108 protein-coding genes, 2 pseudogenes and 1 riboswitch (2 of these 111 cut by a window edge) are annotated in these 115,343 nt (G+C 36.9%); of the genes and pseudogenes, 95 read left to right on the top strand and 15 right to left on the bottom strand.

What is annotated here, in order from left to right:
• From alaS to BCR24_RS00645, 35 genes and pseudogenes are all read left to right on the top strand, one after another.
• On the top strand, window positions 1-491 hold the 3' portion of the coding sequence (gene alaS, locus BCR24_RS00810) for an alanine--tRNA ligase (RefSeq protein ID WP_069638659.1). It extends 2,152 nt beyond the left edge of the window; 491 of the gene's 2,643 nt are visible here — the last part of the coding sequence; the start codon falls outside the window, past its left edge; its stop codon occupies window positions 489-491.
• Between the two features lie 268 nt (window positions 492-759).
• Window positions 760-2,649 (top strand): 1,4-alpha-glucan branching protein GlgB, encoded by a 1,890-nt coding sequence (gene glgB / locus BCR24_RS00805; protein ID WP_069638658.1) that lies wholly within the window; start codon window positions 760-762, stop codon window positions 2,647-2,649.
• A 108-nt stretch (window positions 2,650-2,757) separates the two neighbouring features.
• Window positions 2,758-3,900 (top strand): glucose-1-phosphate adenylyltransferase, encoded by a 1,143-nt coding sequence (locus tag BCR24_RS00800; RefSeq protein ID WP_069638657.1) that lies wholly within the window; start codon window positions 2,758-2,760, stop codon window positions 3,898-3,900.
• Window positions 3,890-5,044: a glucose-1-phosphate adenylyltransferase subunit GlgD gene (gene glgD, locus BCR24_RS00795; protein WP_069638656.1), complete on the top strand. Its 1,155-nt coding sequence runs from the start codon at window positions 3,890-3,892 to the stop codon at window positions 5,042-5,044. The genes BCR24_RS00800 and glgD overlap by 11 nt, the downstream gene beginning before the upstream one ends.
• Window positions 5,041-6,471, top strand: coding sequence for a glycogen synthase GlgA (gene glgA / locus BCR24_RS00790; RefSeq protein WP_069638655.1), 1,431 nt, complete (start codon window positions 5,041-5,043; stop codon window positions 6,469-6,471). Before glgD ends, glgA begins: the two co-directional genes overlap by 4 nt.
• Window positions 6,472-6,854: 383 nt before the next feature.
• Window positions 6,855-8,758 (top strand): annotated as a pseudogene (locus BCR24_RS00785) (endonuclease MutS2).
• Window positions 8,759-8,905: 147 nt separating this feature from the next.
• On the top strand, window positions 8,906-9,616 hold the full coding sequence (locus BCR24_RS00780) for a tRNA (adenine(22)-N(1))-methyltransferase (protein ID WP_069638654.1): 711 nt from the start codon (window positions 8,906-8,908) through the stop codon (window positions 9,614-9,616).
• Complete coding sequence (locus BCR24_RS00775) at window positions 9,606-10,724, top strand: Nif3-like dinuclear metal center hexameric protein (protein WP_069638653.1); 1,119 nt, start codon at window positions 9,606-9,608, stop codon at window positions 10,722-10,724. Before BCR24_RS00780 ends, BCR24_RS00775 begins: the two co-directional genes overlap by 11 nt.
• A gap of 22 nt (window positions 10,725-10,746) precedes the next feature.
• A complete protein-coding gene (gene pepT / locus BCR24_RS00770; RefSeq protein WP_069638652.1) occupies window positions 10,747-11,976 on the top strand; it encodes a peptidase T in 1,230 nt (409 codons plus the stop codon).
• 196 nt (window positions 11,977-12,172) lie between these two features.
• Window positions 12,173-13,084, top strand: coding sequence for a diacylglycerol/lipid kinase family protein (locus BCR24_RS00765; protein WP_069638651.1), 912 nt, complete (start codon window positions 12,173-12,175; stop codon window positions 13,082-13,084).
• A 76-nt stretch (window positions 13,085-13,160) separates the two neighbouring features.
• Complete coding sequence (locus tag BCR24_RS00760) at window positions 13,161-13,457, top strand: DUF1294 domain-containing protein (RefSeq protein ID WP_069638650.1); 297 nt, start codon at window positions 13,161-13,163, stop codon at window positions 13,455-13,457.
• A gap of 12 nt (window positions 13,458-13,469) precedes the next feature.
• A complete protein-coding gene (locus BCR24_RS00755) occupies window positions 13,470-14,516 on the top strand; it encodes a lysylphosphatidylglycerol synthase transmembrane domain-containing protein (RefSeq protein WP_069638649.1) in 1,047 nt (348 codons plus the stop codon).
• Window positions 14,517-14,777: 261 nt separating this feature from the next.
• Window positions 14,778-15,146: a GntR family transcriptional regulator gene (locus tag BCR24_RS00750; RefSeq protein WP_069638648.1), complete on the top strand. Its 369-nt coding sequence runs from the start codon at window positions 14,778-14,780 to the stop codon at window positions 15,144-15,146.
• The gene (locus BCR24_RS00745; protein ID WP_069638647.1) at window positions 15,143-15,841 is read left to right on the top strand and encodes an ABC transporter ATP-binding protein; all 699 of its coding nucleotides are present in this window, start codon (window positions 15,143-15,145) and stop codon (window positions 15,839-15,841) included. Before BCR24_RS00750 ends, BCR24_RS00745 begins: the two co-directional genes overlap by 4 nt.
• A gap of 326 nt (window positions 15,842-16,167) precedes the next feature.
• The gene (locus BCR24_RS16995; RefSeq protein WP_239574073.1) at window positions 16,168-16,539 is read left to right on the top strand and encodes a hypothetical protein; all 372 of its coding nucleotides are present in this window, start codon (window positions 16,168-16,170) and stop codon (window positions 16,537-16,539) included.
• The gene (locus BCR24_RS00735; protein WP_069638645.1) at window positions 16,540-17,271 is read left to right on the top strand and encodes a hypothetical protein; all 732 of its coding nucleotides are present in this window, start codon (window positions 16,540-16,542) and stop codon (window positions 17,269-17,271) included. It abuts the gene before it with no gap.
• A gap of 3 nt (window positions 17,272-17,274) precedes the next feature.
• Window positions 17,275-18,189, top strand: coding sequence for an ABC transporter ATP-binding protein (locus BCR24_RS00730; protein WP_069638644.1), 915 nt, complete (start codon window positions 17,275-17,277; stop codon window positions 18,187-18,189).
• A 1-nt stretch (window position 18,190) separates the two neighbouring features.
• Complete coding sequence (locus BCR24_RS00725; protein WP_069638643.1) at window positions 18,191-19,003, top strand: ABC transporter permease; 813 nt, start codon at window positions 18,191-18,193, stop codon at window positions 19,001-19,003.
• Between the two features lie 279 nt (window positions 19,004-19,282).
• Window positions 19,283-20,725: an APC family permease gene (locus tag BCR24_RS00720; protein ID WP_069638642.1), complete on the top strand. Its 1,443-nt coding sequence runs from the start codon at window positions 19,283-19,285 to the stop codon at window positions 20,723-20,725.
• Between the two features lie 284 nt (window positions 20,726-21,009).
• The gene (locus BCR24_RS00715; RefSeq protein ID WP_069638641.1) at window positions 21,010-22,557 is read left to right on the top strand and encodes a hypothetical protein; all 1,548 of its coding nucleotides are present in this window, start codon (window positions 21,010-21,012) and stop codon (window positions 22,555-22,557) included.
• Window positions 22,558-22,710: 153 nt separating this feature from the next.
• Window positions 22,711-23,019 (top strand): hypothetical protein, encoded by a 309-nt coding sequence (locus BCR24_RS00710; protein WP_069638640.1) that lies wholly within the window; start codon window positions 22,711-22,713, stop codon window positions 23,017-23,019.
• 394 nt (window positions 23,020-23,413) lie between these two features.
• Entirely contained in the window at window positions 23,414-24,127 is a 714-nt protein-coding gene (locus BCR24_RS00705) for a YcjF family protein (protein WP_069638639.1), read from the top strand.
• 127 nt (window positions 24,128-24,254) lie between these two features.
• A complete protein-coding gene (locus tag BCR24_RS00700) occupies window positions 24,255-24,965 on the top strand; it encodes an SDR family NAD(P)-dependent oxidoreductase (RefSeq protein ID WP_204638587.1) in 711 nt (236 codons plus the stop codon).
• A gap of 212 nt (window positions 24,966-25,177) precedes the next feature.
• Window positions 25,178-25,354, top strand: coding sequence for a hypothetical protein (locus BCR24_RS16610; protein ID WP_204638588.1), 177 nt, complete (start codon window positions 25,178-25,180; stop codon window positions 25,352-25,354).
• 240 nt (window positions 25,355-25,594) lie between these two features.
• Window positions 25,595-28,363 carry a helicase C-terminal domain-containing protein gene (locus tag BCR24_RS00695; RefSeq protein ID WP_069638637.1) on the top strand — a complete coding sequence of 923 codons (2,769 nt, stop codon included), beginning with the start codon at window positions 25,595-25,597 and terminating at the stop codon, window positions 28,361-28,363.
• A gap of 76 nt (window positions 28,364-28,439) precedes the next feature.
• Window positions 28,440-28,946 carry a cell wall elongation regulator TseB-like domain-containing protein gene (locus BCR24_RS00690; protein WP_069638636.1) on the top strand — a complete coding sequence of 169 codons (507 nt, stop codon included), beginning with the start codon at window positions 28,440-28,442 and terminating at the stop codon, window positions 28,944-28,946.
• 103 nt (window positions 28,947-29,049) lie between these two features.
• On the top strand, window positions 29,050-30,240 hold the full coding sequence (locus BCR24_RS00685) for a pyridoxal phosphate-dependent aminotransferase (RefSeq protein ID WP_069638635.1): 1,191 nt from the start codon (window positions 29,050-29,052) through the stop codon (window positions 30,238-30,240).
• A 49-nt stretch (window positions 30,241-30,289) separates the two neighbouring features.
• Window positions 30,290-31,588, top strand: coding sequence for an asparagine--tRNA ligase (gene asnS / locus BCR24_RS00680; RefSeq protein ID WP_069638828.1), 1,299 nt, complete (start codon window positions 30,290-30,292; stop codon window positions 31,586-31,588).
• Window positions 31,589-31,768: 180 nt separating this feature from the next.
• A complete protein-coding gene (locus BCR24_RS00675; protein WP_069638634.1) occupies window positions 31,769-32,668 on the top strand; it encodes a hypothetical protein in 900 nt (299 codons plus the stop codon).
• 217 nt (window positions 32,669-32,885) lie between these two features.
• Complete coding sequence (gene murC / locus BCR24_RS00670) at window positions 32,886-34,223, top strand: UDP-N-acetylmuramate--L-alanine ligase (protein WP_069638633.1); 1,338 nt, start codon at window positions 32,886-32,888, stop codon at window positions 34,221-34,223.
• 134 nt (window positions 34,224-34,357) lie between these two features.
• The gene (locus BCR24_RS00665; protein ID WP_069638632.1) at window positions 34,358-34,840 is read left to right on the top strand and encodes a MaoC family dehydratase; all 483 of its coding nucleotides are present in this window, start codon (window positions 34,358-34,360) and stop codon (window positions 34,838-34,840) included.
• The gene (locus tag BCR24_RS00660) at window positions 34,833-35,513 is read left to right on the top strand and encodes a Bax inhibitor-1/YccA family protein (RefSeq protein WP_069638631.1); all 681 of its coding nucleotides are present in this window, start codon (window positions 34,833-34,835) and stop codon (window positions 35,511-35,513) included. Before BCR24_RS00665 ends, BCR24_RS00660 begins: the two co-directional genes overlap by 8 nt.
• 354 nt (window positions 35,514-35,867) lie before the next feature.
• Window positions 35,868-37,025 carry a bifunctional glutamate N-acetyltransferase/amino-acid acetyltransferase ArgJ gene (gene argJ / locus BCR24_RS00655; protein WP_069638630.1) on the top strand — a complete coding sequence of 386 codons (1,158 nt, stop codon included), beginning with the start codon at window positions 35,868-35,870 and terminating at the stop codon, window positions 37,023-37,025.
• A 149-nt stretch (window positions 37,026-37,174) separates the two neighbouring features.
• Window positions 37,175-39,532, top strand: coding sequence for an ATP-dependent DNA helicase (locus BCR24_RS00650; protein ID WP_069638629.1), 2,358 nt, complete (start codon window positions 37,175-37,177; stop codon window positions 39,530-39,532).
• Window positions 39,533-39,713: 181 nt separating this feature from the next.
• Window positions 39,714-40,679 (top strand): asparaginase, encoded by a 966-nt coding sequence (locus BCR24_RS00645; protein ID WP_069638628.1) that lies wholly within the window; start codon window positions 39,714-39,716, stop codon window positions 40,677-40,679.
• A gap of 47 nt (window positions 40,680-40,726) precedes the next feature.
• On the opposite strand, the gene BCR24_RS00640 is transcribed toward BCR24_RS00645, so the two are convergent.
• Window positions 40,727-41,221, bottom strand: a complete 495-nt coding sequence (locus BCR24_RS00640; protein WP_069638627.1) for a YajQ family cyclic di-GMP-binding protein — start codon at window positions 41,219-41,221, stop codon at window positions 40,727-40,729.
• A 268-nt stretch (window positions 41,222-41,489) separates the two neighbouring features.
• Here BCR24_RS00640 and BCR24_RS00635 point away from each other — a divergent pair, with 268 nt between their 5' ends.
• The 14 genes and pseudogenes from BCR24_RS00635 to BCR24_RS00575 all read left to right on the top strand — a co-directional run bounded on the left by BCR24_RS00635 (window position 41,490) and on the right by BCR24_RS00575 (window position 56,143).
• The gene (locus tag BCR24_RS00635) at window positions 41,490-42,425 is read left to right on the top strand and encodes a YitT family protein (RefSeq protein WP_069638626.1); all 936 of its coding nucleotides are present in this window, start codon (window positions 41,490-41,492) and stop codon (window positions 42,423-42,425) included.
• Window positions 42,426-42,644: 219 nt separating this feature from the next.
• The gene (locus BCR24_RS00630) at window positions 42,645-44,258 is read left to right on the top strand and encodes an alpha-glucoside-specific PTS transporter subunit IIBC (protein WP_083244267.1); all 1,614 of its coding nucleotides are present in this window, start codon (window positions 42,645-42,647) and stop codon (window positions 44,256-44,258) included.
• A gap of 22 nt (window positions 44,259-44,280) precedes the next feature.
• Window positions 44,281-45,612: a 6-phospho-alpha-glucosidase gene (locus BCR24_RS00625; RefSeq protein ID WP_069638827.1), complete on the top strand. Its 1,332-nt coding sequence runs from the start codon at window positions 44,281-44,283 to the stop codon at window positions 45,610-45,612.
• A gap of 127 nt (window positions 45,613-45,739) precedes the next feature.
• Window positions 45,740-46,516 (top strand): MurR/RpiR family transcriptional regulator, encoded by a 777-nt coding sequence (locus BCR24_RS00620; protein WP_069638624.1) that lies wholly within the window; start codon window positions 45,740-45,742, stop codon window positions 46,514-46,516.
• A complete protein-coding gene (locus BCR24_RS00615) occupies window positions 46,513-46,965 on the top strand; it encodes a hypothetical protein (RefSeq protein WP_069638623.1) in 453 nt (150 codons plus the stop codon). Before BCR24_RS00620 ends, BCR24_RS00615 begins: the two co-directional genes overlap by 4 nt.
• 215 nt (window positions 46,966-47,180) lie before the next feature.
• Window positions 47,181-48,047 carry a class II fructose-bisphosphate aldolase gene (locus tag BCR24_RS00610; RefSeq protein ID WP_010760933.1) on the top strand — a complete coding sequence of 289 codons (867 nt, stop codon included), beginning with the start codon at window positions 47,181-47,183 and terminating at the stop codon, window positions 48,045-48,047.
• Window positions 48,048-48,335: 288 nt separating this feature from the next.
• Complete coding sequence (locus BCR24_RS00605) at window positions 48,336-49,616, top strand: UDP-N-acetylglucosamine 1-carboxyvinyltransferase (protein ID WP_069638622.1); 1,281 nt, start codon at window positions 48,336-48,338, stop codon at window positions 49,614-49,616.
• The gene (gene rho / locus BCR24_RS00600) at window positions 49,613-50,905 is read left to right on the top strand and encodes a transcription termination factor Rho (protein WP_069638621.1); all 1,293 of its coding nucleotides are present in this window, start codon (window positions 49,613-49,615) and stop codon (window positions 50,903-50,905) included. The genes BCR24_RS00605 and rho overlap by 4 nt, the downstream gene beginning before the upstream one ends.
• A gap of 98 nt (window positions 50,906-51,003) precedes the next feature.
• Window positions 51,004-51,273: a type B 50S ribosomal protein L31 gene (locus tag BCR24_RS00595; protein ID WP_025870994.1), complete on the top strand. Its 270-nt coding sequence runs from the start codon at window positions 51,004-51,006 to the stop codon at window positions 51,271-51,273.
• A 178-nt stretch (window positions 51,274-51,451) separates the two neighbouring features.
• A complete protein-coding gene (locus BCR24_RS00590; protein ID WP_100630340.1) occupies window positions 51,452-52,507 on the top strand; it encodes an aldose epimerase family protein in 1,056 nt (351 codons plus the stop codon).
• Between the two features lie 40 nt (window positions 52,508-52,547).
• A pseudogene (locus tag BCR24_RS16605) lies at window positions 52,548-52,658 on the top strand (fructokinase); the annotation flags it as partial.
• A gap of 235 nt (window positions 52,659-52,893) precedes the next feature.
• Entirely contained in the window at window positions 52,894-53,502 is a 609-nt protein-coding gene (locus tag BCR24_RS00585; protein ID WP_069638620.1) for an alpha/beta hydrolase, read from the top strand.
• Window positions 53,503-53,590: 88 nt separating this feature from the next.
• Window positions 53,591-53,845 carry a CsbD family protein gene (locus BCR24_RS00580; protein WP_069638619.1) on the top strand — a complete coding sequence of 85 codons (255 nt, stop codon included), beginning with the start codon at window positions 53,591-53,593 and terminating at the stop codon, window positions 53,843-53,845.
• 306 nt (window positions 53,846-54,151) lie between these two features.
• Window positions 54,152-56,143 carry a MucBP domain-containing protein gene (locus tag BCR24_RS00575; protein WP_069638618.1) on the top strand — a complete coding sequence of 664 codons (1,992 nt, stop codon included), beginning with the start codon at window positions 54,152-54,154 and terminating at the stop codon, window positions 56,141-56,143.
• A gap of 125 nt (window positions 56,144-56,268) precedes the next feature.
• On the opposite strand, the gene spxB is transcribed toward BCR24_RS00575, so the two are convergent.
• The gene (gene spxB / locus BCR24_RS00570; RefSeq protein WP_069638617.1) at window positions 56,269-57,996 is read right to left on the bottom strand and encodes a pyruvate oxidase; all 1,728 of its coding nucleotides are present in this window, start codon (window positions 57,994-57,996) and stop codon (window positions 56,269-56,271) included.
• 160 nt (window positions 57,997-58,156) lie between these two features.
• Between spxB and BCR24_RS00565 the strand changes: the two genes are divergently transcribed.
• Window positions 58,157-58,975, top strand: a complete 819-nt coding sequence (locus tag BCR24_RS00565) for a ZIP family metal transporter (RefSeq protein WP_069638825.1) — start codon at window positions 58,157-58,159, stop codon at window positions 58,973-58,975.
• A 170-nt stretch (window positions 58,976-59,145) separates the two neighbouring features.
• Here the strand turns inward: BCR24_RS00565 and BCR24_RS00560 are convergent, their stop codons facing one another.
• Both BCR24_RS00560 and BCR24_RS00555 read right to left on the bottom strand, forming a co-directional pair.
• Window positions 59,146-59,604: an S-ribosylhomocysteine lyase gene (locus tag BCR24_RS00560; RefSeq protein ID WP_069638616.1), complete on the bottom strand. Its 459-nt coding sequence runs from the start codon at window positions 59,602-59,604 to the stop codon at window positions 59,146-59,148.
• Window positions 59,605-59,697: 93 nt separating this feature from the next.
• Window positions 59,698-61,344 carry an alpha-keto acid decarboxylase family protein gene (locus tag BCR24_RS00555; protein ID WP_069638615.1) on the bottom strand — a complete coding sequence of 549 codons (1,647 nt, stop codon included), beginning with the start codon at window positions 61,342-61,344 and terminating at the stop codon, window positions 59,698-59,700.
• Window positions 61,345-61,716: 372 nt separating this feature from the next.
• On the opposite strand from BCR24_RS00555, the gene BCR24_RS00550 reads away from it, so the two are divergent.
• The 7 genes from BCR24_RS00550 (at window position 61,717) to BCR24_RS00520 (ending at window position 68,384) form a co-directional block, all read left to right on the top strand.
• Window positions 61,717-62,772, top strand: coding sequence for an aspartate-semialdehyde dehydrogenase (locus BCR24_RS00550; RefSeq protein WP_069638614.1), 1,056 nt, complete (start codon window positions 61,717-61,719; stop codon window positions 62,770-62,772).
• A 140-nt stretch (window positions 62,773-62,912) separates the two neighbouring features.
• Complete coding sequence (dapA, locus tag BCR24_RS00545; RefSeq protein ID WP_069638613.1) at window positions 62,913-63,785, top strand: 4-hydroxy-tetrahydrodipicolinate synthase; 873 nt, start codon at window positions 62,913-62,915, stop codon at window positions 63,783-63,785.
• A gap of 31 nt (window positions 63,786-63,816) precedes the next feature.
• Window positions 63,817-65,505, top strand: a complete 1,689-nt coding sequence (locus BCR24_RS00540) for a ribonuclease J (protein WP_069638612.1) — start codon at window positions 63,817-63,819, stop codon at window positions 65,503-65,505.
• Window positions 65,506-65,742: 237 nt separating this feature from the next.
• Window positions 65,743-66,924 carry an AI-2E family transporter gene (locus tag BCR24_RS00535; RefSeq protein ID WP_069638611.1) on the top strand — a complete coding sequence of 394 codons (1,182 nt, stop codon included), beginning with the start codon at window positions 65,743-65,745 and terminating at the stop codon, window positions 66,922-66,924.
• Window positions 66,925-67,124: 200 nt separating this feature from the next.
• Window positions 67,125-67,688, top strand: coding sequence for an alkaline shock response membrane anchor protein AmaP (gene amaP / locus BCR24_RS00530; protein ID WP_069638610.1), 564 nt, complete (start codon window positions 67,125-67,127; stop codon window positions 67,686-67,688).
• Between the two features lie 9 nt (window positions 67,689-67,697).
• Window positions 67,698-67,934, top strand: coding sequence for a DUF2273 domain-containing protein (locus BCR24_RS00525; protein WP_239574075.1), 237 nt, complete (start codon window positions 67,698-67,700; stop codon window positions 67,932-67,934).
• A gap of 27 nt (window positions 67,935-67,961) precedes the next feature.
• Complete coding sequence (locus BCR24_RS00520) at window positions 67,962-68,384, top strand: Asp23/Gls24 family envelope stress response protein (RefSeq protein WP_069638824.1); 423 nt, start codon at window positions 67,962-67,964, stop codon at window positions 68,382-68,384.
• A 115-nt stretch (window positions 68,385-68,499) separates the two neighbouring features.
• Here the strand turns inward: BCR24_RS00520 and BCR24_RS00515 are convergent, their stop codons facing one another.
• Complete coding sequence (locus BCR24_RS00515; RefSeq protein ID WP_069638608.1) at window positions 68,500-68,958, bottom strand: methylated-DNA--[protein]-cysteine S-methyltransferase; 459 nt, start codon at window positions 68,956-68,958, stop codon at window positions 68,500-68,502.
• A 91-nt stretch (window positions 68,959-69,049) separates the two neighbouring features.
• Here BCR24_RS00515 and BCR24_RS00510 point away from each other — a divergent pair, with 91 nt between their 5' ends.
• The 7 genes from BCR24_RS00510 (at window position 69,050) to BCR24_RS00480 (ending at window position 74,927) form a co-directional block, all read left to right on the top strand.
• A complete protein-coding gene (locus BCR24_RS00510; protein ID WP_069638607.1) occupies window positions 69,050-70,429 on the top strand; it encodes a bifunctional metallophosphatase/5'-nucleotidase in 1,380 nt (459 codons plus the stop codon).
• 34 nt (window positions 70,430-70,463) lie between these two features.
• Window positions 70,464-71,123 carry a YutD family protein gene (locus tag BCR24_RS00505; protein WP_069638606.1) on the top strand — a complete coding sequence of 220 codons (660 nt, stop codon included), beginning with the start codon at window positions 70,464-70,466 and terminating at the stop codon, window positions 71,121-71,123.
• 6 nt (window positions 71,124-71,129) lie between these two features.
• Window positions 71,130-71,900: a TIGR01457 family HAD-type hydrolase gene (locus BCR24_RS00500; protein WP_069638605.1), complete on the top strand. Its 771-nt coding sequence runs from the start codon at window positions 71,130-71,132 to the stop codon at window positions 71,898-71,900.
• Between the two features lies 1 nt (window position 71,901).
• Entirely contained in the window at window positions 71,902-72,549 is a 648-nt protein-coding gene (locus BCR24_RS00495; protein WP_069638604.1) for a TIGR01906 family membrane protein, read from the top strand.
• 187 nt (window positions 72,550-72,736) lie between these two features.
• Entirely contained in the window at window positions 72,737-73,366 is a 630-nt protein-coding gene (locus BCR24_RS00490) for a MarR family winged helix-turn-helix transcriptional regulator (protein ID WP_069638603.1), read from the top strand.
• 141 nt (window positions 73,367-73,507) lie between these two features.
• Window positions 73,508-74,077 carry a DUF1836 domain-containing protein gene (locus BCR24_RS00485; RefSeq protein ID WP_069638602.1) on the top strand — a complete coding sequence of 190 codons (570 nt, stop codon included), beginning with the start codon at window positions 73,508-73,510 and terminating at the stop codon, window positions 74,075-74,077.
• A complete protein-coding gene (locus BCR24_RS00480; RefSeq protein WP_069638601.1) occupies window positions 74,070-74,927 on the top strand; it encodes a DegV family protein in 858 nt (285 codons plus the stop codon). Before BCR24_RS00485 ends, BCR24_RS00480 begins: the two co-directional genes overlap by 8 nt.
• A 459-nt stretch (window positions 74,928-75,386) precedes the next feature.
• On the opposite strand, the gene BCR24_RS00475 is transcribed toward BCR24_RS00480, so the two are convergent.
• On the bottom strand, window positions 75,387-76,154 hold the full coding sequence (locus BCR24_RS00475) for an SDR family NAD(P)-dependent oxidoreductase (RefSeq protein ID WP_069638600.1): 768 nt from the start codon (window positions 76,152-76,154) through the stop codon (window positions 75,387-75,389).
• A 94-nt stretch (window positions 76,155-76,248) separates the two neighbouring features.
• Here BCR24_RS00475 and BCR24_RS00470 point away from each other — a divergent pair, with 94 nt between their 5' ends.
• On the top strand, window positions 76,249-76,614 hold the full coding sequence (locus BCR24_RS00470; protein ID WP_069638599.1) for a MerR family transcriptional regulator: 366 nt from the start codon (window positions 76,249-76,251) through the stop codon (window positions 76,612-76,614).
• Between the two features lie 57 nt (window positions 76,615-76,671).
• On the opposite strand, the gene BCR24_RS00465 is transcribed toward BCR24_RS00470, so the two are convergent.
• The gene (locus BCR24_RS00465) at window positions 76,672-77,631 is read right to left on the bottom strand and encodes a S66 family peptidase (protein ID WP_069638598.1); all 960 of its coding nucleotides are present in this window, start codon (window positions 77,629-77,631) and stop codon (window positions 76,672-76,674) included.
• Window positions 77,632-77,818: 187 nt separating this feature from the next.
• Here BCR24_RS00465 and yycF point away from each other — a divergent pair, with 187 nt between their 5' ends.
• From yycF to BCR24_RS00425, 7 genes are all read left to right on the top strand, one after another.
• On the top strand, window positions 77,819-78,523 hold the full coding sequence (yycF, locus tag BCR24_RS00460) for a response regulator YycF (RefSeq protein ID WP_069638823.1): 705 nt from the start codon (window positions 77,819-77,821) through the stop codon (window positions 78,521-78,523).
• 6 nt (window positions 78,524-78,529) lie between these two features.
• Window positions 78,530-80,359, top strand: a complete 1,830-nt coding sequence (walK, locus tag BCR24_RS00455; protein WP_069638597.1) for a cell wall metabolism sensor histidine kinase WalK — start codon at window positions 78,530-78,532, stop codon at window positions 80,357-80,359.
• On the top strand, window positions 80,356-81,663 hold the full coding sequence (locus tag BCR24_RS00450; RefSeq protein WP_069638596.1) for a YycH family regulatory protein: 1,308 nt from the start codon (window positions 80,356-80,358) through the stop codon (window positions 81,661-81,663). The genes walK and BCR24_RS00450 overlap by 4 nt, the downstream gene beginning before the upstream one ends.
• A complete protein-coding gene (locus tag BCR24_RS00445) occupies window positions 81,663-82,541 on the top strand; it encodes a two-component system regulatory protein YycI (protein ID WP_069638595.1) in 879 nt (292 codons plus the stop codon). Before BCR24_RS00450 ends, BCR24_RS00445 begins: the two co-directional genes overlap by 1 nt.
• 55 nt (window positions 82,542-82,596) lie before the next feature.
• The gene (locus BCR24_RS00440; protein ID WP_069638594.1) at window positions 82,597-83,403 is read left to right on the top strand and encodes an MBL fold metallo-hydrolase; all 807 of its coding nucleotides are present in this window, start codon (window positions 82,597-82,599) and stop codon (window positions 83,401-83,403) included.
• 203 nt (window positions 83,404-83,606) lie between these two features.
• On the top strand, window positions 83,607-84,512 hold the full coding sequence (locus BCR24_RS00430; protein WP_069638592.1) for a permease: 906 nt from the start codon (window positions 83,607-83,609) through the stop codon (window positions 84,510-84,512).
• 14 nt (window positions 84,513-84,526) lie between these two features.
• Entirely contained in the window at window positions 84,527-85,369 is an 843-nt protein-coding gene (locus BCR24_RS00425; RefSeq protein ID WP_069638591.1) for a TIGR03943 family putative permease subunit, read from the top strand.
• A gap of 71 nt (window positions 85,370-85,440) precedes the next feature.
• On the opposite strand, the gene BCR24_RS00420 is transcribed toward BCR24_RS00425, so the two are convergent.
• From BCR24_RS00420 to BCR24_RS00410, 3 genes are all read right to left on the bottom strand, one after another.
• Window positions 85,441-85,869 (bottom strand): GNAT family N-acetyltransferase, encoded by a 429-nt coding sequence (locus BCR24_RS00420; protein WP_069638590.1) that lies wholly within the window; start codon window positions 85,867-85,869, stop codon window positions 85,441-85,443.
• Between the two features lie 90 nt (window positions 85,870-85,959).
• A complete protein-coding gene (locus BCR24_RS00415; protein WP_069638589.1) occupies window positions 85,960-86,436 on the bottom strand; it encodes a threonine/serine exporter family protein in 477 nt (158 codons plus the stop codon).
• A gap of 53 nt (window positions 86,437-86,489) precedes the next feature.
• Window positions 86,490-87,242, bottom strand: coding sequence for a threonine/serine exporter family protein (locus tag BCR24_RS00410; protein ID WP_069638588.1), 753 nt, complete (start codon window positions 87,240-87,242; stop codon window positions 86,490-86,492).
• Between the two features lie 251 nt (window positions 87,243-87,493).
• Here BCR24_RS00410 and BCR24_RS00405 point away from each other — a divergent pair, with 251 nt between their 5' ends.
• The 6 genes from BCR24_RS00405 to argF all read left to right on the top strand — a co-directional run bounded on the left by BCR24_RS00405 (window position 87,494) and on the right by argF (window position 92,911).
• Window positions 87,494-88,192 carry a DUF554 domain-containing protein gene (locus BCR24_RS00405; protein WP_069638587.1) on the top strand — a complete coding sequence of 233 codons (699 nt, stop codon included), beginning with the start codon at window positions 87,494-87,496 and terminating at the stop codon, window positions 88,190-88,192.
• A gap of 83 nt (window positions 88,193-88,275) precedes the next feature.
• Window positions 88,276-88,665 carry a GyrI-like domain-containing protein gene (locus tag BCR24_RS00400; RefSeq protein ID WP_069638586.1) on the top strand — a complete coding sequence of 130 codons (390 nt, stop codon included), beginning with the start codon at window positions 88,276-88,278 and terminating at the stop codon, window positions 88,663-88,665.
• A gap of 292 nt (window positions 88,666-88,957) precedes the next feature.
• Window positions 88,958-89,989 carry an N-acetyl-gamma-glutamyl-phosphate reductase gene (argC, locus tag BCR24_RS00395; RefSeq protein WP_069638585.1) on the top strand — a complete coding sequence of 344 codons (1,032 nt, stop codon included), beginning with the start codon at window positions 88,958-88,960 and terminating at the stop codon, window positions 89,987-89,989.
• A gap of 52 nt (window positions 89,990-90,041) precedes the next feature.
• Window positions 90,042-90,794 (top strand): acetylglutamate kinase, encoded by a 753-nt coding sequence (gene argB / locus BCR24_RS00390; protein WP_069638584.1) that lies wholly within the window; start codon window positions 90,042-90,044, stop codon window positions 90,792-90,794.
• Window positions 90,791-91,960: an acetylornithine transaminase gene (locus BCR24_RS00385; RefSeq protein ID WP_069638583.1), complete on the top strand. Its 1,170-nt coding sequence runs from the start codon at window positions 90,791-90,793 to the stop codon at window positions 91,958-91,960. Before argB ends, BCR24_RS00385 begins: the two co-directional genes overlap by 4 nt.
• A gap of 15 nt (window positions 91,961-91,975) precedes the next feature.
• Entirely contained in the window at window positions 91,976-92,911 is a 936-nt protein-coding gene (argF, locus tag BCR24_RS00380; protein WP_069638582.1) for an ornithine carbamoyltransferase, read from the top strand.
• A gap of 36 nt (window positions 92,912-92,947) precedes the next feature.
• Here argF and BCR24_RS00375 read toward each other — a convergent pair whose 3' ends face one another.
• Complete coding sequence (locus BCR24_RS00375; protein WP_069638581.1) at window positions 92,948-93,571, bottom strand: class I SAM-dependent methyltransferase; 624 nt, start codon at window positions 93,569-93,571, stop codon at window positions 92,948-92,950.
• Window positions 93,572-93,826: 255 nt separating this feature from the next.
• Between BCR24_RS00375 and BCR24_RS00370 the strand changes: the two genes are divergently transcribed.
• From BCR24_RS00370 to BCR24_RS00350, 5 genes are all read left to right on the top strand, one after another.
• Window positions 93,827-94,096, top strand: coding sequence for an IreB family regulatory phosphoprotein (locus BCR24_RS00370; RefSeq protein ID WP_010760982.1), 270 nt, complete (start codon window positions 93,827-93,829; stop codon window positions 94,094-94,096).
• Entirely contained in the window at window positions 94,093-94,521 is a 429-nt protein-coding gene (gene ruvX / locus BCR24_RS00365) for a Holliday junction resolvase RuvX (protein WP_069638580.1), read from the top strand. The genes BCR24_RS00370 and ruvX overlap by 4 nt, the downstream gene beginning before the upstream one ends.
• A 45-nt stretch (window positions 94,522-94,566) precedes the next feature.
• Complete coding sequence (locus BCR24_RS00360) at window positions 94,567-94,869, top strand: DUF1292 domain-containing protein (protein ID WP_069638579.1); 303 nt, start codon at window positions 94,567-94,569, stop codon at window positions 94,867-94,869.
• Between the two features lie 531 nt (window positions 94,870-95,400).
• On the top strand, window positions 95,401-95,568 hold the full coding sequence (locus BCR24_RS16785) for a hypothetical protein (protein WP_157804618.1): 168 nt from the start codon (window positions 95,401-95,403) through the stop codon (window positions 95,566-95,568).
• Between the two features lie 66 nt (window positions 95,569-95,634).
• Window positions 95,635-96,420 carry a hypothetical protein gene (locus BCR24_RS00350; protein ID WP_069638577.1) on the top strand — a complete coding sequence of 262 codons (786 nt, stop codon included), beginning with the start codon at window positions 95,635-95,637 and terminating at the stop codon, window positions 96,418-96,420.
• Between the two features lie 75 nt (window positions 96,421-96,495).
• On the opposite strand, the gene BCR24_RS00345 is transcribed toward BCR24_RS00350, so the two are convergent.
• Genes BCR24_RS00345 through BCR24_RS00335 form a run of 3 tightly spaced genes read right to left on the bottom strand, consistent with a single transcriptional unit; the run spans window position 96,496 to window position 99,778 of the window.
• Window positions 96,496-97,677: an FtsW/RodA/SpoVE family cell cycle protein gene (locus tag BCR24_RS00345; protein WP_069638576.1), complete on the bottom strand. Its 1,182-nt coding sequence runs from the start codon at window positions 97,675-97,677 to the stop codon at window positions 96,496-96,498.
• Window positions 97,674-98,855 carry an FtsW/RodA/SpoVE family cell cycle protein gene (locus BCR24_RS00340; RefSeq protein ID WP_069638575.1) on the bottom strand — a complete coding sequence of 394 codons (1,182 nt, stop codon included), beginning with the start codon at window positions 98,853-98,855 and terminating at the stop codon, window positions 97,674-97,676. The genes BCR24_RS00345 and BCR24_RS00340 overlap by 4 nt, the downstream gene beginning before the upstream one ends.
• On the bottom strand, window positions 98,852-99,778 hold the full coding sequence (locus tag BCR24_RS00335) for an LCP family protein (RefSeq protein ID WP_069638574.1): 927 nt from the start codon (window positions 99,776-99,778) through the stop codon (window positions 98,852-98,854). Before BCR24_RS00335 ends, BCR24_RS00340 begins: the two co-directional genes overlap by 4 nt.
• Window positions 99,779-100,036: 258 nt before the next feature.
• Window positions 100,037-100,206, bottom strand: a riboswitch (M-box (ykoK) riboswitch).
• 363 nt (window positions 100,207-100,569) lie between these two features.
• Here BCR24_RS00335 and BCR24_RS00330 point away from each other — a divergent pair.
• From BCR24_RS00330 to budA, 3 genes are all read left to right on the top strand, one after another.
• On the top strand, window positions 100,570-102,792 hold the full coding sequence (locus tag BCR24_RS00330) for a glycoside hydrolase family 3 protein (protein ID WP_069638573.1): 2,223 nt from the start codon (window positions 100,570-100,572) through the stop codon (window positions 102,790-102,792).
• Window positions 102,793-103,060: 268 nt separating this feature from the next.
• Entirely contained in the window at window positions 103,061-104,725 is a 1,665-nt protein-coding gene (gene alsS / locus BCR24_RS00325) for an acetolactate synthase AlsS (RefSeq protein WP_069638572.1), read from the top strand.
• A gap of 13 nt (window positions 104,726-104,738) precedes the next feature.
• Entirely contained in the window at window positions 104,739-105,452 is a 714-nt protein-coding gene (gene budA, locus BCR24_RS00320; protein ID WP_069638571.1) for an acetolactate decarboxylase, read from the top strand.
• Window positions 105,453-105,493: 41 nt separating this feature from the next.
• Here budA and rnhC read toward each other — a convergent pair whose 3' ends face one another.
• Window positions 105,494-106,423: a ribonuclease HIII gene (gene rnhC / locus BCR24_RS00315; protein WP_069638570.1), complete on the bottom strand. Its 930-nt coding sequence runs from the start codon at window positions 106,421-106,423 to the stop codon at window positions 105,494-105,496.
• A 479-nt stretch (window positions 106,424-106,902) separates the two neighbouring features.
• On the opposite strand from rnhC, the gene rimP reads away from it, so the two are divergent.
• The 9 genes from rimP to ribF all read left to right on the top strand — a co-directional run.
• On the top strand, window positions 106,903-107,376 hold the full coding sequence (gene rimP / locus BCR24_RS00310; protein WP_069638569.1) for a ribosome maturation factor RimP: 474 nt from the start codon (window positions 106,903-106,905) through the stop codon (window positions 107,374-107,376).
• A 123-nt stretch (window positions 107,377-107,499) separates the two neighbouring features.
• Window positions 107,500-108,681, top strand: coding sequence for a transcription termination factor NusA (gene nusA / locus BCR24_RS00305; RefSeq protein WP_069638568.1), 1,182 nt, complete (start codon window positions 107,500-107,502; stop codon window positions 108,679-108,681).
• An 18-nt stretch (window positions 108,682-108,699) separates the two neighbouring features.
• Complete coding sequence (gene rnpM, locus BCR24_RS00300) at window positions 108,700-108,996, top strand: RNase P modulator RnpM (protein WP_069638567.1); 297 nt, start codon at window positions 108,700-108,702, stop codon at window positions 108,994-108,996.
• Window positions 108,989-109,291, top strand: coding sequence for a YlxQ-related RNA-binding protein (locus tag BCR24_RS00295; RefSeq protein WP_069638566.1), 303 nt, complete (start codon window positions 108,989-108,991; stop codon window positions 109,289-109,291). Before rnpM ends, BCR24_RS00295 begins: the two co-directional genes overlap by 8 nt.
• Before the next feature lie 12 nt (window positions 109,292-109,303).
• Window positions 109,304-111,913, top strand: a complete 2,610-nt coding sequence (gene infB, locus BCR24_RS00290) for a translation initiation factor IF-2 (protein ID WP_069638565.1) — start codon at window positions 109,304-109,306, stop codon at window positions 111,911-111,913.
• Window positions 111,914-111,946: 33 nt separating this feature from the next.
• Window positions 111,947-112,297 (top strand): 30S ribosome-binding factor RbfA, encoded by a 351-nt coding sequence (rbfA, locus tag BCR24_RS00285; protein ID WP_069638564.1) that lies wholly within the window; start codon window positions 111,947-111,949, stop codon window positions 112,295-112,297.
• Window positions 112,298-112,533: 236 nt separating this feature from the next.
• On the top strand, window positions 112,534-113,781 hold the full coding sequence (locus BCR24_RS00280) for a PcsB-like coiled-coil domain-containing protein (protein WP_069638563.1): 1,248 nt from the start codon (window positions 112,534-112,536) through the stop codon (window positions 113,779-113,781).
• 224 nt (window positions 113,782-114,005) lie between these two features.
• The gene (truB, locus tag BCR24_RS00275) at window positions 114,006-114,926 is read left to right on the top strand and encodes a tRNA pseudouridine(55) synthase TruB (protein ID WP_069638562.1); all 921 of its coding nucleotides are present in this window, start codon (window positions 114,006-114,008) and stop codon (window positions 114,924-114,926) included.
• A 17-nt stretch (window positions 114,927-114,943) separates the two neighbouring features.
• On the top strand, window positions 114,944-115,343 hold the beginning of the coding sequence (gene ribF, locus BCR24_RS00270) for a riboflavin biosynthesis protein RibF (protein ID WP_069638561.1). Its footprint extends 536 nt past the window's final position; 400 of the gene's 936 nt are visible here — the first part of the coding sequence; it begins with the start codon at window positions 114,944-114,946; its stop codon lies off the right edge, out of view.

Here is a 115,343-nt window from a genome sequence, read left to right as displayed (position 1 = left end):
TAAAAGCCATTGCAGGGATCGTTAAATCGCCTCAATTAAAAGAAGTTGTCTCAAAGACAGAACAATTACAACAACAATTACGTGATCTACAAAAAGAAAATGAACAACTTGCTGGAAAATTAGCGAACCAACAAGCAGGAGACATTTTCAAAGATATCAAAGAAATCAATGGCACGACATATATTGCTGCAAAAGTAAATGTTAAAGATATGAATCAATTACGTCAATTAGCGGATCAATGGAAGCAAAAAGAACTTTCTGACGTATTGGTTTTAGCAACAGCACAAGAGGATAAAGTAAGCTTGTTAGCAGCTATATCTAAAGGAGCCAATGAAAAAGGGCTAAAAGCTGGTGATTTAATCAAAACAATTGCACCAAAAATTGGCGGCGGTGGCGGCGGTCGTCCGGATATGGCTCAAGCAGGTGGGAAAAATCCAGATGGGATCAACGATGCCTTAACGGAAGTCGCAAATTGGTTGTCTCAATCATAGAATAAATAGTGAGCATACAGCTAGTTTTGCCTAGTCTTATTAGCTACTAAAAAAAAGTTAGAACCCCAAGTAAAACTAATTTTAGTTTTACTTGGGGTTCTATTTATTTTGATGTTCCAGAGGTCTATTTCTTTCTTTTTTTTTATTTTGTTGTTAGATTTAAGATAGTGACACTCAGAATTATTTAATAAATCGTTTTTGGCTACAAGATAATGTTGAGCGAATGAACGTTAACTCGATTCACAGTTTGAAAAAGCGAGGGCTGCCGATGTCTGATAAAAAAAGTTCAATCGAATTATTTGAAACAGGTGAAAATTTTTATAGTCAAAATTTCTTTGGCTGTCATCAAACAGAGCAAGACAAGCAAAAAGGGTGTATTTTTAGAGTTTGGGCGCCCAATGCTCAGAATGTCTGGTTAGTTGGCGATTTTAACGGCTGGGATCGCTCATTATTATTGAAGAAAGTAGTACAGGTCGGTGTCTGGGAAATTTTTACTATAAAGCCAAACGAGGGTGATTTTTATAAATATTTAGTGAAGCAGGCAGATGGGCGAGAAGTATATAAAATAGATCCATTTGCTATCGCTTTCGAAAAACGTCCGAATAATGCAGCAGTGATCCAGAGATTACCTGAGAAGCAATGGCATGATGAGGTTTGGCAAAGTAAAAACAATCAAGATACACATTTTAACCGACCTTTGGCTATCTATGAAGTACATGCAAGTTCTTGGCAACGTGAAACAGATGGAACACCGTATACGTTTGGACAATTAAAAGAAATCTTGATTCCTTATGTTAAAGAAATGGGCTTTACTCATATTGAGTTTATGCCGTTGATGGAGCATCCTTTAGGCGAATCTTGGGGCTATCAGTTGACCGGTTACTTCGCACTATGTGCACATTATGGAACGATAAGTGAGTTTCAAGAGTTCGTGGAGGCGTGTCATTTAAATAATCTTGGTGTTTTGGTTGATTGGGTGCCAGGGCATTTTTGTGTTAACGATGATAGCTTGGCTTATTTTGACGGAACTCCTCAATTTGAATACACCGATCCGACTCAGGCGGAAAACATTCGTTGGGGCGCACTTAATTTCGATTTAGGAAAGCCACAAGTCCAGAGCTTTCTGATTTCTAGTGCATTATATTGGATCGAGCTATTTCATATTGACGGGATTCGAGTAGATGCTGTTTCGAATATGTTGTATTTAGACTATGATGAGGGTTCTACTAACTTGAATGCTGACGGGAACAATCGTAACTGGGCTGGTTTCTATTTTTTACAAAAATTAAATGCTGTAGTCAAATCGATCCATCCCAATGTGATGATGATCGCCGAAGAAAGCTCAGCGGAAACGAAAATCACTGGAATGCTGGAAAGTGGTGCTTTAGGTTTTGATTACAAATGGAATTTAGGATGGATGAATGATACCTTGCGTTTTTATGAAATGGATGCTGCCTTCCGTAAATCTAATTTTCAACTCCTTACCTTTTCATTTATGTACATGATGAATGAACAGTATATTTTACCATTCTCTCATGATGAAGTGGTTCATGGGAAAAGAAGCTTGATGCATAAAATGTGGGGGGATCGGTATAAACAATTTGCTCAACTACGTAATTTATATGTCTACCTGATGACGTATCCCGGGAAAAAATTATTATTCATGGGTAGTGAATGGGGGCAGTTTTTGGAATGGAGATATGATCAACGTTTAGAATGGACAGATCTTGCGGATGAAATGAATGCTAGTATGCAGCAGTTCACCAAACAGCTGAATCTGTTTTATAAAAAAGAAAAAGCCTTATGGGAATTGGATCATCTGCCGCAATCTATTGAAATCATTGATGCTGATAATAGTGAAGAGACAATTCTAAGTTTTATTCGTCAAGGAAAAAAGGACACTGATTTTTTGATTATTGTGTTAAATTTTGCTCCAGTTGAAAGACAAAATTTCGCGATTGGTGTCCCGTTTTCTGGCACATATGAAGAAGTACTTAACACAGAGTTAAAAGAATATGGCGGTACATGGACTAAAGGAAATCAAACAAGTTACACAACGAAGCAATCGTTTAAACAATTTTCTTATCAAATCCAAACAATCGTCCCTTCATTGGGGGCAATCATCCTAAAACCTCAAAAGATCGACAGGAGAAGTTAAAAGCATAATGGATTTTTTCAAAGAAAAATCAAAACAAAGAGGCTGTTTGACCTGTACACAGAAAATCACTTTTGAAAGGGGGCAGGGTGCAACGTCACCCGAAACAAAATGAAAACAGAAATGCTTGGAATGATTTTAGCAGGAGGACAAGGAACTCGTCTAGGAAAGTTAACCAAGAATATAGCCAAACCAGCTGTGCCTTTTGGCGGTAGATATCGTATTATTGATTTTACCTTAAGTAACTGTGTCAATTCAGGCATCAAAAATGTCGGTATCGTGACTCAATATCAGCCCTTAGCGTTAAATAATCATATTGGGAATGGTTCTAGCTGGGGGTTGGACGGCATTGATTCTGGTGTGACGATTTTACAACCGTTTTCAAGTTCGGACGGTGAGAAATGGTTTGAAGGTACGGCCCATGCTATTTATCAAAATATTGCGTTTATTGACCAGATGGACCCTCAATATGTCTTGATTTTATCTGGGGATCATATTTACAAAATGAATTATGAAGCAATGCTGGAAGAACACATTGCCAATAACGCTTCATTAACGGTAGCAGTGATTGAGGTTCCGTTGAAAGAAGCGTCACGTTTTGGCATCATGAACACAGATGACAATCAGCGAATCATTGAATTTGATGAAAAACCTGCGGAACCGAAAAGTAATTTGGCTTCTATGGGGATTTATATCTTTAACTGGGGCCGGTTACGCAATGTATTGCTAGATAGCTATTCTAAAGATGGACAAATGCTGGATTTTGGAAAACATGTGATTCCTTCGTATTTAGAAGCTGACGAAAATGTGTACGCCTATCATTTTGACGGGTATTGGAAAGATGTTGGAACGATCGATTCTTTGTGGGAAGCGAATATGGAATTTATTGGTTTAGAGAATGCGTTGAATATGAGGGATAAAAACTGGCGTATCTACTCTAAAAATAATATCTCACCACCACATTTTATTACTAAAACAGCTTCAGTCAAAACTTCGTTGATTGTTGATGGCTGTTTTATTTCAGGAACGATCACAGATAGTATTCTTTCAACTGGCGTAAAAGTAAAGAGCGGATCAACTATTGAAAACAGCGTGATCATGCCAGGAGCAGTCATTGGTAAAAATGTCCAAATCAAGAATGCAATCATTGGTGAGAACGCAATTATTGGTGATAATTCAGTTGTTTACAATGAAAATGAAATTGAAGTGATCGGTTATTCTGAAGTGATTGGAGTGCAAAGTGATGAAGACTAAAAAAATGTGTGCTATTTTAGGGAATGTCTCAACGTTTGAAGGATTATCGCCATTAACTGAAAATCGTCCTTTAGACACACTGCCTTTTGATTGTAAATATCGACTGATCGACTTTCCTCTTTCTAGCATTGCAAATGCAAATATCAACTCGATTTTTATGATATTCAATGAAGGTGAGACACGGTCTGTATTTGATCATATCGGTGGTGGGAAAGAGTGGAATCTCGATTCACTGCAAAATAGTTATTTTGTTTATTTTTATCAGGATTTATTAAAACAAAAAGCGCAAGGCTTGCCTTATTATGCTTCAGTGATTGACTATCTAGCAAAATCAGAAGCAGAATATACTGTTTTTATGGGAAGTAATATGCTGAGTTCGATCGATCTTCGGGCGGTCTTGACCTATCATCGCGCACACAAAAATAAAATGACCGTCGTGTATAAAAAAATGGACCCTACAAAACTATTCGCAGAGGATCAAATTCTTGATGTCGATTCTGCGGGAAATGTTGCACAGGTAAAAACTTTTGCACAAACGTTTGAAAAAGAGGAGCGTTTAAATCTGTCGATGAATACCTACATTGTCCAAACTAAATGGCTGATGGACCAACTGAGAATCGAACAAAAACAGGATGGAACGACCACTCTTCATGGACTTTTGGCAGAAAAAGTAGTTCCTATTCAAGCGTCAGCGTATGAATATACAGGCTATTTAAGTAATATTCAGGATGTTCCTTCCTATTATCAGGCGAACCTAGATATGTTGACTGAAAAAAAATTCAACGACTTGATGTACAAAGGACAAAAAATATATACGAAACGTAAAAATGAAGTACCAACCTATTATTCAGAAGCTTCCAAAGTAACCAATAGTCAGTGTGCCACAGGGTGTATTATTGAAGGCAGCTTAGAAAGCAGTCTCATTTCAAGAAGAGCAATCATTAAAAAGGGCGCTAAAATCAAACAAGCGATCATTATGTCAAATGCTCAGATCGAAGAAGATGCAGAGATCAGCTATGCCATATTGGATAAATATGTGACAGTAAAACCAGGTGTTAGAATTATTGGAAGCGCACAAAATCCTGTGGTAATCCCCAAAAATCAAGTGGTTGAAAATGACGTTATTGGAGGACTGGAGTTATGAATATCCTATTTACATCGGCTGAGTGTGCGCCTTTTTTTAAAACAGGCGGATTAGGGGATGTAGCGTTTGCTTTACCGAAAGAACTGGCTAAAAAAGGGGCAAAACTTGCGGTTGTTTTGCCCTATTTTACTAAAATGCCTGAAACATTTAAAGCACGATGTGAAGCATTTGCCGATTTTTATGTTGAGGTTGGTTGGCGCCATCAAGTATGTAGCGTGAAGCGTTTGATCATGAAGGATATCACCTATTACTTTATCGAAAATGCTTATTATTTTGATCGTGAGACGTTATATGGTTATGAGGATGATGGAGAGCGCTTTGCCTTTTTTTCTTTGGCGATCATTGAAATGTTAAACAAACTGGAAAGCATCCCAGATATTATTCATGTAAATGATTTTCATACAGCGATGATCCCTTTTTTATTGAAGGAAAAATATCAATCCGTTAAAGCTTATCAGCCAATCAAAAGCATTTTAACCATCCATAATATTGAATTTCAAGGAGCGTACAGTCGAGAGTTGTTATCTGATTATTTTGGAATGGATCCTGTTCTTTATAAAAATGAATTTAATGAGTCGCTGAATTATTTGAAAGCTGGGATACTCTATGCTGATCGCGTGAATACAGTCAGCCCCTCATACGCAGAAGAAATAAAAACACCTGAGTACGGGTTTGGCTTAGATGAAGTTTTACGTTTAGAACAAGCAAAGCTAAGTGGCATTTTGAATGGAATTGATTATGAACTGAATGATCCAAAGTCCGATCAAACGATTCCAGCTAAATTTTCAATAGAAGATTTAGCTGGAAAAAAGGCCAACAAACAAGTTTTGCAAAAAAAATTGGGACTTTCTGCGCATGAAAATGTGCCGTTGATTGGAATCGTCAGTCGATTGACTAATCAAAAAGGGTTTCAATTAGTCGTAGATAGTTTAACGAAATTGCTAGACAAAGAGATCCAGTTCGCTATTCTAGGAACAGGTGACGCTGAAATTGAACATTCTCTTACAGCGTTTTCAAAACGTTATCCAGATAAGTTCAAAGCGGTCATCACTTTTGATGTAGCCTTGGCCCAATTGATTTACGCCGGCTCTGATTTATTTATGATGCCGTCTTTAACAGAACCTTGTGGCCTTTCACAAATGATTGCCATGCGCTACGGCACACTTCCTATTGTACATGAGGTTGGCGGTTTAAAAGATACGGTGATTCCTTTCAACCCAATCACGAAGGAAGGAACAGGTTTTGGTTTTTCTGCTGTTCGTTTTGAGGACTTGCTGTCTAGTACTAATCTTGCAATCGATTTATATCAGCACGATCAAGAAACCTGGCAGCAACTGATGAAAGCTGCAATGAGAAAAGATTTCAGTTGGGAAAAGTCTGGTCAATTATACTTAGAGGTCTATCGAAAGTTACTTCAACTATCCTAACTTATGATTGCATAATGGAAGTTTATGATTGACGAGTCTGTAAAACCAAGGTATACTTTTAGCGAGAAATGAATAGTCAAAGAAAATTATGAGGTGTTTTTGTGAGTGTAAGTATCTAACTTAAGGAAATGAATAACTGAAGAAACAACCATTTTTAGATGGCTTCTTTAGTATACCTAAGTTGATACCTATCTTAACTCATAAAAAATGCTTGATAGACTGTAATATAGCTATCTTTTATTGATTGATTATTGAGGGATGAAGGGCACACTTCGTCTCTTTTTTTATTTTTTTAAATTAATAAAAGCAATGCAGTGAACAAGTAAAATCTTTGTCTTATTCAAAAAGATGGGTATTTTTCAATTAAAGAAGGAGAGATACACGTGAATCAAGAAACTTATACAAAAACACAATTTAATCAAATCAAAGAAAAGCTAATCACTTATGCCATCAGTTACTATGGCAAAAAACGAATCTACGCGCTACAACCTAGCACTCGCATAGAGGTTGTAAAAAAGCGCCTGCAGGAAACAGCTGAAGCGAAAGCGTTGCTTATGGCGAATTTACATGTTCCATTTATGGGGTTAAATAATATTGAACACTTGACGAATCAAGTCGAAAAAGGATTTATATTAGAGCCAAACGAGTTAGTCAATTACGCTGACTTTCTTAGAAGCAGTCGATTAATTCAAGCGTTTATGCAAAAAAATCAATTTATTGCGCCGCTTTTAGCTAGATATAGCGGTTCGTTGCAGTTATTTTCGGATATAGAAAATCAAATTTATCAGGTTATCCGCAATAATCAAGTGGAAAATGATGCGAGTCGTACGCTGCGTAAAATTCGTAGAGCGATTCAGGAGTGTGAAAAGGAAATTGAGTCAAAGTTACATGCCTTTCTTCGAAATAGTCAAAATAAACCAAAAATTCAAGAAGCAATGATTGTAAGGAAAAATGAACGGTACACAGTACCAATCAAAGCAAGTTATAAAACCAAATATCAGAGAATGTGGTAGATACTTCAGCAAAAGGTACAACAGTCTTTATTGAACCTTTATCAGTAGCCAAGCTAAACGACAAATTGTATCAGTTGAAAATGGAGGAAGCAACAGAAGTCTATCAAATTTTATTTGGACTCACAGGGTTGATTGCAGAAAAAATGTCGTCGATCCAGTCAAATCTAGAAGTCGTTGCGCAATATGATATGATTTTTGCAAGAGCCAAATACAGTCGAGAAATAAATGGTATCGAACCTACTGTCAATCAAGACGGAATCATCGAATTTGTCAATGTAAAACACACTTTATTAGGTGAAGCAGCAGTCCCTCTGAATGTTTCGCTAGGGAAAGAATACCGCGGTTTAACAATTACTGGACCTAACGCTGGCGGAAAAACAGTTGTATTGAAAACAATTGGTTTGATCTCATTGCAAACGATGATTGGTGTCCAAATTATTGCAGAACCAGGAACGAATATTGCGATTTTTGATCAAATTTTTGTCGATATTGGGGATCAGCAGAGTATTGAAAATGCACTTAGTACATTCTCAGGCCATATGCACAATATTTCTGTAATCTTGGCGAAAGCAAAGCAAAATAGCTTGATTTTATTAGACGAAATTGGGAGTGGAACAGAGCCAAATGAAGGAGCTGCCTTAGCAATCGCAATTATGGAAGCTTTCTATAAAAAAGGGAGTATCATTATTACAACCACTCATTATGGAGAAATCAAACGCTTTTCCGAGCAACATGAAGACTTTCTAACAGCTGCAATGGCATTCGATTCGGAAAATTTAACACCAAAATATCAACTGATTTTAGGCCAAATAGGAGAAAGTAATGCCTTTTGGATCGCGAATAAAATGAATTTAGACAAACAAGTGGTCAAACAAGCACAAAATTATTTACATGACCGCAATTATTCAACAAAAAAAGAGCCGTTCCATCACAAAATCAGAAGACCAAAAGAGCGAACGAAATTTCCCACATATGAAAAAGGTGATCGCGTATGTTGGACAGATAAAAAGAAAAGTGCTTTAGTCTACGAAACAATTGAGATGAGCGATGAGATAGTCATTTTTATAGAAGATGAAAAAATCAGAGTCCATAAACGTCAGCTAAAACTAGAGCAAAGTGCCAAAGATCTTTATCCGCCAAATTATGATTTGGAAACGTTGTTTGAAGACTTTCATGATCGCAAAAAAATCAGAGACTTAGAACGTGGATCAAAAAAAGCGCATAAACAATTAAGAAAAGAAATGCAGGAAAGACAAGGAAAAAAAGAAGAGTAAACTTTTCTTATTGATAAAGAGATGGTAGCAAGTAGTACGTGTTTTAGTATAGCCGTATGACCTCTTTTTGTAAAAAAGAAAATTCCTTCTTTCAAAGTTTTCAACCTGATTTTTCAATGGTATAATAGCGACGGAGGAATTTGACGAATGAATGAAAATCAATTATCAAAACGTTTAGCACGCGTGGGGGAATTAGTCCCTGAACAAAGCCGTTTAGCAGATATCGGATCGGATCATGCGTATTTACCTGTTGCATTAGTTTTACAAAAGAAACTTGATTTTGCGGTAGCTGGGGAAGTTGTCAATGGCCCTTTTGAAGCAGCCAAAAAACAAGTGAAAAAAAATGGTCTGAACGATCAAATCACTGTTCGCTTAGCAGATGGCTTAGATGCTGTAGAAGAAACAGATAAAATCACGGCTGTCACAATTTGCGGTATGGGCGGTGTGTTGATTCGTGACATTTTAGAAGCAGGTTGGAAGAATCAACGGCTGCAAGGCAATGAGCGCCTAGTTTTACAACCAAATATTGGGGAGAAGCCATTACGTGATTGGTTGACAGTCCATGGCTATACAATCATCGATGAAGATATTTTAGAAGAAAATAATAAAATATATGAAATCATCGTAGCTTGTAGACAAGAAGTGAGAGTTGCTTATTCTGAAAAAGAGCGCCTTTTCGGGCCCATTTTACTAAAAAAACGGTCTTCTATTTTTCAAAGAAAATGGCAAGGTGAAGTAAAACAACGTGAAACTATTTTAGCGCAACTAGCCAAAGCTTCTGGTGATCAGCAAGCTAGAATCCAACAAATAGAAAAAGAAATCACTGAGATCAAGGAGGTTTTATCAAATGAGTCTTGATGGCAATGTATTTATTGAACAGTTTGAAGCGTATTGTCCCCAGTGGCTCGCTGAAGCAGGAGATCCTGTAGGGTTACACATCGGTACATTGAATAAAAAGCTAAATCGAGTTTTAGTAACATTGGATGTTCGTCCAGAAGTCGTTGCAGAAGCTATCGAAAAGCAAGTTGACTTGATCATTGCAAAACATCCACCTATCTTTAGACCAGTGAGACGCTTAGATACAGATGATTTACAAACGAAAATGTATGCGGATTTACTAAAGCATGATATCGCTGTTTTTGCAGCACATACCAATATGGATATTATTGACAATGGATTAAATGATTGGTTTTGTGAACTTTTAGGGATTGAAGATACGACCTATTTAACTAAAACCCATACTGTTGGCTATAAAAAATTAGCTGTTTTTGTTCCTATAGATGATGCAGCGAAGATGCGCAAAGTATTAGGTCAAGCAGGGGCCGGACTTCAAGGGGATTATACAAATACAAGCTATTCATTGATCGGAACAGGCAGATTTACACCGGTTATGGGCGCTAATCCAACACTTGGTACGATCGGTCAAGAAGAGGCTGTACAAGAAGCAAAAATTGAAGTGATCTTTCCAGAAACAATCGAAACACAGGTCATCAAAGCCATGTTAGCCGCACATCCTTATGAAGAACCAGCCTATGATGTGTATCAAATAGAAAATATTACCAAAGAGTACGGTTTAGGACGAGTGGGACAATTAAAAAAGGCAGTTCCATTAAAGGAGTTTGTCTCTACGATCAAAGAAGTTTTTGACTTAGAGGGATTACGAATTGTAGCAAAAGACGAGACAAAAATGATTCAGCGTGTTGCAATTTGCGGGGGCAGTGGTGAAAAATTTTTCCGCGATGCCATCAAAAAACAAGCAGATGTTTATATCACAGGCGATGTCTATTATCATACGGGACATGATATGTTGACAGAAGGCTTATCTGTGATCGATCCTGGACATTATATCGAACAATTATGTAAACCAAAGTTGGTCGAACTATTCAATCAGTGGAAAAAAGATTATAATTGGGATGTAACCTTTATCGAATCAGAGGTCAATACGAATCCGTTTAAATTTAGATAATGTGGAAAGAAGGAATCTACTCATGTATGAGAATTTATTACCGCGTTTTTTACGCTATGTAAAAACAGAAACACGTTCTAATCCAAAAAGTCAAACAACCCCGTCAACGCAAACGCAAGTCGCTTTTGCACAAACGTTGAAAAAAGAATTGGTAGAGATCGGGATGAGCGATGTTTTATATAATGAAAAAAATGGTTTTGTGATCGCTACTTTACCCAGTAATGTAGACAAAGAAGTTCGTTCAATCGGATTTATCGCTCATATGGATACGGCTGATTTCAATGCTGTTAATGTCAATCCGCAAATTATTGAAAATTATGACGGTGAATCAACGATCAAACTAGATAGCGAAGGGAAATTTACATTAAATACTACCGACTTTCCTAATCTAAAAAATTATACGAATCAAACCTTGATTACAACAGATGGTACAACGCTCCTAGGAGCTGATGATAAATCAGGGATCGCTGAAATCATGACTGCAATGGAAATTTTGATCAACAATCCATCTATCAAACATGGGACGATACGTGTCGCATTTGGTCCTGACGAAGAAATTGGTGTTGGGGCGGATAAATTCGACGTAGAACAATTTAACGTTGATTTTGCTTATACGATGGATGGCGGTCCAGTGGGCGAATTACAATATGAAACCTTCAACGCAGCGCAAGCAGAGGTAACGATCCAAGGAAAAAATGTCCATCCTGGAACGGCGAAAGATACGATGATCAATGCCTTACAATTAGCGATTGATTTCCATAACCAATTACCGCAAAATGAAGTGCCAGAAAAAACAGATGGCTATGAAGGATTCTTTCATTTAGCGCAAATGAGCGGTACTCCGGAAGAAGCACAAATGACATACATTATTCGTGATCATGATCGTGAAAAATTTGAAGCACGCAAAGCCTTGATTCTTAAAATTCAAGAGATCATCAACCAACCATTCGGTCAAGAACGTGTTCAAATCGATCTTTTTGATCAATATTACAATATGGGCGAAGTAATTGAAAAAGATATGAGTATTATTGAATTAGCTAAAAATGCTATGATCGAACTCAATATTGAACCGTTGATCGAACCTGTTCGTGGTGGAACAGATGGCTCAAAGATTTCGTATTTAGGGATTCCAACACCGAATATTTTTGCTGGTGGTGAAAATATGCATGGGCGTTTTGAGTTTGTTTCATTACAAGCGATGGAAAAAGCGACGGATGTCATCGTTAAAATTGCAGAATCTAATGCTAAGTAAAAAGTGTAACTAGTGATAATAATAGTAAAAATTGAAAAGAGGGAGTAAAGTTACAGGTAGTGACTTACTTCCTGTTTTTCTGTCGAGGTTGAACGAGTCCAGTTCACTTTTGCTTTGAAATACAGCATAGTGAATAAAATGATGTTGAGAAATACAAAGTGAAACATTGTTACCATTTATATAAGGAGGAACTTAGATGGAAAATGTAATGATTCTTTTTAATGAAACATCTGGTAAAGATAAAGGGAAAGAATTAGCGAATCAGTTTGTCGATTATGCGAAAAATCATGGACATGCGGAGACTCATTTTCTATTAGAACAAGTGGGGCCGGATTGTGACAGTCGTAAAACAGTTGAAAAAGCGAAGTCTGAAAATATTGATACATTGGTATTCATCGGCGGCGATGGGACAATCAATCACAATGTGGCAGATTTTAAAGACGAATTACCCCATCTAAAAGTTGGGTTACTACCTGGTGGCACAGTGAATAATATGGCTAGGGTTTTAGGAATACCAGTAAAATTTGAAGAGGCGGCTGCTGTTATTTTAGAGGGGGCAACTAGAAAAATCGACTATGGTATGATCAACCAAAAAGTCATTATTAGTACAATGACAATCGGACTTTTAGCTGATACTGCTGCCCGCATCAGTCAGAAAGAGAAACAAAAATATGGCAAACTTATTTTTGTAAAGAATTTTTTTAAATTATTGGCCAAAAAGAAGCGTTATCGTTTAGATATCAAAACGGAAAACGAACAGTGGCAGGGGAAAACGCAGTTGGTTACCGTCACGATGACCAATTCAGTTGGAGGGTACACAAATTTTGATGCTTCTGCATCGCCTGATGATGGTTTGTTTCATTTAACAATTTTACCCAAATTGAATTTTTTTAAGTTGGCTTTTTATTTACCAAAAATCATTTTAGGTAAAATCTATGAAATTCCTGGGTTAAAGTATATAACTGCATCAGAGATATCAATTAAAAGCATTTCTGAAAAGAAAGTCGGTACACGTGTAGATGGAGATCCTAGTGAGAATTTACCTATTCAGATGAAAATGATTAAACAGGGGTTGACTGTGTTTGTGCCAGCTTCTAAAAACAATTGATTTTTTGTTGAATTAACTTTACATCGCATACTCTTTCAAGGTATCCTATAAGGAGTTTAATTCAGGAGGAAAAAGGATGAGTGGGTTGTTGAAGCATTTACCATGGATCTATTTAGTCATCGTAAATGGGTTTGAATTTTTTGCAATGTATTTTGATAAACAAAGAGCGAAACAAAAAAAATGGCGTATACCTGAATTCGATCTTCTTTTTATAGGACTGATTGGAGGAGGAATTGGTGGCTTGCTGGCGCAACAGCTCTTTCATCATAAAACGAGAAAATTTCGCTTTTATTTTATCTTTATTTTTGGTACACTTGTGACTATTGCAATTATTTATTTTAGTTATAAAAGAGAACCGCGAATACATTTTTAGTGGGGAGAAACCATGAAAAGTAATTCTAAAGCAAAAATTTTCTTGAATATTGGCTTGTTGGCGATTATGATCGGCGTGATCATTTATGTGATGGATAATTCCCTCAGTGATATATTTGCTCAATTAATGAAAACAAGCTGGATCGTTGTCGGTTTAGTCATTTTATTAGGCGTCATCTACCAAATTGTCGAAGGCCGCTCGATCAAAGAAATCGCGTCTTATTTTCAGAAGGATTTTACAACAAAAGATGGCTTTTTTACATCTTGTTATGTTGCATTTTATCGTGTGATCTCCTTTGGAACAGGAACGCTTCTTTCAGAAATTTATTTCTATAAGAAAAAAGGCTTGGCTGTTTCTCAAGGCGTTGGTGTGACCGCTTTGCATATGATTATGTATAAGGTTGCTGTGATTTTCTTATCAGTCCTTGGCTTGATTTTCCAGTTTTCCTTATTTTATGAGCGTGCACCTAAAATGATCCCTTTTATTTTAATAGGTGTCGTCTTGACCTTTGTCATCATTTTTTCATTGCTTGTTCTTTCAAGCAGCATTAATCTCCAAGTTTTTCTAATCAAATGGACAAACAAATACTTTAAACGAAAAAAACTACGCGATTGGGTAGACAAATGCAATCTGCAAATCTACTCTTTGAGAGAAACAGTTCAGACAATTACGAAAGATCGTTCTGCTATGCTTCGGATTTTTAGCTGGAATGTTGCAAAGCTTATTTTTTGGTATGTGATTCCTTATGTCGTATTAGTTGAGAATCATCCAACGATCGATTTTCTATTAGTCGTCTCTTTTACCAGTTTTGCAGTTATTTTATCGGGCGTATTTCCAACGCCTGCTGGTATTGGACCATTTGAATTTGTCTATCTCTTGTTATTCAAACCTTTAGTTGGAACGGTTGATGCAGTCTCATCTTTACTTTTGTATCGTTTTGGGAGTTTTGTCTTACCTTTTCTGATTGGTTTTGTTTTCGTCGTGATTCAAAAAAGAAAAGATATAAAATCAGACCTTCATGCAGTTAGGGAGGAAAAACAAAAAACATTAGAAGAATAGCAAATTTGACAAAATTTAGACTGTTCTATGAATTTGAGTTTACTCTAAGAGAAAAAGGTATTGGACAAGAGCTTTAAAGCAATGTCTAGTGCCTTTTTTTGTGGATCAGAAAAGTTATAGCGTTCTTTAGATAAATATTAGAGCAGTTGGTTTTACTCAATCTTTTTCTACGTATCAAAAAAAAGATTGTTTTTTTTTAAGTATTGGTGTACTATCTAACTAGAACACTAGTGGAGAGTGAAGGAAATTGGAGGTAAAGTCATGGATTTTCTTACAGACCGACCGATTTATTTACAGATAATGGACTTTATCACGCAGCAAATTATTTCAGGAAAATTAGAGCCTGGAGCAAAAGTGAAAGCTGTCAGAGAACTAGCTGTTGCATTAGCAACAAATCCAAATACTGTCCAGCGAGCTTTACAAGAATTAGAGCGTGAGGGTATTTTATTTTCTAAACGCGGATTGGGGCGTTTTGTAACAGAAGATACTGAAAAAATCAGCCATTTACAAGATCAGGCGGTAGGACAAGTGATTGAAACTTTTTTTGCTGAGATGAAAAAATTTGGTTGGACACAAGAACAAGCGAAAGATCTACTACAGGAGTATGTCGAAAGGGAGAACGATTTATGAATGATTTAGTGAAAGTAGAGCAATTAAGTTATCGTAAAGGAATGAAGCAAATTTTTAATGCATTGGATTTTTCTATTCAATCAGGGAAAATTATCGCCTTGATTGGTGAAAATGGTTCTGGAAAAACCACAATCATGCGATTACTAGCAGGTTTAGCATTGAATTGGAAAGGTCAGATTTTGATTGATGGCTGTGTTGTTGGAACAAAAACAAAATCTTTTGTGGCTTATTTAGAAGATAAAAATAATTATCAACCTAATCAGCGGTTAGAAGAAATTATTTCATTTTATGATCGTTTTTATACAGACTTTGATAAGCGAAGAGCCTATGAATTATTGCGCTTTATGAACCTAAGTGAATCAGAAAAAATCGGCAATTTGTCAAAAGGGAATGCGGAAAAGTTTGCTTTAAGTATGACCTTAGCAAGAAGAGCAAAGTTATATTTACTGGATGAACCGTTAAGTGGTGTTGATCTGTTATCAAGAGAAAAAATTATTCAATCTTTATTGCAGTGGTTTGAAGAAGACAGTTCGATCATTATTACCACGCATCAGTTAAGAGAAATCGAAAATATTATTGATGAAGTCCTGTTTTTGCGCGATGGTAAAATCATTCTTCATGAATCCTTAGAAACGATGAAAGAAGTCAAACATAAGGATTTAGAAGCATTATATCGTGAGGTGTACGAAATATGACCCATTTATTTCGATTATTTTATTCAAAGACACTGTTCTTAGCTTACGGAGTGTCTTTATTCATTAGTTTTTTAATGGGTTTGGCCAATGTTTATAGTGGTAGACAGCAGTCCGTTGATTTAAGTTTCGCACTCTTTCTATTTTCAATTATCCTTTATTTTATTCTATTTTTTGTGTTGGAATCAAACCGTATCTATCAGTCTTTTCGAACATCGGATTTTCGGTTACTACCTATTAGTACCAGGAAGTTGTATCGTTGCAATTTATTATTTAGTGGGATCGTCGGAATTGTTTTTTTTATAGGAACGTTTTTGGTAAGTGTGATTATGAACTATACAATTATAAACATCCCGTTTCAAATTGGGATCACGTGGAGTGGTATAATCGTTGCTGCTATTGATATTTTCGTGTTGTTTTTAATTGTTCAATTTCTCGTTTATCTATCATCAACAGCTAAGTATTTTGTTCAAAAAAGATATCGGTGGATTTTGGAAATTGTCCTATTTATTGTGTTTTGGATTTTATTCGAGTGGCTTTTAAGTTTTGGGTTTGATCTATTAGAAGGAAACATGTTGCATTACTTCGGATTAAAAGATAATGTCTATTCTAAAGTGATTGTTCAGCTGATTTCAGCGTGTATTTACTTTAACCTTAGTATTTGGGTAATCGATCGATATATGGAAGCAGGTGATCGCTAAATGTATCAGTTGTGGAAGGAATATAGTAAAGAAAGTCGTCAATTTTGGTTTTTTAGTATGGCTTGTTTCTTATTTTTAAGTGGGTATATGATTTACAAACTAGGAATCAAGCAAATCCATATACAAGGCATCTCTCAAGTTGTTTTAGTGGCCGTTTTTTTCTTCTTTTTTGCACAGTTTATTTGGGAAATGTATAGGCAAATCAAGAGTTGGAAAAATAGTCAGTATCGTTTACTGCCCATTAGTGAAACCAAATTTTATTTCAGTAATATCCTATTTAGCTGGCTTACAAGTACGATTTTTCTGTTTAGCTATTATTGCTGCTTAGTTGGCTTGGTGTTTCTTTTAGATCACCAAGTACAAATGTCGCATTTTCAAGAGTATTGGAAACACCTTTTAATTGTTAGTTATTTTTTCTTATCTGCATCGGTTTATATTCAGCTGGTTTATTTATTAAGTAGTGGGATCAGTATGAATGCGCCAAACAAATTACAAAAAGGATCGAAGTATGTTCTCTTTGTCCTGTTGATAGGGGGAGAGATGACGGTTAGTGAGCAACTATTGAGCGGCTATAGGAAGTTAGCCTTTATCAAGAGCCATCAGTTTAAAATCACGTTAGGATATATTCCGTTGTATCTTGATGATTTAGTGTTTGATTTTGTGTTCGTCGGTATATGCAGTGTGCTTAGTATTTTTATCTTAAAAAAATATATTGAAGCGGAAAGAAGGTAAATGATGGAAAAACAACAAGTATTAGAAGTGAAAAATATTTCAAAACGCGTAGGGAAAAAAATGATTATCAATGATGCTTCATTTACAGTTGAACGTGGAAAAGTCACTGGCTTGTTAGGACCTAACGGCGCTGGTAAAACCACTATTATTCGTATGTTGGTCGGATTGATGAGTCATGATGAAGGGTCAATTAGGATTGATAGTCAAGTTTTATCAACGAACTTTAAAGAAGCGATGACACATGTTGGGGCAATTGTTGAAAATCCAGAGTTTTATAATTACATGACAGGGATGGAGAATTTAAAACAATATGCGAGGATGGCGCCAAAAACAATCACAGATGACAAGTTAAATCAGGTGATTCGGAGTGTTCATTTGGAAAACAATATAGATCAAAAGGTGAAAACCTATTCTTTAGGAATGCGTCAAAGATTAGGTGTAGCACAAGCTATATTACATCAGCCGGATTTGCTGCTTTTGGATGAGCCGATGAATGGATTGGACCCAAAGGGAATGCGTGAGTTTCGTGAGATGATTCAAAATCTGAAAAACCATGGTGTAGGCGTTCTGATTTCAAGTCATCAATTAAGTGATATGGAGTTATTATGCGATAATTTAGTAATTGTACAAAAAGGTGAAATCACATACGTGGGGCCAATGGATAATCCAGAAGAAGAAAGTAAGCTCATTGTCTTATTGGAAACAGATAAACAAGAGCAAGCACAGACGATCTTACTAGCAGACCATTATAATGTAACTGTAGCAGGTAGCTATCTTAAAATCGAATTGAACGAAGATACTAGAACAACGCTTGTCAAACAATTAGTTGACGCTGGTATTGGCATCAAAGAGTTAAAAGTCCATGTAGATTCTCTAGAAGAGAACTTTTTACGCTGGACAGAAGATGGAGGATTATGACATGAGCATCTTGATAAAAAATGAATGGATAAAATTGATCAAAAAAAAATCAGCCTGGATCATGTGGCTGCTATTAGTTGCTATGACGTTTGCGCTCACATTCTTAGTGAGAACAACGGCGAAATCTGAAAGTGGCGAAGTGATGATGAAAGCCAACGATTTATTTGCAAGTTTGACTGAAATGACGTCATTTCTGAATTTATTTATTGTTGTTGTTGCCGCATCAATCGTTGCGGAAGAATTTAGTCGGGGAACGATTAAATTTTTACTAATCCGTCCTTTCACGAGAAGTCAAATTCTTTTTTCAAAATTTGTTGTCTGTTTGATTTATGCGCTGATCGGAACTGTGATTTTGTATATGACCAGTTTAGTATCCGCTAACCTGTTGTTAAATAGTCAGTCTCCTTTTACTGTTGTTAAGGGATATCATGGTTGGAATGCGTTGACTGTTGCAGGTGCTTATGCAGGGGCAAATCTCTTGCTTATTCTTTTGTATGTTACAATTACTTTATTTATATCAGCGGCGATTCGTTCTCAAAGTTTAGCAGTAGGTGTGGGGTTAGGTGTTCTATTTGGCAGTAGCATCATCAATTCTTTTTTAAATGTTGTGATGGCAAAATACCAGTGGCTGAGATGGAATCCCTTCAATATGCTCAGTATCAAGAACACAATTATGGAAAAAATGGGATCGGAAATCAATTCTCCGGCATACTTGAATTTTTGGCAGATGGCTGGCGGAATTTGCGTGTATAGTGTACTTATTTATTTAGCAATGCAGCAGCTGTTCAAGAAAAGAGATGTTTCGTTAAATTAATTGTTTATCCCGTTGAATAACCATATTCTCATGTTAAATGAGAATATGGTTATTCATTAGATCGTGAAAAAATGGCTGAAACTTTGTGTAATCAAGGTTTTAGTTCTTTTTTTTTGAAGAGTGTAAATTTTTTTATTAGAGAAAATAGAAAGTTTCTTTTTTTATCTAATAAATTACTGATAAAATCGATATTTATACATGTGAATGCTTGTTTAAACCCTTAAAAATGATTATGATTAGAAAGAAATTTTATACTTAATTATGATAAGGAGTGGTTTAATGGAACAAAAGCAATTAAGATGGTTCACTGTTGGTCTGATCGCTTTCAACATGGTTTGGGGCTTAGGGAATGTCGTGAATAACTATGCACAACAAGGGATTTCTGTTGTGACATCTTGGGTCTTGATTTTGGTCTTATATTTTATTCCCTATGCATTGATCGTAGGTCAACTGGGCTCAACGTTTAAAGATAGCAGCGGCGGAGTTAGTTCTTGGGTTCAAAATACAAGTACAAAACGATTAGCCTATTATGCTGCGTGGACGTATTGGGTGGTGCATATCCCCTATTTGGCACAGAAACCTCAATTAGTTCTGATTGCATTTGGTTGGGCGATCCAAGGAAATGGTAATATTGTCAATAATTTTTCTGTTGTGGGGATTACCTTGATTTCATTAGCTATTTTTCTAGTGTTCTTACTCCTATCGACAAAAGGGTTGATGACACTAAAAGTAATTGGCGGGATGGCGGGAACCGCGATTTTCGTCATGTCTATGCTGTTTATTTTGCTAGCAGTCGGAGCACCAATGATGAATTCTACTGTTGAATTTGCAACACCTCATATGAACAAGATCAGCACGTATATTCCAAAATTCGATTTTAGTTATTTTACCACGGTTTCCATGCTGGTATTTGCGGTTGGCGGAGCTGAAAAAATTTCACCTTATGTCAATTCCATGAGAAATCCAGCGAAAGAATTTCCTAAAGGAATGATTTTTCTAGCTGCCATGGTTGGAGTGTCCGCTGTTTTAGGTTCGTTTGCGATGGGCATGTTGTTTACAAGTAATAATATCCCAGAAGATTTAATGGCTAACGGTGCTTATACAGCGTTTCAATTATTGGGAGAATATTATGGTGTGGGGAATTTATTGATGATCATTTACGCCATTACCAATGGTATTGGTCAAATTTCTGCTTTAGCATTCTCAATCGATGCACCTTTACAAATTCTTTTAGCAGATGCAGATCCTGACTTCGTACCAGCTTCTTTACGTAAGAGAAGCAAAAAAGGGACATTGGTAAACGGATATTTACTGACGGGTATTTTAGTTAGTATCATTATCGTCTTGCCGATGTTTGGGATTGATAATATTAAAGAGTTAGTCAAATGGTTAACGAACTTAAACTCTGTTGTGATGCCAATGCGTTATTTATGGGTATTCTTTGCTTATATGATGTTGAATAAGGCATATAAAAACTACACATCAGAATATAAGTTTATTAAAAATCCGAAAATTGCCTTTGGTTTTGGGTTATGGTGTTTCTTATTTACAGCGTTTGCTTGTATTTTAGGTATGGTACCAAAAATTGATTTTGCGGCTGATCCTAAAGCGTGGTTCTTTCAATTAGCGTCTAATGTGATAACACCTGTTGTGTTGATTTTATTAGGAATGATCCTGCCAGCTTTAGCTCGTCGTGATAAAAAGAAAGCTCAAATCAACTAGTTTAAAGAGAGAAAAGACTCGATAGGAGTTTCTTCTCTCTTTTTTTAGTGCGACAAATAATCAATTCGTTTTACGAGAAAAAAGACTAAAATCGCTAAATAAATCATTTGCTAAAATTATATTAAGGTGTTTAAATTCGAATTTAAATATCCTGTTTTTCTTTTAATTACGCATTTTTAGAAAAAAATGAGAACATTTTTCCCTTTTTATCGGTATAATAGAAGGGAAGTCTGTTCTTTTTTCTAAAAAAATGATACGATTTATAAAGGAAAAAATATGAGGAAGTGAGAACGATTAGTAAGCGACAACGTCAAACAGAAAAAGAAGAAAAAACAACCTATCTTTGTAAAGAAGTTGATCCAGATTATTTAGGTCGTGAAATTTATGCCGATAATGTAGATACGCCCTACTCATTTTATTTAGTTCGAAAGTTAAACCTAGCGAAAGACTATCAAAATTTAGCCGAAGGTGAAGCTTTTTTTGACGCAATTTGCGATAGCTGGGACGAAACAGAAGAATTTGAAGAGTTAGTCGTTAAAAAAATCTATATGTATGTTGAAACTGAAATGATGTACTATACCTTGCATATGGGAAGTTTTGAACCAACACGAAGAGAACTTCGTATGAACTTGAAAAAATGGTTCGAAGAGATTAGCTTAGAAAAACAAGAACGTTCTCTGATTTATAAAGGAGAAACTGGGATAAATTCTGGAGAAGTGCAAGGTATGATGAAGCAAATGCTTGAGACTTCAAATGAGATTTTCCGTCTACGCAAAATGATCACTGATTTAACTGATACAATCAATCAGGGGAAAATCGAATTGCATGCAAGTAAAAGTGATCCCATCATCTCTCGAAGTATTCAAACGATCCATCTTAAACGGGCACAACCGTTAGTAATTGAAGAAAGTAAAACGGAAGATGCTAAAGTTGTGACAGCCGATGTCGATGAAGTGATAGATGTAGCTGCGCAATTGGTTGATAAAGACACTCATGAAACATCTGTTACAATTACACCAGTGACAGAAACAACAGGTGAGCCAAAGGAAGTAGTAGGAGAAGAACCGGAAAAAAAGTTGGAGAACGAATTGGCGAAAAAACCAGTTCAAGAAGATTTCCAAGCCGAAGAAGATCCTACAGTTTTTCCAATCAAAGAACCAGAAAATGAGAAACAGACCAAACAAGCTTCTCCTATGAAAAAAGGACGTCATTCAATCAAGTTGAAACGTGAACAGTTAGAAAAAGAACAAGTAATCCAATCAGCGGAAGCAAAGACCTCTGCGGCAAACGTTGTGAAAAATCAACCGTTAGATCTTAGTTTGCTCGTTTTTAAAAAGAAAAAGACGCAAAAAGCAACACCAAGTAATTGGCCGCGTTTTTCGAAACAACTAAAAGCAAGTAAAGGGCTAATAGCACCAGCAAAAATTCCCGATTTTTCCAAAAGTGAAATGGAGAATTTAGAAGATGAAATTTACTTGTGTTTTATGAACAAGCGAATGCGTTTAGGAACAAAGAAAAATGCCGCTCAGAAGAAAAGTATTTTACGCTCAGACTTACTTGCACAAATCAATCAAGCAGAATATTTAAATTATTCGTGGGGGCAAGTTCTAAGACAACGCAAAGAAGATGTCATGATTTGTGGACGTTTAAGTTGTGGTGGATTAGTTTCGTCTTTAGATGAATTTTTACAGGAAATGCGAGAAATTGCTTATAGCCGTTCTCTATTCGGTAAGAAAGTTCGTTGTTCCGTTGATTTACTACGGCGTTTAGAAGGGTATATTTTAATGGATCAGTACATGCAAAATCTAAGCATGGTGCCAGTTGAAAAATAAGTTTAAATAGATGAAGTAGGAACAGGTTAAGTTTCTACTTTATCTATTTTTTTGTAGAAACTATTTAATGAAATTAGATCAAATTGGCGGGCTTGGAAGATTGATTATAGGTGCTGTTAAGTGGTATAAATACATTTTTTTCAAGCGACGGGCATGGTATCTGAACCTGATGATAAGGAGAATCGACATAAAAAGTTGGTACGTTATAAAATGAATTTTGTTAGTAATGATTCGCTTTTTTTTGATCAATCCGTGACTGAAAGTTTAGGTAACTCGGTAGGAGAAAACGGCGTAACAGATAGAACTCCATTGGAAAATTTAAGTGGGTTAGACTATTTTCCTAAGTTTAAAGACTTATTAATACGAAGTATTGTATCCATGGGTGATTATACTCCAATTAAAAAACGGATAGAAGGGAAATATTTCTTACAACTAAATAAGGAATATAACGCCATTATCTAAATTGATTGTAATAAATCATTTTATCTTGAATAATAACACTCTTTCTGATGTATCTCCATCACAGAATATGACAGTGGGGAGGGGAACTTATTTTAACGGGTAATTTAATCGATAATTTATCATCTGTGCGCTATTTAAGTTACTATTTTTAATGAGTAATCTGCTAAATTAGTGTACACATGATTATATTATAGTAAAGAGTTACATGAAAGAAATTTATAAAATAAATAGATTGAACCGTTGTGATCGTAGCGATGGCGCTGTGGTTATCTTTCCCTTTTTTTATAACGAGCAAACTATCGAATCAAAAGTGCTGAGCTTTGGTAAAATAAGATTTCTAATGTATGATTAGTATATAAAAAAAGGATAAACCATCATAACGGAGGTAATTGGGATGAAGAAAATCTTTAAGAAAAAAACAACTGATGACAAAAATTCAGACTTAAAAAAAGCGGCAAAACGTCTTTCTGAAAAAGAACAGAAATCTGTAGATGCAGATGAAAAAGAATTTGACTCTTTTTTTTCTGAAGTAATAAAAAAATTCCCTCAAAAAACAGCATCAATTATTTTAAATAGTTATGGGAAATCAAAAAAACGTGCTGAAAATATAGTGTCAAAAAGTACAAGCCAATTTGATCGCATTTTTGATGAATTTTTAGAAGGAGTGGATGATGATACACGTAAAAAATGTCACAAAACAATCCATGCAGCCTCTTTAACAGCTGCAATCGTGGGGTGTTCACCGATTCCCTTTTCTGATGCATTGTTGCTTGTTCCTATCCAATTAACAATGATGGCTCGTTTGCATAAAATATTTGGACAATCTTGGTCTGAAAGTATGGGCAAAAGTTTAGGAAAAGAAATCGTAGTCGTAGGTTTGGGCAAAAGTGCAGTTGGCAATATAATAAAGCTTATTCCCGCAGTAGGTACGGTCGCAGGCGCTGCAATCAACGCTACGGTTGCAAGTACAATCACAGAAACATTGGGATGGGTGACTGTGAAAATGTTGAACGACGGAGAGGATATCTTCGAACAAACAATGACCTTTAAAGGACAATTTAAAACGTTATTTAATGCTGTGCAAAATTCTAGTAAAAAGTCAAAATAGAATGTGGACATAAGTGATGGTTGAGTAAAATAATCTAGTCCAATACTGATTTAGTTTATTGAAAAGAAGCTTGTAAAGGTATCCAGTAAGAGATAAGGTAAACACGTATAAAGGGAGGGAAATAAAATTGAAAAAGATAATTGTAACGGGTGCTGGTGGAGGGCTCGGAACGGCTATTTGCGAAAGAAGCGCAAAGGAAGGGTTTGGTATTATTGCAATAGATATTAATGCGGATTCATTAAAGTCACTTGACCATTTGCCTGATATTGAAACTAAAATTCTTGATATTAGCAATTATAACGAAGTACAAAGTTTTTTTACGCAGTTAAAAGAAGATGAGTCTATCGTAGCATTGGTGAATAACGCAGGGATTTATAATGCGCTAAGTCTTCTCGAGTATGATGAGGAAATGATGGATACTCTATTGAATGTCAATATCAAAGGTCCCACGATTTGTTCAAAGTTCTTCATTCAACATTTACAAGCAAATAATCGTAAGGGAAAAATCATCAATATTTCTTCTATTTCAGGGCAAGAAGGAAGCTCAGATGCCCTATATGGACTGTCAAAAGCTGCAATTATCGGACTCACTAAAAGTCTGGCGTTACGTTTTTCTCCCACTGTTTTGGTTAATGCTATTGCACCAACGATGATCGAAACAAAAATGATGGAAAAAATTCCAGAATGGCGAAAAGAAGAGTATCAGGCACATCACTTGATCAAAGAGCCGATAACGGCTAAAGACGTTGCTAACACGGTACATTTTCTTTTATCAGATGAGAGTAGCCATTTTACGGGCGCTACCTTTGATTTAAACAATGGCGGTTATTTGAGATAAAGATGAATTTAAAAAAGCTACGAGTTTTTTAGTATTGTCCATCGATGCAAAAATCATTATGGGTATCAGTAATGTTATGCTAAAAAAACACGTTTTGCACCATTTTTTCCAGTTCTCTTTCTTCTAATCATTATTGATATTGGCAATTTGCTAGTGAGTTATTTTAAATTTAAGAATTGATGCTTACTTTGGCGAACAGTGGTTCTAGGAGAATGGAATTGCAGTCAAATGGTTGGAGTGCTAAAACAAGTGATGGTAGTTTGAGCTGTCAATATGAGTATGGCATAATGATTACAAAAGAAGGTCCAATGATTTTAACGTCTCAAGGAGAAGAAGGAACACATGAATGTTTTGCCTTGGCTTATACTAGCTATTCAAATTTCAAGTGACTGAAGCATAACTCTACGAGTCATGTCTCAGTTTTTTTGATTCTAAAAAAATTGTTTAAGTCGTTCCAGTCATCTGCTTTTATTGAATAGAAAAAAGCCATATTTGAAGAATAACTAAACCGTAACTTACTCAATCAACGACTAAAATCTCTTTGCAACAAAAGGATTCAAACTAAGACTAAAAAAAACTTTGATTTTGTAGTATAATTTTCAAGGATAGAGGAAAGGCGGGAAAAGCCAGTGAAAAACAAACAGACCTATGCGGTAGTTGATATAGAAACAACCGGTACCGATCCAAAGGTCGATCGGATCATTCAATTCGGCTGTGTATTGATTCAAGAAGGAGTTATCGTTTCCCGTTTTGCTACAGATATCAATCCCAATCAGGCCATTTCCAAGCAAATTCAGCAACTTACAGGTATTAGTAATGCACGTGTGCAAAAAGCACCATATTTTGAAGATGTTGCGTTAACGATCTACAATTTATTAGCGGATACTGTTTTTGTTGCACACAATATTTATTTTGATTATCCTTTTCTAGCACAGGAGCTAACCAGATGCGGTACGCCCAAATTAAAAATTCCGGGGATTGATACAGTTGAATTAGCTCAAATCTTTTTACCGACAGAAAAGAGTTTTCGCTTGGGGGACTTATCTGAACGTTTAGGCTTGATCCATGATAATCCGCACCAAGCAGATAGTGATGCCCAAGTGACGGCAGAACTGTTGTTATTGATCGAACGTAAAATGCGTCAATTGCCTTTGATCACGATGGAAGCTATTGCGTCATTGAGTCAGCAAACAGGGATGGATACTAGTGCTTATATTCACCAAATATATCGTGAAATGAAAAAAGATATTCAGCCGCTTTCAAAACAGCAGCACGTTGTTTCAGGAATTGCTTTGAGAAATAAAACCGTTCCATTATTTGAAGAAAAATTATATGGAAACCCAACCTTCCCACAAAAGAAAAAGGCTAAAGAAAAACTTTTTGCAAATCTAATTGGCTATCGAGCAGAGCAGAGCCGAATGATGAATTTAGTTTATGAACACTTTACCAACGAGGAAAATAAGAATTTATTTATTGAAGCTGCAACTGGCACAGGAAAAACGTTGGGGTATCTATTTCCGCTAAGTTATCTAGCAACACCTGAGGATCCAGTGATTATTAGTACCGTCTCAATCGTCTTGCAAAATCAATTAATCGAAAAAGACATTCCGTTAGCAAATCAAATTTGTCCCAAACCGTTGCAAGCTACAATCATCAAAAGCCATCGACATTATCTCGATCTGCAACGGTTTAAAGCCACATTAAAAAAACCGGTGCAGCAAAAACAATATGCTTTGTATCAAATGGGTGTTTTGGTTTGGTTATTGGAAACACAAACAGGGGACTTAGATGAATTGCAGTTGATCAATCTGAATCATGCTTTTTGGAGAGATGTTGCGCATCGTGGTGTTGATTTTTTATCAGATCAAGATCCGTTGTATCAAGAAGATTTTGTGCGCTTTCTTTACAAAAAGGTCAAACAAAGCAATGTGTTGATCGTTAATCATGCCTTTTTAGCGCAAGAAACCTTAAGAGAAGTCCCGATACTGCCAAAAAGCTCTTATCTAATTCTTGATGAAGCTCATCACTTGCCTGATATTGCTGGGAAAATTGCGAATCGTCAATTTAATTTTATTTCGTTTAAAAAGCAGGCAGCTATCTATTTAGAAGAAGACCAATTAATTGACCAAGTAAACCAAATTTTTGAAAATGAAAGTCAAGAACAGCGACTGCTCCGTATCTACGCTAAAGCGTTGAGTGATTTAGTGGAAGAATTTAGTGATTTATTTTATGAAATAAATCAACTATTTCCGAAAAATGATCAGCAAGCTCTTGTGTCTAATCTGTTAACTAAGGCTATATTTGATCAATTATCGTTGGATGGGGAACTTTCAATCCAAAAAATCGAAATTCTTTTAACTGAAATGCAGGAAATTCAATATAGATTGCGACGCTCAATTATTGAGCAACTTGAAAAGTACACAGCTTCTCAACGGATTATCTTTGTTAGTTTGCTACAATTTTTTGAACGGATCGAATTTTTATTCGAAAGTTTTGATCTGTATGTCAATGAATGGCAGCCACGTTGGATCAAAGAATATAGTGTGACGCCTCAAGGCTATGGCATGTTTGCAATCAATGATCTGGAAGCCAGCATTTTACCAGAAACAACTTGGTATGATCGATATCAACGAATTTTGTATACTGGGGGAACGTTAAAATTTGGTAATGATAAAAAATATCTCCCTAATAAATTAGGCTTAACCAATGTTTTGTTTAAAACACTCCCTGATCCTTATGATTATGAAGCAAATGCTCGTTTATATATCCCAAAAGAAGCAATTGCAATCAGCCAGGCCAATGGAACCGAGTTTGCGGCATACATTGCTTCAGTGATTCAAGAGCTAGCCCAACAGCAAGATCGTTCTATGTTGGTATTATTCACATCACATGAAATTTTGAGTAGTGTGTATTATCGGTTACATCCGCAATTTTTAAATGCAGGTAGAGAACTTTTAGCGCAAGGAATCAGTGGTAGCCGCGAGAAAATTTTAAAGCGGTTTTCACAGTCGAAAAATAGTATCTTACTAGGTGCTGATAGTTTCTGGGAAGGGGTGGATTTGCCAGGAGAGGCATTGTCGATTCTGATTGTGACACGTCTGCCTTTTGAAAATCCAAAGCGACCTTTTGTGAAAGCGCGCTATGATTATCTTGAAGAAAAAGGAATTCAAGCCTTTACGCATGAAAGTTTGCCCAAAGCCGCACTGCGCTTACGGCAAGCATTAGGACGCTTGATACGTTCAGATAGTGATAAAGGAGCGTTGATTGTTTTGGATCGTCGTTTGGTAACGGCTAAATACGGAAAACGCATGTTAAAAGCTCTACCAAAGAATCTACCGATGAAAGAAGAAACACTAGCTGAAATAGTATCAGAACTAAAAGAATTCTTAAATAAATAAATTTAGCTGCTATCTATTAAATCGTACTGATTTTCTGCTATAATGGTAGCCAGTAAGTTTGGAAAGGGCGAGTCGATTGCAGGAACAAGAAGAACGAAATGAAGCAAGAAAAAACAAGATTCTTTTGAGCATAGTCGCAGTTTTATTAGTGATTATTGTGACGATGGCTATTTTTTATGTTCGCTCCACACATCCAAGAACACAAGCGAAGCGAGAAGCAACCAAAATTGCAAAAGAATCTGCCCATTTGGAATCAGTCGATAACTTTTATTGGTTTACCAGAAAAGAGACTTATTTTAGTGTTACTGGGAAAGACGATAAAGGAGAAGCCATTGCAGTGATCATACCCAAAGCAGGTGAGAAGATCACGGTACTGAATCAAAAAGATGGAGTAGACGAACAGCAAGTCCGTCAGATCATTGAGACTGACTATAAAGAAAAGAGTATCCAAAAAGTCAGTTTAGGCATGTATAATGATAAACCAACATGGGAAGTCGTGACAAAAAACGATGATGGATTACTAAGTTATTATTTATTATCATTCGAAAAAGCGGAAGAAATTATGGTTATTAAAAATGTCTGACGAGACAATTTGATTGAGTTATTTTAAATGAAACAAGAAGAGATTGATGACGACAGTAGAGACTTCGTCCAAGGTTCTGATAAAAAATGAATGGAGCGATCATATGGACATATCAAAACGTGCACAGAAATTAGAACCCTCTGTTACGCTAGCCGCAGCAGCCAAAGCCAATGCATTAAAGGCGGCAGGTAAAGATGTTCTAAGTTTAACTGTTGGCGAACCAGATTTTACGACACCAAAAAATATTCAACAAGCAGCTATTTGCGCAATTGAAAGCGGAAAAGCCAGTTACTATACACCTTCTGCAGGTATCAAGGAATTACGAGAAGCGGTGGTCAAGCACATTGAAACCTACTATCAACTGAGTTATGAAGCAAATAATGTCATTGTCACAGATGGTGCTAAATTTGCATTATATCTTTTATTTCAAGCAGTATTGAATCCAAATGACGAAGTGATCATTCCCGTTCCATATTGGGTAAGTTATGGTGAACAAGTTAAATTAGCAGAAGGAGTTCCCGTATTTATCTCCTGTGCGCAAGAAAAAGAATTTAAAGTAACCGTAGAACAGCTAGAAGCAGCTAGAACGAATAAGACAAAATTACTGATTTTAAATTCTCCTTCTAATCCAACTGGAATGATTTACTCTGAAGCTGAGCTACGTAAAATTGGTGAGTGGGCTGTATTGAATGATATCTTGATCGTATCAGATGATATCTATGGCAGACTAGTTTATAATGGAGCCACTTTCACCCCAATAGCAACTTTATCTGAAGCAATTCAAAAACAGACGATCATTATCAATGGCGTCTCTAAAAGCTATGCGATGACAGGTTGGCGGATTGGCTACGCGGTTGGGGATGCAACCATTATTTCAGCAATGAATGATATCGCTTCGCAATCAACAAGCAATCCAACTGCCGTTAGTCAATATGCAGCGATTGAAGCACTGATTGGTAAGCAAGATACCGTGGAAACCATGAGACAAGCTTTTGAAGCACGTCTGAATGAGATTTACCCATTGTTTGCTGCGTTACCTGGATTTAAAATGGAAAAACCGCATGGTGCGTTTTATCTATTTCCAAATATCAAAGAAACCTTAACGATGTGCGGCTATACGGATGTCACTAAATGGGTCGATGATCTATTAGCAGAGGCTCAAGTTGCGCTTGTTACAGGTGCGGGTTTTGGTGCTCCTGAAAATGTTCGGATTAGTTATGCAACTGATTTAGAGACATTAAAAGAAGCTGTTAAACGTATTAATGCTTTTATAGAAAAGAAATCAACAAAATAAAATGACTTAATTCGGGATAGGTAAAAACTAAATGGATGGAGAGACGATCGTGGAACAAATTCAAATTATCGATTCAAAGAATCATGTGGGAGAAACAGTAAAAATAGGTGCTTGGATTGCGAATAAGCGTTCAAGTGGAAAAATTGCTTTTCTACAATTACGTGATGGAACAGCTTATTTTCAAGGAATCGTTGTCAAAAGCGAAGTACCAGAAGAAGTGTTTCAACTGGCAAAAGGACTAACTCAAGAGACTTCAGTTTGGATCACAGGTGAAATCAGAGAAGACAGCCGTTCAAAATTCGGTTATGAGATCGGTGTAACAGGTATTGAAGTTATCGGTGAAAGCCATGATTACCCAATTACACCAAAAGAACACGGAACAGACTTTTTGATGGATCATCGTCATTTATGGTTGCGTTCTTCGAGACAACATGCAATCATGCAAATCCGTAACGAAATTATTCGTGCAACATACGAGTTTTTTAACAACAATAATTTTGTTAAAATCGATCCGCCGATCCTAACTGCAAGTACAGCCGAAGGAACAACTGATTTATTTGAAACAAACTATTTTGATCAAAAAGCATATTTATCTCAAAGTGGACAACTATATATGGAAGCAGCAGCCTTAGCTTTTGGTAAAGTGTTTTCATTTGGCCCAACGTTTAGAGCGGAAAAATCAAAAACGCGTCGTCACTTGATCGAGTTCTGGATGATCGAACCAGAAATGGCTTTTATGCATCAAGAAGAAAGTTTAGAAGTGCAAGAACAATACGTTGCTTTCTTAGTGCAAAGTGTATTGGACAATTGTGACCAGGCTTTAGATGTGTTGGAACGTGATAGAGAAGTCTTGAAGAAATATACACAATTACCATTTCCACGTATTTCTTATGATGAAGCAGTTGAGTTATTGAAGAAAAATGGGTTTGACGATATTGAGTGGGGCGATGATTTTGGCTCACCACACGAAACATTTATCGCAAATTCATTTGACCGTCCAGTCTTTATTTTAAACTATCCAAAAGCAATCAAAGCTTTTTATATGAAACCACATCCAACTCGGGATGATGTCGTGATTTGTGCGGATATGATTGCACCTGAGGGCTACGGAGAAATTATAGGTGGTTCTGAAAGAGCGATCGATCATGATTACTTATTAGAACAAATTCGTAAGCACAATCTAGATGAAAAAGAATATTCTTGGTATTTAGATTTACGTCGTTATGGTTCAGTACCGCATTCAGGATTTGGTTTAGGCTTAGAACGTACGGTCACTTGGTTGGCAGGAATCGAACATGTACGTGAAGCAAGCCCATTTCCACGTTTGTTAAACCGTATTTATCCATAAAACTGTTATCGTTAGTCGATGAAAGAAGCGTTATATTCTCTTTCTTCGGCTAATTTTTTTAGAAAAATGTTTCACTAGATCAAATTAGAGATAAGAATCTAGAAAAAGTAAGGTAAATTGTTTAGAATTCCCCTTTTTTATGGTAGAATTGACAGAAAGTAGAATAAAGGAATGACTTGAATGGAAAACCCAACACAAATCAAAAGAAAACATTTTCGTTTTCCAGCTTATGATGATGACTTAGGCGTGAAATTAGTTTCTGAAAATAAACGTACATTGTTTCAAGAAGAACCAATGCTTACTAAAACAACAACGCAAACACAAAAAAATGCGCCTGTAATCGATCCAGTAACAGTGCAGCCAGTGATGCCAAAACAACCAACACAAACAAACAAACAACATGTCTCACATAGTCAAGAACAAGTAGCAGAGCTAGCTCGACATAAATCTAATCTGCCTAACTATATGATGACCCATAATAAAACAACCACAAAAACGCAAAAGCCGAATTTATTTGGTTCGATGCCAAAGAGAAGTTCATATGGTTTTGGCTCACAGCAAACACCTAAAAAAAATAAAGCGGCATTTTCAAAAGATTTTACGTACGATACGCGCTCTTATTTTGTGCCGAAATACATTCCAGCTTCTGTGATTCCAGAAGAGCAGACACCAGTAGTAACAGAGCAAGAATTAACTGATGCGATGAAAAAAGATCAAAGTTCTTATTTACTTTTTGATGAGGAGCCAGCAGCGTTCCAAGTAAAAGGCAATGAAGATCCAACTGTTCAAAAATTTAATATCCCAAAAGGATCACCAGAAATTCCAGTCACAAGACGTCAATATCAACAAATCAAACCTGATATGGAACGCTTTGGCAAAGAAGGCGATATTAGCCATACATTACCCCGCTCTCGTAAAGAACTAAAGACAGCGAAAGAAAAGGCGAAAAGTCAAACAGCATACGGACAAAAAGTAGCTGAAGCAGAGCATGAAAAAAAACGGGGCATATTGGATAAATCATTGAGTGGTATTATTGAAGATTCAAGTATGGAGATGGAAAATAGCAAGTATTTTAATTAAATCACTATCTGAGACAAAACGAAAGTTGGTTTTGTCTCAGCTTTTTACTGTCAGCTTTATAGGTGCTTTTTTGAGAGATAATTTGAACAGAGCAAGCAATAAACGGATCATTTTTTAGTTGATTATTTCATAAATTTATACGATAATGGGTTGCATACGTTTGAGAAGTGTTTAAAAAAGCTGCGTTTTATATAGATATTAAGAGAAGAGGATTAGAATGAGCAATCAAGAAAATAAATTACATCATTTTGTTGGGATCAAAGGTTCAGGAATGAGTTCATTGGCACTTGTATTATTTGAAAAAGGGTACCATGTGCAAGGCTCAGATGTTGACGAGTATTTTTTCACACAACGTGATTTAGAAAAAGCTGGTATTTCGATTTTGCCGTTCAATGCGGATAATATTACAAAAGATATGGTTGTTATCGCAGGAAATGCATTTCCTGATACACACGAAGAATTAAGTCGTGCCAAAGAATTAGGTGCTGAAATTATTCGTTATCATGATTTTATTGGGCGTTTCATTCAGCCATACACAAGCGTTGCCGTTACGGGTTCTCATGGGAAGACAAGTACGACAGGGTTACTATCCCATGTATTGACTGGTATTGCACCAACTAGCTATTTAATTGGAGATGGAACTGGACATGGCAATCCAAACGCTGAATTTTTTGCTTTTGAAGCGTGTGAGTATCGTCGTCATTTTCTAGCCTATTCTCCAGATTATGCAATCATGACGAATATCGACTTTGATCATCCTGATTATTTTAAGAGCATTGAAGATGTGTTTTCTGCCTTTCAAATAATGGCAAAACAAGTTAAAAAAGCAATTTTTGCTTATGGTGACGATAAATATTTACGCAAGTTGGAAACGGATATTCCGATTTATTACTACGGCTTAACAAATGAAGATGATATCCAAGCTAGAAATATTGAGCGAACAACTCAAGGTTCTTCTTTTGACGTTTACCAAAAAGAACAATTGATCGGGCACTTTGTATTACCGGCTTTCGGTCAGCACAATATCATGAATGCTTTAGGAGTGATTGCTGTTGCCTACTTTGAAAAGCTAGATATGAATAAAGTGGCTGAGGAAATGTTAACTTTTGAAGGGGTAAAACGCCGTTTTACTGAGAAAAAGGTTTCTGATATGATCATCGTGGATGATTATGCCCATCACCCAACAGAGATTATAGCTACAATCGATGGAGCACGTCAAAAATACCCAGAAAAAGAAATCATCGCAGTCTTTCAACCGCACACATTTACTCGGACGATCGCATTGATGGATGAGTTTGCGGAGGCCCTGGATTTAGCGGATGCCGTTTATCTTTGTGATATTTTTGGTTCGGCTAGAGAGCAACAAGGAGATGTCAAAATCGAGGATTTAGGAAACAAAATCCAAAAAGGCGGACAAGTGATCAAAGAAGAGAATGTATCACCACTTTTGGACCATGAAAATGCTGTAATGGTCTTTATGGGAGCAGGAGATGTTCAGAAATTTGAACAAGCTTATGAAACATTATTGAGTAATACAACGAGAAGTGTTTTATAATAGAGAGCCTTTAGCTTGAACTTCCAAGAGTCAGTAGGAGAATCATAGGGTGATTCTACTGACTCTTTCTTTTTAACTTGCCTTTTGTCGTCATTTTGGTACAATTATCTTATCATTAGTGGAGGTGTACTAATTTGAATATCGGAAAACCGAGAAAATTAGGCAAAACCATCGAAGATATTGAGGAAGGCGATTCGCTATCTTTAACCGAATCGATCGAAGATAAAGAGTTACTTCTTTATTTGGGCTTAACAAACGATGCCAATCCCTTATATATCCAACATGATTATGCCCAAAAAACAGAATATGGCAAACCAATCGTACCATCAATCATGCTGATGGGAATCATTACTAGTGCAATTTCAAAACATTTACCAGGACCAGGCTCTCATGTGGTCAATTTTTCAGTCAACTTTGTGGAACCTGTTTTTCATTATGAAACGTTGACATTCCAGTTTGAAGTGATCAAGGTTGATAAGATGAAAGACGTTGTAACGATTTCGATCGAGGTCGTCAATGAAGAAGAAGATCGAGTACTTGATGCGGTCGTAATGGTTCAACCCCCTCAAGTGACAATAGAGGATTTAGAAGAGAAAGAAGGAGATATAAATGAATAACGGAGCAGTAGCAAATGTCGGCTTGAATAAATTTTATTCAAAAATATATGCATTTTTAGCAATGGGAATCGGGGTCAGCGCATTAGTATCGTATCTGATTTTGACCGTTTATCCAATTGTTTTAGTCACACTTTTGAAGTCCACACCTTTATTTATAGGATTATGGCTCCTTCAAATTGGCTTAGTGTTATTTTTGGGCGTTAGAGCACAAAAAAATCCGAGTTTAGCGATTAGCGGTTTCTTAGTTTATTCGGTATTAAACGGGATAACAATCTCTGCGACGTTACTAATGTACGCTCAAGCAACAGTGGTTAGCGCTTTTGTTAGTGCTGCTGCAACATTTGGCGCAATGTCATTAGTTGGAATGTTTACGAAGAAAGATCTATCAGCAATGGGACATGCGGCTTATAGTGCCTTGATCGGAATTATCATTGCAATGGTTATCAATTTCTTCTTCTTACGTAGCAGCGCCGTTTCTTTTTTCATTTCAATTTTGATGGTGTTGATTTTCGCTGGAATTACAGCTTATGACAATCAAAGAATTCGTCAAGTGTATAATGAAACTGCTGGTCAAGCTGGAACTGGCTTAGCTGTATTTTTCGCTTTACAACTTTATCTTGATTTCATCAACCTATTCTTAGCATTTTTACGTATTTTCGGTAAAAATAATTAAAATACGGATGAATGAGGTTGGGACAGAAGAGTTTAACTCCGAGAAATAAGAAGGAATTCACGAAAATTGTTTTTCAAATTTTCGTGAATTTCAGTTTATTTCCGAAGGAGTTGCTTCTGCTCCCACTGTTTATTGGGATTCCTTGAGGATGGGATGTAACTCATAGAGTTATGTCTCATCCTCTTTTTTTGTTTTTATATTCAAAATTACCACTAATTTCGGTTTTATATTGTATTAAAATACATTTTTATGGTTAATTTTGGTATAAAATACATTGACTATCTTAGCCCTTTGATTTATACTTTTATAAAATTAGAAAAATATAGCTGATTATGATACGGGATGGTGTAAAAAATGGAAAAGTATGAAAAAATACCAAAAGGGTTTAAGTTTTATGGGACGCATGTCGGGATTAAGAAAAAAAGAAAAGATTTTGGATTGATTGTAGCCGATGAACTTTGTCATGCTGCCGCCGTTTTTACAAAGAATACATTTTGCGGCGAATGTATTCCAATCGGGAAAGAGAATGTAAAAGATGGAAAATTACAAGCGGTCGTAGTGACCAGCGGTATTGCGAATGTTGCAACCGGCAAGACAGGTAGAGCAAATGAATATAAAATCATGGAGAAACTAGCAGAAAAATTAACCATCGATCAAGAAAATATTTTACCTTCGTCCACAGGCGTGATCGGTCCTCAATTGCCGATTAAACGGATTGAAGAATTTTTGACGCAAGAAGTACTTGAATTGGAGCAAAACTACGAAAATTTTGCTCACGCTATTTTAACAACGGATCAACGGATCAAGGTTCATAGCTTAAAGGTCGGTGATGCGACAATTTTAGGGATCGTTAAAGGCTCAGGTATGATCGAGCCGAACATGGCAACAATGCTAGCGTATATTTTGACAGATGCTAAGGTGGACAAAGAGGTGATCTATCCGATGCTGAAGGCGGCTGCCGATCAATCTTTTAATACGATCAGTATTGATTCTGATACAAGTACTAGTGATACCGTAGCATTTTTGGCCAGCGGACATTATGATGTTGAACAAACAGCGCTACAAGCTGGCTTAAATCAGATCAGTAAGGAATTAGCGTTAGCCGTTGTAAAAGACGCTGAAGGGGCTACTAAGACAATGTTTGTCACTGTGAAAAATGCGCAAAGTCAAGAACAAGCAAAAAATGCAGGAAAGTCGATCATTAATTCGCCATTAGTAAAAACAGCATTGTTTGGCAATGATCCTAATTGGGGACGAATTGCAATGGCTCTTGGTAAAACAGAAGGATTGCTATTTGACCAAAATAAAGTAGAAATCTATTATGGCAAGTATCCGATTTTTTCAAATAATAAGGAGGAGCAACAAAATAGTAACAATATCACAACCTATATTGAACAAAATGATGAGATTTATTTAACGATCGATCTCCATCAAGGAACCGAAAGTTTTCAAGTGATCGGCTGTGATTTAAGTTATGATTATGTTAAAATAAATAGCGATTATTTGACTTGAAGCAACCGCAAAAAGATCAGATTGTGATGAGAGATAGCCAATCTGATTTTTTCGTTTTTCTTGCAGATAAAACGAAACTTGTCTTATTCTTTCCCTTTTATTTTACGAATGTATGTTCTATAATAAGGAGATGATAGGTGGGGAGAACTATGCTAAATACGCAAAGAATCGCAGTTCGCAGATTAGTGGAATTTATTTTACGTAAAGGCAGTATTGATGCTAGACACACAAGTGAGCATACGGCATTAGAAGGAGCCAAAATCCATCGGAAACTGCAAATATCTGCTGGCGAGAACTATCAAAAGGAAATCAAACTTGCGATCAACATAGAATTAAATCAACAAACATACATAATTGAAGGCCGGGCTGATGGCATTTTTCTGGATGAACAAAAACGAACCGTGATCGATGAAATCAAGACATCGGAACCAGCCTTTTCGGAATTGTTGAAAGAACAAGTGGAGATGTATTGGTATCAAGTGATGTGTTACGGACATATCTATTGCCAACAAGAAGACTTAGAAGTGATTACTTTACAATTAACTTATTATCAAACAACGACAGAAGAAATCACTAGGCAAACAAAAAAATTTACTAAAGAAGAATTGAATACTTTTTTTGAAGATCTGACACAAAAATATGAGCAGTGGCTGATTTTTAAAGTGAATTGGCGTATGACGCGTAATCATTCTTTACAGCAGTTGCCTTTTCCATACGGAGATTATCGATCTGGCCAAAGAGAACTTGCAGTTGCTGTGTACAAAACAATCTTAAGCGACCAAAAACTGTTTGTTGAAGCACCAACTGGAACAGGCAAGACGATATCGACCTTGTTTCCGACTTTAAAAGCAATCGGTGAAGAGCAAGCGGAAAGAGCATTTTATCTAACGGCTAAAACAATTACACGTCAGGTTGCAGAAGATGCTGTGGAAGCGATGAAGCAAAAGGAAATGCGGCTAAAAAGTGTGACAGTAACAGCAAAAGATAAAATTTGTTTTTTAACAGAAAGAAATTGTATTCCAGAAGCCTGTCCATTTGCTAATGGTTATTATGATCGTTTGAATGAGGGATTGTGGGATTTACTAAATCATGAAGATCAGTTTACTCGTGATGTTATTGAACGCTATGCTCGTAAGCACACACTGTGTCCATTTGAACTTTCTTTGGATGTTAGCTTATGGTGTGATTTAGTGATTTGTGATTACAATTATTTATTTGATCCTGTTGTTTACCTAAGGCGCTTTTTTGAAGAGCAGGGAGAAGAGAAAGAAAACTTGTTTTTAGTAGATGAAGTCCATAATCTAGTCAATCGTTCACGGGAAATGTATTCAGCTGTATTGTCTAAGAGTATGTTTTCTACTTTAAAAAACACACTTGAAAAAAGACAAATAAAGGTGATTCGAGCACTGAAAAAAATCGAAAACGAATTTGATAAGATAAAACAAGTCTGTGAGGAGGAAGGGAAAGACTTTATACAGCAGCAAGCACCAATCGATAGTCTAGTCAAAGTAGCCTATTCGCTTGCTGAAACGATCAAGGAGTGGTTACCTGAAAATCAAGATCATACCGAAATCAATCAAATGCTCTCTGTTTATTTTGATTTGCTGAATTATACGAAGATCAGTGAAGGTTATGATGACCATTATTGCACCTATGTCAATTGCCAGAATCATGAGATCATGGTCAAGCAGTTTTGTATTGATCCTAGCTACTTATTACAGCAAAAACTAGACAAAGGAAAGTCTAGTATTTTATTTTCTGCAAGTTTAACGCCGTTGGATTATTATCAAGAAGTTTTAGGTGGAGGGAAGGACAGTCTTCGGTATCGTATTCCTAGTCCTTTTCCAAAAGAAAATCAATTGTTAGTAGTTGAAAGCTACATCCAAACGACTTACAGAGAACGTGCGCATAGCTATGGGAAAATTGTTGACAGTCTGACGAATATGATCCAGCAAAAAGAAGGAAATTATTTTGTATTTTTCCCTTCCTATTCTTATATGGATATCATTTATGAACTCTTCCGACAAAAAAATCCTTATGTTAAGACCAAGATTCAAGCAAGCATGATGACGGAAGTGGAGCGGGAGGCCTTTTTAGCCGATTTTGTGGCAGAACCAGCAGAAACTCTACTTGGTTTTTGTGTCTTAGGAGGTATTTTTTCAGAAGGGATCGATTTAAAAGGGAGTCGTTTGATTGGTACAGCAATTGTGGGTGTTGGGTTACCTCAGATCAACCATGAACAAGAATTAATCAAGGGCTATTATGATCAAGAAAAAAATCAAGGCTTTCAATTTGCTTATCAAATTCCTGGGATGAATAAAGTGTTGCAGGCTGCAGGCAGAGTCATTAGGGATACAGATGATCGCGGTGTAGTTCTATTGTTGGATCAACGTTTTCAAACAAATGCTGTCCAACGCTTTTTCCCACCTCATTGGCATCAGGTTCAGACTTCCAATTCTTCAGAACAGACAAAACAACTCTTGCAACAATTTTGGTCATTAGACTGATCGAGTGAGAATGGGAAAAACAATCACTTACTGGTATACTAACATAAGTACTGACTGATGAAAGTAGTATTTATTTTTAAGAAAGTATAGCAATAAAAGCAGCCGAGGTTTAGTTTATCGGCTCTTTTTTGAGAAAAAGCTTACAATACCTCTAAACTAACGAAGCATAAGGAGACGAAAGATGAAAAATATCCTTGTATTACATACAGGCGGCACGATTTCAATGTCAAAAGAAGCAGATGGAAATGTAACCACTAATTCCATGAATCCATTGCTAGACCAAGAAGAATTATTAGCAGGAAAAGTAAACCTGATTGTAGAACCAATTTTCAATATTCCTTCACCACAGATGACCTTAGAACGAATGTTGGAGTTAAAGCAACGGATTCAAAAGGCGTATACTGAAGCGATCGATGGAGTAGTCATTACGCATGGTACAGATACTTTAGAAGAGACAGCTTATTTTTTAGATAGTACACTAGAAAATAAAATGCCGATCGTCTTAACAGGTGCGATGCGTTCCAGTAATGAAATTGGTACAGATGGATTATATAATTTTATCAGCGCTGTTTGGACGGCTTGTTCAGATGAGTCTTTTGATAAAGGGGTCCTTGTTGTAATGAATGATGAAATCCATACGGCCCGTTATGTAACAAAAACACATACAACAAATGTAGCCACTTTTCGAACTCCAACATTCGGCCCCATCGGGATGATTGCGAAGGAACGAACTTTTTTCGCCAGTGAAGTGCGTCGGCAATCAGTCTGTGATATCCAAAGCGTCACTGGTGAAGTCTATGTGATTAAAGCATATGCTGGAATGGATGGTAGCTTGTTTGATTTAGTGAACAACGATCAAACCGATGGCATCGTAATAGAAGCTTTAGGGGCAGGTAATCTCCCTCCTGAAACATTACCTGCCTTGGAAAGACTTTTAGCTAGAAATATTCCGATCGTCTTAGTTTCTCGTTGTTCTAATGGTATTGCTGAAGACATTTATGATTATGATGGCGGTGGTGTTAATTTGAAGAAAATGGGTATTATCTTTTCTAGAGGATTAAATGGGCCAAAAGCTCGAATTCGCTTGATTGTTGGTCTAAATAGTAATAAAAATAGACAGGAATTATCTGAGTTTTTAAGTGAATAAAAAAATGTATAACTAGCTAAAAAATAGTAGCTAGTTATACATTTTTTTTAACGGAAATTAGTAAATTGTAACTCTACAGGTAATTCTAAATTACGAAGTAAGGCAATCACTTTTTGCAAATCATCACGGCTTTTTCCTGTCACTCTGATTTGGTCTTCTTGAATTTGAGATTTCACTTTGATGCCAGAATTTTTGATTGCCACGTTGATTTTTTTGGCATTCTCTTTATCGATGCCACTAATCAACTCACCATATTGACGGGCAGCGCCACCAAGCGCTTTTTCACTTGTTGAGAAGTGAATATTTTTAATGGGTACTGCTCGTTTCACTAATTTGCTAAATAAAACATCTTTCACTTGTTCGACTTTATAATCATCTTCAGCCATGACGACTAGTTTATTGTTTTCTAACTTTATATCTGCAATCGACCCTTTGAAATCAAATCGATTCTTGATTTCTTTCAGTGCGATTTGGATCGAGTTTTTGACTTCTTCCATATTTATTTCAGATGTTACATCAAAACTTGCTTCTTTTGCGGCCATTTGAAAAGCTCCTCTCATTATTTCTTACTTTTATAGTACCATTAAATAGAGAAGAAACAAGTCTAAATCTTTTTTTGAGAGCTGGAGTAACAAAAGGTGTGAAAAGCCAGTGTCTAATTAAAATGAGAGAATAAAATAATCCTCATTTTCTACTTTTTTTCTTTTCTTTTTTTGAGCAACCTGTTATCCTGATTCGAGGGATTTTTCTTAAGAAATAAAGATACTGCTCTGTGGGTGAGCAGTTTCATAAAGGACGGGGAGGTTCTAGATGAGTAAATGGGTCATCACATATAAACAAAGTGAGACAGTAAAAAAGTTTGCAGTTATTTTTGTTACCGGTATTTTAGTAGCGATCAGCTTGAACTTTTTTTTGATCCCTGCTAAAGTTTTTTCGGCGGGAATGAATGGAGTCGCGCAAATTATTGCAACATTATTGTATACACATCTTGGTATTACAATCGACACAGGATTATTTATTTTATTATTGAATATTCCAATTTTTCTTTTAGGATTTTTAAAATTAGGTAAAGAGTCAACAATTTATAGTTTTTTGAATGTTGCCTGGATTTCTTTAACAACGATTTTGATCCCAATTGAAGTTGTAACGACGAATCCATTGATGAATGCGATTGCTGGTGGTGTATTGATTGGAATCGGGGCTGGTTTGTCCTTGAAAATGGGGTTTACAACTGGCGGTATGGATGTTATTTCATTGGTGCTATCAAAGACAACGGGGAAAACAGTTGGTAATTATATGTTTATGCTCAACGGAATCATTGTGGCAATTGCTGGTTTTGTTTTTGATTGGGAAAGTGCATTGTATACGATTATTTCGATTTATTGTATGACCCAAGTAGTCGATACAATCCATACTAGCCATCAAAAAATCACCGCGATGATCGTAACCGTTCAACCAGAAGTTGTAACACAAGCCATTTCAAAACAGATGATTCGAGGGATGACGTTGCTCCCATCGATGGGTGGTTATTCTGGTGTTGAAGGACGGATGATCATGATGGTGATTACGCGTTATGAGTTGTATGATTTGGAACAAATCGTTTATGAAGTAGATGAGAATGCGTTTATGAATATTATTCCTACGCATTCTGTACTAGGACGATTTGCAAATGAAGATGAACAGCGGATTTTTAAAAGTACTGGAAGTTTCCCAGAAATGAAGAAACATAAAACAAAACAGAAATAGCGTTACTCTTTCAAGTTCATCAAAAATCTGATTGAAAGCAGATTTTTGATGAACTTTTTTAGCGTGTCAAGGATTGATGTGGTAAATTTCCCAAACATTGACACTTTTTCTCTATCAAACAACTGACTTCCCAGAACTTCTTTGAAGTATTGATAGCGTATTCATACGGTGGTATAACTAATTTGTAAAACAAGCAAATAGAAGGAGGGTGTTTCACTAGTGATGGAGAAAGTGCAGCGGTTTGGAGGAGCAATGTTTACCCCGGTCTTGTTATTCTCGTTTTCAGGAATTATGGTAGCGCTTGCTATTATATTTAAAAATCCAATGATCGTTGGAAGTATTGCCAATGAAGGAAGCGTTTGGTATGGTGTCTGGTCTGTTTTGGAAAGTGGGGCTTGGACTGTTTTTAATCAGATGGAGTTGCTGTTTGTGATTGGTTTACCGATTGGATTAGCTAAAAAGGCCAATGCTCGAGCAGCCATGGAAGCTTTTGTGATTTATCTGACTTGCAATTATTTTATCAGCAGTATGTTGGAATATTTCGGTGTGTTCTTTGGGGTTGATTTTGCCCAAGAAGTCGGGGGCGATAGTGGAATGAAGATGATTGCGGGGATCAAAACGCTGGATACTGGTATTATCGGTGCTATTTTTATTTCAGCAATTGTGGTTTGGCTGCATAATCGTTACTTTGATACTAAATTGCCAGATTTTTTAGGAATCTTTCAGGGATCATCTTTGATTGCGATTTTAGGTTTCTTCGCTATGTTACCAATCGCTTTTCTAATTTGTCTGATTTGGCCGAAAATTCAAATGGGGATTGGTTCGATGCAGACTTTCTTAGCAAGTGCTGGAACATTTGGTGTTTGGTTGTATACGTTCTTAGAAAGAATTTTGATTCCTACAGGATTACATCATTTTATTTACACACCGTTTGTCTTTGGTCCGGCAGTTGTTGAAAATGGTATCACTAAATACTGGATGGCACACTTAAATGAATATGCGCAGACAACGACGCCAATCAAACAATTATTCCCACAAGGCGGTTTTGCTTTACACGGGAATTCAAAGATCTTTGCTTCACCGGGTATTGCAGCGGCATTTTATTTTACTGCAAAACCCGATAAGCGGAAAAAGGTCTTAGCAATTTTGATTCCTGTAACTTTAACGGCTGTTTTAGCTGGCATTACGGAACCGTTGGAATTTACGTTTTTATTTGTTGCACCACCGCTATTTGTATTACATGCTGTGTTAGCAGCAACGATGGCTGCGACGATGTATTTCTTTGGTGTCGTAGGGGATATGGGTGGTGGATTCATCGATTTAATGGCGAAAAACTGGATTCCACTATTTGCAAATCATAAAGGAATGATTTTCACGCAATTGATTATTGGTCTATCCTTCACACTGATCTATTTCGTCGTTTTTCGTGCATTGATTTTGAAGTTTAACTTTGCAACACCTGGAAGAGAAGAAGACCAAGAAGTTAAATTGTATAGTAAAAAAGAGTATAAGGAGTCAAAAAAAGCTGGAACTATAGGAGATGTAGCGATTGCTGGAGCGAATCAGTATACAGAGCAAGCAGCGGTCTATTTAGAAGCTTTTGGTGGTAGTGATAACATCGAAAAGGTCAATAATTGTGCGACTCGTTTGAGAATTACGGTGAAAGAGGAAGGAATCGTTGCCCCAGATAGTGCCTTTAAAGAAGGTGGTGCACACGGTGTTGTTAGAAATGGGACAGCCTTTCAAGTAATCGTCGGCTTAGATGTCCCTCAAGTGAGAGAGCAATTTGAGAATTTATTAGCATTAGGAAATGACAATCAAGTAAATGAATAAAGCTAAAGGAGCTGGACAAAAAATGAAAAAATTTTCAATCGTAATTGCAGGTGGAGGAAGTACATTTACTCCCGGAATCGTATTAATGTTACTGGACAACTTAGAGAAATTTCCAATTCGACAAATCAAATTTTATGATAATGATCCACAAAGACAAAAGCAAATTGCAGATGCTTGCGAAATCATTATTAAAGAACAAGCCCCCGATATTGAATTTTTAGCAACAACAGACCCTAAAACGGCCTTTACAGATGTTGATTTTGTTATGGCTCACATTCGCGTTGGTTTATATGCGATGCGGGAAAAAGATGAAAAAATCCCTTTAAAATACGGGGTGATTGGTCAAGAAACTTGTGGACCAGGAGGCATTGCTTACGGTATGCGTTCAATCGGCGGTGTTTTAGAATTGATTGATTATATGGAAAAATACTCACCAGAAGCTTGGATGTTAAATTACTCTAATCCAGCGGCAATCGTAGCCGAAGCAACTAGAAAATTACGCCCAGAATCGAAGATCATCAATATTTGTGATATGCCAGTGGGGATCGAAGAACGGATGGCTAAAGCTGTCGGGCTAAGCTCTAGAAAAGAGATGGTCGTACGTTACTATGGCTTGAATCATTTTGGCTGGTGGACAGATATTCGTGATCAAGAAGGCAATGATTTAATGCCGAAAATCAAAGCACATGTAAAAGAGTATGGCTATTCATTAAAAGAAGAAATCGAAGAATCACAGCATATGGACGCTAGTTGGATGCACACGTTTGCCAAAGCGAAAGAAGTATATGCGGTCGATCCAACGACATTACCAAATACGTATTTGAAATATTATTTTTATCCGCAAGATGAAGTAGCTCATGCAAATCCAGAATATACGCGGGCAAATGAAGTAATGGCTGGACGTGAAAAACATGTGTTTGGTGAATGTAATCGGATCACAAAGGCTGGTACAGCACAAGGAACAACGTTAGAAGTAGATGAACATGCTTCTTATATAGTCGATCTTGCCAGGGCAATTGCCTATAATACTTATGAAAGAATGTTATTGATCGTTGAAAACCAAGGAGCAGTTGTAAACTTTGAAGAAACTGCGATGGTGGAAGTGCCATGTATTGTGGGAAGTAATGGGCCAGAACCGATTGTACAAGGAAAAATTCCTCGTTTTCAAAAAGGCTTGATGGAACAACAAGTTGCTGTTGAAAAGTTGGTTGTTGAGGCTTGGACGGAAGGTTCGTATCAAAAATTATGGCAGGCATTGACCTTATCACGCATTGTTCCCAATGCTCGTATTGCCCAAGAAATTTTAGATGATTTAATAGAAGTAAACAAAGAATTTTGGCCCGAGCTGCGTTAATCACTGAGGCAGGAGATATAGGTAGATACTATTTTCTCCTGCCTATTCCCTTATATATCTACCTAGTTTCCGTTTTGGACGTTATCCATTATAATGAGGAAAAATAAGTGAGGTAAGAAGGGTGAAGATGAATCTAGAATCGTTAATGCAAAAACATCAAAAGAATCTCAGTGAAATGGATTGGGCAATCTTAGGCTACATTTTAGAAAATGAGCAGGAAATTTTCCAGTTGAGTATTGTTGAGCTGGGCAAAAAAGTTCATAGTTCCAAATCATCCGTTTTACGCTTAACCAAAAAACTGGGTTTTTCTGGTTATTCAGAATTTAAATATTTTATGCGACAATCTCAAAAAGCTGAAATTGGGACTATTAGCGCTGATCTAGTTGGTATACAAGTGAAAGATATTGAAAACACAGTCAAATTAGCTCAACAGACAGATTTCACCTCATTTAGTCAAGCGCTTCAAAATGCCAGTACAGTCTATTGCTATGCTACAGGCTATTCACAGCGTAAAGTGGTTGAAGAGCTGTCAAAAATGTTGATGATCTGTGATAAACGATCAATTGTAATTCCTGTAAAAACCGAACTAGATATCAGTATGTCGATGATCACAAAAGAAGATCTTGTTTTATTTGTTTCTTTAAGTGGAGAAACAGATGACATCAAAGAGAATATTCTTTCTTTGAATGCTAGAAAAATACCTGTTGCTGCAATCACAGCATTTTCACATAATTTTTTTGCAGAACATGCACAATACGCTTATTTTTATTATTCAACGCCTTTTGCTGTTTCTGGAAAAAATCATATTGCCCAATCTTTAGTTGGACTAAGTGTGTTGGTGGATTTGATTTTCAGAAAATATGTTACGTATTTAAACAAAAGTTATGAGGAGGAAAGCAGATGACTAGACTGTTGTTAGAACCTATTAAAATGAAACGCCTATTATTTGGTTATTGGTTGCTCGTACCGTGTTTATACGTGGTCTATCTGTTTACTTTAGCGGCGGTTCAACAGACAACGGTTAGTATCATTTTTGCAACAATTCCAAGTTTGACATTGACGACGATCATCGTCTTGTTATTATTTTTTCAATTATTCGCGTTGTATAAACTGATTGATTCTAGCGACTACCGTGCTTCATTACTTGGTAATTTTTTGAAATTTAGTATGATTCAACAACTTTTCTCATTAAATATCATTGGAATCATCTTGTGTATTTTAGTCTATCGTAGCTTGCTACCGACCAAAGACGAGCTTATTTTGCCAAAATCTGAACAATGGATAGTATATGGTGTCATGACATTTGTCGGATGTGTCACAGTGATCGTCTTGTTGATTCGTATTTCATTATAATCTTTGACGAACTGACGCCAGAATTCATTGGTTGGGGTACTCGATTTTTAGACAAAAAGCGAGTAGTGTCTTTAGTTATGTGAAAGTCTGGACAAAAATTTTCTGAAAAAGGCAATTTTAGTAGAAAAGTACTAAAAAGTCTGCTAAAATATAACTGTTGGTTAAGGATATCCTTAACAAATAAAGTTTTTTTAAAACTTAGGAGGAATTTTATTATGCCATTAGTATCAGGAACAGAATTTCTTAAAGCAGCACGCAAAGGCGGCTACGGTGTCGGAGGATTCAACACAAACAACCTAGAATGGACAAAAGCGATTCTTGAAGCTGCAGAAGCTAAAAAAGCGCCAGTTTTGATCCAAACTTCTATGGGTGCTGCTAAATACATGGGCGGTTACCAAGTATGTTACGATTTAGTAAAAGACTTAATCGATTCAATGGGCATTACTGTACCAGTAGCTCTTCACTTAGACCACGGTGAATATGAAGATGCATTAGAATGTATCGAAATCGGCTACACTTCAGTTATGTTTGATGGTTCACACTTACCATTCGAAGAAAACATCGAAAAAGCAAAAGATGTTGTTGCCAAAGCACACGCTAAAGGCGTTTCTGTAGAATGTGAAGTGGGTTCAATCGGCGGAGAAGAAGACGGAATCATCGGTTCTGGCGAATTAGCTGACGTACAAGAATGTGTACAAATGGTTGCTACAGGTATTGATTACCTAGCATGCGGAATCGGTAACATCCACGGTTCATACCCAGACAACTGGACTGGATTAGCATTTGACCACTTACAAGAAATCGCTGACGCTGTTGGTGACATTCCATTAGTATTACACGGTGGATCAGGTATTCCTTTAGAGCAAGTTCAAAAAGCAATCTCTATGGGCGTTTCTAAAATCAACGTGAATACTGAGTGTCAAGAAGTATTTGCTGCAGCAACGCGCAAATACATCGAAGAAGGCAAAGATCTTGAAGGTAAAGGCTTTGACCCTCGTAAATTATTAGCACCAGGAACAAAAGCTGTGACTGAATTAGTAGAACAACGTATCGAATGGTTCGGTTCTGCTAACAAAGCATAATTAATTTCTATACTAGTTATAAAAACTGGAACAACGGATAAACTGTTGTTTCAGTTTTTTTGACGAAAAAATGAATGTCCAATTTAAAAATTGTCTCTAGCCTGCCGATTTATCTACCCAGTTTCTCTAGATTTTATGTGAAAATGATAGAAAAACAAACAATTGATGAAAAACAATCAAAAGCGAATGGCTGTTGGCTTTTTTATTGTCCCTGAATGTGTTAGAATAGTTTGGGTATATTACAAAAAAATAAAACTATTTGTTTTACATAGATAGGTGAGAATATAAATGAAAAAAATCGTAATCAATGGCAATCGTCCATTAACCGGAGAAGTATGTATCAGCGGCGCAAAAAACAGTGCAGTGGCATTGATTCCCGCAGCTATCTTAGCTGATTCACCAGTAACGTTAGATGGTGTACCTGATATTCAAGATGTTCATTCATTAATTGAAATTTTAGAAATCATGGGTGCTAAAACAACCTTTACAGATAATACCTTAGTCATCGATCCAACAGAAATTGTGTCTGTTCCAATGCCTAAAGGCAAAATCAATAGTTTGCGTGCTTCCTATTACTTTATGGGGTCATTATTAGGAAAGTTTGGTGAAGGGGTTGTTGGGTTACCTGGTGGCTGTTATTTAGGACCTCGTCCGATCGATTTACACATCAAAGGCTTTGAAGCACTGGGCGCTGATGTGACCAACGAGCATGGTGCGATGTATTTAAGAACCAATGGTGGACTGCATGGAACGAGAATCTTTATGGATATGGTTTCGATTGGCGCGACGATCAATGTGATGTTAGCTGCTGTGAAAGCCGAAGGAAAAACCATTATTGAGAATGCTGCTCGTGAACCTGAAATCATCGATGTGGCTACATTATTGAACAATATGGGGGCAAATATCAAAGGTGCTGGAACAGATATTATTAGAATCGAGGGCGTTGAAACATTACACGGCTGCCGTCATTCAATCATTCCTGATCGTATCGAAGCAGGGACTTATTTAGCTTTAGCGGCTGCAATGGGTGAAGGGGTAAAAGTTCGTAACGTAATTTACGAACATCTAGAAAGCTTTATTGCAAAATTACAAGAAATGGGCGTTAAGATGACGATCGAAGAAGATATGATCGAAGTCCATCCTTCTCATGATTTAAAAATGACGACAGTTAAAACCTATCCATATCCAGGTTTTGCAACAGACCTACAACAACCGATCACGCCATTGATGTTAAAGGCTAAAGGAACGGGTGAAGTTATTGATAGTATCTATGCACAACGGACAAAGCATATTCCGGAGCTAGTACGCATGGGGGCAGATGCAGCGATCGAAGGCAATATGATTGTGATCAATGGTCCTGCACAATTACATGGGGCAGAAGTTGTTGCCTCAGACCTTCGAGCTGGTGCTTGTTTAGTGATAGCGGGCTTGATGGCTACAGGGACTACAACGATTCATAATGTCGAATATATTTTACGTGGTTATGACCATATTATTGAAAAATTAACAGCACTGGGTGCTGATATCCAAATGATCGAAACAGAAGAAGAAATCGAGGTGGCTAAATGAGTGACTATTTAACGATGGCGGAACTTGAAAATAGTACGTTAAAAGATATTTATTCTTATGCGAAAGAATTCAAGATCCCATATTATAGTCAAATGAATAAAAAAGAGTTATCTCTGGCAGTTATTCGAGCGCAAGCTGAGAAACAAGGATTTTTCTTCATGGAAGGAATTTTAGATATTGTATCTCAAGATGGCTATGGTTTTTTGCGTCCAATCAATTATGGACCAAGTGCAGAAGATATTTATATCTCATCTTCACAAATTCGCCGATTTGGTTTACGCAATGGTGACAAAGTTGCTGGAAAAGCACGTCCTCCAAAAGAATCAGAACGTTATTATGGCTTGATGCATGTTGAAAGTGTCAATGGGAAAGACCCAGAAGAAGCTAAAGAACGTCCGCATTTCCCAGCCTTAACACCGCTTTACCCCGAAAAACAAATCAAACTAGAAACAACTTCTGGTAGATTATCGACACGTATGATTGATATCTTTTCGCCTGTTGGATTTGGTCAACGTGGCCTGATTGTTGCACCGCCAAAAGCTGGTAAGACTAGTGTGCTAAAAGAAATTGCCAACGGTATCTCAGAAAATTATCCAGAGGTAGAATTAATTTTATTATTGATCGATGAACGACCAGAAGAAGTGACTGATTTAGAGCGTAGTGTTAAAGGGGACGTTGTTTCTTCAACATTCGATCAACAACCGCAAAATCATACTCGCGTTTCCGAATTAGTATTAGAACGAGCGATGCGCTTAGTTGAAGACAAACGAGATGTGGTTATCTTGATGGATAGTATTACACGTTTAGCTCGTGCGTATAACTTAGTGATTCCAGCTAGCGGTCGTACATTGAGTGGCGGGATCGACCCAGCAGCTTTTTATAAACCTAAGCGATTTTTTGGTGCTGCTCGAAATATTGAAGAAGGCGGTAGTTTGACGATTCTTGCTACAGCTTTAGTGGATACTGGTAGTCGCATGGATGATGTTATCTTTGAAGAATTCAAAGGAACTGGAAATATGGAACTGCACTTATCTCGTGATTTAGCTGATCGACGTATTTTCCCAGCCATTGATATCAAGAAATCTGGAACACGTAAAGAAGACTTGTTAATGTCAAGCGAGCAGTTAGAGGAAATATGGAAGCTGCGTAATCATATGACAGGAGATTCTTTAGAATACACGGAGCAATTCGTTAAATTTTTACGTAAAACGAAAAACAATCAGAAATTCTTCGAGGAATTCCACGATGTCTCTTTTGGTAGACAAGCGAAAAAAAATATTAAAAGATAATTGCATCGATAAACGAATCATGCTATTATAGTACTGTTGTATACCGACAAATAAACTCTGATGCAGCAAATGGATCAGGGCAAAGGAGCGAAAAGACTATGAAACAAGATATCCATCCAGAATATCACCCAGTTATTTTTATGGACTCAACAACTGGTTTTAAATTTTTATCAGGTTCTACTAAGCACTCTGATGAAACAGTTGAATGGGAAGACGGAAACACTTACCCTGTAATCCGTGTCGAAGTTACATCTGACTCTCATCCATTTTACACTGGACGTCAAAAATTTACACAAGCAGACGGACGTGTGGATCGTTTCAACAAAAAGTATGGTATCAAAGATGCCAACGCCAATCCAGAAGCTTAATTCAAACAGCAATGGTTATAAGACCCCACTCATTTATGAGCGAGGTCTTATTTTTTTTCTTCAAGTGTAACTTGATAGAATTATTGTAAAATCAAACAAAAGTAGTTTAAAATATAAAATGAAGATTAAAATGAATTAAGAAATGATAAAATAGTTTTAGTTGAGAGATTAGAAGGGAATGGGATACTTGAAAGTTAGCAAAAGAAAATTTGGCGAAACAGCTCTTTTATATTCGCTTACGAATGACTCAGGAATTACGATGAATGTGACTGATTTAGGTGCAAGAATTGTTGATTTGATCGTACCTGTTAATGGAGAAAAACGAAATATTGTTTTAGGCTTTGATTCTGCGGAAGAATATATGGAGAAAGATAAGTATTTTGGCGCAACGATCGGTCGTGTTGCAGGTAGAATTAAGCATGGTACATTTTCAATCGATCAGCAAAATTATCAATTGCCTGTTGATCCCAAAAGTGGTCATACGCTACATGGTGGCTTAGAAAGTTTTGAGACAAAATTATGGAGCGCTGCAACAGAGCAAACGAGTGAACGAGTTTCTGTCTTATTTTCCTATCTAAGCCCAGCAGGAGAAAATGGTTTTCCAGGAGAATTAAAAGCTAGTGTAACCTATTCGTTAACAAACGAAAATGAATGGATCATAGATTATCAAGCATCTACCAATCAACCCACATTGTACAATCCAACAAATCATGTGTATTTCAATTTGACAGGCAAACCATCGCAAGCTGTTGACGAACATGAAGTGTTTGTTGATGCTGATAAGTTTGCAGTAGTAGCCGAGGATACTACTGTTACAGGTGAACTACGTACTGTGGTCAATACACCTTTTGATTTTAGAAGACCTAAAAAGATGATTCAAGTGTTTCAGACGAATTATGAACAAAATCGTTTAGTAAATGGATTAGATCATCCGTTTATCTTGAATCAGTCAGGTTTTGATAAGTCCCAAGCGATCATTAGTGCTCCAGAAAAGGATCTTTCAATAGAGATGTATACGGATCGTCCAGCAGTTGTGATTTTTACTGCCCAGTTTGGTGATGAAGGACCAGAAGTTCGAGGGGAAAAAATGTGTCATCATGGCGCTCTTACTTTGGAAACCCAAGTCAGTCCTGGAGCCTGTGAATTTGAAGAGTTTGGTACTATTATCTTATACCCAGAAACACCCTACCAAAGTCGGACAATTTATAAAATCAATGTAACAGATGATAACTGAACCTCCTTGATGAAAAAAATATGTTTAGAAGTGGTAAAAAATAACGAAAAAATTTTTAGGCAGTATTGAAGCATGCGGTACAAAATTTGTTTGCGGTGTCGGCAATGATCAACTCAAAATTATTGAAAAAATTCGTTTTCCTGCAACAACCTGCATTTTGAAATATCATGAGAATAAAACGAAATTTAGTGCTAACTACTTGCTTCATTTTCATTGGAAAATTGTTCAGAGTAAGCTAAAACACTTACCAAAAAACGCTTCAAAAAGTGCTGACAAAGTGACAAATACAATCGAACGTGTTAAACTGATTTTTAAGCTTACTAAAAGTAAGTTTATTAGTGGTAATTAATTTGCCTTTAAGTATAATGTAGGGAGATGAGTTAAACATGCAGTACATATTTGATAAAGGGAGTCTTCACGGGAAAAATTTATTATTACTTCATGGAACTGGTGGCGATGAAACGTCGTTACTAGATATTGCTCGTTTCTTAGATGAAGAGGCTACATTGCTTTCTTTTCGTGGAACTGTTCAAGAGTCTGGAATGAACCGTTTTTTTAAGAGGAATGGCTTGAATCAATTTGACTTGATCAGCTTAGAAGAAGAAAGTGATAAACTCATTCAAGAAATTAGGTCTGTCAGTAAAGAAAAAGGTATATCGTTAGAAGAATGGACCATTGTTGGTTATTCAAACGGAGCGAATATCGCGGCACATATTTTATTAGAACGTCACTTTGCTGTTAAGCAGGCTATTTTATTTCACCCGATGTCTTTAGGGGTGGATACGCAGAAATTTAAGTTATCCGATAAAAAAATCTGGTTATCAGTTGGTGAAAATGATCCTATCGTGCCTAAAGTAGCGTCAGACCAATTGGTCCAACAATTGGAAAAGAGACAGGCGGCTGTTACTATTGCTTCAACAAATGCAGGGCATCAAATAACAATGAATGAAATCAATCAGGCAAAACGGTGGTTAAGTGAGCGCGAAACAGTATAGTTATAAAAACAAAGCGAATCGTTTGTAGCAAGTTAAAAATGATGCTATGCTAGTTATGTAATATAAATTAACTAGGGGGGATTTTCACATGGCAGATTTAAATGGACGCGTAAATGATGCAAAAGACAAAGTTGAAGGAACAGCTAAAGAAGTTCAAGGTAAAGTAACAGACGATAAAGGTAAAGAAATTGAAGGTAAAGCACAATCAGCTTTTGGCGATGTAAAAGATAAAGCTCGCGATGCCGGTGATGATATGAAAGATGGCGCTGAAAAATTAGGCGACAAAATCAAAGAAGGCTTTGAAGATATCAAAGAAAAATTCCATAAACACGACGATAAATAATAATCGATTTTGTCGATTGAAATTTATAGAGGAGTGAGGTAGAATTCTATCTCGCTCCTCTTTTTTTATTGAGAAATAGATGGAAATTTATAATAAAAGAAAACAGAGCAGATACCGATAGACTTTGGAACTGTTTTTCATTTTGGAGGAAAGTACAAACTAATCTATTTATATTTTTTACTTGAAGGAAATTATCTTTTTTTTCGATTATTGTCGAAAAAGAAGATAAAACAATACTTTTAAATGCGATATAATTAATATTGAAAATATATATGTATTTAAAAACCATAAAAAGGAAGAGCAAATATGAAAAAATGGACACACACACTATTAGTTTCAACATTAGTTTTGGGTACAGTACCATATGGTACAATGAATTCTTCGGTTCAAGCAATTGCAGAAGAAATAGAGAAGCAAGAAATGACCGAAGCATCAGGAGAAACAGCTAAGGAGTTTGAAGGTGAGAGTCTTACGAGCTCAGTTAAGCAAACTACAAGTGATTCAAAACAAGTAATGTCAGAAGTAACCACTTCAACTGAGATAATGGAGGAAGGTGCTAAGTCAAATGAAGTTGTTGGGCATTCGCAAATAGCTTTAGCTCAGGAGAATAAATCTGAGGGAATGAATCAAGTTATGCCTCGAAATATAGGGGACTTTATCATAACTGTTGATGGTGTTGTTCTTCCAGTACAAGAGATTGACTATCAATACACAAATGCAGTACATATAAATTTTGTACGTAAGGATCCTGATAATCCTTTTGCCAAAAGTTATCAATATGAATTTCTTTCTGGCGGCGGAATTCAGAGTGGTAATAATGTCGATATGACTGCTTATTTAACTGGTCCAGAGGGGATTTATGAATTTCGTCTGCAAGGTTTAGATGCCAGAGGAGGTTCAGATACAGGTTATTTTGCAAACAATATTCAAAGAACGGCCTCCTCAATAAACATTGATGGCGTAATTAATCAATCAGAAACAGTTGTTGAAGATCCATCTTCGATTATAGTAGGAAGAGATGTCGCGGATACTTATGGTGACTATAGCTATTCCTGGGTAATTAAAGATGCAAGTGGTGATGTTGTTCAATTTGGTGAAACTGGTGAACAACCAGATATCGATCAATTAGCTACTGGTGAATATACAATCACAAATATTGTAACAGAAACGCCGCCAGCTGGTTATGTTTCGACAGCACCAATTACTGACACAACTTCTGGTAAATTCAAAATTACAGCAGGAAAAGTTATCGTTGAACATATTTTAGTCGATTCAGATGGCAATCAAGTGAAAATCTATAGTACAGATGATACTAGTTATTCCGGTAAAATTGGGCTGGGTTACGCAACAACACCAATAGAGATCACTGGATACGAACTAGTTGTAGAAAAAATGCCAGCTAACCAAAACGGAACCTATACAAAAGCAGATCAAACGGTTAAATATTACTATAAAAAAGTCAAAACCAATATCAACATTGAATATGTGAACGAAAAAGGCGAACCACTTTCAACAGGAGATATAATTCTTGGTGAGTATGAAGATCCTTACAAAACCACCGCAAAAGATATTCAAGGATATGAGTTAGTGACAACACCAAATAATGCAACAGGCAACCACACAGACAAAGATCAAACAGTCAGCTATGTCTATAAAAAGAAAGCAACAAAAGTAAACGTTCATTATGTCGATGAAAAGGGGAAACCACTCGCAGAGAGCGGTTTACTTGATGGATTTTTTGATGATCCATATAATACGACACCTAAGCCAATTTCAGGCTATATTTTAATGGCAGTACCGAGAAATGCTTCTGGTAAATATGATGTCGATCCGACAGAAGTCACGTATATCTATAAAAAAATTGAAGCACCAACCGTTGATGATGCAGTAGAAGGAGCAAAAGAAGTTACTGGTAATGGGATGCCTAATTCTAAAGTAATCGTAACATTTCCTGATGGCACTAAGGTAACTGTAGATGTCGATAAAGATGGAAAATGGAAAACAGCTGTTCCAGAAGGAATAGAACTGAGAAAAGGCGATAAATTAACAGCAGTTACGCTAGATCCTCTAACGGGTACATTGTCAGATCCAGGGGCGGGCAAAGTGACACCATTATCTAATAAAGTACCAGAAACAACAACTAAACCAAGTAATACCAGCAATACATCAAGTACTCAAACTAAGAACAAACTGCCAAATACAGGCGAAACTAATAATACGGATGTCATGACGATGGGTTTATTAAGTTTAGTATTGGCTTTCTTCGGAAAGTTTCTACAAAAGAAAAAAGCGGAATAAAAAAATAGCTTAAAGCAAAGCAACTGTAAGGAAATCCCACTTTAGGCTCATACAAATAGACTCCCCCCTGCCCAATGCATAGAGAGCGTATTGGGCAGGGGGGAGTTAAGCACGTTTATTATTAATTAGCTTTTTAATAATTCTTTCAAAATAGGTAAATCATGGACTTCATATTGCTTTTTAAAAGCATCAATTTCTTCTTCACTGAAAGTTTCGGGATCTAAAACCAATGCTTCAACAGGTAAAGGACGTGTATTTCTGATTTTTATATCAATGACAACCGGACGCTCGCTTTTTTTAGCAGCTGTAAAGGCAGGCTCTAATTGCGTATAGTCTGTTATTGTAAAGCCTTGTGCCCCGAGTGCTTCGCCAACTTTACCAAAATCGGCTCCTTCTAATGAAACACCAAATTTCTTCTGTTCACTATCTTCTTGTTCTGCCTCGATAAAGCCGAAAGAATCATTTGAAAAAACGATATTGATAATTGGTAGTTTGTATTTGACCTGAGTGATGATATCTTGCATGACCATTGCAAATGCGCCATCTCCACTCAAGGTGAAGACTTGTCGATCTGGATAGCTCAATTGGGCAGCGATTCCTCCTGGGATACCATTGCCCATCGTAGCAAACCAGCCTGATGTAGTAAATTTTTGTTTACCATTCATCTCAAGCAGTCGAATAGCATGGATTGTGGTGTTCCCAACATCTGTTACAAAGATGGCTTCTTTATCAGCAATTCGACGAATTTCTTTAAAAACAGGTTCTACCCGAAGGGGTTTATCCTCTTGATTTTCAAAACTTCTTAACCAACTGACCCAGTTTACTTTATTTTTTTGATTGGCTTTTAGCCAGCGATCAAATGGGCGTGATTCACCTAATTCCACCATGCGTTTTAGAGACTCTTTAGCATCTCCTAAAATAGCGACATCTGTTTTATGACGGCGACCTAATTTAGTAGAATCAGTATCGACTTGAATAAATTTTGCACTCGGATTAAAGAAATTGGCCGCAAATGGAAAATCACTACCGACAAAGACAATCAAATCAGTTTCTGCTAAGGCTTCATTTGCGGGTTTAGTTGCAACTCGAGCGGCAAAGCCAAGAAAATTTTCATAAGCATCAGGGACAATTCCTTTGCCTAGGACAGCAGAGACCACAGGCATTGAAAAGTGCTCTGAAAATGCTTTGATTTCTGGCCAGGCATTACGACAGCCTTGTCCAATGTAAAGAAGGGGTTTTTCAGCAGCATTGATCAAAGGCATTGCTTTTTTTAGATCATGATAATTTGGCATGACCAAACCTTTTCGGTGATTTTCAGCTGTTGAACTATTGTGTGCTGGGATTTCTTTTGTTCCAAAATCAACTGGAATCGTTACAACAGCAACACCGTTATAGTTATAAGCCGTTTTGATTGCTTCATCCACGACATGAGGTAAACTTTCTGGGGTCATAACGGTTCGATTGTAGACACTCACGTCAGCAAACATAGGGTTTTCATTTAATTCTTGAAAGGAGTTGTAATTCATTGAATCGCTCGCAACTTGCCCCAAAAGAGCTAGGACAGGAACATGATCCATTTTAGCATCATACAAACCATTGATTAAATGAGTCGCACCAGGTCCAGCAGAGCCAAAAGCTACACCAATTTTTCCGGTTAGTTTAGCATCAGCGGCAGCAGCTAGCGCGCCAACTTCTTCGTGACGGACTTGGATAAAGTTGATGCTGTTTTTTTCTTGATATAAGGCATCCATCGTGGAGTTGAAGGAACCACCTGGTATGCCATAAATGTGATCGATGCCCCAACTTTCTAAAACGTTGATCATCGCAACAGCAGCATTGATTGTTTCGACCATTTTACTCACTCCATTTCTTAATTTTCTTTCTATCTAAAGTATACTCGTTCTAGATTTTTGTACCAAACGAAAGCCTTTTTTGCATTATGCGTGGTTATAAAATCACTGATATGATAAAGTTAAGGGAAGAAAAGAATTTGGGGAAGATGGGGTGTTTATAATTATTGATTGGCTGTTATCTTTGGAAGCTTGGCAGCAAGCATTGGTGGGGACAGGTTTTACTTATTTTATGACGGCTTTAGGAGCTGGCTTGGTCTTCTTTTTTAAGGATATTAAAAAAGAAATTCTGAATATGATGCTCGGATTTGCGGCTGGTGTGATGATTGCAGCAAGTTTTTGGTCATTACTAGATCCGGCAATCAAGCAGGCGGAAGAAAATGGGAGTATTGCTTGGCTGGTCGTTAGTTTTGGCTTTGGGTTAGGTGGGTTGTTTCTTTATATTGCAGACAAGACTTTGCCACATATGCATTTTGGGCCGAATCATGAAAAAGAAGGATTGCCAAGTCATTTAAAACGGACGATTTTATTGGTTTTTTCAATTACGTTACACAATATTCCAGAAGGTTTAGCTGTGGGCGTTGCATTTGGCGCAGCGAGTTCCGCTGATGATCCTAAAAAAGCAGTATTGGCAGCTATTTCTGTAGCGTTAGGGATCGGTATCCAAAACTTTCCAGAAGGTGCTGCTGTTTCAATTCCATTGCGACAAGAAAATTTAAGTCGTAAAAAAGCTTTTCTTTACGGACAAGCATCAGGAATTGTTGAACCAATAGCAGGAATCATCGGGGCTGTTTTAGTAACTAAAGTAACATTGCTGTTGCCGTATGCCTTAGCATTTGCAGCGGGAGCGATGATTTACGTTGTAGTAGAAGAATTAATTCCAGAAGCACAACAAACCGTGACTAGTAAGCGTCATTTTGCAGTATTTGGTGTGATGTTAGGGTTTATTATTATGATGATTTTAGATGTAGCTTTGGGATGATTTTCTTTAATTGATTTAGAAATATAGTCTAGTTTTAGAATGTATCGGGATGAGAAAATAAGCAATAAAAGGTTGTGGGAATGAAGAGACAAATTATAGCACATAATAAAAAACGAGTAAGCAGGAAATACCATTTCCTGCTTACTCGTTTTCTTTAGTCAAATAAAGTTTTACATCACGCGTTCAAACGGATCCAAACTAATTCCTTTTTCTAAAACGATCTTTGCATATTCTTGTGCGGAAAATAAAGAATGATCTTTATAGTTACCGCATTCTTTAGCAGAAACTGCAGGAACAAAATCTGTTTCTGCGATAAAGGTCAAGACTTTAACCAATGCATCACGAATTTCTTTTGGTGAATGTTCATTCCACATGATCATGTAAAAACCAGTGCGACAACCCATTGGCGAGATATCGATGATACCTTCCAGGTGATCACGTAAGTTTACAGCTAATAGGTGTTCTAATGTGTGAACTGCAGCAGTCGGTAATTCGTCTTCATTCGGTTGTAAGAAACGTAAATCGTATTTTTCAATCAACGCCTCACCATTTTTTTCAGTACCCGCTAAACGAACATAAGGGGCTTTTACTGTATTATGGTCTAATTCAAAACTTTCAACACGTGCCATGTTATTCACTCCTTCAAATTAAGTAAATGTCGCTTTTAACTATAACAAAACACTTTAGAAAGTCAATAGATTTCGCTTTATCTGTGGATTCTGTTAAGAATTTTGTTGGGCAAATATTTTGGCTAATTTTTTTAATAAAACAGGTGCATCATCTTGATCCATTATAACTTCGATCCATTGGAGACGGGTATTATCTTGTCTGGCCGCTGTCATGGCTTTGTTAAGTTCCTTTTCAGTGGTGACTTTATAGACGGTGACATTGTTAGTTGTTCCGCCGAAAACAAACGGAAGGTTCTGATAATCCCACATTGGAATATCGTTGTATTGCTCCGTAGCACCATGAATTTCTCGCTCCACAGTATAGCCATTATTATTGATCACAAAAATAATTGGTGTTAGTTTTTCTCTTAAAGCAGTTCCTAATTCTTGCACCGTTAATTGCAGTGAACCGTCTCCGATAAACAATAAATGACGGCTGGTTTTATTGGCAATTTGACTTCCTAAAAGAGAAGGGAATGTATACCCAATCGATCCCCACAATGGCTGACCAATAAAACGCATTTCTTTTTTTAGCGGTACGTTCGTCATACCAAAAAAGGAAGTCCCTTGTTCGCTGACTACTGTATCTCCTTTTACAAGAAATGCTTCCACTCTCTTCCAAAAATATTTTTGAGTAATCTTATTATCTTTGATTTCTAGATCTGACTGCCGTTTTACTGGAAGAATATCGCCTGTAAATCTAGAAAAAGATAATGTTGCGAGCGCAGCAACAAAGCGGTCTAGCTGGACTTTTTGGTGTTTTTCTCCATAAAGTAAAACTTCTGTACTTCCAATTGAGATGATTTGTTTTTCTGTAAAACCAAAACTAAAGCCGGATGTTGCAGAATCTGTTAGTTTTACACCTAAAAGTAACACTAAATCTGCTGTATCGACACGGCTTCTTAAAGGTTCTGCAGTAGTTGAGCCTGTGTAGGTTCCTAGATAATGAGCATCTTCTTCATTGAATGCACTTTTTCCAAGGGGTAAAGTAGTGATCGGCAGATTAAATTTTTGGATAAATTCATCTAATTGTTGTTCGATATGATAACTTAATATCTCATGACCAGCAATGATAACCGGATTTTCAGCCTGCTGTAATGCGTCTTCGATTTTACTTAAAATAGCTACTTCTACATCCGTCAGTTTACTTGTTAATTGATTTAAGGGTGCTTGAGGCTTGGTGGCATGAACGTCAGCAATATCAATTGGCAAATTGATATAGACTGGACGTTTGCTGGTTAGGGCAATCGTAAGAACGCGATCGATCTCAGTTAAAGCATTTTCAGCAGTTAAATGAGCAATCGCAGAGGTCACTTCTTCGTGCATTTTTTCAAAACGAAGAAAGTTTCCGTCTCCTAAGGTATGATGAACTAATTTTTTTGCTTCTTGGATGCTAGTAGTGGGCGAGCCTACGATCTCGACCACTGGAACATTTTCGGCAAAACTGCCAGCTAAGCCATTGACCGCACTCAATTCTCCTACACCAAACGTAGTAACAAAAGCTGCGATTCCTTTAGTGCGAGCGTAGCCGTCAGCCATATAGGCAGCATTCAACTCATTAGCAGTACCAACCCATTTAAAATCTTTTCTTGCAGTAATATGGTCTAAGAACTGTAAATTATAATCTCCTGGGACCCCAAAAATCTCATCAATACCGAGTTCCTTTAAGCGGTCTAGTAAATAATCTGCTACAGTGTACATCTAATCATCCTCCTAAATTTAAAAGCGTAGCGGGCTCATCTCACTTTGACAGGAAAAGAGGAAAAACTACCTAAGATATTTTTCCCTCATTTAACTTCCATCTTTTTCCCAAAATGCTAGGACGTGAAGCGAACATCCTACTATTTTTATTCGTGCCCCTAGTTTCAAAGCAAGTATAAAACTGCAAAATCGTTTAGTCGACTATCCTGCTCGAATAATAAGAAAGCTATTAAAGTTGAATTTGAAAGAGATTATTTATCTTTTTCTGAAAAGATAGCAAAATCATTTTACTTCCTATGTAGTAAAAGCCGATATTATGTTAAAATAGAAAAAGCAACTTTCTTCAGGAATTTGAGAGGAGATCAATTAAGTATGAAAAAAATGTATAATGTTGCCGTGGTAGGCGCAACGGGTGCTGTTGGCACAAAAATGATCGAAATGTTAGCAGAAACATCTTTACCAATCAATCAGGTGAAATTATTAGCGTCAAAACGTTCAGCGGGAAAAGAAGTAACGTTTAAAGGGCAGACACTTGTCATCGAAGAGCTAATACCTGACTCATTTACGGATGTGGATATTGCTTTATTTAGCGCCGGTGGAACGATTTCTAAACAATTTGCCCCTGAAGCGGTCAAACGTGGAGCAGTCGTGGTGGATAATACAAGTCATTACAGAATGAACGCGGATGTTCCTTTGGTTGTACCAGAAGTCAATCCTGAGGCACTAAAAAGACATAAAGGAATCATCGCAAATCCAAATTGTTCGACGATTCAAATGATTGTAGCACTTGAACCAATTCGTCAAGCATATGGTTTAGATCGTGTGATTGTTTCAACCTATCAAGCAGTTAGTGGCGCAGGGATCAACGCGATGGACGAGTTAAAATCACAAGCGACAGCGTATATCAACGGAACACCTGCAGATCAATTGACGGCAACGATTTTGCCGTGTGGTGGTGATAAAAAGCATTATCCAATCGCATTCAATGCATTACCACAGATCGATGTTTTTGCAGACGCTGATTATACGTATGAAGAATGGAAAATGATTAACGAAACGAAGAAAATCATGGAAGATGACAGCATCAAAGTTGTTGCGACGTGTGTCCGTATTCCTGTACTATCTGGCCATTCTGAATCAATTTACATTGAGGTTAAAGAAGAGGGTTCTAATGTTGCCAAAATCAAAGAGTTGATTGCAAAAGCACCGGGAGCCGTTTTACAAGATGATCCAAGTCAACAACTTTATCCGCAAGCTTTAACGAGCATTGACCGCAAAGAAACATTTGTTGGAAGAATTCGTCAAGATATCGATATTGATAAAGGCTACCATATGTGGGTTGTTTCTGATAACTTATTAAAAGGCGCTGCTTGGAATTCAGTTCAAATTGCGGAAACATTACATGAGATGGATTTGGTAAGGGTTTAAATGTCATTTAGCTATGCAGGCTAAAATCATAGAAAAAGAATAAACTATGTTTGTGATAAAAAGCGTCGCAACGTTATTTCCCCTTTTTTCTATAAGGTCGATTGAGCCTGTTACGCTACTTAAAATAGGAGGTAGTAAGTATGAATTTAGAAAATGCAACGATAATTACAGCAATGGTCACACCTTTTGATGAAAGCGGCGCAATCGATTTTGCGAAGCTGCCCCAATTAGTGAAACACTTGCTTGATCATCATACAGAAGGAATTATTTTAGCAGGAACAACAGGGGAATCGCCAACGTTGACTCATGATGAAGAAATCGAGTTATTCAACGAAGTGATTCGTTTGGTTGATGGACGAGTACCGATCATCTGTGGTGTGGGAACCAATGATACAAGGGACTCTATTGAATTTGTGCAGGAGATTTCAGCAATCAGAGGGATCGATGCTGGTTTGGCTGTAGTCCCTTATTACAATAAACCAAATCAAGAAGGCTTGTATCAGCATTTCAAAGCAATTGCTGAAGCGAGTGATTTACCGATCATTTTATATAATGTACCTGGCAGAACGGTCGCAAACCTTGATGTAGCAACGAGTTTGCGTTTAGCCGAATTAAATAATATTATCGCGATCAAAGAATGTTTCGGGCTAGATGCGTTGACTGAGTTGATAGAAAAGGCACCAAAAGACTTTTTAGTGTATACTGGAGAAGACTCCTTAGCATTTTCCAATAAAGCTTTGGGTGGACAAGGGGTAATATCAGTTGCTAGTCATGTGTTTGGCACTGAAATGTATGAGATGTTTCAAGCGTTGGATCATGGAGAAATCAAGCAAGCTGCAAGTATTCAACGGCAATTATTGCCGAAGATGGATGCCTTGTTTTCAGCTCCTTCACCGGCACCTGTGAAAGCAGTTCTAAATCACATGGGCATCTCTGTTGGTGACCTACGTTTACCTCTTGTATCCTGTACTTCTGAAGAAAAAGCGAAAATTTTAAGCATACTGGATATTTGATTCAGTATGAGAATATAGAGAGGTGAAGTAAGTGAGTACAATAAAAATCGTTCCTTTAGGCGGCGTTCGTGAAAATGGAAAAAATATGTACATCGCAGAAGTGGAAGATGAAATTTTTGTACTGGATTGTGGATTAAAATATCCAGAAAATGAGCTATTAGGAATTGATGTGGTGATTCCCGATTTTACGTATTTAGTGGAAAACATCGACCGTGTTGCAGGAATTTTCTTAACGCATGGTCACGCCGATGCAATCGGGGCGTTACCGTATCTTTTATCGAAAGTTCATGTACCAGTATTTGGGACAGAATTAACGATCGAGTTAGCAAAATTAAACGTAGGAGATCAGGCAGATTCTAAAGACTTTAATGATTTTCACGTAGTCGATGCTCATACAGAAATTGACTTTGAGCATGCTACCATCAGTTTTTTCCGCACAACACATACGATTCCTGATTCGATCGGAATCAATTTAAAGACAAAAGAAGGTAACATTGTTTACACAGGAGATTTCAAGTTTGATCAAAGTGCGATTCCGATGTATCAAACAGATTTTGGCCGTGTAGCAGAGATTGGCAGAGAAGGTGTTTTGGCTTTACTGAGTGACTCTTCTAATGCTGAAAATCCGGCTCAAGTTGTTTCAGAGCTACAAATTGCGGATGAAGTTTTTGATACGATCCGGTATTGGGAAGGTCGTATTATCGTAGCCTGTGTAGCTAGTAATTTGCAGCGTGTCCAACAAGTGTTAGATGCGGCACACCGTTCAGATCGTAAAATCGTATTGACAGGTCAAGATTTTCAACGGATCATCAATACTGCGATTAAACTGGATAAATTAAAATTACCAAGTGAAGATTTGATTATTACTGTGAAGGATATGAAAAAATATCAAGCAGAGCAGCTAGTTATTTTAGAAACTGGCACAATGGGAGAACCAATCAAGTCATTACAAAAAATGGCTAATGGGACACATCGTGTGGTCAAAATTCAAGAAGGCGATTTGGTATACATTACAACGACGCCGACAACGGCTATGGAAACTGCTGTGGCTAAAACCGAAGATATCGTTTACCGTGCTGGTGGCGTGGTCAAACAAATATCAGATAACATGCGTGTCTCAGGTCACGCTAATCCTAATGATCTACAATTGATGTTAAATTTGATCAAACCTAAATATTTTGTTCCTATTCAAGGAGAGTACCGTCAATTAGCAGCACATGCTGATTTAGCTCATGAATTAGGGATTCCATACAAAAATATTTTCATTACTGGTCGAGGAGATATCCTTGAATATAGCAAGCAAAAAATGAATGTCGCTGGCAGTACAACTGCTGATAATATCATGATCGATGGTATTGGCGTTGGTGATATTGGAAATATTGTCCTGCGTGACCGTAGAATTTTATCAGAAGATGGTATTTTTGTCGCTGTAGTTACGATCAATCGTCGTGAAAAACGAATCGTATCACCTGCAAAGATTACCTCAAGAGGATTTGTTTATGTGAAAACTAGCAAAGACTTGATGAAGGAAAGCAGTCATATTGTGACGGAGATCGTTGAAAAGCATCTTGAAAGCAGCGATTTTGAATGGAGTAAACTAAAACAAGATATTCGCGAGCAATTAAGCCGTTACTTGTTTGAACAAACGAAAAGACGTCCAGTGATTCTTCCTGTGATCATGGAAGCAACTCAACGTAAAGGGCGCAAAGCTACCAATTAAAGAAATCATTCACTCAGTCAGTTTACGGTGGCTGAGTGATTTTTATTTCTGATAGTAAAAAACAAAGCAATTATTTTTTTACAGATATCATTTTTTTCGATACAATAAAGAATGGAAATAACGAGTTCTATGGGCTAAGTTTTTAGGAAAAGCGCTGACGGTAGCTGAAATGTCACTTGTTTATCTTTTTGAAAGTTAATTAAGTCCTGTAGACGTCGATTTTGAGGAGTGATAACAATGGAAAAGAAGCAAGAAACCCGCTGGATCAAGTTTCTTGGGGGTAAAAATTTATTATTCACATTAGTAGCCTTATTATTACTGGGTGCTGTGATTTTTGTTTTTCATGAAGTGGGGTTTATTTTTGGACCAATTGGAGTTGTCTTTAAAACAATTATTGGGCCAACGATTTTAGCATTGATTTTATATTATTTGTTCAATCCAGTGGTCAACTGGTTAGAGAGACATAAAATAAAACGAGTTTATGGTGTTTCAGCTATTTTTATTGTCTTGATTGCGTTGATTGTGATCGGGATCATCTTAGTTGTACCACTCCTACAAAAGCAAGTAGAGGGATTGATCGAAAGTTTTCCGCAGTATATGAATGACTTAAACAAAATGGTCACTGATTTTTTCCACAATTCTGCATTAGAAAAACCATTAGCCAATGCCTTAGATGGAATTCAGCGTTGGTTTGATAATGTTTCAGATGGGATCGGAAGTTATTTTAGCAAAGCTGTTGAAGGGGCGTCTACGGTATTTTCAACCTTAACGGGTTTTGCACTTGTGATGGTGACAGCACCGATCATTACCTTTTTCTTATTGAAAGATGATCAAAAGTTTTTTTCCTTTGTTTTAAATATTATACCACCACGCTTTAGAAGTGATGCCAAAGAAATCGGTACAACAATGAGTAGTCAAGTGGGTGCCTATTTAAAAGGGCAGATACTAGTCTCAATCGCAATTGGTATCTTGACCTTCATTGGTTTTTGGTTAATCAAAGTACCTTATTCAGGAACCTTGTCGATCATTGTGGGGATTACAGCCGTGATTCCTTATATTGGACCAGTGATAGCATTTATACCAGCGGCAATCGTTGCTTTGATGGTTTCGTTTGGAATGTTTATTAAGATGAGCTTAGTCTGGATGCTTGTTCAAATGCTGAATGGTCATTTGATTGCACCACAAGTAATGGGGAAACGTCTAGTTGTGCATCCATTAACAATCGTGATTGTTTTATTGGTGATGGGTGATTTGTTAGGGATGTTCGGATTGATTTTTGGGATTCCAATTTATGCGATTGCTAAAGTCTTTGTGACTTATGTTTTTCGTAAGTTCAAACAACGATATAATCATTTCTATGGTGACAGTGGTGAATATGAAGATACTGAATTTTCTAAAGAAGAGTATTTAGATGAATAATTAGAAAAAGAGTAATTGATTTTGACTAAAAGAGCAATTTTTTGTTGGGACTTTTAATCAATTACTCTTTTTTTACTTGTTGTATTAGCGTTAAACTCCCACTTCGTGGAAAATGATAATTCGTATCTTTTGTAATACTTTTTTTTAGGCGTTACAATTTAGATATGAACAAAATAATGAATGATAGGGGAGGGTAATAGATGAAACGATTACTGAAAATTATTATTGGATTCGTGATTCTTCTTTTATTTATTGGCACGTTGACTATACTTAGCCAATTGATCACTATTCCTTGGTTATCTTATGAAGTAGAAGCGCTTATTTATCAGTATCCTAAATTGTTCATGGTTTTTGAAGGAACATTACTTATATTAGGAGGACTGTTGGTTTTGGGCTTGCTGGTTGTGTTATCCGTTTCTGGACGTAGAAGACGTCTGGTGATAAAAGAAGGCAAAAATCAAATTGAGATTCCAAAAAGCACGATCGAACAAATCGTACAAGAATCATATGGTACGATCATTCATCCAGATAAAACGAAGATGACGGTTAAAATCAAAGGAAAAGAAAAAGTAGCGGTGAAAGTAAGGATCGATGTTCGAAGTAAAGAACGCTTTAAGCCAATGGCCGAAGAAATCACCCAACAGCTACAAAATACATTAGCTGAGACACTTGAATCGATTGATAGTCGAGTAACGGTTTACTTAAGAGAAAAAGAGCCTACAGAGTCCTCAGCTTTTAGTAAAAAACAATCACGAGTGGTTTAGGAGGGGAAAATGATGGACCAAGAAAAGAAAGACCGTTGGGAAAAATTGCTTAAACCTTACCGCTTTCGGATCATTTGGACAATGGTATTTCTGCTATTAGCCTTATTGTTATTATTGATCGGGTTCTGGAAAACACTTGTCCTCGTGATTTTTGCAGGGGTCGGATATGTTATCGGGAAAATGCGTGATGAAGACTTGGATATTTATTCCTTGATAGATTCAGTTAGGTCTATGATAGGGATTTAAAAAATTATTTAGAAGGATTCGATGCAAATGGTAGACGCAGTAGAAAGAAATTCAGGGGAGTTAAAAGCAAAATTAACATTTGAAGATGTTGTGATTAAAAAAATCGTTGGTGTCGTTATTTCAGATATTGATGGTATTCTAGGGTTGAGCGGCAATCTATTCAGTGATTTTGCTGATCGTTTTAGAGAGAATGAGGACATTACAAAAGGAGTCAGTGTTGAAGTTGGTACGAAGCAGGTAGCTGTTGATGTAGCAGTAATCTGCAAATATGATGTAAATATTGCACAAGTATTTGATCAAACAGTTGAAAAAGTAAAAGAATCTATTCATCATATGACAGGTTTAGATCTTGTAGAATTTAATATGAATGTAGATGATGTCATGACTAAAGAACAATACTTGGAGAAATATCGCGGTAAAGATAGCGATCAAAATACCGATCGTAATTAATATTTTTTGAACGAATTTTCATTCTATATAAAGCAACAATCAATTGATAAAGTATTTACTTTCGTTTGAAGGGTGAAGCAAAACTAGAAAAAGTTTTGCTTCACCCTTATTCTTTTTAGCGTGTGACATGCTCTAATTGTAACAAAAATTCTTTTATACTAAGACCGTCATGCTCGATACTACCTAAATAGCCTGTTAGTTTACCGTTTTTACCGATTACTCGATGGCAAGGTACAATGATCGGTAGCGGATTTTTACTATTTGCTTGTCCAATAGCTCGCACAGCTTTTGGTGACGCGATAGCCTGTGCAATAGCTTGATAACTGCGTGTTTCACCAAAGGGAATCTGAGCAAGTGCATCCCAGACAGCTCTTTGAAAATCGGTCCCGGTATTGATCGATAAGGGAACTGAAAATACTGTTCGTTTACCTGAGAAATATTCTGCAAGTTCTTTTGCTGCAAGTTCTGTATACTGGTTCGTCTGATGGTCAGCAAGTTCAAAAAAAGCGACAGTTGTGAGGCCTTTATCATCAGCATCTAACCAAAGCGAACCAAAAGGTACAGTTATTTTCATAGTTTTCTCCTTTATTTAAATCGTTACTTTATTATACTCCATCTTGAAGTGTGGTACTATATTTTTATAGATTGAAATTGGGGGCGATACAATGGAAGATATCATCATCTTTCATACAAATGATTTACATTCCCATTTAGAGAATTGGCCTAAAATCAGACGCTATTTGACTCTTCAAAAGAAAAAATATACCGAGGCAGGAAAGACTGTTTTGACTGTTGATTTAGGTGATTTTATTGATCGTTGGCATCCTTTGACAGAAGCGACAGATGGTCAAGCAAATATAGCATTGATGAATGAAGTCGACTATGATGCAGCGACGATTGGGAATAATGAAGGGGTCGGTAACTCAAAAGAGCAGTTGAATCAGTTGTATGATCATGCGGATTTTCCGGTTTTATTAGGTAACTTGTTTGATTTAACGACACATCAAGCGCCAGCTTGGACGAGTTCATATAAAATCATCGAAACAAAAGAGCAGACAAAAATCGGCTTGATTGCGTTGACTGCGCCATTTCCTTTAACCTATGCACCAAATGGTTGGGAGATTCGCTCGATTAAAGAAGTATTGCCGCAATTGATTAGAGAAGTTCAGCCGAAGTGTGATATCTTAGTTTTAATGAGTCACTTAGGAATTGATGAAGACCTTAAAATTGCAAATGCATTCCCAGAGATCAATGTGTTGCTAGGTTCACACACACATCATTTGTTTAAGTATGGTGAAAAAATTAATGGGACACAGCTTTCTGCTGCAGGCAAATTTGGTAATTATATAGGTGAAGTACAGTTATCAGTGGACAAAGGGCAAATTATTCAGAGTGGAGCAAAAGCGATTGCAACGGCTGAATTACCTACATTAGTGCAAGATCAAAAGGAAATCGATGATTATCTAACTTTAGGGCATCATTTACTGAAAACAAAAAAAATTGCTAAAATTCCTCATTCATTGTTGAGTGATTTGAATGCAGAACACCCTTTAATGGTCACGGCATTAAAAGCGTTAAAAGAAAAAGGGCAAACCGAAGTCGCAATTTTAAATAATGGCTTATTTTTAACAGATATACCAAAGGGAATCGTAAATGCTGATCAACTGCATGAAGCTTTACCACATCCGATGCATCTGATCCGTGTGACGTTATCAGGTCACGACTTGGTTCGTATGGTCAAAGAAATGGAAAAAAATCGTGATTATTTGCGTAAGTTTCCGATCATGGGAATGGGTTTTCGCGGCAAGGTTTTTGGGGAGCTTTATTATGATGGTCTTGCTTACAATAAGCAAAAGGAAGAAGTTTTATGGAATCATCGACCCATTGAACTAGAAAGTAACTACACGTTTACAACAATCGACCATTTCATGTTTATTCCTTTTTTTCCAACAATCGAATTAGCTGGATCTGTTGACTTTATTTTTCCAGAATTTTTGCGAACCGTATTAGGAAACTACTTGAAGACGCACTACCCAATCCTTTAAAAACAAGGTATAATAAAATTTAGGCGGTGAAAAAATGACAGATAAAGTAAAAAAAACATATAAATCAACCAAACCAGTTAAACATAAAGAAGAACCAGCAGCAACCTTAACGGAAGAAATCACAGCTGTTCTTGAAGAAATCAAAGAAGAACCTGTCAAAGAAAAGAAAAAAGGTGAGATCGTTTCGCTTATTGATGAGAAACATGTAACGATCGGCGAACGTCAGTACCTTTTAGTAAAAAATCATCGAGAAGCATTTGATGCTGAAAGATTGGGCGAACGTTTTAGTGATGTTCTTTCAAGATATGATTATATCGTTGGTGATTGGGGATATGATCAACTTCGTTTAAAAGGGTTTTTCAATGAGACGAATCGTAAAGCGGCACCTGAGCAGAGAATTGATACGTTGGAAGACTATTTATATGAATATTGTAATTTTGGTTGTGCCTATTTTGTCATTGAGCGCGTTGGCGGCAAAAGAGAAAAGCAACAAACACGACGTAAAAAAACAACTAAAAAACCAGCTTATCAAAACCAAGCACATACAGAGGAAAAACGTATACCTGTATCAAATAAAACAAAACCAGTAATTAAAAATCGCAAAGAAAACCAACCTAAAAAAGCAATCATTGGCAATCAAGAGAAAAGCGTCGGTAAAGGACGTTCATTTACAATTCGTCAACGTGAGGAGTAATCATCTGTGAAAAAACATTATCAAGGATATTTGATCGATCTAGACGGTACAATTTATTTAGGCAAAGAAGTGATTCCAGCAGGAAAAAGATTTGTTGAACAATTGCAAGAATTGAACATCCCTTTCCTTTTTGTGACGAATAATACGACAAAGACTCCAATAGCGGTTGCTAAACGACTTAGTGAAGAGTTTGATATTCAGGTTCCCGCTAAGACGATTTATACAGCGAGCTTGGCAACTATTGACTATATGAAAGAACAAGGCAAAGGGAAGCGGGTTTATGTAATTGGAGAATCAGGGCTAGTGGATTTGATTTTGTCTGCTGGATTTGTCTGGGATGAAGAGTCACCAGACTATGTTGTCGTTGGCTTGGATACTGAGATCAATTATGAAAAGCTTGCCGTTGCTTCTCTTTGTATCAGAAATGGCGCTCTGTTCATCGGAACGAATCCTGACAAAAGTATTCCAACTGAACGTGGATTGTTACCAGGCGCAGGTTCATTTATTTCGTTAATTCAAACCTCTTCGCAAACAGATCCTGTCATGATTGGAAAACCAAATGCAATCATTATGGATGAAGCTTTAAAAGTGATGGGCTTAAACAAAGATGATGTAATCATGGTCGGTGATAATTATGAAACGGACATTCAATCGGGACTTCAAAATAATATCGATAGTTTACTAGTCCTATCTGGATTTACAGCAAAATCTGCAGTTCCACATTTACCTGAACAGCCAACATATGTTGTTGATTCTTTAGACGAATGGGTTTTTTGAGATGAAAAGGGCAAAGAGCAACTGGATCTGGGTTGAACGTTTAGGGATCGCGTGTTTGATTCTAACGATTATTGCGTTGAGTATTACCATAACAATCAATTTTCGACCATTGTATAGTAGCGATATTGATTCTTTGGCTATTTTAGACTATGTTTCAATTGATAAACCAACATTACTAAAAAACTATGGACAATTGATGGGATATTTGAATAATCCTTTTAATCATATATTACAACTATCAGATTTCCCTGTTTCAAAAAGTGGAGCCTTTCATTTTTATGAAGTAAAGCGTCTGTTTTTACTTTGTTATGCAGTGTTGGTCATTACGGTGATTCCAAGTGGTCTTTTTGTTTTCCGCTTGATTAAGGAAAAAAGAGTGTGGCGCTTGATTCGTCCATTTCAATGGGGAATGATCATACCAGTATTTTTTGCAGGGTTGATGGCGATTGGCTTTGATCAGTTTTTTGTGGCGTTTCATGGTGTATTTTTTAATAATGATGATTGGTTATTTGATCCGGCTACAGATCCAATTATCAATGCTTTACCGGAAGCATTTTTTATGCATAGCTTTATTTTATTTTTTATTTTGTTGGAATTGTTTTTCTTGATCGGTATTATTTTTGGAAAACGAGAACTAAAAAAGTTATAAAGAAGGTTAGGTTACGAGAAATAACTCATAGAGTATATTTCTCGTAACCTTTTTTGATCAGGTAGCTTCTTAAAAAAAATGAAATGAAATAGTAACGTTTATATTTAATTGTTGACATTTAATGTAGGTACCTTTACAATATAAGACAGGTACCTGATTTATATTCTGTTTAATGGAGGAATCACCGATGGAAGAACAAACATTAATGGAACAGTTTCTAAGCTTACAAGCAATGATGCAACGCTATTTTATGAAACGTCGTAGAGAACATGGACCTTTTGGTAATCCACATAGGGGACAAGGCAGAGTATTGAATTTGTTGAAACTTAAACCTGAAACGACTCAAAAAGAATTGTCTTATCTTTTAGATATGCGTCCTCAATCTTTAGGTGAGTTATTAGTCAAGTTAGAAAAGAATGGTTATATCAGCCGAGAGCCGCTCGAAAGTGATCGCCGTGTGATGGTGATCCGATTAACTGAAGCTGGGAGAGCGGCTGCTGAAAATAGCAAACAAGATGAAGAAACGATCTTTGATGTGTTATCTGAATCAGAACAAGAAGAATTTAAAAGCATCATGAGCAAATTACTTGAAGCTTTAGAAGCTGAAATTCCTGAAGCAGAGCGTGATTTTAGAGGACCGCATATGAGTGGTAGACATGGAGGGCGCGCAAGAGGATTTAGTGATGCACATGGAAAAATGGCCCCAGATTTTGATCCGCGCAACCTTTTTGGTGCAGTAGGTTTTCAAAAAAGCAGAAAATTTGCTTTTGACCCGTTCAAACAAACGGATGAAGAAGAGGGCTTTGATGATTTTTAAGAAATTACAATATTTGACGTTAAACAAGTTTTCTTTTAAAGAAAGCTTGTTTTTTATTAAATTCAATCTAGTTTTTAAAACTAGATTGAATGTTTTTCGAAATAATGTTAAACTGTTTTAGTAAATAGAAGGAGGGATCTTATGAATGAAATAAAATCCTCTTTACAAGTATGGGGCAAAGCGTTGGTAGATGTTCATTTGCCAAGATGGCATGAATTACCCGAGCTGGAATTGTATATGGATCAAGTGATCACATTGGTTGAGCGTTACCTATCGCCAGTTATATTAAAAGAAAAACACACATTATTGACCTCTTCGATGGTCAATAATTATGTGAAATTAGGGCTGATTCCACCACCTAATAAAAAACGCTATAATCAAAAGCACTTAGCTTTTTTGATTGCGATTACTTTATTAAAACAAGTACTAACAATACCAGAAATCAAACAAGGTATTTTATATCAAGGAGCAGCGGTTGGTATTCGTGAAGCATATGATCTATTTTGCGATGAGCAAGAAGCAGCTATAGCAGTAGTTGTTGCCCAAGCTTTGGGGAATGAACCCGTCGCAGCTTTCGATCAATCGATTCCAGTAGAATTTATGATCGTCAAAGGGGCTACCTTGTCATTTGCAACAAAGTTGTTCACTGAAAAAGTTATTGAGTTAGCACAAAAAAACATAGAAGAAAATGGAGAATATGAGAATGAATAAAGAAAAGATTGCTCTATTAGTGGATTCAGGGACAGATGTTCCGCAAGAATTAGTGGAACAATATGGAATGTATATGATCCCTTTACAAATTATTTATAAAGATCGTATTTATACAGATAAAGTAGACATTACACCTGAAGAAGTATACGAGGGTTTAGCTGTTGAAATTCCTAGTACCTCGTTACCTGATGGCGAAACCATTACCAATATTTTTGAAAAAATCAAAACAGATGGTTATGAAAAAGTATTGGCTGTTACGATTTCTAGTGGATTGAGTGGGACATATAATGTTGTTCGCTTAATTGCAGAAGAATTTGAAGGATTAGAAACATACGTTTTAGACACAAAAAATATTGGGATCGGCAGTGGTCTCCAAGCAATTGAAGCCGCAAAGTTAATAGAGGCAGGTCATTCGTGGAACGAAATCAAAACAACGTTGACTGCTAATGTAGGAAAAGCAAAAGTTTATTTTAACGTTGCTACTCTTGAATATCTTCAAAAAGGCGGACGCATTGGGTTGGTTGCTTCCATCTTAGGAAATGCGTTAAAATTGAACCCGATCATTTCTTGTAACGGAGAGGGAGTTTATCATACGGTCGCCAAAGCTCGCGGTAGGAAGAAAAGCTTAGAAAAGACGTTTGATTTAGTGAAAGCTTTTATTGGCGATCATAAAAAATTTGTTTTAGCAGTTGCCCAAGGACAAGCGGTTGAAGAGGCCGAAGCATTCTATGCTAAATTAAAAGAACAATTTCCTCAAGCAGAAAAAATTTATTTTGGAACGATCAGTCCAGCGTTAGTTGTTCATACAGGACCGGGACTATTAGGGATCGGCATTCAACTTTTAGATTAAAGTTAACTACCAGCAAAAGGCATTTAATCAAATGACTTTGCTGGTAATTTTTTCATTTGCTTTTTATCAAAAAATTGAGAGGTTACTCACTGAATTTACGCTATTATATAGAAGGTGGCTTGGACAGGAGTGTTTAATCCCGAGAACCACGTAGGTACTGAGCAACATAAACTCATACTTCGTTGTGTTTTACAGCAATAAGAAGAAATTCACGAAAATGATAAGAAACACGGAATGTTTAATTACGATGTTGAATGCTTCCTAATTGGTACTCTTCAAATTTTTGTGACCAAGTAGGTATTGTGTAACATCAGTTCATAACATTCACGGTGTTTTACAACAATTTCAGCTTATTTCTGAAGCCTTCAAATGTTAGTGCTTTAGCACTTAGAATTTGATGTGATCGAAGCGAAGCGTAGTGATTGCTTCTGCTCCACCGTTTATACAGACTCCTTCTTTTTATATATTTTTTATTCCTGTTTGATAATGATCAAAGAGCGGTCCGGATAAGTGAAAGTTAAATGTGTTTCGATCAACGAGACCTACGACTTCTTGGCTTTGGTACAGCTTGATAAGAAATTCTGCTATTTCTCTCGCTGTATGAAAGGTTGTGAAGCCTTTAGTATAATCATAAGAGTTTGAGCCATTCGCTATTTGTGCAAATTCTGTTTCTGTTGCTGCAGGAGCTAAAACTTTTGCTTTGAGAGGTGCGTCTTTAGCTTGCAGTTCTAACGCGATTCCTTCTGTAAAAGCACTGACATAAAACTTTGTTGCGCAATAAGTGACAGCGTTAGGGACATTTTTATAACCACCTGCCGAAGAAATATTGATTAATTGAGCACCAGCTACATTTTCATAATCGGTGACATAAAGCGTGGATAATAAAGTCACAGCTTCAATATTTAAACGTAGCATTTGACTAACCGTATTTAAACTTTGATCTGATACACCATGATAATAACCAAATCCAGCATTATTGATCCAAGTTTCAATATCATATGATTTCAAATTATTGTACAAAGTAAAAATATTTTTTTCTTGAGATAAGTCAACTGTTTGAAGAACGATGTCAAGTGTAGGGAAGTCGACAAGTATTTCTTCTTTTAAATGCTTAAGTAGCTCTGTTCTTCGTGCAATCAAAATTAAATTTTTTCCCTGCTTACTAAATGCTTTTGCTGTTTCCCAGCCAATACCTGAACTAGCACCTGTGATAACTGTATACTTCATGATTTCTTCCTCCTGAAAAGTAAAATTGATGTTACACTCATAGTATAGGGGTTCGAGCCATCTCTAAAGCAAGCAAAAAAAGGATGTGAAAACAATGTATACGATTAGTGAATTTGCTGAGAAGATTGGGATTAGTGTTTATACATTAAGATATTATGAAAAAGAAGGGTTGATTGAACCTGTCAGAAATGAATATAATTATCGTGTTTATGGAGAAGAGGATCTGGATTGGGCTAATTTTGTGATTAAACTAAAAAATACGGGCATTTCTTTGAAAGAGATCAAAAAGTATACTCAGTTAAGAAAAATTGGTGATACCACGATTCCCGAGCGCAAACAATTATTGCTGAACCATCGCATACAGATCATGGCTGAATATGAAAAAGTCAAAAGTCATCTTGAATTGTTAGATAATAAAATTAGTTTGTATGAGCAAATGGAAGCAGCACTTAAAAAATAAAAATCCCTTAAGGAGAGGCGCTATGTGTCAGCAAAACCTCGACTAGGGATTGTTTACTTAGAAAAAGGTGATTTTCTTTTGTGCGGTATCAACGGTTGCTTTATCCCCAATGGGAATTGTAAAAATCGGCTGTGTATGCCCAAAATTCATATCATAAATGACAGGGATTTCCCGTAACAGAGGATACTTCGACAAAATAGCCAAAAGGCGTTCCTCGGTCATTTCAGTTTCTTTAGGGAAACGGCCGATCAATAACGCTTTTGGATGATGCACTACTTGCAATAACGCGGCTAAGCCTCGGGCAAAATCGTGGTAGTCATCTTCTTCGGCATTTTCCACAAATAGAATAGCTTGTTCAAGATCAGGTAAAAAACGAGTCCCGAAAAGTAGTTGGAAAGTTCCTAAATTTCCCCCATAACAAGTACCTGTGACAGGTTTTGCGTGACTATAGATTTTCCATTCATTCGCAAATAAATGACGAGTTGGTTCAGGTAAGTACCATTCATCTTGGCTCCACGACTTGGAGGCTGAAACGTCAAAAGCGGCTTGGGTTGCCGTAGCTTGTAAAAAAGCTTCTGTTTGATAGGGTTGCAGTTCATCCATTTGAAAACTAGAGAAGTGTGGGCCAACATAAGTAAGTAGTTTTGTCTTACTGGTAATAGCATTGCATAAAGCAGTGATATCACTGTAACCGCAAAAAATTTTAGGATGTCTTTTAATTAATTCAAAGTCAAGATAGGGCAATAATTCATTACTATTAAATCCGCCAATGGCCGTTAAGATTCCTTTGACATTTTCATCTGAAAAGGCTTCGTGTAAATCTTTTACCCGACTCATAATCGAAGAAGAACCCAAGATATCTTGCTCATCCGTATGTTTAGAAAAAGTGATGTTGAATCCTAAATCAGTTAATTTTTGAACAGCTACCTGAACGCCTAAATCTGTTAAGCGCAAGAAACTGCTAGATGGCGCAATGACTCGGATTTCATCACCTACTTGTAATCGAGGTGCTTTCATTTTTATCGCTTCCTTTAAAAAAACTTATTTCTAATTATAGTCAGAAAACCTTGATTTTTGCAAGGTATAGATGAGAAAGAGTAAGCCCTCTTAATGTCAAAGGTGAAACGGTGGACAAAATAAGGTATAATGGGAGAGAATAAGATTAAATAATCTAAAGATGAAAGAAAAAAGAGGTGCCTCTTATATGAAAAAAATATTAGTTGTGGATGATGAAAAGCCGATTTCAGAAATTGTGAAATACAATCTTACTAAAGAAGGATATGAAGTTTTTACAGCGTATGATGGGGAAGAAGCGGTTGAGAAGGTCAAGGAGGTTGAACCAGATTTAATTATCCTTGATCTGATGCTACCGAAAATGGACGGACTAGAAGTTGCTAGAGAAGTTCGCAAAACTTACGACATGCCGATCATTATGGTGACAGCTAAAGATTCTGAAATCGATAAAGTTTTAGGATTAGAGCTGGGTGCCGATGACTATGTAACAAAACCATTTTCAAATCGTGAACTTGTAGCACGCGTTAAAGCAAATCTACGCCGTGGTGCATCAAGTGCGAAAGAAGCAGAATCAACCACTCAATCAGAATTGACAATTGGAGACTTAACCATTCACCCAGATGCTTATATGGTATCAAAACGTGGCGGTAAGATCGAATTGACTCATCGTGAATTTGAATTGCTATTCTATTTAGCAAAACATATTGGACAAGTGATGACGCGTGAACATCTATTACAGACTGTTTGGGGCTATGATTATTTTGGAGACGTTCGTACGGTAGATGTGACTGTCCGTCGTTTAAGAGAGAAAATCGAAGATAGTCCAAGCCATCCGACGTACTTAGTGACTCGTCGCGGTGTTGGGTATTATCTTCGAAATCCTGAACAGGAGTAGTGCTTTATGAAAAAAAAGGTTCACTTTTTTCAATCAGTAAACTTTAAGATCGCCTTGTCATTTATTTTGTTATTATTGATTGCGATTCAAATCATTGGTGGCTACTTTATTCGAGAACTAGAGTCGACCACAATCAAAGACTATAAAAAAAATGTTGATTCCCAAGTCCTCCAACTAGCAAGTACGTTAAGTCCTAAACTAGGCGAAAAAGACCGAGATCGTACCGAAATCGATGCGGATCTCAAGAAAACTTTAAGTGACTTCTCAGCGTCTGAAACGATAGAGGCCCGTATAGTTGATGATAAAGGAATCGTAAGAGCGACAAGTGATTTGAATCAGCAGGGAATTGTTGGGAAGAAAAATGATTATCGTGATTTGAATGATTTTAGTGCGAAAAAATATTCAGCGATGGATAAAGATAAGCGCGTATATATTAATGTTCAGCCTATCCAATCCCCGACTGGCGATACAGTCATCGGGGTTCTTTATGTTAAGAGTAATATCGAAGGCAAATACAAAGAAATTACCGATACTGCACGAATATTTTTTACAGCATCGATCATCGCTGGTGCAATCTCGATCATTGTCACGCTCTTGATTGCTAGATCAATCACACAGCCGATTGGTGAGATGCGTGAACAAGCGTTACGGATTGCCAAAGGAGATTATAGTGGAAAGGTCAAAGTCTATGGTAAAGATGAATTAGGACAACTGGCTGAAACCTTTAATCAACTATCAGAACGAATTGAAGAAGCGCAGGAAACTATGGAGGCCGAACGAAATCGGTTAGACAGTGTCCTTGCTCATATGACTGATGGTGTGATTGCGACCGATAGGCGAGGAAAAGTAATTACAATCAATGAAATGGCTTTGTCCTTGTTAAATGTCAAAGATGAAGATGTGATTGGGATTTCTTTATTGGAACTACTAGATATTGAGACAGACTATACGCTACGTAAGCTATTAGAAGAACCTGAAGAAATATTGATCGACCGTTCTTTATCTTCAATGGAAGAAGACCAAATGATCATTCGTGTTGATTTTGCAATGATTCGTCGAGAATCTGGTTTTATTACAGGTCTTGTTTGCGTACTTCATGACGTAACAGAACAAGAGAAAAATGAACGTGAACGCCGAGAATTTGTTTCGAACGTTTCTCATGAATTGCGGACACCCTTAACGAGTATGCGAAGCTATATAGAGGCGTTGAGTGAAGGTGCGTGGGAAAACCCTGAAATTGCTCCTAACTTTTTAAAAGTGACTTTAGAAGAGACCGATCGCATGATTCGTATGATCAATGATTTGCTGAATCTTTCAAGAATGGATTCTGGTAATGGACAGTTGCAGTTAGAATACGTTAATTTCAATGAATTGATCAATTTTGTTTTAGATCGATTTGATATGATGGTTGAAGCAAATGACAAAAATTATACGATTCACCGTGAATTTACGAAACGTGATTTGTGGGTAGAGTTAGACACCGACAAAGTAATCCAAGTCTTAGATAATATTTTAAACAATGCAATCAAATACTCTCCTGACGGTGGGAAAATTACTTGCCGTTTACTTGAAACTCATAACAATGTGGTCTTTAGTGTAACGGATCAAGGCTTAGGAATTCCTAAAAAGGATATCAATAAAGTCTTTGAACGTTTTTATCGTGTGGATAAAGCGCGTGCTAGAGAACAAGGTGGCACCGGACTTGGGCTTGCAATTTCAAGAGAAGTTGTCAAAGCACATAATGGCGCGATTTGGGTGGAAAGTCAGGAAGGTCAAGGGTCAACGTTTTATATATCCTTACCTTATGAGCCATATGAGGAGGATTGGTGGGAATGAAAATAGCAGAAAGAATTGTACGGATCGGCTTGATTTTTTTAGTATTGCTTAGCATGTACTTTTCAGTCAGCATTTGGACCAGCTCTTCCAAAAAAGATCAGTCGGTTAAAACGGATGCACAAACGACAACAGCTGTTGTGAATGAACGAATGGATACAGATGTATTTTTACCGTTACGTTTAGTGCGTATGCAGAATGGAACATCAGAAATGAATAATAGTGAAAATTTGATTACTAATGTTCAAAATGAAATTAAACATAGTACATTTGGTCTCTTGACCCAGACTGTGCAAGGAGACGGCGAGCAGTTTGACAAACATCTATTAATCAATCAAGGATTTGAATTGCTGTATGAAGGTCCATTTTTACTGAGTGAATATCTCTCTGTTTATGATTTAGATCTTAAAACGACAGAACTCAATGCAGATGAAATTTTCTTTACCTGTATCCAAGTTGATTTAGATCAAAGTAAGATTCGTTTCTTGGATTTTAGTCGCAAAGATGTTTATGAAGCTCAGATCACGATCGATCGTGAAAAAGTCTTGAGCTTAATGAATAAGGTTGGTGTGCAATACAACCCAATCTCAGAACAACAAGTTGTTGCGGGCAAGCATTATTATCTATCAGAAGATTTAAAAATGAAAAAGTATAGTTACATTTTAGCGTCTCAGCCTGTGACTAAGTTTCGAAACGCTTTTTTCTCCAATGTTGAGAATGTTCAAACCAATGAAGATAGTCAAGATTTGTCTTATACTAGTGGTAGTGAACGATTGACAGCGGATGAAAAACTAGGCACGATCCACTTTACTGGAGAATTAAGTGCTAGAGGTGCTAAAGACAATATTTATTCGGACAGTTTTAGTTATATAAAAAAATTAGGCACTAGTATGGGGAATATCCGTTATTTTGATCGGACAAATGCTGAGATGAATTATCGGACCTTTGTAGAAGGATTTCCTGTTTTTAGTGAAAATGATAAAGGTCAGGTTCGGATCACGATCGGTAATGATCAAGTTGAACGATCAAGTGTAGCGATCCAAACCAGTGTAGATACAATTCAAGTTCCTATTCCATCAGAAGAAGAAATTGTTTTGAAAAGTACTGAAAGTTTGTTAGAGCAACTAACACTCAATGGTGCTGATTTGTCGAAAATCAATTCAATGGTTATTGGGTATACTTGGCACAAAATTGAAGAAGTGACACAAGTGGTCGATCTCACTCCAGAGTGGTATATTCGCTATGATAATAAATGGTATCCAGAACGTGAATTACTGGAAAAATTAGCGAATTTGGAGGTGGAATAATGGACTTCAAACGAATCGAGTGGATTTTCTTTTTGGTTTTTTTAGGCTTGAACATGTTTTTGTTTGGAATCTATCAAGAAGGACTTAAAGAAGAAAATAATGTCTCCTTTTCTGATCAAACGGATAGTATCGAAAAAAGACTCGACAAAGATGGAATCACATATAAAGGAACGCTTTCTAATGAGAAAAGAGAGGGTTATTATTTAAGTGGAGAACAAACGAATTTTTATGATGCCATCCAAACTGAACGTGAAACAAGAGATCGTAATTTTTTTAAGAATGGCACTGAACTAGTGGATTATTCATTAACGGTATATCCGCAGATGAATTATGCTCAAACTAGCTACTTTATCGATGAGAAAAACGTTGAAAAATCTTTAGAAGCATTCTTAAAGGATAAAGATAGTGTATTATTTGGTAGTCAATATCAATATTTACCTGATTTTTCTTCATTAGATGGTGAATTTCCGGAAGTCGTTGTGTCTCAAAATTATAAGAATATTCCTTTTAAAGATGATACAGCACAAATTTCATTAAAGCTAGAAAAATCAGATGAATCTGCTAGTATACACAAGATTTACAAGTATACTCAAACTCATATTCAAGGAATTGAAGAGTTGCGGGATAAGAGTGATCTATTTTCTGAACGTGATGCAGTCGAAACCTTATATATCAATAACAAGATTCCTAGTAATGCGAAAATTACTTTTATAGAATTAGCATATACTAGAATTTACAAAATTCGTGAGAAGAATGTTTATGTACCAGTCTGGTTTGTGGGAATCAAATCTAGCGGCAGTAATCTGCAGATTGAACAAGTTAATGCGATGAGCAATACAATCATTACAAATAATATTGTGCCAAAGGTAGAAAATTAGCAGGGATGGTTGTATAATAAGGAGCTGTAGACTAGAAGGGAAGCGGATAGAAAAAATGAGTCAAGATAAGGCATTTAACATTAGCATTCTTGCCAGCGGCAGCACAGGCAATTCCCTTTTTATTGAAACTGAGAACAAAAAGTTGCTTATTGATGCAGGATTAAGTGGGAAAAAAATCACTTCATTGCTGGCAGAGGTCGATCGAAAACCAGAAGATTTAGATGCTATCTTAGTAACACATGAGCATCGGGATCATATTCATGGTGTGGGGGTCTTAGCTAGAAAATATAAATTAGATGTTTATGCAAATGAAAAAACTTGGGCCGCGATGGATCCTTTGATCGGAAATGTTGCTGTTGAGCAAAAGCATATTTTTGATATGGGAAAGGTTTTAACGTTTGGTGATATGGATATTGAGAGTTTCGGTGTCTCTCATGATGCAGCAGCTCCTCAGTTTTATCGTTTCTTCAAAGATAACCGTTCGTTTGTTATGTTGACAGATACAGGCTATTGTAGTGATCATGTTCGTGGTACAATCAAGGATGCGGATGCATATTTAATTGAGAGCAATCATGAATTAGAGATTTTACGCATGGGCCCTTATCCATGGAGTTTGAAACAACGCATTTTAGGGGATAAAGGTCATTTATCGAATGATGATGGTGCTTTAACAATGGTGGATGTAATTGGTGACCATACCAAACGTATCTATTTAGGACATTTAAGTAAGGAAAATAATACCAAAGAACATGCTAGGATGGCTATGGAATCGATTTTGGCTGAAAAAGGCTTAGGTGTCAATTTTGATTTTAATGTCTATGATACAGATCCAGAATCAGCATCAGAATTATTTTCAATTTAAATAAGAGTGAGGCAGAACTGTTGCTCAGTTTTTGTCTCATTTTTTTTAGGATTCGATGAATATCTTATAGTTGTTTTAATAAATTTTGGCAGCTCTTGAATTTTTGCAAGGGGTGCAGTATAGTTAACTATATTTTTGAATGTTAAAAAAACAGATGCTGGTATAGAAATGCTGGTGTTATTTTTAGCAGTGGGAGGAATTTGATGTTTCAATTTTTACCTCATTCAGTATTGCAAATGGGCACTATTTTTTTATCGATCGTGATTGAAGCATTACCGTTTGTTATGCTTGGTTGTGTGATATCGGGTGCGTTACACGTTTTTCTAACACCTGAGCGGGTCAAAAAATTATTACCGAAAAATAAAGTGTTATCGATTATTGTTGGGAGTCTTTTAGGATTCTTTTTCCCTTCTTGTGAGTGTGGGATTGTTCCAATCGTTCATCAGTTTGTCAAAAAAGATGTTCCGACCTATACAGCATTCGCTTTTATGATAACAGCACCGATCATTAACCCGATCGTTCTTTTCTCAACCTATATTGCATTTGGAAATTCGATAAAATTTGTTGTTTGGCGTGTTGTCGGCAGTATGTTGGTAGCGCTAGTTGTTGGTGTTTGGTTAGCGTATATCAATAAGGAAAACATTTTACAACAAACAACTTTTGAGGCGGATTGTACTCTTGAAGAAACTGAGCATACACATGAAAAAGAAACCTTTTGGCATAAGTGCTGGTCTGTTTTAACTCATGGAATTGATGAGTTTTTCGATACGGGTCGTTACTTGATTTTCGGTTCTTTGATGGCTGCTGCAATGCAGACCTATTTACCAACAGGTGCAATGTTACAATTAGGTCATACCAAAATTTTAGCAATTTTAGTTATGTTGGTTTTAGCTGCGACGTTGTCGTTATGTTCTGAGGCAGATGCATTTATTGGGTCCTCGTTATTGAGCTTGTTTGGCAATGGACCAGTTGTTGGTTTTCTTGTTTTTGGGCCGATGGTAGATATCAAGAATCTTTTGATGATGAAGCGTTATTTTAAAACGTCATTTATGTTGAAATTTGTAGGAATTGTCACGGTTGTCGTCAGTCTCTATGCATTAGCGATTTAAGGAGGAAAGAGTAGATGATTCGATTTTTAATCTTGATTGGCTACACGATATTGATGATGTTTTTGCAAGTATCGGGTAGGTTGAATCAATATATAAATGTTCATTATCGTTACTTGGCGATTATTTCGATGGCTCTTTCCTTTATCTTAGCAATCGTTCAGTTGATCCTTTGGAATAAGGAGGAAGATAAAGAATCCACAGAGCACCATCACCATGATGAGCATGATCACGGGTTGGATAAACCGTATCAAAGAGGAATAGCTTATCTTTTGTTAGCTTTGCCGTTAATGGTTGGTTTTTTGTTTCCGACAGTTAGCCTGGATACGTCTATCGTGGAAGCAAAGGGTTTTAATTTTCCATTAAGTAAAGAATCAGTAGGGGACCCAGATGTAGAAACGCAGTATTTAAAGCCAGATACGAGCATTTATTTTGATAAAACAGATTATGATAAACAGATGAAACAAGCATTATCTCACTATATCAAAGACGATCATGTGAAAGTAACGGAGGAAAATTATTTAGAAGTGATGGAGCTGATTTATAATTATCCGAGTGAATTTATTGGAAAAACAATTACTTACAAAGGCTTTGCTTTTAATGCAGCACAAAAAGAGCAGTCTGATTTATTTGTTTTTCGTTTTGGGATCATTCATTGTGTGGCGGATTCCGGTGTATTTGGATTATTAACAAAAATGCCCGATGGTCAGACTTTCGAAAATAACGAGTGGTTGGAGCTAACAGGAACCATTCATTCTGGCTATTATGCACCGTTTAAGCGAGAAATCCCAATGGTGGATGTGACAAAGGTGACATCAATAGAAGAACCCAAAAATCAATATGTTTATCGTTCGTTTTAAAAAACGAAGTAATCAATTAATTTTAGTGGGAGAGAGAAAACGAATGCATCGTTTTCTCTCTCCCACCTTTCTTATTTTTCCCAGATCAACTGATACTCTAGCTCACCAGTGCTGTCAAATTGTTCATGCACCTTTTGGAAGCCTTGCCTTTGATAGAAATGAAGGGCTTGCTTGTTTTTTGCATAAACGCAAAGACTTAATGAAGTAGTCGAACGTTTTGCTTCAGTTAAAAGTTTTGAACCGATTCCTTGACCGCGGTAGTCATTTTTTACAAAAATTCCAGCAATATATGTGCCAGTCATCCCTAAAAATGCACTAATTTGATCGCTCTCACTATAAGTATAAAGATCAGCTTGAGGTAGTTGTTCTTTTACAGAACTAAGATTCTTTTGCCAATAAGACTTTGGAATAAAGGGATGGGCTTCACAGTTGGCTGTCAGCCAAATGCCTAAAATAGTCTCTAACTCTGAGACCGTTAGATGATCGATTTTTTTGATCATGATTGTTTATCCTTTCTTTTTAAACGTATGAAAGAATCGCTAGTGCACTCATTTATTCACCCCTTACATTGATAGTATAAAAAAGCCTTGTTATTTCTCTTCATTTTTTCTGATTAAACTCAAAATCTCTCGTTTTTCTCTAAAGTTACGTATATTGTGATTTAACACCTCAGATAAAACCAAACCTAAAGCAATCGCACCTGCGATCATGATCGCTTGAACAGCAGAATTGATCGCCGTTTCATAATTGCCGATGACCAAGTTTCTGACAGCTTGATAAGCAAGCCCTCCAGGGACTAAAGGAACCATCCCAGGAATATTAAAAATCGTAACAGGTAATTTGAGCGCTCTTGAACAGATAAAACTTACTGCCGCTACACTCAAAGCACCCAATAAGGAGCCTAAAGCTGCATTAGCACCAAATTGAACGGCAAACCAATAAATCATCCAACCTGATGCACCCGATAGGCCGCAAGCGATAAGAGAGCGTCTAGGAACATTGGTGATGATCGCATATGCAGCAGAGGCTAGGAAACTAAAGATAAATTGAACGAATAGATCAAACATTTTAAACCCTCCAAATTCTTCTTACTATATGGAACAAACACTACAGCGACAGTTTAATAAAATAATTGAAAAACAAAAGCAATTGCAAAACCAATCATAGAAGCGGTCATCATCGCTTCTGTTCCTCTTGAAACACCTGAAAGATAATGACCTGCAAGCAAATCTCTCAGGGCATTAGTCATCTGAACACCGGGAACAAGGGGCATCACACAACCAATAATGATCATATCTTGATTGATACCTAATCCGCTTTGACTACTTAAAAGCGCTGCACAGCCAATAAAAAGGGCTGCTAAAAACTCAGAGAGAAATTTAATACGCAAGATTTTTAAACTGGAATAATAAAGCATATAGCCCACGCCTCCAATCAAACAGGTCAAAAATAAATCTGCCCAAACACCGCCGAATAAAATCATGATCGTACCACTGACGACTGCCGCACTGACAAATCTCAACCATAAAGGAAAGAATTTTCGTTCTTGTTCTACTATTTTTAATTGCTCTAATAATTCATCAAGGGTAAAAATACCAGTTACATATTCTCTAGAAAGCTGGTTGATCCTAGAGACTTTTTCTAAGTTGATCGAACGATTCAAAATTTGCACCATGCGAATTGTGGAAGTCCCGTCAAGCCCTACAAAAAGCCCTGTCTGGGTGACGTAACTGACTAAGCGATAATCGCCGGACGCCAAAGCAATACGGCTCATTGTATCTTCCACACGATACATTTCGGCATCACTTTCTAGCATGAGCTTGCCTGCTAATAAACATGTTTCTAAGACTTTTTCTATATCTAACGTTGCCATTTATTTTCCTCACTTTACCGTTCTATCCTACTTATCTAAGATTAGTATAGTTGATTATAGCCTGAAAAAATAGCACGGAACAGTAAAAATATAAATATCCCTCAACATTATGCACAAAGATCAAAACGATTGGTGTTCTATGATATATTCTCAATTGTAAGAATGTTTCGATAATTTGATATCGCTTTAGAACTTCTTAGCGTATAATAATAAAAAAGTATGAAACTATAAGAGGATTGGGATGATAAAAAATGATCTTACTGGGGTCTTTGATCAACGGGTTAGCCATTGTATTAGGAAGTTTACTAGGAGCAGTTTTGCGAAATATTTCAGAACAAATGAAAGAAACAGTCACGAAGGGAATTGGTTTAGGTGTCTTGGTCTTAGGGATTCAAATGGCATTTAAAACTTCCTCTTTTATTGTGATCTTGATTAGTTTATGTGTTGGGGCAATGGTTGGCGAAGGGGTGGGAATTGAAGATAAAATGAACGTTTTTGGCTTGGAATTAGAAAAGCGATATGCTAAACCAGGTAGTAATTTTGCTGAGGGGTTTATAACTGCCGCCTTGATCTTTCTGATTGGCTCAATGGGGATCATTGGCGCAATCGAAAGCGGTGTGGCGAATAATCATCAAACGCTATTTACAAAAGCCGTCATGGATGGGTTTATGTCGATCATGTTAACCGCAACTTTAGGCGTCGGTGTCCTGTTTTCAGCGGTGCCTGTTTTTCTGTATCAAGGAATCATCGCCGTAGCTGCTAGTATTTTGATGCGTTATATTCCTAAAGAACTCTTGGACGTGTTAATGGAGGAATTAAGTGCAATCGGTGGGTTGATGATATTAGGGATTGGGCTGAATATTATGGGAATCACCAAAATCAGAGTGTCTAACTATCTGCCAGGCATTCCTATTTTGATCCTCATCGTAACAGTATTATTTTACTTTTAAGTAAAAATGAGGATAAATTGTGACACACTGTTGTCATTATTAATATGATAAAGTCAATTTAACAAATCAAAGGAGTGGTCTAAATGACGATTCAATTAATCGAAAAAAATATCAGAGGAAAGAAAATCCGTACGAATAATAATCGTATAGATGAGATTATCGCTTTATGGAATCAAGTGCCAACAATGCAACTTAAAGGAGAGTTTTTTGCTGTGTATTCAAACTATGAAAGTAATTTTAAAGGAGAATATGATTTGTTGATTGGTAATGAACAGGCGGATTATCCTGACCAGTCACAAATCAAAGGCGGAGAGTATGTCGCAATTAAAGTTGAAGTTGCTAGTCCCGAAGGTGTGGGAGCCGCTTGGCAGAAAATTTGGAAAGATGAAGCTTTAGAAAAAAGACGTACTTATTTGTCAGACATAGAACATTACCAAGAAGATGGTTCAATTATGATTTATCTTTCTGTTTGAAATCAGCTATACTGTAGATAAAAAATTTAACCGATTTAGAAAATGAGGTTGGGACAGGAGTGTTTAATCCCGAAGGGATTGCTTCTGCTCCCACCGTTTATACGGATTCCTTGAGTCTGAGAGATAACTCGTAGAGTTGTGTCCCAGACTCTTTTTTTATGTATGTTATGTATAAATATTTAATTTTGTTGAATAAATTAATAAAAAACCGTTGACTTGTAAAAAGAAAAAACTTATACTAGGATCAATAACAAGTGTTTAATAAAAAATAAGCAGAAAAGAAGTGAAGTGGATGAAGGTTTCGATTGTTGGTGTGACTGGATATAGTGGGTTAGAACTTTTAAGATATCTCCGGCAACATCCATTCGTTGAGATTGTATCGATTCATAGTCATTCAATGAATAAAAAATCATTAGAAGTAATCAATCCGCATTTGAAGCAGCTGATTTCTTTACCTCTAGAAGTGATTGATCCTAAAAAAATCATGCAAAAAAGTGAGCTAGTTTTATTAGCAACACCATCTGGAGTAGCCAAAGAGTTAGCCTTACCTTTCATTGAAGCAGATTTTCCGGTGATCGATTTATCAGGTGACTTTCGTTTAAAGAATCCAGGTAGCTATGAAAAATGGTATGGATCGACAGCTCCACCAATGGAAAGTGTCAAAAAATTTGATTATGGATTAGCAGAATATAGAGAAAATCCTAAGTCAAAATGGATCGCAAATCCAGGTTGTTATGCAACGGCAGCAGAGTTGTCATTAGCACCATTATTGAAAGATGGAAAAATTGAATTAGATTCAATTATTATCGATGCTAAATCGGGAATTTCTGGCGCTGGTAAAAGCCTCTCGCAAACAACCCATTTCTCAGAGGCACATGATAATATGACACTTTATAAAATGAATAGTCATCAACACATTCCAGAAATCATGGAGCAGTTGAACAAATGGCAGCCTAATCTTTCAGCGATTCAGTTTTCAACATCATTGATCCCAGTCACTAGAGGTATTTTTTTAACCGCTTATGCAAAATCGACGGAACCGATTTCTGACGAGAAATTAGTCCAACTTTATCAAAATCATTTTGAAAAAAATTCATTTATTCGCATTCAAGAGGCTGGACATTACCCTGCACTCAAGCAAGTAATAGGCTCTAATTATTGTGATATGGGGCTTGCTTACAATCCCAAAACGAATTGCATCACGATTGTATGTGTGATTGATAATTTAGGGAAAGGGGCAGCTGGACAAGCTGTTCAGAATTTGAATATTTTTGCAGGCTACGATGAGCGATGCGGATTGGATCAAATACCGATTTATCCATAAATAATGACGAAATAACAAATAGAAAGTTTTAAATACAAAGGGAGCGGCAAACATGAAGAAGGTTATTGTTATAAAAATGGGCGGAGTAGCCAGTGACAACCTAACAAAATCATTTTTTGATCAAATTGATCAGTGGCAAAAAGAAGGCAAAAAAGTTGTGATTATTCACGGCGGTGGACACTATATTTCCGAGATGATGCAGCGTTTAGATGTGCCGGTAATGATTCAAGATGGTTTGCGGGTAACAACAGAAGAAACGTTAAAGATCACGCAAATGGTTTTGATTGGTCAAGTTCAACCAATGATCACAACTCATTTTCAGCAAGAAGGTTTTTCGGTCGTTGGACTAAATGCATCATGTGGCCAAATCATCACGGGAACTTTTCTAGATAAAAATACTCTAGGTGCTGTTGGTGAAGTTCAGCAAGTGGATACTGAATTACTGGAGCATTTACTTGAAACCAAACACATTCCGATCATTGCGCCTCTAGGTTTAACTAAAACAGGTGAGTGGCTGAATATTAATGCGGATCATGTCGCTTGTAAAGTAGCGGAGGAATTAAAAGCTGAAAAACTATACCTATTGACAGATGTTCCAGGAGTAAAGAAGGAAGATCAGTGGTTAAAAGAAATTTATACCAGTGAAGTCTCAAAACTAAAAATGGCAAACATCATCAAAGGTGGGATGTTGCCAAAATTAGAAAGTGCCGTTTCCGCAATCAAAGGTGGGGTAAAAGAAGTTCATATCACAAACCGACTTCAATATGCAGGAACGATCATCAAATCAAAGGGGGTTTATGCATGAGCTACTTATTTCCTAACTACCAAAGAAAAGCCATAGAATTGCTCAAAGGAGCAGGTAATACACTGACTGATAAGGAGGGGAAAAATTATCTTGATTTCACGAGTGGGATCGGGGTGATGAATTTAGGTTACAATGATCCTGAATTGAATCAAGCGTTATCTGATCAAGCGAATCTTATATGGCACACGCCAAATCTATATGAAAATCATTTACAAGAAATCACGGCGAAGAAATTGGCGAATGGAAAAAAGTATATCAGCTATTTTTGTAACAGTGGAGCTGAAGCCAATGAAGCGGCAATAAAATTAGCTCGTAAAGCTACAGGTAAAAGTAAAATCATAACGTTCACTAATTCTTTTCATGGTCGAACCTATGGAGCAATGAGTGCAACTGGCCAAGCAAGTATTCATACAGGCTTTACGCCTTTAGTTCCGGATTTTATTTATGTCCCTTTTAATCAATTAACTCCTTTAGAAAGTGCAATAGATCATCAAACAGCTGCAGTCATGCTAGAGCTGATTCAAGGAGAAGGAGGCGTGTTGCCAGCAGATTTAATATGGATTCAATCTGTTCAGGCTCTTTGCCAGGAATATGGCGCTTTACTGATCATTGATGAAATTCAAACAGGAATCGGACGTACTGGTACTTTTTATGCATATGAACAGTATCAAATCGAACCGGATATTTTCACATTAGCAAAAGGGTTAGGGAATGGGATACCAGTTGGAGCGATGGTTGGTAAGACTAAATTAGCTAGTTTTTTTGGACCAGGTAGTCATGGGTCGACTTTCGGCGGGAATAAGTTAGCAATGAGTGTGGCGAGCAAAGTAATCGATCGAATCAACCAGCCTGATTTTTTAGAAGAGGTTCAAGCAAAGGGAGAAGCGTTACTGATTGGTTTAAATGAAATCGCAAAAAATAATCTGCTGATTGAAGCTGTCCGCGGTAAAGGATTGATGTTGGGGCTAGTGTTTTCAGATCAAGAAGTATTGAAACAAGCTATGGAACAATTAGAAGCAGAAGGCCTACTCACCTTGAAAGCAGGTCAAACCGTTTTACGTCTCTTACCCCCATTAACAATCACCTATGAGGAGATCAATCAAGCATTGCTGATAGTAGAAAAAGTAATAGACAACCTAAAAGCACAGAAAAAAGATAAAAATTGAAAGTGAGAAAAGTATATGATTAATTCCTTGTATGGTAAAAGCATTTTAAATCTGACAGAGTTAACAAAAGAAGAATTTCTAGCAATCATTGAATTAGCTGTAGCGATAAAAACGAATCCAGAGGCTTATCGTGGTGTTTTAGCTGGAAAGATTTTAGCGATGATTTTTGAAAAAAATAGTACACGTACACGGGTCTCTTTTGAAGCAGGAATTATTCAATTAGGTGGACAGGCGATTGTTTTAGACTCTAAAAGCACACAAATGGGGCGCGGTGAACCAATCAAAGATACAGCAAATGTGCTATCTAGTTACGTAGATGCAATCATGATCCGAACCTATTCAGATCAGATGGTCGAAGAATTAGCAAAAGAAGCCTCTATACCAATTATCAATGGCTTGACAGACGATCATCATCCTTGCCAAATTTTGGCGGACTTTCAAACCATTTATGAACAAAAAGGCAAACTTGAGGGCCTTAAATTAGCCTATATTGGTGATGGCAATAACATGGCTCATTCCTTTTTGCTAGGCGGAAGTTTAGTGGGTATGGACATAAGTATTGCAACACCTAAAGGATATGAACCCCGATCTGAATTCGTTGAACAGGCTCAAAAAAATGCAGAAACAAGCGGCAGTAAGATCGAAATTTTAAATGATCCGACTCAAGCTGTAAAGAATGCAGATGTTCTAGTGACTGATGTCTGGGCAAGTATGGGAGATGAAGCCGAGCAGAAAGAACGGGCAGAAATTTTTAAATCATTCCAAGTCAACAATCGATTGACTGTCCAAGCAAAGAAAGATTATCTATTCTTGCATTGCCTTCCAGCTCACCGAGGGGAAGAGGTAACGGCAGATATTATCGATGGAACCCATTCAGCAATTTATCAAGAAGCAGCTAATCGTCTCCATGCACAAAAAGCCTTACTAGTCAAAGTGATGGCCAATCTATAGAAGTTGAAATGACACTGAACGATTTTCGTTAAAGTGTCATTTTATTTTTTTACAGGTATACATAGTCCATTGACTTGTGGTCTGCTGATTGATCAAGGAAAAATCAAATGTAGATAAATATCTTTGGAAATCTGCAGAGTTTTTTAATTTAGGTAAAAAGTAATTGATTTTAGCAGTCTCACAGGCAAAGATGACAACACCATTTGGTTTAAGTACTCGATAAATTTCTCGTAAAGCTCGGTCTAAATCACTCCAGTGGAAATGCGTTTGAAAAGCCGTCACTAAATCAAAAGTTTCAGCGGTAAAAGTAAGATGATGAACATCCATTGATTCAAAGTTAATTTTATTGTCTGGGTATTTTTTGTAAGCTTGCGATATAGCAGCTTCAGAAAGATCAATGCCTGTAATGGATAGGGAATTTTTTCGTTGTAAAAGATAGGCGCTCGAAGCCCCATTGCCGACGCCTATATCCAAAATAGCGGAATAATCATTTAAATTAACGTTGTTTATTGCCCACTCAACTAAAGGCAGATAAACACCATTCCAAAGACGCATCATTAAAATTCCAATCAAACCAGTAGGTTTTTTTGATTGACTTAATAAAAACCAAAACAGAAAAATCAATACTAACATAACGATGACTAGTCCCAAAATAAACATCAAAAAACTCCTTTGTTTTATCTTTTACTCTTTCAAATAGTATACAATAAAAAAACAGCTTTCAGAAAAAAGAATGATCAATATCCATTATAATTACGCCTAAAATCGAATTATCCTCTTACTATTCCGTCAATTCTGTCAAAATTAAAGGAAATCTTTAATATATGGCAGGAAATATTAAGTTTTGTTTGTAGTTTTGCCTTGTTTTTAGTAGAATGGAACTGTATGAATAGAATAAAAGTGAGGTGTAGATAAATGGGTTTTACAGATGAAACTGTACGTTTTGATTTTGATGACAGCCGTAAGAAGGAAGTAAGTGAAACTCTGGCTACTGTATACAAGGCTTTAGAGGAAAAAGGATATAATCCGATCAATCAGATTGTGGGCTATTTACTTTCTGGAGACCCGGCCTACATTCCTCGTTATCAAGACGCTCGAAATTTGATTCGTCGTCACGAACGAGATGAAATCATGGAAGAGCTAGTTAAATATTACTTATCTGATCATGGGATCACTATTCGATGAGAGTAATGGGACTTGATGTAGGGTCAAAAACGGTAGGAATTGCTGTTAGTGATCCCTTTGGCTGGACAGCACAAGGTGTGGAAATCATTCGGATCAATGAAGTTCAGGAAGAATTTGGTTTTGAACGGTTAGCAGAATTAGTGAAAGAATATGAGGTAACGCGCTTTGTGGTGGGTTTACCCAAGAATATGAATAATTCGATCGGCCCAAGAGCGGAAGCATCAATGGCTTACGGCAAAAAAATCGAAGACATGTTTCACATTCCTGTTACGTATCAAGATGAACGTTTGACGACAGTTCAGGCAGAACGCATGTTAGTTGAACAAGCGAACACCTCAAGAGCGAAAAGAAAAAAAGTAATCGATAAAGTAGCAGCTGTCATGATTTTACAAAATTATCTAGATGGTGCTAGCAATAAAATTTAAACGACTTGTTGAAAAACAAGTGTCAGATAAAAGGAGAGCATAACAATGACAGAAGAGCATAACCACGATCACGAAGGGCATGAACACATTACACTAGTTGATGAACAAGGCAACGAAACACTATACGAAATTCTTTTAACCGTTGATGGGCAAGAAGAATTTGGTAAAAATTACGTACTGCTATATCCAGCTGGCGTTCCAGAGGAAGAAGATGTTGAATTACAAGCATATGCTTACATCGAAAACAACGAAGGAACAGAAGGCGAATTACAACAAATCGAAACAGACGCTGAATGGGATATGATTGAAGAAGTTTTCAATACATTCATGGCGGAAGAAGAAGAATAAAGCTAAAAAGTGAGCTGAACCCTTGAGACATAGGGGTTCAGCTTTTTTATTTTACCAACGAATCTAAAGAAAAACAATCCAAATGTAATCCTACATATATTCATAGTTTCCTTTAATCATTTGCTCATATTCATATTTTATTCAGTATATGTTAAACTGAATAAGAAAATATAAAAAAACAGAAGATAGAAATAAATTCTTAAAATCTGATTCAAAGGACTGTGAATCAATAGATTCAATTAAGCAAGGATAGTTACACATGATTTTATTGTAAATATTTATAAATAATATAAAACCTAAAAGTAGATGGTGAAGAAATAAATGCATTCAATTCATGACTATGAAATAGAGAGCTACCGTGTTGATTTCAAAAAGAATACAATAATATTGGATATATCTTATAATCAAGACAAAAAACAGCTCATATTTTATGATGTTTTTTGCTATAGATTTTACGAAGAAATGCCGTATAGTATCTTCTTTGATTTGGAGAAAAGACCAATAGAAAATTTCTTTAGGGAGAATAAGGAATTGCTAATCCAAGGGCAAAGATATGCATGGCCAATAATGTACGATTCATTACAAGAGTTAGAAGTACAGATAAAAAATTCTTCCTTACATTATCATGTACTCACGTCCTCTTATGGATTAAATGGCTGGATTCTAGCTGAACGAGTCGATATTATTACGGCTAAGTAAAGGATGATAAAATCAAAAAAGGCTCTATCCTAATGAGGGATACCCAGATAAAAAAGGAGTTTCACTATGAAAAAAATGATTATCTTATTCAGTACGTTCTTAATAATTACACTGACAGGTTGTTCTTTGGATAAAAAAACGAATCCATCTATCGATTCTTCCAATGATACACGGACTACTTCTGAAAAAGAACAAGTAAGTATTTCCCAAAAGGATTACACGTCACTTGTTGGACTGTGGGCGTGTTTAGATGAAGCAGCAATTGGTGATCAAGTATCTATCAAACAAAACGATGATGGATTAACGATTCAATATGCTGGTGAAGAGGAGACCGTGACAGAATTTATCGAAAAAAAATCAGAAAAAAATAGCAGCTATTTCAGATTTGAAAACAAAAATGATGAAACGGCCTATATGATTGATTTAAAAGCAGACGGAACGATAATCCTTAACCGAGGCACAACTAATGCTGAAATGACAGGGGAAAGTAAACCGATGGCATATAAGAAAGTAAAAGATACTACGGACGAAAAGCCAAAAAACAATAAAGGAGCAGCTAATTTTACTTTACAAGCTATCAAAGAAGAAGTAGAAAAAACTGGGGATTTTGAGATGTTCAAAAAGGATTTAGATTTTGATGATGATGATTTTAAAGTATTAGCAATTCAAGAAAGTGATGGGTATAGTTTTATTAGTGGTCCTGATAACGGAGAACCCGCAGCGGTTGTTAAAGATGAAAGCGGCAATACAATTCGGGAAGACAATCCCTCAACAGATCCTAGAGCAACAACACTTAAAGAGGCAAGGGAATTGATTGAGACATTGAAAAATAACCAAGTAAATCATAATTAAATGGTTGCGTTGTTTTTTCTCTAAAACAAAGAGCTGAAATTCGGTATCGAGTTTCAGCTCTTTTCTGCATAATAATCAAGTCTCGATTTCATTTTTTTCTTTTTGATAATACATGGAAAGAATCAACCCAATTCCAATGAAATTAGCTAAATAAGCAGTTCCGCCTTGGCTGATAAAAGGCAGTGGAATACCAGTTAAGGGCAGCAAACCAATATTAGAGCCAATATTTTCAAGAATATGGAACAAGAAATACATGATCACTCCTGTTGTAATATAAGCATAAAACTCTCGCTTAGCGTGTAACGTACAGATCAGCATTTGATAAATCAAATAGAAGAAAAGTAAAATCAATAAACAAGTTCCAAGAAAGCCGTAAGCTTCTCCAATTACTGTAAAAATCATATCCGATTCCCTAACTGGTACATAAACTTGCAAATTTGTCAGTCCTTTTCCGACTAATTCACCAGAACCGATCGCTGTCAGTCCGCGCGCTTGCTGAAAAGAAATAGAATCAGCGTATTCAAAGGGATTAAGCCAAGCGTGGATTCGATTAAATTGATAAGGTTTAAAATGGAGATAAGAAAGTAGTTTTTGACCTTGTTCAGTTAAAACCAGTAGAATTCCGCTAATCCCAACGATGCTTAGCCCAGCGAATCCAACTGTTAAAATTTTCCAGGAACAGCCAGAAACGACAACCATGCCTAAAAAAATGGAGACAAAGACTAAACTTGTTCCGAAATCTTTTTGATAAAACATTAATGCCAATATTGGTAAACTAACCAGACTCATTGCGCCTAATAAACGGAAATCATCTTTTAGAATAGAGGACGTTTGTGTTTGTTGTCTTTTTTTGGTAATAATGTAGGCTAACATTAAAATATAGCCAAGTTTCATGAATTCTGATGGTTGAAATGAAAAAGGACCTAAACGAATCCAACGCTTGGTACCTGTAGCAGCGGCCATAACGGGATCATGAAATTTTATCAGTAAGCTCATTAAAAGCAAAGAGAGACTGTAAAAGACAGGGGTCAATTTCCATAAATAGTTAATTGGAATAAACATTGTGGCAAACATTGAAAAAATGCCCAATACTGTCCATAAAAGTTGTTTTTTCAATAAAGGAAATATAGAATCCACCGTTGGGTCAGCTTGAAATGCACCGTATTGTGCAATAAACCCAACTAAGATTAGAAGAAAAACAGGTAAAAGTAATGCATAATTTACAGGTTCCCTTTTAGAAGGCAAGGCTCGTTTCATGTTGTCCCTCCTTGTGCTTGGAATGTCTCTCTGATTTCTGTGGCGCGTGCATTTAAAGCTAGTCCGAGTGTCACGCTTAATATCAGCAAACTAGAACCGCCGTAACTAATAAAAGGGAAGGTCAGACCGGTCATTGGAATGTAGCCTAAAAGACTACCGACATTCACAGAAACTTGCAGACAAAGCAGCGTACCGCAGCCAATATAAAGATAAGAATAATAAAGTGTTTTTGACTTTATTGCTAACAAAAATAAACGACCCACAATAAAGAAAACCAAAAATAAAATACCTAAAGAAACAATCAGGCCCAATTCTTCAATACAAATAGCAAAGATAAAATCTGTATCTGCTGCAGGTAAAAAGCCTTTTTTCTGAATACTATTACCTAAACCACGCCCGAAAAATCCGCCGTTGTGTATAGCGTAATAAGCATTTGACGTTTGAAACCCTTTACCTGTAGGATCGATGAAAGGGTTTTGCATCACTTCAAAACGTGTGACGAGATAACTAAACTTTTGCGGCATCCAGTTTTTTGGTATGGCTAATAAAAGAACAGTTCCCAAACGTTTGAGTGCCATAAAACTAATCAAAGCCAATGACATAAATAGTGGGGATAGCCCGCTGGATAAAAATAAGGTTAAAACCAGAATGAAAATCATTGATGCCCCAGCTATATTGGGTTGAATCGCAACAAAACACATAAAGAAAAGCGACACCATAAGGGATCGTTTGTGATTTTTGATTGTGAATGGACGTAAAACATTATCTTTGGCTAAGTTTGCTGCTAGATAAAGAACTAGAATCAACGGGACTAATTCAGAGGGTTGAAATAAAAGGACACCTAAATTGATCCACCGTTTTGCTCCACCTACACTAGTTCCAATCAATGGCAAAGCAGCGATTGAAAGAAAGGTGAGAAAAAGTAACATGAATAATAGTTTAGGTTTGCGCAGTACATTTAAGTGAATCCGATAAACAATACTCATGCAAAGTAAACTAAAAAGGAAATACATGGTTTGCTTGATGGCTTTACTAGCAGTGCCTAACTCACTGTCTAACAAGTGATAAGAGCTAGAACTGTAAACCATTAAAATGCCGATGATACAAAGAATCAGATACGGAAGTAAAATATAAAAATCTAGATACTGTAGTTTGGATGGTCTGCTAAGCCGTTTCATCTTTTTGCTCCATCATTCAAAAAATCGTGAATGGCAAGTTGATTTTGTTCCTCGTCAATTTCCAAGACACTGCCAGCTTCGGTATAATCATTAAACGCCCAGCTACCTGAGACTGGGATGGAAAGGGTCTGTAGATTTTTGACTTTACCAGTTAGAAAATCTTTTGCTAAATCGACAAGGACATCTGCTGGAATGTTTGTATCCAAGTAGCCAACAGCTTCACCAGCAATTTTAGGTAATTGTAAGAACGAAACGGCATTTTTAGACTGCTTTGCTAATGCATCCATCACTTGCTGCTGCCTCCTTACTCGACCAAAATCTCCTTCTTCATCCATTCTAAAACGAGCATACTGTAACAACGTATTGCCATCCATGACTTGGATACCTTTTTTGATATCAACATTGTCTAAATTAATATCTTTTTCTGCGTCAATTTCGATTCCTTTAGGATAAAGCTCATTGATCAAACGGATAAAATTATTAAAGTCGGCTGAAATGTAATAATTGATCGGTAAGCCGAAAGAATCGTTAAGGACTTTTCTAGTTAACTCTGCTCCACCAAACGCATAAGCGGCATTGATTTTCTCTAAACCATATTCTGGGATTTTGACATAAGAATCCCTCATGATCGAAACAAGTTTTGGTTGTTTGGTCTCGCTATTATAATGAGCGACCATAAGCGTATCTGCTCGACCGCCATCTTCATCATCTTCACGACCATCATCACCAATCAGCATAATGGTGATTTCTTTCATATTTGTTTGTTGATCACCGGAAAAATCTTTGTTTTTCGTAGGATTTACTTGAGATTGTGCTGCTTTTTTTCCATTATGGAAGCTGATTACAGTGTAACTGCCGATTGCTGCAAAAAGGAGAACAATACAAAGCAGCGTACAAATTACGATTTTGTTCACTAGTTTCATTTTTTATTCCTCGCTAATCATTTTAATTGATCATCAAATAAAGTGTGCATTAGGAAATCGACTTAGATGTCGGTATAAAAAGATAGTTGTGCTACATATAAAAGGTATTAACAGCTTTATATCAAAAAAACGTTGATATCTCTGCTTATTCACCTCCTGCTAATTAAAAAGCTGAGAAATACCTTATTTATTAAAACAAAAAACCTTCGCTTAACTAACTCAGCGAAGGTGGATTGATTGCAGCACAAATAGAGCTTTTCATCATTCTCATCGTTGAGTTTTAGCACTATGAAACGTAAAAAGCTGAGCTTTTAGCTACTTTGTGAAAAGCCTTAATTCGACAATTCCTGTCCTACCCATGCCTGTCTTTCGACATTTTTGAGCAGTAGCCTGTGTTTTCATAGGAGCCTCACCTAACAAGTTATTCAGATCGCCTTAAATATAGTGAAGATCTTGACTAAAGTCAATAAAGTGAATATTAAATTTTTTATAATAAAACGTTGTGAAATATGCTGACAGGTGTTATTTTATCTCAACTAAAATAGCACTTTAACCATTAAGGGCACGGTTTTCACTTATCTGATAAGGTTCTACTTTTATATGATTTTGATTTGGAAAAGTTTAATGGTCATTTCTTTACATTTTCTTAAACATATACAGACAAAATACACACGTTTGTAAAACAGAAGCAAATAAAATCCCAAATAGACATCGCATCGGGTTAACATTTATTGTAAGATAGAAAGAAGTGAAAGAATGCGTTTACGGCATAATGAAATGGGGAAAAATAAATGGGCTACAAAAAGACTTCTCAAGGAAATTGGATACTGGTCGAGAATGAAAATGGTGCAACTCTGGGTTATTCAACGGCTTCAGGTGTTACTTTGATAGAAGAAGATGGTTTTGCTTTTAAAGATTTAAATAAGAATGGACTTTTAGATCCTTATGAAGATTGGCGCTTGCCGCTTGAGGAGAGAATTGAAGATTTAACTGCAAAATTGACGATCGATCAGATTGCTGGATTAATGTTGTATAGTAGGCATCAAACGGTTTCTAAAAGTCAGAATCATTTTGTGGAAATGTTCTCAGGAACGTATGACGGAAAATCGCTAGATCATTATAGCGGATCTATTGCGAATTTAACGGATCAGCAAAAAGAATTTTTAGAAAAAGATCATATTCGTCATGTCTTATTAACACTGGTGGATGCTCCTCAAATTGCTGCTGAGTGGTCGAATAATTTACAAGCAATGGCTGAAAGTTTAGATTTGGGTATTCCAGTAAACGTCAGCTCAGATCCAAGACATAGCACTAGTGCTGATACAGAATTTAATGCAGGTGCTGGTGGGGATATTTCAAAATGGCCAGAGCAATTGGGCTTAGCTGCAACATTCGATCCTGGCTTGGTAAAGCAATTTGGTGAAGTCGCAAGTCAAGAATACAGGGCACTTGGCATCACAACTGCCTTATCTCCGCAAATTGATTTAGCGACAGAGCCACGCTGGATGCGTTTTTCTGGAACATTTGGAGAAGGGGTCAAATTAGTCACCGATTTGGCTAAAGCTTATTGTGATGGTTTTCAAACAACTGAATATGAAACGGATGGCTGGGGCAGTGAAAGCGTCAATGCAATGGTCAAGCACTGGCCTGGTGGCGGAAGCGGTGAAGCTGGTCGTGATGGTCATTATGGTTATGGTAAATATGCAGTTTATCCTGGTAATAATTTTAGTGAACATTTAAAACCATTTCTTCATGGTGCATTTGATCTAGAAGCAGGAACCAAAAAAGCTTCTGCTGTGATGCCTTATTACACAATTTCTTATGATCAAGATCAAAAAAATCACGAAGATGTCGGAAATGGATTTAGTGAATATATCATCAATGATTTATTGCGTAAAAAGTATGCGTATGACGAAGTTGTTTGTACAGATTGGTCGATTACAGCAGACGCGGTCAAATTAGATCAATTTATTGATGGAAAAAGCTGGGGCGTAGAAAGCTTAACGGTGGAAGAACGTCATTATAAAGCATTGGCAGCAGGTGTTGATCAGTTCGGTGGAAATAATGAGATAGCGCCGGTTTTGGCTGCTTATGAATTAGGTATCGCTGAACATAGCGAGCAAGTGATGAAAGAAAGATTTCGTATCTCAGCTCGTCGAATATTGAAAAATATTTTTCAAACAGGTCTATTTGAAAATCCCTATTTGATACCGAAGCGATCAGAAGAAATAGTAGGTAATCCTGAATTTATGGAACGTGGCTACAAGGCACAGCAAAAATCTTTAGTTTTACTAAAAAATAAACATCACTTGTTGCCGTTAAAAAAACAAACAAAAGTGTATATTCCTAAACAAAAAATTGGTGAATCCTCAGATTGGTTTGGTAATGTTCAGCCTGCTTGTGAAAAAGAACCGGTTAATCCTGCTATCGTAGAAAAGTATTTTCAAGTTGTAGAATCTCCAGATAGAGCGGATGTTGTGCTTGTTTTTTTAGACTCACCGAAAACAGTTGGTTATGCTAGTGATGCTGAGGGAAATGGCTATTTGCCGATTAGCTTACAATATTTACCTTATACTGCTAAATACGCTCGGAAAGAAAGTTTGGCTGGTGAAGACCGTTCCTATTTTGATAAAAGCAATATAGCAGCTAACAATCAAGATATTGAAACGATTATGACAATAAGAAAAGATTTTCCAGACTTACCGATTGTCGTTTCTCTCATGATGAAAAATCCCACAATAGTGAAAGAATTCGAGCAGCTTGTGGATGGAATTATCGCAGATTTTGGTGTCCAAACACAAGCGATATTGAGTGTTTTGAGTGGTGAGGCTACGCCTTCCGGATTATTGCCGTTTCAGATGCCTAAAAATATGGAAACGGTTGAACAACAACAAGAAGATGTTCCATTTGACATGATTTGCTACAAAGATGAACTAGGTCATGTATATGATTTTGGTTACGGCATGGATTTTGAGCATCAAATTAAAGACAAGCGCTTGAATTATCGAAACTAAAATGGTTGAGAGGTTGCTTTTGCTCACACCGTTTATTCGCATTCTAGGTGACTGAGGTGTAACTCGCAGAGTTATGTCTCAGTCACTTTTCCTTTTTGCCAAACAAATCGTTAAACAAAAAGAAGCTTCCATGCTATAATCATAAAAAATGATACAGGTTTTAAAACTGTATTATAAAATTTTGTATTTAGTGATGTTATTCAATGAAAAATTCTTTCTTAAGGTTATTTATATGTAATGAAACACTATTGAATAGGGAGTGTAACACGTGGCGGATAAAAGCAGAAATGGTGCTGAAGTGATTGTAGAAAGTTTAAAAAATCATCAAGTTGATTATGTCTTTGGGATTCCAGGAGCAAAGATCGACGGCTTGTTTAATGCATTAGTTGACGACGGCCCAGAATTAATCGTAACGCGGCACGAGCAAAATGCGGCATTTATGGCGGCAGCGGTTGGACGCTTGACCGGACATCCTGGCGTAGTAGTTGCAACAAGTGGTCCAGGTGCCAGTAATCTTGCAACAGGTTTAGTCACAGCAACAGCAGAAGGTGATCCTGTATTGGCGATTGGCGGTCAAGTGAAACGACGTGACTTGTTAAAATTAACGCATCAAAGTATGAACAACGCTGCCTTATTTGAGCCAATTACGAAATATAGTGCAGAAATTCAAGATCCAGAAACTATTTCTGAAGTGTTAGCAAATGCTTATCGGTTGGCGAAATCGTCAAAAAGGGGAGCCAGTTTTATCAGTATTCCTCAAGATGTAGTGGATAGTTCAGTTGAATCAGCTAGTATCAAGCCGCTAAGTGATCCAAAAATCGGATCAGCTTCACCTGAAGACATTCAGTATCTGTCTGAATTAATTCAAGGAGCTGAGTTACCTGTTTTATTAGTTGGCATGAGAGCATCAACTGCAAAAGAAGCAAAAGCAATTCGTGACATTGTTACCAAAACCAAAATTCCAGTGGTGGAAACATTCCAAGCAGCAGGTGTGATTTCTAGACAATTAGAAGATCATTTCTTTGGACGAATCGGCTTGTTCCGTAATCAACCTGGCGATATGCTATTAAAACGTAGTGATTTAGTCATTGCGGTTGGGTACGATCCGATTGAGTATGAGGCTAGAAATTGGAACGCAGAAGGGGAATCTAAAATTATAGTAATTGATGATACACCAGCTGAAATCGATCAATATTTCCAACCAGAAAGAGAATTGATTGGCGATATTGCACAGACATTAACGGTTCTTTTACCAAATATCGAGGCTAAAACGTTGTCAAAGAAAACAAGAGACTATTTGAATGTCTTACATGAGAAATTAGTTAAACGAGATGATATCAAAGAACGAGCGACGAATGGCTTGATTCATCCTTTGGAGGTTATTGAAACGTTACAAACTATTGTGACGGACGAGATGACGGTTACGGTGGATGTAGGCAGTCATTATATTTGGATGGCTCGTCATTTTAGAAGCTATGAACCGAGACATTTACTTTTTAGTAATGGTATGCAAACACTAGGTGTGGCACTTCCATGGGCGATTTCTGCTGCGTTAGTTCGTCCGAATACACAAATCATCTCTGTGTCAGGAGACGGGGGTTTCTTATTTTCTGCCCAAGATCTTGAAACAGCAGTTCGTAAAAAATTGAAAATCATCCATTTGATTTGGAATGATGGGCGCTATAATATGGTTGAATTTCAAGAACAGCTAAAATACCATCGGATTTCGGGTGTAGACTTTGGACCAGTCGATTTTGTGAAATACGCTGAAGCTTTTGGTGCAAAAGGCATAAGAGCAGAAAATAGTGATGAACTAAGAGAGGCAATTTTAACTGGTATCAAAACAGAAGGTCCAGTCGTGATCGATATTCCAATTGATTACCAAGACAACGAAAAACTTGGTGAAACGATTTTGCCGGATCAGTTTTATTAGAAAGGTGATAGCAATGACAAAAGAAGCAATTTTATACCAGCATGGGACGCTAGGGGCATTAATGGCTGGTTTAATGGATGGTACGGAAACAATTGCTAATATTTTGGAAAAAGGTGATTTTGGGATTGGCACTTTAGCTGGCCTAGATGGAGAACTGATTATTCTAGATGGAAAAGCGTATCAAGGGAGAGAAGATGGTGCTTTGATCGCCATTAATGAAGAACAAAAGACCCCTTATGCAGCAGTAACGAACTTTAAGCCGACAATCAAGTTTCCCATTGAGCACTCTGCAAATAACCTGCAAATCAATACGTTGATTCGTGAACAATTAAAGAGTGAAAATCTTTTTCACGCAATCAAAATTCATGGGAAATTTAAAGAAGTACGTATACGAGCAATGCCTAAGCAAGAAAAACCATATAAACGATTAGTTGAAGTGTCTAAAGAACAACCTGAGTTTGTTAAAAGAGATGTTTCTGGTACGATCATTGGCTTCTTTACTCCTGAATTGTTTCAAGGCGTTGCGGCAGCGGATTTTCATTTGCACTTTATTGACGATGAGGAGACGTTTGGTGGTCATTTGATGGATTTTGAATTGGAATCTGGAACAATTGAAATCGAACCAATGGATTCTTTATTGCAGCATTTTCCCAAAAATGATGAGACATTTATTCATACTGAAATCGATTATGCTGATTTGGATAAGGAAATTCAAGAAGCAGAGTAAAACTTGCCTAAGACAGTTGGTCAAACCGTCTTAGGCAAGTTTTATTTGGCAGCGATTTTTTTCGCTTTTTCAGTATTCGCAAAATGAAGTTTGGCATATTTACTTAGTAATTCGATTCCGCCTTTGGCTAATATGGCAGCTGCAACTTTATCCGAAGTGGCGCCAGCTCCAGAAGGAACGTTCATTCCTAATTCTTTTGATTCTTTGTCTAGTTCTTCTAAGAAGGCTGCTCGGCTAATAATCGACGCAGCTGCAACTGCGACATGGTATTGTTCGCCTTTGGTAATAAAGTACAGCTTTTCAGTGACCTGATTTTGTTCACTGCGGACATACTTTTTATAATTGGTTTCTGGTGTAAATTGATCGATCAAGATGGCTTCTGGTTTTATAGGGGCAATGTCTTTCAATAATAAATAAATAGCCTGATTATGAAGAGCGACTTTCATATGGACTGCATTGTATTTAGGCTGGATTTGATTATATTTTTCTGGTTCAACAATTAGCAATCTGTGTGGGATCAGCTCTTTAATAACTGCAGAAAGCTTTACGATCTGTGGGTCAGTCAACTCTTTTGAATCTCTAACACCAAGTGCTTTTAACTTTGTAACCATTGTTTTATCTACATAAGCAGCACAGACTGTGACAGGTCCAAAATAACTACCGTTACCAACTTCGTCGCTACCTAAGACAGAAAGCTGACTAAAGTTGGCAGGCAATATCGTTGTCTTTTTTGAAGAGGCGTTATGCGCTTTTTTACCGGGCACAGCGTTTCCCCATCTAGCGGCAGCTTTTTCAGCATCAGGTCCTTGAAAAACGATTTTACCTGAGGTGTAGGCGGTAATAGTGGTGCTTCCGACTTTTGCTACAAAATCAGTATAAGGAACAGTTTTATTTAGTAGATTATTTTTATAAAAGGCGTGCATTTTTTTTATCGTATCTTTCGTAACTTTAATTACCTGTGTTTGTGACATGGAGGTACTCCTTTCAAATCTTCCTATTCATAGTAAAACAAAAAAATAGAAAAGTGAAGTAAGATTCTTTGATAATTTGAAAAAGTAAATGAAGAGAAAAGCCAGTTTAATAACCTAGATTTGAGTTTTCAGTCAATCTATGATAGAATACATTATAAGTAATGATACTAGTTTGAGTGAGCGGATTTCTGCTCACTCTTTTTAATGGAGTAACATAAAAAAATAGTTGTTGAAACGTTGATTTAGTTCACTTTTCAATATTCAGTTATGTGAATCAGCCCTTTTCAATCAGAGTAATAGAGCACTCGACAAAGAAATGTCGAAAGTCAAAATACCTGTTTTTTATTAGAGCTGCAATATATACTCCGCTTTTCTATTGTCTAGTTGTATGAAGCCGTTTTTAAGCAACACCTCGGCACGATTCATTCTTCTTTTCTAAAAACTAGTACGTTACATAAATCTCGAAGGAGGCGAAAATTTTGAGTAGTGTTGTGGAAACTGTTACCGAGTTAGTCACACCAATCTTAGAAAAACAAAATTTTGAACTTGTAGAAGTAGAGTTTGTCAAGGAAGGAAGAGACTGGTTTCTCCGTGTCTTTATTGATAAAGAAGGCGGTATTGATATCTTAGACTGCGCGCTTGTCAGTGAACAGCTAGATGAAAAGCTTGATGCTATGGATCCTGATCCGATTCCTCAAGCATATTTTCTGGAAGTGTCCTCTCCGGGAGCTGAACGTCCCTTGAAGAAGGAAAGCGACTATGAACAAGCAGTTGGAGAATACATTCATGTTTCACTGTATCAAACAATTGAAGGTGAAAAACAATTTGAAGGTGTCTTAAAATCACTTGATAAAGACCAATTGACCTTGACAGTCAAAATTAAAACAAGAGTCAAAGATTATACATTTGAACGAAAAAACATTGCAAAAGCTCGTTTGGCAATTCAGTTTTAATCAGTAAAAATAGAAAGCAGAACGTTCCAGTTGTTGCTTATCACAGGATGCAAGGATCGATCTATAAACAGTTGATCCGCTCCGTTGACCTTTCATTTAGACAGTAGGAGGAAATGATAAAAAATGAGCAAAGAAATGTTGAATGCATTGGATGCATTAGAAGCTGAAAAAGGTATTTCTAAAGAGATTGTGATTGACGCATTGGAAGCAGCCTTAGTTTCCGCATATAAAAGACATTACGGGCAAGCCCAAAATGTTGAAGTCGAGTTCGACAATAAAAAAGGCAACATCCATGTCTATGCCGTAAAAGAAGTGACCGAAGAAGTCTTTGATTCACAACTAGAAGTGTCATTAAAAGAAGCCATGGAAGTAAACAAAGCGTATGAAATGGGTGACAAAATTCGGTTTGAAGTAACACCCAAAGATTTTGGCCGCATTGCAGCGCAAACAGCAAAACAAGTTATTTTACAACGCGTTCGTGAAGCAGAAAGAAACATTATCTACAACGAATTCAGTGCATATGAAAATGACATTATGCAAGGAATCGTCGAAAGACAAGACCGTCGTTATATTTATGTAAACTTAGGCAAGATCGAAGCAGTGTTATCTAAACAAGATCAAATGCCAAATGAATTTTATCAACCACATGATCGTATCAAAGTGTACGTTTCAAAAGTTGAAAATACCTCAAAAGGTCCGCAAGTTTTCGTTAGCCGTAGTCATCCTGATTTATTGAAGCGATTATTTGAACAAGAAATCCCAGAAGTGTATGATGGAATAGTAGAGATCGTCAGTATTGCTCGTGAAGCGGGTGACCGTTCTAAAGTTTCTGTCCGTTCAACTGATTCCAATATTGACCCTGTTGGAACGTGTGTAGGACCAAAAGGACAACGTGTTCAAGCTATCGTGAACGAATTAAAAGGGGAGAATATGGATATCGTTGAATGGAGTGAAGACCCAGCTGTTTTCATCAGCAACGCACTGAATCCGGCCCAAGTAGTCGATGTTATCTTTGATCCAAACAACAGCAAAGCTTGTACAGTTGTGGTTCCTGACTATCAGTTATCACTTGCTATCGGTAAAAGAGGTCAAAATGCACGTCTAGCAGCAAAATTAACTGGCTTTAAGATCGATATCAAACCTGAATCTGAAATGGAAACTTATTATGCTGAACAAGCAGAAAATCAAGCAACCGTTGAAGAAGATGCATTTGACGAGGCAATCGTGGCATCTGACATGACTGCAGATGATTATGAAAATGTGGCATTTGAAGAAGAAACAGTAGAAGACGAAGAACAAGTTTAACGATTTGGAGGGAATGAAATGAAAAAAAGAAAAGTCCCGATGCGTAAATCTGTTGTTTCAGGTGAAATGAAACCGAAAAAAGAATTAGTTCGAATCACACGCTCTAAAGAAGGTGAAGTTGCAATCGATCCCACAGGTAAAATGCCGGGTCGAGGTGCTTATGTTTCACTTGAACCTAAAGAAGTCCAAGCTGCATGGGACAAACGAATTTTAGATCGTGTGTTGGAGACAACATTAACGGATGTTTTTTACCAAGAATTATTAGACTATGTTGAACACCAAAAAGCACGTAAAGAGCTGTTTGGCAATGAATAAAGAAAAAATATTAAATTTATTAGGTTTGGCTATGAGAGCTGGAAAACTAGTGACCGGTGAAGAATTGACAATCGGTGATATCCGTAGTAATAAAGCAAAATTTGTTTTTGTTGCCTCAGATGCTAGTGAAAATACAAGAAAGAAAATTAAGGATAAATGTTCTTATTACAATGTTCCATACAATGAGTCGCTTTTACATGCAGAATTAAGTCACGCAATCGGTAGAACGCGTATGGTGATCGGCATCAATGATCAAGGCTTTGCGACCAAGTTCAAGGAACTAATCAAAGGTTAGGAAGGTGATTGCATGGGGAAAAAAAGAATTTATGAATTAGCAAAAGAAATCAATCAATCGAGTAAAGATGTTGTTGAAAAAGCACATGCTTTAGGTATGGATGTGAAAAATCACATGGGCGCAATTTCTTCTGAGGACGAATCAAAACTTCGCAACTCATTTGGAGGAAACAAGCCTGCACCAACACAACAAAAAACAGCAGCAAAACCACAAGCAGCACAAAGTGGTCAAGGACAAACAAAACCAGCAAATCCAAAACCAGCTAACCAAAATGGAAATAGACCAAACCAAACTCAACAAAGACCGCAACATCAAAACGGACAACAAAATCGTTCGCAGCAAAACAATCAAAACCGTCCAGCGCAACAAGGACAACAAAACAATCAAAACCGTAACAACCAAAATCGTAACATGCAAGGAAGCAGCCAAAATATGACTCAAAACCGTTCAAACCAAGGACAACAAAATCGTCCGCAGCAAAACAATCAAAACCGTCCAGCTCAAACAGGACAACAAAATAATCAAAACCGTAACAATAATCAAAATCGTCCAGCGCAAAGCAATACGCAAAATACGAACCAAAATCGTCCAAACCAAAGTACAACTCAAAATCGTCCTGCACAAACAGGACAACAAAACCGTCCGCAACAAGGACAAGGCAACACTAATGCACAAGGAAATCAAAACCGTAATAATACAAACTCTGGAAACCGCAACAATAGTTTTGGCGGAGGAGGCGGTGGTCAAAATCGTAACCGTAACGGCTACAATAACCAAAACCGCAACAGATTCAATAAAAAAGGCAAAAAAGGGAAATACCAAGAATCAACAAAACCAGCAGTTCCTGCTCGTAAATTCCGTGAATTGCCAGATGTATTAGAATATACAGAAGGAATGAACGTAGCTGATATCGCAAAGAAAATTCACCGCGAGCCAGCTGAAATTATCAAAAAGTTATTTATGATGGGCGTTATGGTCAACCAAAACCAATCACTAGATAAAGAAACAATTGAACTATTAGCCGTAGATTATGGCATGGAACCACAAGAAAAAGTTCAAGTTGATGTCGCTGATATCGACAAATTCTTCGAGCCAGAAGCGTTAGTTGAAGAAAATCTTGTAACACGTCCACCCGTTGTAACCATCATGGGTCACGTTGACCATGGTAAAACAACATTGCTTGATACATTACGTAATTCACGTGTAACCTCAGGCGAAGCAGGTGGGATCACGCAACATATTGGTGCCTACCAAATCGATATCGACGGTAAACCAATTACATTCCTAGATACACCAGGACATGCTGCGTTTACAAGTATGCGTGCTCGTGGAGCTGGTATCACAGATATTACGATTTTAGTCGTTGCAGCAGATGATGGTGTTATGCCACAAACTGTCGAAGCGATCAACCATGCGAAAGCGGCAGAAGTGCCAATTATTGTGGCAGTCAATAAAGTGGATAAACCAGGTGCTAACCCTGATCACGTAAAACAAGAATTAAGTGAACACGGCTTGATTCCAGAAGAATGGGGCGGAGATACGATCTTCGTAAACATTTCAGCTAAATTCAATCAAAATATTGACGAGTTACTAGAAAATATTCTATTAATTGCTGAAGTAGAAGACTTGAAAGCTGATCCAACCCAACGTGCGATTGGTACAGTAATCGAAGCTCGTTTGGATAAAGGAAAAGGACCTGTTGCGACATTACTTGTTCAGCAAGGTTCATTACGCGTTGGTGATCCGATTGTTGTCGGAAATACATTCGGACGTGTCCGTGTGATGACTAATGATATCGGCCGTCGTGATAAAGCAGTAGGACCTGCAACACCAGTCGAAATCACTGGTTTGAATGATGTGCCGCAAGCAGGCGATCGTTTCGTAGTCTTTGAAGATGAAAAAACAGCTCGTCAAGCAGGTGAAGAACGTGGCAAACGTGCACAACTTGAACAACGTTCATCAAATAATCGTGTAACATTAGATAACTTGTTTGAAAGTCTAAAAGAAGGCGAATTGAAAGACGTTAACGTGATTATCAAAGCAGATGTACAAGGGACGGCTGAAGCTCTTGCAGCAAGCTTACAAAAAATCGAAGTTGCTGGTGTTCGTGTGAAAATCGTTCACTCGGCTGTTGGTGCAATCAATGAAAGTGACGTGACACTTGCTGCAGCAAGTAATGCGATCATCATTGGCTTTAACGTTCGCCCAACACCACAAGCAAAACAACAATCAGATCAAGAAGAAGTAGATATCCGTTTACACCGTATCATCTACAAAGCAATTGAAGAAATCGAAACAGCAATGAAAGGGATGCTAGATCCAGAATTTGAAGAAAAAATTACGGGTCAAATGACGGTTCGTGAACTTTACAAAGTATCTAAAGTTGGAACGATTGCTGGTTGTTATGTCACAGAAGGTTCTATCCGTCGTGATAGTGGTGTTCGTGTGATTCGTGACGGAATCGTTATCTTTGAAGGCAAACTTTCTAGCTTGAAACGCTTCAAAGATGATGCCAAAGAAGTGAAACTTGGCTTTGAATGTGGTGCGATGGTTGAAAACTTCAATGATCTTAAAGTTGACGATGTAATTGAAGGCTTTGTTATGGAAGAAATCAAACAATAACACCAAATAAAGTAAGAAAGAAGGAGAAACAGTATGGCAAATTATCGTGACCGCCGAGTAGGTCAAGAAATCATGCGTGAAATCAATGATATATTGAGAAAACGTGTCAGAGACCCACGTGTGCAAGATATTACAATTACCGATGTTCGAGTAACTGGCGATCTGCAACAAGCGACGATTTATTACAGTTTGTTATCTGATCTAGCTTCTGATCACCAAAAAGCGCAACAAGGATTAGATAAAGCCAAAGGATTGATCCGTAAAGAATTAGGACAGCATTTAACATTGTATAAAACGCCGGAACTGATTTTTGAAAAGGATGAGTCTGTTCAATATGGTAATCATATTGATGAATTGATTCGTAAATTGAATCAAGGAGAATAAAAAACGCAGTGAAATTGTGTATCACTAGAGCTGGAGAGGATGATCCTCTTCAGCTTTTTTAGTCTATTTCTAAAAAGAATAGCAAGAGAGTAAGATTTTCTTGTAATAGACTTATTTTTTGTAATTAAACTGAAAGAAAATGTAACAAATTTAACAATTAAATAAGACATATTTGTGCTATCATATTAGAATACGAGTATCGTTAAGAAATTGTTGAAGAAAATGGAGGGGCAATAGTGAAGAAAAAAAGCTTGTCATTATTAATTGTTAGTTTGGTTACAGTTGGAGGCACAATAGCGCCAATCAGTTCATTAGCTGAGACGACTGATAAAAAAATAGAACAGCAAGATAAAGAAATTTCTGCTTTAAAAGAAAAACAAAAAGGTGTAGCAGCACAAATTACAACCTTAGAAAATGAAATTTCTTCGATTTTTGATGATGGAATTGCTCTAAATAAACAAAAAACAGCTTTAACCGAAGAATCTGAACAACTAAAAAAAGATATTGAAGCATTAGATATACGTATTAACAAACGTACCGAAGCAATTCAAAAACAAGGTAGAAATGTTCAAGTAAATGGACAAGGTACACAAATTCTTGATATGCTTTTAAACGCTGAATCAATTTCAGACGCAGTTGGTCGCGTCCAAGCGATTTCATCAATTTTAACAGCGAATAATGACTTAGTGAAACAACAAAAAGAAGACAAAACACTTGTTGAAACTAAAAAATCAGATATTCAAAAAAACTTAGCTGATATTGAAGAAGCAACGGTTCAGCTTGAAAAAGAAAAAGAAAATCTTGTGGCAAAGCAAGCAGATTTGAATGTATTGAAGGCAGAAGTAGATTCAGAAACATCCGGAGCGGAAAGCTCAAAAAATACCTTGCTGAAACAGCAACAAGAAGCACTAAAAGCGCAACTTGAAAGTGAAGCAAAAAAGAAGACGGAGAAAAAAGCAACAGCATCTAGTCAACCTGAAAAACAAGCTGCTCAAAGTCAAGTAACAGATGAGCAGACGACGACAACAACTACTAACAATACAACAGACACAAATAATACAGGAGATACCAATTCAAGTGGAAGTAATTCAAACAATCAAGAAGTGACAAAACCTTCCGAAACACCTAAGCAGCCAGTTGTACCACCTGTTACTTCTGGTGACGCAACATTCCAAGCATTAAATGCCTTACGTACAGCTAACGGATTAAATCCAGTTAGTTGGGATGCAGGACTTGCAGCTGCAGCGACTAGTCGAGCGGCAATCATGCAAAACTATCAAGTACCTTCAGATCACTGGAATAGAGGAGACGAAGTGATTGCGTTCATGTTCGCCCCAGGAAATTCTGTGATCATGGCTTGGTATAATGAAACGAATATGTCATCGCCATCAGGAACAGGTCACAGAGACTGGGAAATGAATCCTAATATGACACGAGTTGGATTTGGTTATGTAGGAGATGTAATTGTGGGACATTCTGCTTAGTCCTTACTCTTTACTACAAATGAATTCAAGCAAAAAACACACGATCGGAGCGTAAGATAAGACTGTTACTTAGTTTTATTTTACGCTTTTTTAGTTTTAGAGAAAATAGGACTATTCAATGGACAAAAACAGTCATGCTTTAACTAGAACTTACTTTTAAAAAATGAATTTCTGAGTTCTTCTGTGCTATAATAAATAAGTTAATAATCTAATGGAGGAAAACAATGGACGGTATTTTACCTTTATGGAAAGAAGCTGGCATGACAAGTCATGACTGTGTTTTTAAACTAAGGAAAATTTTACATACGAAAAAAATTGGTCACGGTGGTACATTAGATCCAGATGTATCTGGAGTGCTACCTATTTGTATCGGCAAAGGAACGAAGGTAATCGAATATATGGTGGATTCTGGGAAAACATATGAAGGCGAGATTACATTAGGTTTTTCTACGACAACGGAGGATGCAAGTGGAGAAATCGTTGAACAAGAGACACTTGCCCAACCTTTTTCAAACGAAGAAATCGACGCCGCAATGAAAAATATGACTGGTACGATTACGCAAATTCCACCTATGTTTTCTGCAGTCAAAGTTAATGGTAAGCGTCTTTATGAGTATGCTAGAAATGGTGAAGAGGTTGAACGCCCAACCAGAAAAGCGATGATTTATTCTTTTGAACGTCTAAATGAACCTGAATTCGATGCCATAAAAGGAACTCAAAGCTGGCGATTTAAAGTGGTCTGTGGTAAAGGGACCTATGTTCGAACCTTGTCTGTGGATACAGGACTTATTTTAGGAGTGCCCGCACATATGTCTGACTTAACTCGAACTGCAAGTGGCGGCTTAACAGCAGAGCAAAGTTTAACGTTAGCGCAAGTGGCAGAAATTATGGAAAAAGAGACGATCGATGAGACATTGCTTCCAATCGAAATAGCAATCGAGCGTTTTCCAAGAATTGATTTATCTGAAAAACTTTATCAAAAAGTGAAAAATGGGGTCCGTTTTACCCCTGATGAACTTGGCTTAAAAGAAATGCCACGCGATTTAGTAGCATTATTTTATCAAGAGCAAGTGGTAAGCTTGTATATGGCCCATCCAACGAAACCCAATGTATTAAAACCTAGCAAGGTGCTAAGAAATAATTAATAGAAAGAAGTTTTATCATGCAAATCATTCCAATTAGACATCCGTACACTATAGACCAAATTCCAACGGATGAAGTCGTAATGGTCTTAGGTTTTTTTGATGGTGTTCATCGTGGACATCAAAAAGTGATTGAAACAGGAAAACAAATCGCGCAAGAAAAAGGCCTGAAATTAGCTGTAATGACCTTTAATCAGCATCCGTCTATCGTTTTTCAAAAAGTCTTGCCTGAAAATATGAAATATTTAAACAGCTTAGAACAAAAAGAACGATTGATGGCAAGTAAGGGTGTAGATATTTTATATGTAATTGAATTCACTTCCGCATTTGCTCATTTAGCGCCACAAGAATTTGTGGATCAATACATTGTCGGCTTACATGCCAAAGTGGCAGTATCTGGTTTTGATTATACATACGGTC

Source organism: Enterococcus ureilyticus, assembly GCF_001730315.1.
Taxonomy (GTDB): domain Bacteria; phylum Bacillota; class Bacilli; order Lactobacillales; family Enterococcaceae; genus Enterococcus_L; species Enterococcus_L ureilyticus.
The sequence above is the reverse complement of the archived record's forward strand: the minus strand, read 5'-3'. Positions and strand labels throughout refer to the sequence as shown.

Coding starts and splice junctions, on each gene's coding strand:
- glgB (WP_069638658.1), top strand. CDS start 760: ATGTCTGATAAAAAAAGTTCAATCGAATTATTTGAAACAGGTGAAAAT.
- BCR24_RS00800 (WP_069638657.1), top strand. CDS start 2,758: ATGAAAACAGAAATGCTTGGAATGATTTTAGCAGGAGGACAAGGAACT.
- glgD (WP_069638656.1), top strand. CDS start 3,890: ATGAAGACTAAAAAAATGTGTGCTATTTTAGGGAATGTCTCAACGTTT.
- glgA (WP_069638655.1), top strand. CDS start 5,041: ATGAATATCCTATTTACATCGGCTGAGTGTGCGCCTTTTTTTAAAACA.
- BCR24_RS00780 (WP_069638654.1), top strand. CDS start 8,906: ATGAATGAAAATCAATTATCAAAACGTTTAGCACGCGTGGGGGAATTA.
- BCR24_RS00775 (WP_069638653.1), top strand. CDS start 9,606: ATGAGTCTTGATGGCAATGTATTTATTGAACAGTTTGAAGCGTATTGT.
- pepT (WP_069638652.1), top strand. CDS start 10,747: ATGTATGAGAATTTATTACCGCGTTTTTTACGCTATGTAAAAACAGAA.
- BCR24_RS00765 (WP_069638651.1), top strand. CDS start 12,173: ATGGAAAATGTAATGATTCTTTTTAATGAAACATCTGGTAAAGATAAA.
- BCR24_RS00760 (WP_069638650.1), top strand. CDS start 13,161: ATGAGTGGGTTGTTGAAGCATTTACCATGGATCTATTTAGTCATCGTA.
- BCR24_RS00755 (WP_069638649.1), top strand. CDS start 13,470: ATGAAAAGTAATTCTAAAGCAAAAATTTTCTTGAATATTGGCTTGTTG.
- BCR24_RS00750 (WP_069638648.1), top strand. CDS start 14,778: ATGGATTTTCTTACAGACCGACCGATTTATTTACAGATAATGGACTTT.
- BCR24_RS00745 (WP_069638647.1), top strand. CDS start 15,143: ATGAATGATTTAGTGAAAGTAGAGCAATTAAGTTATCGTAAAGGAATG.
- BCR24_RS16995 (WP_239574073.1), top strand. CDS start 16,168: ATGAACTATACAATTATAAACATCCCGTTTCAAATTGGGATCACGTGG.
- BCR24_RS00735 (WP_069638645.1), top strand. CDS start 16,540: ATGTATCAGTTGTGGAAGGAATATAGTAAAGAAAGTCGTCAATTTTGG.
- BCR24_RS00730 (WP_069638644.1), top strand. CDS start 17,275: ATGGAAAAACAACAAGTATTAGAAGTGAAAAATATTTCAAAACGCGTA.
- BCR24_RS00725 (WP_069638643.1), top strand. CDS start 18,191: ATGAGCATCTTGATAAAAAATGAATGGATAAAATTGATCAAAAAAAAA.
- BCR24_RS00720 (WP_069638642.1), top strand. CDS start 19,283: ATGGAACAAAAGCAATTAAGATGGTTCACTGTTGGTCTGATCGCTTTC.
- BCR24_RS00710 (WP_069638640.1), top strand. CDS start 22,711: ATGGTATCTGAACCTGATGATAAGGAGAATCGACATAAAAAGTTGGTA.
- BCR24_RS00705 (WP_069638639.1), top strand. CDS start 23,414: ATGAAGAAAATCTTTAAGAAAAAAACAACTGATGACAAAAATTCAGAC.
- BCR24_RS16610 (WP_204638588.1), top strand. CDS start 25,178: ATGGAATTGCAGTCAAATGGTTGGAGTGCTAAAACAAGTGATGGTAGT.
- BCR24_RS00685 (WP_069638635.1), top strand. CDS start 29,050: ATGGACATATCAAAACGTGCACAGAAATTAGAACCCTCTGTTACGCTA.
- BCR24_RS00675 (WP_069638634.1), top strand. CDS start 31,769: ATGGAAAACCCAACACAAATCAAAAGAAAACATTTTCGTTTTCCAGCT.
- murC (WP_069638633.1), top strand. CDS start 32,886: ATGAGCAATCAAGAAAATAAATTACATCATTTTGTTGGGATCAAAGGT.
- BCR24_RS00660 (WP_069638631.1), top strand. CDS start 34,833: ATGAATAACGGAGCAGTAGCAAATGTCGGCTTGAATAAATTTTATTCA.
- argJ (WP_069638630.1), top strand. CDS start 35,868: ATGGAAAAGTATGAAAAAATACCAAAAGGGTTTAAGTTTTATGGGACG.
- BCR24_RS00650 (WP_069638629.1), top strand. CDS start 37,175: ATGCTAAATACGCAAAGAATCGCAGTTCGCAGATTAGTGGAATTTATT.
- BCR24_RS00645 (WP_069638628.1), top strand. CDS start 39,714: ATGAAAAATATCCTTGTATTACATACAGGCGGCACGATTTCAATGTCA.
- BCR24_RS00640 (WP_069638627.1), bottom strand. CDS start 41,221: ATGGCCGCAAAAGAAGCAAGTTTTGATGTAACATCTGAAATAAATATG.
- BCR24_RS00635 (WP_069638626.1), top strand. CDS start 41,490: ATGAGTAAATGGGTCATCACATATAAACAAAGTGAGACAGTAAAAAAG.
- BCR24_RS00625 (WP_069638827.1), top strand. CDS start 44,281: ATGAAAAAATTTTCAATCGTAATTGCAGGTGGAGGAAGTACATTTACT.
- BCR24_RS00620 (WP_069638624.1), top strand. CDS start 45,740: ATGAATCTAGAATCGTTAATGCAAAAACATCAAAAGAATCTCAGTGAA.
- BCR24_RS00615 (WP_069638623.1), top strand. CDS start 46,513: ATGACTAGACTGTTGTTAGAACCTATTAAAATGAAACGCCTATTATTT.
- BCR24_RS00610 (WP_010760933.1), top strand. CDS start 47,181: ATGCCATTAGTATCAGGAACAGAATTTCTTAAAGCAGCACGCAAAGGC.
- BCR24_RS00605 (WP_069638622.1), top strand. CDS start 48,336: ATGAAAAAAATCGTAATCAATGGCAATCGTCCATTAACCGGAGAAGTA.
- rho (WP_069638621.1), top strand. CDS start 49,613: ATGAGTGACTATTTAACGATGGCGGAACTTGAAAATAGTACGTTAAAA.
- BCR24_RS00595 (WP_025870994.1), top strand. CDS start 51,004: ATGAAACAAGATATCCATCCAGAATATCACCCAGTTATTTTTATGGAC.
- BCR24_RS00590 (WP_100630340.1), top strand. CDS start 51,452: ATGGGATACTTGAAAGTTAGCAAAAGAAAATTTGGCGAAACAGCTCTT.
- BCR24_RS00585 (WP_069638620.1), top strand. CDS start 52,894: ATGCAGTACATATTTGATAAAGGGAGTCTTCACGGGAAAAATTTATTA.
- BCR24_RS00580 (WP_069638619.1), top strand. CDS start 53,591: ATGGCAGATTTAAATGGACGCGTAAATGATGCAAAAGACAAAGTTGAA.
- BCR24_RS00575 (WP_069638618.1), top strand. CDS start 54,152: ATGAAAAAATGGACACACACACTATTAGTTTCAACATTAGTTTTGGGT.
- spxB (WP_069638617.1), bottom strand. CDS start 57,996: ATGGTCGAAACAATCAATGCTGCTGTTGCGATGATCAACGTTTTAGAA.
- BCR24_RS00560 (WP_069638616.1), bottom strand. CDS start 59,604: ATGGCACGTGTTGAAAGTTTTGAATTAGACCATAATACAGTAAAAGCC.
- BCR24_RS00555 (WP_069638615.1), bottom strand. CDS start 61,344: ATGTACACTGTAGCAGATTATTTACTAGACCGCTTAAAGGAACTCGGT.
- BCR24_RS00550 (WP_069638614.1), top strand. CDS start 61,717: ATGAAAAAAATGTATAATGTTGCCGTGGTAGGCGCAACGGGTGCTGTT.
- dapA (WP_069638613.1), top strand. CDS start 62,913: ATGAATTTAGAAAATGCAACGATAATTACAGCAATGGTCACACCTTTT.
- BCR24_RS00535 (WP_069638611.1), top strand. CDS start 65,743: ATGGAAAAGAAGCAAGAAACCCGCTGGATCAAGTTTCTTGGGGGTAAA.
- amaP (WP_069638610.1), top strand. CDS start 67,125: ATGAAACGATTACTGAAAATTATTATTGGATTCGTGATTCTTCTTTTA.
- BCR24_RS00525 (WP_239574075.1), top strand. CDS start 67,698: ATGATGGACCAAGAAAAGAAAGACCGTTGGGAAAAATTGCTTAAACCT.
- BCR24_RS00520 (WP_069638824.1), top strand. CDS start 67,962: ATGGTAGACGCAGTAGAAAGAAATTCAGGGGAGTTAAAAGCAAAATTA.
- BCR24_RS00515 (WP_069638608.1), bottom strand. CDS start 68,958: ATGAAAATAACTGTACCTTTTGGTTCGCTTTGGTTAGATGCTGATGAT.
- BCR24_RS00510 (WP_069638607.1), top strand. CDS start 69,050: ATGGAAGATATCATCATCTTTCATACAAATGATTTACATTCCCATTTA.
- BCR24_RS00505 (WP_069638606.1), top strand. CDS start 70,464: ATGACAGATAAAGTAAAAAAAACATATAAATCAACCAAACCAGTTAAA.
- BCR24_RS00495 (WP_069638604.1), top strand. CDS start 71,902: ATGAAAAGGGCAAAGAGCAACTGGATCTGGGTTGAACGTTTAGGGATC.
- BCR24_RS00490 (WP_069638603.1), top strand. CDS start 72,737: ATGGAAGAACAAACATTAATGGAACAGTTTCTAAGCTTACAAGCAATG.
- BCR24_RS00485 (WP_069638602.1), top strand. CDS start 73,508: ATGAATGAAATAAAATCCTCTTTACAAGTATGGGGCAAAGCGTTGGTA.
- BCR24_RS00480 (WP_069638601.1), top strand. CDS start 74,070: ATGAATAAAGAAAAGATTGCTCTATTAGTGGATTCAGGGACAGATGTT.
- BCR24_RS00475 (WP_069638600.1), bottom strand. CDS start 76,154: ATGAAGTATACAGTTATCACAGGTGCTAGTTCAGGTATTGGCTGGGAA.
- BCR24_RS00470 (WP_069638599.1), top strand. CDS start 76,249: ATGTATACGATTAGTGAATTTGCTGAGAAGATTGGGATTAGTGTTTAT.
- BCR24_RS00465 (WP_069638598.1), bottom strand. CDS start 77,631: ATGAAAGCACCTCGATTACAAGTAGGTGATGAAATCCGAGTCATTGCG.
- yycF (WP_069638823.1), top strand. CDS start 77,819: ATGAAAAAAATATTAGTTGTGGATGATGAAAAGCCGATTTCAGAAATT.
- walK (WP_069638597.1), top strand. CDS start 78,530: ATGAAAAAAAAGGTTCACTTTTTTCAATCAGTAAACTTTAAGATCGCC.
- BCR24_RS00450 (WP_069638596.1), top strand. CDS start 80,356: ATGAAAATAGCAGAAAGAATTGTACGGATCGGCTTGATTTTTTTAGTA.
- BCR24_RS00445 (WP_069638595.1), top strand. CDS start 81,663: ATGGACTTCAAACGAATCGAGTGGATTTTCTTTTTGGTTTTTTTAGGC.
- BCR24_RS00440 (WP_069638594.1), top strand. CDS start 82,597: ATGAGTCAAGATAAGGCATTTAACATTAGCATTCTTGCCAGCGGCAGC.
- BCR24_RS00430 (WP_069638592.1), top strand. CDS start 83,607: ATGTTTCAATTTTTACCTCATTCAGTATTGCAAATGGGCACTATTTTT.
- BCR24_RS00425 (WP_069638591.1), top strand. CDS start 84,527: ATGATTCGATTTTTAATCTTGATTGGCTACACGATATTGATGATGTTT.
- BCR24_RS00420 (WP_069638590.1), bottom strand. CDS start 85,869: ATGATCAAAAAAATCGATCATCTAACGGTCTCAGAGTTAGAGACTATT.
- BCR24_RS00415 (WP_069638589.1), bottom strand. CDS start 86,436: ATGTTTGATCTATTCGTTCAATTTATCTTTAGTTTCCTAGCCTCTGCT.
- BCR24_RS00410 (WP_069638588.1), bottom strand. CDS start 87,242: ATGGCAACGTTAGATATAGAAAAAGTCTTAGAAACATGTTTATTAGCA.
- BCR24_RS00405 (WP_069638587.1), top strand. CDS start 87,494: ATGATCTTACTGGGGTCTTTGATCAACGGGTTAGCCATTGTATTAGGA.
- BCR24_RS00400 (WP_069638586.1), top strand. CDS start 88,276: ATGACGATTCAATTAATCGAAAAAAATATCAGAGGAAAGAAAATCCGT.
- argC (WP_069638585.1), top strand. CDS start 88,958: ATGAAGGTTTCGATTGTTGGTGTGACTGGATATAGTGGGTTAGAACTT.
- argB (WP_069638584.1), top strand. CDS start 90,042: ATGAAGAAGGTTATTGTTATAAAAATGGGCGGAGTAGCCAGTGACAAC.
- BCR24_RS00385 (WP_069638583.1), top strand. CDS start 90,791: ATGAGCTACTTATTTCCTAACTACCAAAGAAAAGCCATAGAATTGCTC.
- argF (WP_069638582.1), top strand. CDS start 91,976: ATGATTAATTCCTTGTATGGTAAAAGCATTTTAAATCTGACAGAGTTA.
- BCR24_RS00375 (WP_069638581.1), bottom strand. CDS start 93,571: ATGTTTATTTTGGGACTAGTCATCGTTATGTTAGTATTGATTTTTCTG.
- BCR24_RS00370 (WP_010760982.1), top strand. CDS start 93,827: ATGGGTTTTACAGATGAAACTGTACGTTTTGATTTTGATGACAGCCGT.
- ruvX (WP_069638580.1), top strand. CDS start 94,093: ATGAGAGTAATGGGACTTGATGTAGGGTCAAAAACGGTAGGAATTGCT.
- BCR24_RS00360 (WP_069638579.1), top strand. CDS start 94,567: ATGACAGAAGAGCATAACCACGATCACGAAGGGCATGAACACATTACA.
- BCR24_RS00350 (WP_069638577.1), top strand. CDS start 95,635: ATGAAAAAAATGATTATCTTATTCAGTACGTTCTTAATAATTACACTG.
- BCR24_RS00345 (WP_069638576.1), bottom strand. CDS start 97,677: ATGAAACGAGCCTTGCCTTCTAAAAGGGAACCTGTAAATTATGCATTA.
- BCR24_RS00340 (WP_069638575.1), bottom strand. CDS start 98,855: ATGAAACGGCTTAGCAGACCATCCAAACTACAGTATCTAGATTTTTAT.
- BCR24_RS00335 (WP_069638574.1), bottom strand. CDS start 99,778: ATGAAACTAGTGAACAAAATCGTAATTTGTACGCTGCTTTGTATTGTT.
- BCR24_RS00330 (WP_069638573.1), top strand. CDS start 100,570: ATGGGCTACAAAAAGACTTCTCAAGGAAATTGGATACTGGTCGAGAAT.
- budA (WP_069638571.1), top strand. CDS start 104,739: ATGACAAAAGAAGCAATTTTATACCAGCATGGGACGCTAGGGGCATTA.
- rnhC (WP_069638570.1), bottom strand. CDS start 106,423: ATGTCACAAACACAGGTAATTAAAGTTACGAAAGATACGATAAAAAAA.
- nusA (WP_069638568.1), top strand. CDS start 107,500: ATGAGCAAAGAAATGTTGAATGCATTGGATGCATTAGAAGCTGAAAAA.
- rnpM (WP_069638567.1), top strand. CDS start 108,700: ATGAAAAAAAGAAAAGTCCCGATGCGTAAATCTGTTGTTTCAGGTGAA.
- BCR24_RS00295 (WP_069638566.1), top strand. CDS start 108,989: ATGAATAAAGAAAAAATATTAAATTTATTAGGTTTGGCTATGAGAGCT.
- infB (WP_069638565.1), top strand. CDS start 109,304: ATGGGGAAAAAAAGAATTTATGAATTAGCAAAAGAAATCAATCAATCG.
- rbfA (WP_069638564.1), top strand. CDS start 111,947: ATGGCAAATTATCGTGACCGCCGAGTAGGTCAAGAAATCATGCGTGAA.
- truB (WP_069638562.1), top strand. CDS start 114,006: ATGGACGGTATTTTACCTTTATGGAAAGAAGCTGGCATGACAAGTCAT.